General features: G+C 43.4%; 89 protein-coding genes and 1 tRNA gene (1 of these 90 running past the window's edge). 60 read left to right on the top strand and 30 right to left on the bottom strand.

Annotation, left to right across the window (positions count from 1 at the left end; all coding sequences use genetic code 11):
* A partial coding sequence (locus E7588_04415) for a site-specific integrase (GenBank protein ID MBE6688509.1) occupies window positions 1-289 on the top strand: 289 nt, incomplete at its 5' end.
* Between the two features lie 84 nt (window positions 290-373).
* Here E7588_04415 and E7588_04410 read toward each other — a convergent pair.
* Window positions 374-462 (bottom strand) — tRNA-Ser (locus E7588_04410).
* 243 nt (window positions 463-705) lie between these two features.
* Between E7588_04410 and E7588_04405 the strand changes: the two genes are divergently transcribed.
* The 5 genes from E7588_04405 to E7588_04385 all read left to right on the top strand — a co-directional run bounded on the left by E7588_04405 (window position 706) and on the right by E7588_04385 (window position 6,163).
* A complete protein-coding gene (locus E7588_04405) occupies window positions 706-999 on the top strand; it encodes a hypothetical protein (GenBank protein ID MBE6688508.1) in 294 nt (97 codons plus the stop codon).
* 99 nt (window positions 1,000-1,098) lie between these two features.
* Window positions 1,099-1,773, top strand: coding sequence for a DUF3990 domain-containing protein (locus E7588_04400; GenBank protein ID MBE6688507.1), 675 nt, complete (start codon window positions 1,099-1,101; stop codon window positions 1,771-1,773).
* The gene (locus E7588_04395) at window positions 1,757-2,398 is read left to right on the top strand and encodes a helix-turn-helix transcriptional regulator (GenBank protein MBE6688506.1); all 642 of its coding nucleotides are present in this window, start codon (window positions 1,757-1,759) and stop codon (window positions 2,396-2,398) included. The genes E7588_04400 and E7588_04395 overlap by 17 nt, the downstream gene beginning before the upstream one ends.
* Before the next feature lie 125 nt (window positions 2,399-2,523).
* Window positions 2,524-4,311 (top strand): DUF262 domain-containing protein, encoded by a 1,788-nt coding sequence (locus tag E7588_04390; protein ID MBE6688505.1) that lies wholly within the window; start codon window positions 2,524-2,526, stop codon window positions 4,309-4,311.
* A 403-nt stretch (window positions 4,312-4,714) separates the two neighbouring features.
* Entirely contained in the window at window positions 4,715-6,163 is a 1,449-nt protein-coding gene (locus tag E7588_04385) for a recombinase family protein (GenBank protein MBE6688504.1), read from the top strand.
* Here the strand turns inward: E7588_04385 and E7588_04380 are convergent.
* Genes E7588_04380 through E7588_04370 form a run of 3 tightly spaced genes read right to left on the bottom strand, consistent with a single transcriptional unit; the run spans window position 6,138 to window position 6,924 of the window.
* Window positions 6,138-6,284, bottom strand: coding sequence for a hypothetical protein (locus E7588_04380; GenBank protein MBE6688503.1), 147 nt, complete (start codon window positions 6,282-6,284; stop codon window positions 6,138-6,140). The genes E7588_04385 and E7588_04380 overlap by 26 nt on opposite strands.
* Entirely contained in the window at window positions 6,284-6,562 is a 279-nt protein-coding gene (locus tag E7588_04375; protein MBE6688502.1) for a spore coat protein CotJB, read from the bottom strand. Before E7588_04375 ends, E7588_04380 begins: the two co-directional genes overlap by 1 nt.
* Window positions 6,541-6,924 carry a spore coat associated protein CotJA gene (locus tag E7588_04370; GenBank protein ID MBE6688501.1) on the bottom strand — a complete coding sequence of 128 codons (384 nt, stop codon included), beginning with the start codon at window positions 6,922-6,924 and terminating at the stop codon, window positions 6,541-6,543. The genes E7588_04375 and E7588_04370 overlap by 22 nt, the downstream gene beginning before the upstream one ends.
* 69 nt (window positions 6,925-6,993) lie before the next feature.
* Between E7588_04370 and E7588_04365 the strand changes: the two genes are divergently transcribed.
* Window positions 6,994-7,338, top strand: a complete 345-nt coding sequence (locus E7588_04365; GenBank protein MBE6688500.1) for a hypothetical protein — start codon at window positions 6,994-6,996, stop codon at window positions 7,336-7,338.
* A 64-nt stretch (window positions 7,339-7,402) separates the two neighbouring features.
* On the opposite strand, the gene E7588_04360 is transcribed toward E7588_04365, so the two are convergent.
* The 3 genes from E7588_04360 to murI form a co-directional block, all read right to left on the bottom strand.
* Window positions 7,403-8,167 carry a glucosamine-6-phosphate deaminase gene (locus E7588_04360; GenBank protein MBE6688499.1) on the bottom strand — a complete coding sequence of 255 codons (765 nt, stop codon included), beginning with the start codon at window positions 8,165-8,167 and terminating at the stop codon, window positions 7,403-7,405.
* Window positions 8,168-8,185: 18 nt separating this feature from the next.
* The gene (nagA, locus tag E7588_04355; protein ID MBE6688498.1) at window positions 8,186-9,364 is read right to left on the bottom strand and encodes an N-acetylglucosamine-6-phosphate deacetylase; all 1,179 of its coding nucleotides are present in this window, start codon (window positions 9,362-9,364) and stop codon (window positions 8,186-8,188) included.
* 138 nt (window positions 9,365-9,502) lie between these two features.
* Window positions 9,503-10,291 carry a glutamate racemase gene (gene murI / locus E7588_04350; protein MBE6688497.1) on the bottom strand — a complete coding sequence of 263 codons (789 nt, stop codon included), beginning with the start codon at window positions 10,289-10,291 and terminating at the stop codon, window positions 9,503-9,505.
* A gap of 239 nt (window positions 10,292-10,530) precedes the next feature.
* On the opposite strand from murI, the gene E7588_04345 reads away from it, so the two are divergent.
* The 4 genes from E7588_04345 to E7588_04330 are packed head-to-tail and all read left to right on the top strand — an operon-like array spanning window position 10,531 to window position 26,093.
* Window positions 10,531-14,658, top strand: coding sequence for a hypothetical protein (locus E7588_04345; GenBank protein ID MBE6688496.1), 4,128 nt, complete (start codon window positions 10,531-10,533; stop codon window positions 14,656-14,658).
* 37 nt (window positions 14,659-14,695) lie between these two features.
* Window positions 14,696-18,589: a hypothetical protein gene (locus tag E7588_04340; protein ID MBE6688495.1), complete on the top strand. Its 3,894-nt coding sequence runs from the start codon at window positions 14,696-14,698 to the stop codon at window positions 18,587-18,589.
* 35 nt (window positions 18,590-18,624) lie between these two features.
* Entirely contained in the window at window positions 18,625-20,811 is a 2,187-nt protein-coding gene (locus E7588_04335; GenBank protein MBE6688494.1) for a hypothetical protein, read from the top strand.
* Window positions 20,808-26,093, top strand: a complete 5,286-nt coding sequence (locus E7588_04330) for a hypothetical protein (protein MBE6688493.1) — start codon at window positions 20,808-20,810, stop codon at window positions 26,091-26,093. Before E7588_04335 ends, E7588_04330 begins: the two co-directional genes overlap by 4 nt.
* Window positions 26,094-26,145: 52 nt before the next feature.
* Here the strand turns inward: E7588_04330 and E7588_04325 are convergent, their stop codons facing one another.
* Window positions 26,146-28,434 carry a glycoside hydrolase family 95 protein gene (locus E7588_04325; protein MBE6688492.1) on the bottom strand — a complete coding sequence of 763 codons (2,289 nt, stop codon included), beginning with the start codon at window positions 28,432-28,434 and terminating at the stop codon, window positions 26,146-26,148.
* A 231-nt stretch (window positions 28,435-28,665) separates the two neighbouring features.
* Complete coding sequence (locus tag E7588_04320; protein MBE6688491.1) at window positions 28,666-30,957, bottom strand: glycoside hydrolase family 95 protein; 2,292 nt, start codon at window positions 30,955-30,957, stop codon at window positions 28,666-28,668.
* Window positions 30,958-31,148: 191 nt separating this feature from the next.
* Here E7588_04320 and E7588_04315 point away from each other — a divergent pair, with 191 nt between their 5' ends.
* From E7588_04315 to E7588_04305, 3 genes are all read left to right on the top strand, one after another.
* Window positions 31,149-31,613: a low molecular weight phosphotyrosine protein phosphatase gene (locus E7588_04315; GenBank protein MBE6688490.1), complete on the top strand. Its 465-nt coding sequence runs from the start codon at window positions 31,149-31,151 to the stop codon at window positions 31,611-31,613.
* 213 nt (window positions 31,614-31,826) lie between these two features.
* Window positions 31,827-33,302, top strand: coding sequence for a glycoside hydrolase family 27 protein (locus tag E7588_04310; protein ID MBE6688489.1), 1,476 nt, complete (start codon window positions 31,827-31,829; stop codon window positions 33,300-33,302).
* 241 nt (window positions 33,303-33,543) lie between these two features.
* Window positions 33,544-34,086 (top strand): AbrB/MazE/SpoVT family DNA-binding domain-containing protein, encoded by a 543-nt coding sequence (locus E7588_04305; protein MBE6688488.1) that lies wholly within the window; start codon window positions 33,544-33,546, stop codon window positions 34,084-34,086.
* 58 nt (window positions 34,087-34,144) lie between these two features.
* Here E7588_04305 and E7588_04300 read toward each other — a convergent pair whose 3' ends face one another.
* On the bottom strand, window positions 34,145-34,909 hold the full coding sequence (locus E7588_04300; protein ID MBE6688487.1) for an epoxyqueuosine reductase: 765 nt from the start codon (window positions 34,907-34,909) through the stop codon (window positions 34,145-34,147).
* 155 nt (window positions 34,910-35,064) lie between these two features.
* On the opposite strand from E7588_04300, the gene nth reads away from it, so the two are divergent.
* Window positions 35,065-35,715, top strand: coding sequence for an endonuclease III (nth, locus tag E7588_04295; protein MBE6688486.1), 651 nt, complete (start codon window positions 35,065-35,067; stop codon window positions 35,713-35,715).
* A 15-nt stretch (window positions 35,716-35,730) separates the two neighbouring features.
* On the top strand, window positions 35,731-38,307 hold the full coding sequence (gene polA, locus E7588_04290; GenBank protein ID MBE6688485.1) for a DNA polymerase I: 2,577 nt from the start codon (window positions 35,731-35,733) through the stop codon (window positions 38,305-38,307).
* Window positions 38,308-38,360: 53 nt separating this feature from the next.
* Here the strand turns inward: polA and E7588_04285 are convergent, their stop codons facing one another.
* The 3 genes from E7588_04285 to E7588_04275 are packed head-to-tail and all read right to left on the bottom strand — an operon-like array spanning window position 38,361 to window position 42,094.
* Window positions 38,361-40,190 carry a GTP-binding protein gene (locus E7588_04285; GenBank protein ID MBE6688484.1) on the bottom strand — a complete coding sequence of 610 codons (1,830 nt, stop codon included), beginning with the start codon at window positions 40,188-40,190 and terminating at the stop codon, window positions 38,361-38,363.
* Window positions 40,177-41,058, bottom strand: coding sequence for a sulfate adenylyltransferase subunit 2 (locus tag E7588_04280; GenBank protein ID MBE6688483.1), 882 nt, complete (start codon window positions 41,056-41,058; stop codon window positions 40,177-40,179). The genes E7588_04285 and E7588_04280 overlap by 14 nt, the downstream gene beginning before the upstream one ends.
* A gap of 10 nt (window positions 41,059-41,068) precedes the next feature.
* Entirely contained in the window at window positions 41,069-42,094 is a 1,026-nt protein-coding gene (locus tag E7588_04275; GenBank protein MBE6688482.1) for a hypothetical protein, read from the bottom strand.
* A 233-nt stretch (window positions 42,095-42,327) separates the two neighbouring features.
* On the opposite strand from E7588_04275, the gene E7588_04270 reads away from it, so the two are divergent.
* Both E7588_04270 and E7588_04265 read left to right on the top strand, forming a co-directional pair.
* On the top strand, window positions 42,328-44,040 hold the full coding sequence (locus tag E7588_04270) for an ABC transporter ATP-binding protein (GenBank protein ID MBE6688481.1): 1,713 nt from the start codon (window positions 42,328-42,330) through the stop codon (window positions 44,038-44,040).
* Between the two features lie 194 nt (window positions 44,041-44,234).
* Window positions 44,235-46,367, top strand: coding sequence for a hypothetical protein (locus E7588_04265; protein ID MBE6688480.1), 2,133 nt, complete (start codon window positions 44,235-44,237; stop codon window positions 46,365-46,367).
* A 41-nt stretch (window positions 46,368-46,408) separates the two neighbouring features.
* Here the strand turns inward: E7588_04265 and E7588_04260 are convergent, their stop codons facing one another.
* Window positions 46,409-47,926 carry a glycoside hydrolase gene (locus E7588_04260; protein ID MBE6688479.1) on the bottom strand — a complete coding sequence of 506 codons (1,518 nt, stop codon included), beginning with the start codon at window positions 47,924-47,926 and terminating at the stop codon, window positions 46,409-46,411.
* Window positions 47,927-48,357: 431 nt separating this feature from the next.
* Between E7588_04260 and E7588_04255 the strand changes: the two genes are divergently transcribed.
* The 24 genes from E7588_04255 (at window position 48,358) to E7588_04140 (ending at window position 71,432) form a co-directional block, all read left to right on the top strand.
* Entirely contained in the window at window positions 48,358-49,368 is a 1,011-nt protein-coding gene (locus E7588_04255; GenBank protein ID MBE6688478.1) for an aminotransferase class V-fold PLP-dependent enzyme, read from the top strand.
* A 279-nt stretch (window positions 49,369-49,647) separates the two neighbouring features.
* On the top strand, window positions 49,648-50,610 hold the full coding sequence (locus tag E7588_04250) for a DUF4432 family protein (GenBank protein ID MBE6688477.1): 963 nt from the start codon (window positions 49,648-49,650) through the stop codon (window positions 50,608-50,610).
* Between the two features lie 124 nt (window positions 50,611-50,734).
* On the top strand, window positions 50,735-51,583 hold the full coding sequence (locus E7588_04245; protein ID MBE6688476.1) for a YitT family protein: 849 nt from the start codon (window positions 50,735-50,737) through the stop codon (window positions 51,581-51,583).
* 59 nt (window positions 51,584-51,642) lie between these two features.
* A complete protein-coding gene (locus E7588_04240; protein ID MBE6688475.1) occupies window positions 51,643-52,959 on the top strand; it encodes a hypothetical protein in 1,317 nt (438 codons plus the stop codon).
* A 259-nt stretch (window positions 52,960-53,218) separates the two neighbouring features.
* On the top strand, window positions 53,219-53,911 hold the full coding sequence (locus tag E7588_04235; protein ID MBE6688474.1) for a hypothetical protein: 693 nt from the start codon (window positions 53,219-53,221) through the stop codon (window positions 53,909-53,911).
* Between the two features lie 27 nt (window positions 53,912-53,938).
* On the top strand, window positions 53,939-54,457 hold the full coding sequence (locus E7588_04230) for a peptidylprolyl isomerase (protein ID MBE6688473.1): 519 nt from the start codon (window positions 53,939-53,941) through the stop codon (window positions 54,455-54,457).
* 248 nt (window positions 54,458-54,705) lie between these two features.
* Window positions 54,706-55,485, top strand: coding sequence for a TIGR00282 family metallophosphoesterase (locus tag E7588_04225; GenBank protein ID MBE6688472.1), 780 nt, complete (start codon window positions 54,706-54,708; stop codon window positions 55,483-55,485).
* Between the two features lie 10 nt (window positions 55,486-55,495).
* A complete protein-coding gene (locus E7588_04220) occupies window positions 55,496-56,482 on the top strand; it encodes a hypothetical protein (protein MBE6688471.1) in 987 nt (328 codons plus the stop codon).
* A gap of 210 nt (window positions 56,483-56,692) precedes the next feature.
* On the top strand, window positions 56,693-57,007 hold the full coding sequence (locus E7588_04215; protein MBE6688470.1) for a helix-turn-helix transcriptional regulator: 315 nt from the start codon (window positions 56,693-56,695) through the stop codon (window positions 57,005-57,007).
* A gap of 150 nt (window positions 57,008-57,157) precedes the next feature.
* Window positions 57,158-59,308, top strand: coding sequence for a single-stranded-DNA-specific exonuclease RecJ (gene recJ / locus E7588_04210; GenBank protein MBE6688469.1), 2,151 nt, complete (start codon window positions 57,158-57,160; stop codon window positions 59,306-59,308).
* Between the two features lie 36 nt (window positions 59,309-59,344).
* Window positions 59,345-61,528, top strand: a complete 2,184-nt coding sequence (locus E7588_04205; protein MBE6688468.1) for a bifunctional (p)ppGpp synthetase/guanosine-3',5'-bis(diphosphate) 3'-pyrophosphohydrolase — start codon at window positions 59,345-59,347, stop codon at window positions 61,526-61,528.
* 20 nt (window positions 61,529-61,548) lie between these two features.
* Window positions 61,549-62,004 carry a D-tyrosyl-tRNA(Tyr) deacylase gene (locus E7588_04200; protein MBE6688467.1) on the top strand — a complete coding sequence of 152 codons (456 nt, stop codon included), beginning with the start codon at window positions 61,549-61,551 and terminating at the stop codon, window positions 62,002-62,004.
* Between the two features lies 1 nt (window position 62,005).
* Complete coding sequence (gene hemZ / locus E7588_04195) at window positions 62,006-63,418, top strand: coproporphyrinogen dehydrogenase HemZ (protein ID MBE6688466.1); 1,413 nt, start codon at window positions 62,006-62,008, stop codon at window positions 63,416-63,418.
* Between the two features lie 21 nt (window positions 63,419-63,439).
* Window positions 63,440-64,372, top strand: a complete 933-nt coding sequence (locus tag E7588_04190; protein ID MBE6688465.1) for a hypothetical protein — start codon at window positions 63,440-63,442, stop codon at window positions 64,370-64,372.
* Between the two features lie 21 nt (window positions 64,373-64,393).
* Window positions 64,394-66,031 carry a polysaccharide biosynthesis protein gene (locus E7588_04185; protein ID MBE6688464.1) on the top strand — a complete coding sequence of 546 codons (1,638 nt, stop codon included), beginning with the start codon at window positions 64,394-64,396 and terminating at the stop codon, window positions 66,029-66,031.
* Between the two features lie 11 nt (window positions 66,032-66,042).
* The gene (mazG, locus tag E7588_04180) at window positions 66,043-66,837 is read left to right on the top strand and encodes a nucleoside triphosphate pyrophosphohydrolase (GenBank protein MBE6688463.1); all 795 of its coding nucleotides are present in this window, start codon (window positions 66,043-66,045) and stop codon (window positions 66,835-66,837) included.
* Between the two features lie 152 nt (window positions 66,838-66,989).
* On the top strand, window positions 66,990-67,265 hold the full coding sequence (locus E7588_04175; protein MBE6688462.1) for an HU family DNA-binding protein: 276 nt from the start codon (window positions 66,990-66,992) through the stop codon (window positions 67,263-67,265).
* Window positions 67,265-67,504 carry an RNA-binding S4 domain-containing protein gene (locus E7588_04170; GenBank protein MBE6688461.1) on the top strand — a complete coding sequence of 80 codons (240 nt, stop codon included), beginning with the start codon at window positions 67,265-67,267 and terminating at the stop codon, window positions 67,502-67,504. The genes E7588_04175 and E7588_04170 overlap by 1 nt, the downstream gene beginning before the upstream one ends.
* A gap of 63 nt (window positions 67,505-67,567) precedes the next feature.
* Window positions 67,568-67,843: a sporulation protein YabP gene (gene yabP / locus E7588_04165; GenBank protein ID MBE6688460.1), complete on the top strand. Its 276-nt coding sequence runs from the start codon at window positions 67,568-67,570 to the stop codon at window positions 67,841-67,843.
* A gap of 2 nt (window positions 67,844-67,845) precedes the next feature.
* Window positions 67,846-68,346 carry a hypothetical protein gene (locus E7588_04160; GenBank protein MBE6688459.1) on the top strand — a complete coding sequence of 167 codons (501 nt, stop codon included), beginning with the start codon at window positions 67,846-67,848 and terminating at the stop codon, window positions 68,344-68,346.
* 3 nt (window positions 68,347-68,349) lie between these two features.
* The gene (locus tag E7588_04155; GenBank protein MBE6688458.1) at window positions 68,350-68,655 is read left to right on the top strand and encodes a hypothetical protein; all 306 of its coding nucleotides are present in this window, start codon (window positions 68,350-68,352) and stop codon (window positions 68,653-68,655) included.
* Window positions 68,656-68,692: 37 nt separating this feature from the next.
* Window positions 68,693-69,463 (top strand): endonuclease/exonuclease/phosphatase family protein, encoded by a 771-nt coding sequence (locus E7588_04150; GenBank protein MBE6688457.1) that lies wholly within the window; start codon window positions 68,693-68,695, stop codon window positions 69,461-69,463.
* Window positions 69,464-69,547: 84 nt separating this feature from the next.
* Window positions 69,548-69,865: a DUF1292 domain-containing protein gene (locus E7588_04145; GenBank protein MBE6688456.1), complete on the top strand. Its 318-nt coding sequence runs from the start codon at window positions 69,548-69,550 to the stop codon at window positions 69,863-69,865.
* Between the two features lie 385 nt (window positions 69,866-70,250).
* On the top strand, window positions 70,251-71,432 hold the full coding sequence (locus E7588_04140) for an iron-containing alcohol dehydrogenase (GenBank protein MBE6688455.1): 1,182 nt from the start codon (window positions 70,251-70,253) through the stop codon (window positions 71,430-71,432).
* Between the two features lie 64 nt (window positions 71,433-71,496).
* Here the strand turns inward: E7588_04140 and E7588_04135 are convergent, their stop codons facing one another.
* Complete coding sequence (locus E7588_04135; GenBank protein ID MBE6688454.1) at window positions 71,497-72,603, bottom strand: hypothetical protein; 1,107 nt, start codon at window positions 72,601-72,603, stop codon at window positions 71,497-71,499.
* A 140-nt stretch (window positions 72,604-72,743) separates the two neighbouring features.
* On the opposite strand from E7588_04135, the gene E7588_04130 reads away from it, so the two are divergent.
* Window positions 72,744-73,460, top strand: coding sequence for a phosphomannomutase (locus tag E7588_04130; protein MBE6688453.1), 717 nt, complete (start codon window positions 72,744-72,746; stop codon window positions 73,458-73,460).
* Window positions 73,461-73,504: 44 nt separating this feature from the next.
* Here the strand turns inward: E7588_04130 and sigG are convergent, their stop codons facing one another.
* The 3 genes from sigG to E7588_04115 all read right to left on the bottom strand — a co-directional run bounded on the left by sigG (window position 73,505) and on the right by E7588_04115 (window position 77,274).
* Window positions 73,505-74,311, bottom strand: a complete 807-nt coding sequence (sigG, locus tag E7588_04125) for an RNA polymerase sporulation sigma factor SigG (protein ID MBE6688452.1) — start codon at window positions 74,309-74,311, stop codon at window positions 73,505-73,507.
* Window positions 74,312-74,384: 73 nt separating this feature from the next.
* Complete coding sequence (locus E7588_04120; protein ID MBE6688451.1) at window positions 74,385-75,227, bottom strand: MBL fold metallo-hydrolase; 843 nt, start codon at window positions 75,225-75,227, stop codon at window positions 74,385-74,387.
* A gap of 4 nt (window positions 75,228-75,231) precedes the next feature.
* Entirely contained in the window at window positions 75,232-77,274 is a 2,043-nt protein-coding gene (locus E7588_04115) for a DUF5050 domain-containing protein (GenBank protein MBE6688450.1), read from the bottom strand.
* Between the two features lie 305 nt (window positions 77,275-77,579).
* Here E7588_04115 and E7588_04110 point away from each other — a divergent pair, with 305 nt between their 5' ends.
* The 5 genes from E7588_04110 (at window position 77,580) to E7588_04090 (ending at window position 83,205) form a co-directional block, all read left to right on the top strand.
* A complete protein-coding gene (locus tag E7588_04110; GenBank protein MBE6688449.1) occupies window positions 77,580-78,602 on the top strand; it encodes a TAXI family TRAP transporter solute-binding subunit in 1,023 nt (340 codons plus the stop codon).
* A gap of 7 nt (window positions 78,603-78,609) precedes the next feature.
* Window positions 78,610-79,086, top strand: coding sequence for a DUF1850 domain-containing protein (locus E7588_04105; GenBank protein ID MBE6688448.1), 477 nt, complete (start codon window positions 78,610-78,612; stop codon window positions 79,084-79,086).
* A gap of 71 nt (window positions 79,087-79,157) precedes the next feature.
* Window positions 79,158-81,332, top strand: coding sequence for a TRAP transporter fused permease subunit (locus E7588_04100; protein ID MBE6688447.1), 2,175 nt, complete (start codon window positions 79,158-79,160; stop codon window positions 81,330-81,332).
* A gap of 33 nt (window positions 81,333-81,365) precedes the next feature.
* Window positions 81,366-81,839, top strand: coding sequence for a hypothetical protein (locus E7588_04095; protein ID MBE6688446.1), 474 nt, complete (start codon window positions 81,366-81,368; stop codon window positions 81,837-81,839).
* The gene (locus E7588_04090; GenBank protein ID MBE6688445.1) at window positions 81,799-83,205 is read left to right on the top strand and encodes a hypothetical protein; all 1,407 of its coding nucleotides are present in this window, start codon (window positions 81,799-81,801) and stop codon (window positions 83,203-83,205) included. The genes E7588_04095 and E7588_04090 overlap by 41 nt, the downstream gene beginning before the upstream one ends.
* Here the strand turns inward: E7588_04090 and E7588_04085 are convergent.
* From E7588_04085 to E7588_04030, 12 genes are all read right to left on the bottom strand, one after another.
* Window positions 83,192-83,875, bottom strand: a complete 684-nt coding sequence (locus E7588_04085) for a fructose-6-phosphate aldolase (GenBank protein MBE6688444.1) — start codon at window positions 83,873-83,875, stop codon at window positions 83,192-83,194. The genes E7588_04090 and E7588_04085 overlap by 14 nt on opposite strands.
* Before the next feature lie 238 nt (window positions 83,876-84,113).
* Window positions 84,114-85,001: a 4-(cytidine 5'-diphospho)-2-C-methyl-D-erythritol kinase gene (gene ispE / locus E7588_04080; GenBank protein ID MBE6688443.1), complete on the bottom strand. Its 888-nt coding sequence runs from the start codon at window positions 84,999-85,001 to the stop codon at window positions 84,114-84,116.
* Window positions 85,002-85,012: 11 nt separating this feature from the next.
* A complete protein-coding gene (locus E7588_04075) occupies window positions 85,013-86,137 on the bottom strand; it encodes a DUF362 domain-containing protein (protein MBE6688442.1) in 1,125 nt (374 codons plus the stop codon).
* Window positions 86,137-86,775: a glycerol-3-phosphate 1-O-acyltransferase PlsY gene (gene plsY / locus E7588_04070; protein MBE6688441.1), complete on the bottom strand. Its 639-nt coding sequence runs from the start codon at window positions 86,773-86,775 to the stop codon at window positions 86,137-86,139. Before plsY ends, E7588_04075 begins: the two co-directional genes overlap by 1 nt.
* A gap of 76 nt (window positions 86,776-86,851) precedes the next feature.
* The gene (locus E7588_04065) at window positions 86,852-87,232 is read right to left on the bottom strand and encodes a hypothetical protein (GenBank protein MBE6688440.1); all 381 of its coding nucleotides are present in this window, start codon (window positions 87,230-87,232) and stop codon (window positions 86,852-86,854) included.
* 8 nt (window positions 87,233-87,240) lie between these two features.
* Window positions 87,241-87,723, bottom strand: coding sequence for a 23S rRNA (pseudouridine(1915)-N(3))-methyltransferase RlmH (rlmH, locus tag E7588_04060; protein ID MBE6688439.1), 483 nt, complete (start codon window positions 87,721-87,723; stop codon window positions 87,241-87,243).
* On the bottom strand, window positions 87,717-88,505 hold the full coding sequence (locus E7588_04055) for an MBL fold metallo-hydrolase (protein MBE6688438.1): 789 nt from the start codon (window positions 88,503-88,505) through the stop codon (window positions 87,717-87,719). Before E7588_04055 ends, rlmH begins: the two co-directional genes overlap by 7 nt.
* Window positions 88,506-88,512: 7 nt before the next feature.
* A complete protein-coding gene (locus E7588_04050) occupies window positions 88,513-88,926 on the bottom strand; it encodes a hypothetical protein (GenBank protein MBE6688437.1) in 414 nt (137 codons plus the stop codon).
* Complete coding sequence (locus tag E7588_04045) at window positions 88,923-90,203, bottom strand: galactokinase (GenBank protein ID MBE6688436.1); 1,281 nt, start codon at window positions 90,201-90,203, stop codon at window positions 88,923-88,925. Before E7588_04045 ends, E7588_04050 begins: the two co-directional genes overlap by 4 nt.
* A gap of 236 nt (window positions 90,204-90,439) precedes the next feature.
* Window positions 90,440-90,685 (bottom strand): hypothetical protein, encoded by a 246-nt coding sequence (locus tag E7588_04040; GenBank protein MBE6688435.1) that lies wholly within the window; start codon window positions 90,683-90,685, stop codon window positions 90,440-90,442.
* 274 nt (window positions 90,686-90,959) lie between these two features.
* Window positions 90,960-91,616 (bottom strand): hypothetical protein, encoded by a 657-nt coding sequence (locus E7588_04035; GenBank protein ID MBE6688434.1) that lies wholly within the window; start codon window positions 91,614-91,616, stop codon window positions 90,960-90,962.
* A gap of 9 nt (window positions 91,617-91,625) precedes the next feature.
* The gene (locus E7588_04030) at window positions 91,626-92,123 is read right to left on the bottom strand and encodes a hypothetical protein (GenBank protein ID MBE6688433.1); all 498 of its coding nucleotides are present in this window, start codon (window positions 92,121-92,123) and stop codon (window positions 91,626-91,628) included.
* Window positions 92,124-92,335: 212 nt separating this feature from the next.
* Between E7588_04030 and pyrH the strand changes: the two genes are divergently transcribed.
* From pyrH to E7588_03970, 12 genes are all read left to right on the top strand, one after another.
* Window positions 92,336-93,070 (top strand): UMP kinase, encoded by a 735-nt coding sequence (gene pyrH, locus E7588_04025; protein MBE6688432.1) that lies wholly within the window; start codon window positions 92,336-92,338, stop codon window positions 93,068-93,070.
* 43 nt (window positions 93,071-93,113) lie between these two features.
* Entirely contained in the window at window positions 93,114-93,668 is a 555-nt protein-coding gene (locus tag E7588_04020; GenBank protein MBE6688431.1) for a ribosome recycling factor, read from the top strand.
* A 128-nt stretch (window positions 93,669-93,796) separates the two neighbouring features.
* The gene (locus tag E7588_04015) at window positions 93,797-94,798 is read left to right on the top strand and encodes a hypothetical protein (protein ID MBE6688430.1); all 1,002 of its coding nucleotides are present in this window, start codon (window positions 93,797-93,799) and stop codon (window positions 94,796-94,798) included.
* A gap of 55 nt (window positions 94,799-94,853) precedes the next feature.
* On the top strand, window positions 94,854-95,588 hold the full coding sequence (gene uppS / locus E7588_04010) for a di-trans,poly-cis-decaprenylcistransferase (GenBank protein ID MBE6688429.1): 735 nt from the start codon (window positions 94,854-94,856) through the stop codon (window positions 95,586-95,588).
* A 34-nt stretch (window positions 95,589-95,622) separates the two neighbouring features.
* Window positions 95,623-96,438, top strand: a complete 816-nt coding sequence (locus E7588_04005; protein ID MBE6688428.1) for a hypothetical protein — start codon at window positions 95,623-95,625, stop codon at window positions 96,436-96,438.
* 45 nt (window positions 96,439-96,483) lie between these two features.
* Window positions 96,484-97,638 (top strand): 1-deoxy-D-xylulose-5-phosphate reductoisomerase, encoded by a 1,155-nt coding sequence (locus tag E7588_04000; GenBank protein ID MBE6688427.1) that lies wholly within the window; start codon window positions 96,484-96,486, stop codon window positions 97,636-97,638.
* A gap of 17 nt (window positions 97,639-97,655) precedes the next feature.
* Complete coding sequence (locus tag E7588_03995) at window positions 97,656-98,678, top strand: RIP metalloprotease RseP (protein ID MBE6688426.1); 1,023 nt, start codon at window positions 97,656-97,658, stop codon at window positions 98,676-98,678.
* A gap of 9 nt (window positions 98,679-98,687) precedes the next feature.
* Complete coding sequence (gene ispG / locus E7588_03990) at window positions 98,688-99,746, top strand: flavodoxin-dependent (E)-4-hydroxy-3-methylbut-2-enyl-diphosphate synthase (GenBank protein ID MBE6688425.1); 1,059 nt, start codon at window positions 98,688-98,690, stop codon at window positions 99,744-99,746.
* A 20-nt stretch (window positions 99,747-99,766) separates the two neighbouring features.
* The gene (locus E7588_03985) at window positions 99,767-104,146 is read left to right on the top strand and encodes a PolC-type DNA polymerase III (protein MBE6688424.1); all 4,380 of its coding nucleotides are present in this window, start codon (window positions 99,767-99,769) and stop codon (window positions 104,144-104,146) included.
* 21 nt (window positions 104,147-104,167) lie between these two features.
* The gene (locus tag E7588_03980; GenBank protein ID MBE6688423.1) at window positions 104,168-105,094 is read left to right on the top strand and encodes a hypothetical protein; all 927 of its coding nucleotides are present in this window, start codon (window positions 104,168-104,170) and stop codon (window positions 105,092-105,094) included.
* Between the two features lie 12 nt (window positions 105,095-105,106).
* The gene (locus E7588_03975) at window positions 105,107-105,832 is read left to right on the top strand and encodes a DUF4886 domain-containing protein (protein MBE6688422.1); all 726 of its coding nucleotides are present in this window, start codon (window positions 105,107-105,109) and stop codon (window positions 105,830-105,832) included.
* 95 nt (window positions 105,833-105,927) lie between these two features.
* On the top strand, window positions 105,928-107,965 hold the 5' portion of the coding sequence (locus E7588_03970; GenBank protein ID MBE6688421.1) for a phosphoribosylformylglycinamidine synthase. Its footprint extends 1,688 nt past the window's final position; the window shows 2,038 of its 3,726 coding nt (coding positions 1-2,038); it begins with the start codon at window positions 105,928-105,930; its stop codon lies beyond the right edge, outside the window.

The raw sequence follows: 107,965 nt of genomic DNA, 5'->3' as shown, positions 1-107,965 counted from the left end.
GTGGATCGGCTATGTTATGGTAGATGAGCTTGGAAATTTAATAAAGCCAGACTACATAACTGAGTCTTTCCCAAGACTACTAAAACGACACGGAATGCGACGGATAAGATTTCATGACCTTCGACACACGAGTGCTTCGCTGCTTCTCAGCAGAGGAGTACCGCTGAAGGATATCCAGTTCTGGCTCGGACACAGCGATTTTTCTACAACAGCAAATACATATGCTCATCTTGATTCAAGTTCAAAAAAGGCATCTTTAGAAGCGCTAGCCGGAGTGGTACACTTTTAAGCAGTGTAAGGGCTGTTTCCAAAGGTTTTTCCCGAGTTTCCAAAAGAAAAACGAGGCTCTTGCTTTTGCAAAAACCTCGTAAAATGGCGGAGAGGGCGGGATTCGAACCCGCGTGAGATTGCTCTCAAACTGATTTCGAGTCAGCCCCGTTATGACCGCTTCGATACCTCTCCCAATCTATTTCAACAGTTCAAAACCCGAAAGTTTTTGGAAACTTTCTTTGGAAACTGCTAAAAACTAAAATATTAAATTTTGAAAAAAGCCCGTAAAATAAAGGGTTTTGAGTGGTAAGACTACCACAGACACGGATGGATTTCGAGTCATATCAGTAATGACCACTTATGTACATCACCGTACTCAACACAAAAATAACAGTACGAATTTTACATATATAATTTCAAGAAAGGAGTGCTATTATGAACGCACATATAATTAATGCAGTATCAGGAGCAATAATCTCTCCTATGGTTGACAAACTATGCAAAAAAGTTTCGGTGGAGGAGGTAAGAAATCTTTATAGTTCTCTTGAATTTATGATTGAGAACGAAATGACACAAGACGCATTTTCTTTGTTACATATAATTATAAAAACTTCAGGAATTCGTTTGCCGGAAGAGTATCGTTGCATTGTTGACAATGAAAAACTGCGAGCAGACTTCGTTGAGGAAGCTATCTCAGACTTGGAAGATATACTTTACGATTTAGAATAATAAATGTTTTTTCACAAACTCCCACAGAGGTCTTGACAAAATACTTCTGTGGGAGTATAATGTAAATGTATAACTCTACAGAAGTATGGAGGTGCAACAATGAGTACGTTGACAATATATCATGGCTCGCCTGAAATCATTGAAAAACCTCAGTTCGGCAAGGGTAAAACCTATAACGATTACGGCAGAGGATTTTATTGCACAGAGCACATTGAGCTTGCAAAAGAATGGGCTTGTACCGAAGATGTTGACGGCTTTGTAAATAAATACGAGATAGATTTGTCTAGCCTTAAGGTTTTAAATCTTTCCTCAGGCGAATATACCATTTTACATTGGCTTGCGATTTTGATGAAGAACAGAAAGGTTCGTTTATCTACTCCGGTTATGAAACGTGGTCGTGAATGGCTTATCGATCATTTCATGCCCGACACAGAAGGCTATGATGCAATTATCGGCTATCGTGCTGATGACTCGTATTTCTCATTTGCAAGAGCTTTTGTTAATAACGAAATTTCACTCAATCAGTTATCTTACACTATGCGTCTTGGTAAGCTTGGAGAACAGGTTGTTTTGAAAAGCAAAAAAGCATTCGATGAGATTAAATTTGTGTCGTATGAAGTTTGCGACAATACAATTTACTATGCAAAGCGCAAGGCAAGAGATGATGAAGCAAGAGAAGCATTTAATGCTGAACTTGAAAAAGAAGATTTAAATGGATTGTTTATGAGAGATATTATTCGTGAGGAGGTAACCCCTGATGATGCACGCTTATGATGAACAATATTTAGACGATGCAATGCGAAATCTTGGTGAAGCTGCAGATTATGCGGTCAATGCTTGTAAGATGAGCTTGGAAAAATTCTTTGATTTATTTGTTGCAACCGGATTTGCTACACAGTTTGGAAATGGTGTACCAAAAATTGTTTCAGGATTGTCAGGGACAGAGCTTGTTCATGAAATTATTATAAAGGCAGGTATTGAGCAAGACCTCCCGGAAGTACAGACAGAATATGATTGTTCTCCTGAGTATTGGTGCGGTTGGATTGTAGCTTATTATCAATGGGATACGGGCAGAACATTTAAAGATATATTTCAGAATGTATCCGCGAAAGAAATCGAAAAACTCTATCCAACACTTCACGAAGCATCAGAAGAAAAGTTTGTTGATGTTGTAAATTCAATAATTGAGAGAAAAACCACAACAACAAAGTTGCAGGAACTTCGTAAAAATATCGGATATTCTCAAAGAGAACTTGCCGAGAAATCAGGAGTAAACTTAAGAACATTGCAACAGTACGAACTAAAAGCAAAGGATATAAATAAAGCAGCAACAACCACTCTTCTTGCACTTTCAAAAACACTTGGGTGCAAGATTGAAGATTTGTTGGAGACTGTATGAGATGCAGAAAATACTATCTGCAATCAAGCAGTTAACTGTATTTGCTGGTTACCAAAAATCAAGTGAAAAGAATATTTTATTTTAAGGATCGATAAACTATATAAAAAAGAAAGGATATTTTATATATGATTTTTCGACCTACTAATAGCAAGGAGATTCGGTATATGAATATAAAAACATATGATAAGACTATAAAAGAATTACTTTTATCTGGAAAACAGTTTATAATCCCTAGGTTTCAAAGGGCATATTCTTGGGAAAAGAATAATTATAAAGAATTTTTCGAGGATATACTTAATTGTTTAACAATAAAAAATGGGAAGGTCATCATTGATCAGTATTTTTTAGGCACTATGCTTTTTGTTGGAGATTATTCAGAAAGTAATGCTTCAAAAATAGAAGTAGTTGATGGTCAACAGAGATTGACCTCTATCACAATTTTGTTTTCCGCTTTATCTGATACATTCATAAAATTAGGAGAAAGTGTACTTAGCGAACAGATTTTTAAATATATCATGACAACGGATGATGATGGTGAAGAGGTTAGAATTTTACAAAGCAATAGTCACTACCCGTTCTTTTCGTTTTTTATACAGGACAGAAGCAAGCAGATTAAACAAGAACCATCATCTGAAGAAGAGGAATGTATTAAAGATGCTTATAATTACTTTTTTGACAACCTTGATGAAATAAAAATTAGAAAATTTCTTAAAAACAATTTTGGAGATAAAGAGGTTGATGAAATTCCATATATCGAAATATTAAAAGGTATTCGAGATCAAATTTTAAATACGATTTTTGTATCAATATCTACCTTTGATAAGAAACAAGCAAATTTAATTTTTGAAATACTTAATGCAAAAGGAAAAAGACTAACGGATATTGATTTAATAAAAAATAAAATCTTTGAAGTTCTTGATGATATTGAGCCTGCAGACATTGCGCAAGAAAAATGGAAGAATCTAAAATCAATTTTGAATTCTTGTCAAGAGAGTGTTGGTTTAGCTACATTTTATAGGCATTTTTGGATATCAAAATACAAAAAAGTTTCTGATAAAAAATTGTACAGTAGCTTTAATTCAATGATCACTCCTAAAAACAAAGAAAGATTTTTAACATTTTTGAATGAATTGGAATATGATGTAAAGAATTATATTAAAATCATTCATCCCGTACGTGATGATTATGGCAATAGAAAAGAATATTTTGGATTAGTTCAGAGTTTAAATGTTTTAACAAACTATTTTGGTATAATACAAGTAAGAGTAGCATTATTGGCTTTGTTTGAAATAAAAGAAAAGAACCTATTAACTTTAAAAGAGTTAAAAGAAATCGTTGTAAAACTTGAAAATTTTCATTTTGCCTATAATGCAATAGCTGTATTACCAACAAATAAATTAGAATCGCTGTATTCTAATTTTGCGATCAGTTTGCGTAGATGTGCAGATAAAGCACAGGTTAGAAGTATTGTTGCTAACTTAATGAGTGAAATTGATAATCTGTATCCGAGTTACCAAGAGTTTGAAGATAATTTTGTGAAGCTTACATTTTCAAAAAAAGAAAATCCTTCAAATGTCAAGACAAAATATACCTTGAACAAGATCAATTCATATTATTCAAATGCTGAAACATTTGATGACGAATCTAGCATTGAGCATGTATTAAGTGAGTCACTTGGAGACACCACGCTTAATATAGGGAATCTGATTGTACTAGAGGAAAGATTGAATAAAGAAGCAGATAATTTGAATTATAAGAATAAAATTGAGATTTATAAAAAATCATCGTATGAATGGATGCATAAGTTTATTGAAGCGCATGATGATTGGAATGAATCTAAATTAGTAACTCGTGCAAAAAGTTTGGCTAAATTATATTATTCTGCAATACTTGGTAGACAATGCGAAGAATAAGCATAAATGTAAATAGTATATGCAAACGGCGGCTGACGAAAGTTAGTCGCTTTTGCTTTTAACGATCGGTTATGCCGGTCGTTTTTTTATGCGCAAAAGCAGAAAGTACATTGTTATTTAAGTTGAAATTGAAACATAAAATTATGAGAGGTGGTAGTAATGAATGAGTTTGTGGTTGAACTCTTCGTAGCAAGTGATGATGAGCAGGATGTAATGCTCTCAAGCTTAAATAAAGATGAAATGGAACAATGGAAAAAAGATATGGAGGCACGAGCATTGAGCGAATACCATAACCAAAAAATTAAAATTCAAAGCAAAAAAATTTGATTTCAAAAAGCGGCATTGATACAATAATCGTATAGAATAAATAGTTGCCGTTTTTCATGGAAGGAGGTTAAACAAAATGAAAGTAGCGGCAGCTTACATACGAGTTTCTACTGATGATCAGCTTGAGTACAGTCCTGACAGTCAGTTGGAAAAAATAAAACTCTATGCGGAAAAAAATCAAATTTTATTGCCTGAAGAATTTATATTTGTAGATGAAGGCATCAGCGGAAGAAAAACAAAAAACAGACCTGCATTTAATGAGATGATAGGTTTGGCAAAATGTAATCCGAAACCGTTTGACGTTATATTAGTTTGGAAATTCAGTCGATTTGCACGAAATCGTGAAGACAGTATCGTTTATAAATCTATGCTCAGAAAAGAGCGTAATATTGATGTTGTATCTGTTAGCGAAGATATTGGTGATGATAAATTATCTATCCTTATAGAAGCTATTATCGAAGCAATGGACGAATTTTACAGTATCAACCTCGCTGAAGAAGTAAAACGAGGAATGACAGAAAAAGCAAAAAGAGGCGGTGTTCTTTCTATTCCCGGATTTGGCTATAAGGTTGAAAATGGTGAATATGTGATTGTTCCTGAAGAAGCAGAGATTATACGTAAAGTTTTTAATGACTATCTGAACAAAAAGGGCTTTTTAACAATTGCAAAAGAACTGAATGCTATGGGAATAAAAACACATCGGAACTGTAAGATTGAGAACAGAACCATAGACTATTGGCTTCATAATATGTTGTACATAGGAAAAATCTGTTGGAGTCCAAACGGTAAACGCTCAAGAAACTATAATTTGGAAGATATGATTATCAGCGGTGGACATCACGAACCTATTATAGATATGGAAACCTGGGATAAGACACAGGAAAGATTGGTTAAGCAAAAAGAAAAGTATGGCAAGTATTATAATTCTAATCGTAAAGATTTATCTCACTGGTTAACCGGATTATTAAGATGTGAGAAATGCGGAAAAGTTTTGTCTTATCAGGGAGGTTACTTCGGCTGTTCAGAGCGAAGCAGAGGAAAATGTGACGGAGTTGGATATATAAAAGCAGAAAAAATAGCTAATATCATTCTCAACATTTTATCCGAAATAGAACTACCAAATGTTGAACTGGAATTTGCTGAGCCTAATTCTGCTCGGGAAGTAAATATCAACGATGACAATAGGATTATATCTGCACAAATTCAAAGACTTGAAATTCGTTTGGAACGAGTAAAGCTTGCTTATGAAGATGGTGTAGATACTCTTGAAGAGTACAAAGCAAAGAAAAAAGCTATTACAGATGAAATTGATAAGCTGAATGAAATGCTTGAGCAAGCTCAGGAGGAAGAACCAAAAGAAGAAGTCAAGCTAAACAAAAAAGAGCTTCGCAGATTGACCGAGGTTTTGAAAGATGCTGATGTAAGTAATATGGAAAAGAACAACATGGCAAGGACAATTTTCAAAGAAATTATAAAAGGCGGAGATGACGTGAAACGGCTTAAATGCGTGTTTTGGCGGCATTAGCTAGGCTACTCAAACATTTGCAGTACGCTCCACCTAACTGGCTGATTATCATGTTTGCCAAGTTGGGGTTGGGACGGGCAATTTTTACGGGATATTGGAGTCGTTTTTCATATGTCCACATTAGTTGTTACCTCCTTTTTCCCAGGGCTGAGGACCATTTGTCCATGCCCAGCTTTCGGCAGGGACATACTGATATGCGCATAAGGGACCGAATTTTGCTACATACTCATTCATCAGCTCGCAGCGCATTTTGTGCAGCTTTTCGTAGTGGCACATTGCTTCGCGGTCACAGGGATGAGTGTCGAGAAATAAGCGGGTATCATCCATGCAAAAGCTGATTATGTCAATTTTTCGCTGTAAAATATCGCGTTCGCACATTATAAATGTCCTCCTTTGCATCCGCAGAAGGGGAGATCCAGTTGTTTGAAGATGGTGCCGGATCTGAATCCCTGCTCGAAATCGTATATGTCACACCATTTCTGTATGCCGATAGAGGAAATGGCGAGAGGTACTTCTCTTGTGCATCCGCATGACTGTGCGGGGGTGTAGCCGCATTCGTTGCAATTATCCTTGCGGTTACATTCGCAGGTTGTGCCGTGCGCATGATGATGGGTGTGATGCTGCATATCGCCATCGCATCCGCAACCGCCGGAGCGTTCAGAACGATTGAAGTGAGGCAGAGTGCTGTAAGCGGATAAATTTGTCAGACGTCCGTTTCTTTGAAGCATTCTGGTGTTATCCAAAAATAAAACCCCTTTCATTATTGGAACTTTTTAGTTCCTGATATAGTCTATGTAGCAAAGAATGAAAATGACACAAAGGGGATTAATATGGCGAAAATTGTCAGAAAGATAAACGGGGATTTTTACAGTATTCTCAACACTGTGGTACAAGGGATACAAGAAAGCAGTATGTCCGTAACGCTGGAGGAGATGAGCGATTTCAGCGAAAACGGCGCAAAATGCAGTGTGAGAGTTTTTGAGCGTTACAGCTATATGGGCGGCAATCGGGTGAGCATGAGTATTACGCTGTTCCAAAGCGGAAACGGTCCTGTTAATCTGTGCGCCGTGACCTCGGGCGGAAGTCAGGCAGTGTTTTTCAAAATCAACACCATAGGCGAAGAAGCTTTCCTTGATAAGCTTGCGGAAATATTGAACAGGGAATATCCGCAGTAAAGCAAAAAATATAAAAAAACCACTTGACCTCTGTCAAGTGGTTTTTTATGTTGATATAATAAGGTCAAAGCACGTATCTTGCGCTGTCTGCATCGAGATAGAGTGTTGCGTTTTTGTGGGTGCGCAGGATTGATGCGGGGCAGGCGGTGACGATTTCTCCGGTGAGAGTTGATTTTACCGCGTTTGCCTTGGTAGGTGCGGGAACGATGCAGAAAATGTTGTCCGTGTTGATAAGACGGGGGATGGTAAGACTGAGTGCATGCGTGGGAACAAGGTCGATGGAAGCGAAGCATCCGTCGTTTACCTGCTGATTGCGGCACACCTGATCCAGTTCAACAACCTTTACAGAGAATGGGTCGTTGAAATCGGCAACAGGAGGGTCGTTAAATGCAATGTGACCGTTTTCACCTATACCCATGCACACGATGTCAATAGGAGCGGCGTTGAGAAGCTCGGAGTAGCGCTTGCATTCTGCCTCGGGGTCATCACACTGACCGTTGAGGTAGGTTACGGACTTGAAAGGGGCGAGGGAGAAAAGTCTGTCGCGCAGAAAATTGCCGAAACCCTGGGGCGCATCCTTGTCAAGACCGATGTATTCATCCATGTGGAATGCGTTGATTCTTGTAAAATCAATGCTCTTGTCGTTCACCAAAGAAGCGAGAAAATCGTTCTGACTGGGAGCGGCAGCGAAAATCATGCGTATTTCATCCTTTTCGGAAAGAAGCTTTTTTATAGCCGATTTTGCATCGGTCGCGGCATCTGCGCCCATCTCGGCGCGGGTTGCAAAAATCTTTACTTTGAGATTGTCCTTGAAAAATTCTTTAAGCATGGTGTTATCCTTTCGAGTTTACTTTCTGTAAACGGTGTTTCCGCCTACTATGGTGTATTTAATATCAACATTTTCGTCAAAGACTGTTATGTCTGCATCAAAGCCGGTAACCAGTATACCCTTGCCCTTGAGGTTGTGGGTGACGGCAGGGGTGCGGGTCATCATTTTTACTGCATCGCAAATTCCGCAGTCGGCGTGCTGAAGCATGTTGCGTACCAGCCTGTCGGTGGTGGCGATACTGCCTGCAAAACAGGAACGGTCGGGCACCTTGGCAACACCGTCCTCGATAATACATTCGCTTCCGTTTTTAAGACTTCCCAGTATTGTGAGATTTCCCTTGCCGGGCATTTCGCCTCTGGAGGAGTCGGTTGTAAGACATACCTTGTCCGCACCCTTTGCTTTGTAAATGTAGCGCAGAAGCGACGGCGGAAGGTGGCATCCGTCGGCAATTATTTCAACAGTAAAGTCATCCAGTATATATCCTGCCTCGATAACACCGGGGAAGCGATAGGAATTTTTGCGTACCAACTGAGACATACCGCTGTAAAAATGTGTAAGATGTGTGTAGCCGTGCTCGAAAGCCTCAAGAGTCTGTTCATAAATCGCGTCGGTGTGTGCGATGGAAGCTACAATACCGCGCTTGTACAGCTCATCGCCCAGCTCCATAGCACCCTCAAGCTCACAGGCACAGTCAACTCGGATTATTTTATCGCAGTAGTCCAGGATTTTTATGTAGTGCTCGGGAGTTGGGTTCTTGAGAAACTGTAATGGCTGTGCCCCGCGCTGCTCTACCGAGAAGTACGGCCCTTCCAGATGAACCCCCGGCATACATGCCCCCTCGCTGTTCAGAGGAAGACATTTTTTGTAGTTGTCAAAAAAGAGGAACAGGTCATCATCCGTTCCCGCAGAGGTTGTGGGGAGAAGAGTGGTGGTTCCGTGCCGGGCGTGGGCTTTTGCGGGAATCAGGAATGCGTCGGTGTCGCCGTCCAGAAAATCCGCACCCCCGCCGCCGTGCAGGTGTACGTCTACAAAACCGGGAGTTACATAAAGTCCGCGGCAGTCGATGATATTATACGAGGCGTTGTCTGTTCTTGCCTTACCTACATAGGTTATTATTCCGTTTTCAAAGCTTACCTCACCCTCGTGTATGACACGTAGGGGAGTGACAATATTTCCTATAATTTTTGTGGGATTCATAAGAAAAAAACCTTTCTTGTGATTTATTCCAGTCAATTATAAACCCATTGCATTCGGTTGTCAAGAGAGGGTTGAGTTTTTGCAATGTTTTTTATATTAAACGCAAAGGCTGGCACGGATTTTCCGTGCCAGCAAAAATTATAGTGCATATCCGCTTACATCCACGATTTTTATTTCGTCCTTTGAAACCCTGAATCCCATAATATCTGCTGTTTCGTAGAACGCCTGGCTTATTTCGCTTACGTAAATGTCGGTTTTGCCATTTGTATCGGTGCGCGGGCTTTTTTGTGAAAGCTGAACAGCAGTTTCAAGCCCGGGGTTTATGTACAGGGCATCGGGGTAAATCTTTTTGAAGGTTTCGGTATAAATGGGGTAGTGCGTACAGCCCATTATAATTGTATCCACGCCTTGCTTCATGAGGGGGTCCAGATATCTTGCCGCCACCATTTCTGCAATGCTGTCGTCATACTGTATTCCGTTTTCAATCAGCGGAACAAGCAGAGGGCAAGCGACGCTGTCGACCAAAAGAGAGCCGTCCGCTTCATAAAGCTTGCGGGTGAAAACTCCGCTGTTTACGGTTGCCTGAGTTCCGATAACACCGATTTTTTTGTTTTTTGTTTTTTTGGCAGCAGCTTTGACCGCAAAATCAATAACGCTGTACACAGGCACATTGCAGCAATTACGCAATGTGTCATGAGCTACGGCACTTACGGTACCGCAGGCTATGATAATAGCATCAATTCTGTTTTTTATAAGAAAAGCTGCGTCTTCCTTTGCATATTTTATTATCGTGTCGTTGGAACGGGTGCCATATGGCACGCGCGCCACGTCACCGAAGTATATGTAGTCGTTGTGCGGCATTATTTCCATGAGCTTCGTGAGCACCGTCATACCGCCAAGACCGCTGTCGAATACACCGTATCTCATTATAATCTCTCCGTTAAGACTGAATACATTGTGATTGTATTTATCATTATATCATAATATGCTTAAAAAGTAAAGATGACGCGCAAAAATATTGCCGTGAATTTAACGGTTGTTTGTTTTTACAATATACTATTGACAAAATTCGATAAAAATGCTACAATATAATTGTATTATTATGTTGTTTAATGGATAGGTATACATAAATATAAATTTTTTGTTATTTAAGGCAGGATTACTTGATGAAAAAAATATGTACGCTTTTTACGGTACTGCTTTTTGCTTTATTGCTGTATACGGCTGTTTCGGCTGCGGAAGAATCCGCAAGCCCCAGACATATACCGCGAGTGGTTTCCATTGTTTTTGACGATTCGGGAAGTATGTACGAGGAAACCGACAGATGGGCATATACCAGCTATGCAATGCAGGCATTTACTGCAATGATGGGCGACGGCGATGTTTTATATATCACGTATCTCAATGATCCTCGCGAAACTGTCAGAATGGAATTTGCAAAATTAGGAAAGACGGACAAACAAAAAATTATAAATGATTTTTCCAATACCATGTTTGGCGGCTCTACTCCCGATAAACTGGCAGTGGGAGCGGCACAGCTGGAAAAAGAATACGAAAGATGCGGCGACGGTGCCAAGTATTACCTGGTCGCAATGGCGGACGGCGAGCTGGATCGCGGAGAGTTCTCAAGCTCACTTCCGCAGGCAGCTTCCGATGTGAAAATGAAGCTTGGCAATGCGGATTTTGAAGCTATTTACTTTTCCATGGCATCCAAGCAGACGATATCCGGTGTTGAATGCTATTATGCGACAACGGGCGAAGAAATTGTCAGCCGTCTCAAAGAAGTTTCCGCCGATATAATGGGACGTACCGATATAACCGATTCCTGCACGGTGTCGGGCGGTAAGCTTTCGTTTGAACTTAAGTATCCTGCACTCAGCGTTACTTTGTTTATACAGAAAAACGACACTGTTTTTGAAAATGTTACCATCCCGATACAGAAAGACGGCAAGGATGCTTTTTATGAGGCGGATACTTACTACGTCAACTGCCCCGGAAAAATAGTAAAAAATCCCAATAAAACACAGTATAATGAAAAGATTCCGAAAACTCTGCCACATGGCTTTGTAACTCTCATAACAGACCAAAGCTCTTTTGTTGCCAAGGGAAAATACGAGATTGATATTTCACAGTACAATCTGAGCAAAAACGATATTGTTGTACTTGCGGAGCCGGCTGTACGGGTAGGCTGTAAATATTACCCCGGCGACAGTGAAGAGCCCAGAGATTTTTCCGAAATCAAGGACCTTTTGCGCATAGGCGAGTCGGTAACCGTAAAATGCGGACTTTATGAGCTTAATCCGGACGGAACGCTGGGGGATGAGGTTCCCTCAGATGTACTTTCTCCCGATTATCAGCTTTATATAAACGATGCCGAGGTCACCAAAAAAATTCAGGGTAAAAAGAACGCATACCGTATTACCATGTCGGAGGAGTATGCGGAAAAAGAACTCAGAATAAAAGCGGTTCTGAAAAATTATCAGCCGTTTGTTCTGAAAGAAGAATTCGGCAAGCTTTCCGTAAAGCCGATTGTTGATACCTCGAAGAATTTCAAATCAGAAATCACAATTACAAAGCCTGATTTCCAAAAGCTCATGTCGGGCAAAATATCCGTTGAATTTCCGCTTATGTCGGTTGACGGCGGAATAATGAAGGACACAGAGATACGAGTTGCGGGTTATGACGGCTTGAAGTCGGGTAAGTGCTCCGATTGTGCATCGGTCAAGGGAAACAGTATTGTGTACACCCTTTTGCCAAGGGACAAAAAAATTAAGTTTTCATCCCTTCCGACGAATTTTACCGTATCGTTGCACGACAGCTTTGCTGATACAACTTTGATGCAGGTAAAGGTAAAGATAATACAGCCCGAGTACAAATTCAATACGCAAAACGGATTGGACGGCAAAAAGCTCAGCACCGAACTTCTGGAAAACAATACATCAAAAATCACATTTACTCTTGTTGCCGATTATGACGGTGACGGAAAATATACCGCACTTGACGAATATGACCTGAAAAACTCTGTTACAGACTTCAAGCTTGAAAAGGGCGGTTTTTCGGGAGATGACAAAAAAGACGGAGCAGAAATAAGCTTTGTTCCCGTGTACAAGGGTGGAGAAAAGGACGAGTTTTTCTCAACCGGGCATAAGGTTTATGCCCACGCCAAAATAGACGGCAATACGGTGACATCCGAAAAACTGGAATTTACCGTCAATAAGCCTGAGTATAAGCTGGAAGTGCAAAACGGAATTGCTTCCTCTCTTACGCTCAACACTCTTAAGACCAATACCGAAAAGATTACCTTTGTGATGACTGCGGATTATGACGGTGACGGAAAGTTTGAAAAGCTTTCGGAAAAAGACCGTGATGCATATAAGGAGCTTGAGGTGTATACCGGCAAGCTGCCCGGTAAAATCCAAACGGAATACGACGACGGTGAGCCGTCCGGCGTTTCCTTTACACCCTTTTACGATGACCAAAAGGATAAAAAAATACAGCTGATTTCTCTTGCCGATACACAGCATAAGATAACTGCCAAATCGGAAAAATTCGGTCTTTCGGCTGAAATTGAGCTTTCGGTCAGCAGTGTGGCGTACCGACTTGATGTGAAAAATGAAATAACAGAGTCGCTTTCGCCGGAGGCTCTGAAGGCAAATACCCAAAGAATAGTTTTTACCGTGCTTGCCGACTATGAGGGCGGGGGAGAATTCAAGCCGCTTGCCGATTGGGACAGTGCAATATACGACGGAATTAAGATAAATTCCGACGGGCTTTGCGGAAAAACACAAACAGAATATGATGCCGACGGCAAAGCGGTCGGTATATCATTCACACCGTTCTATGATGAAAAGAACGATAAAATCCCGCTGGGCGATCTTGTGGGCAGAACCTATACCGTAAAGGCGAGTGCAGATAAGCAGGGTATCAGCAATTCAGCATCGGTTACAGTGGGAAATATTACCTATAAAATAAGTGTAGTTAATGAAATTGACGCCCCCTTTACTCTTGACACCGTAAAGAGTAATACCAAAAAGATTGCTTTCACAATTCTTGCGGACTATGAGGGAGACGGAAAATTTACTTCTCTTGCAAAATGGGACAGCGCCGTATATGACAGGCTGATGTGTGATACAGGTAAGCTTCCCGGTGAATTTATAACAGAGTACGGCTCGGATAAGACCCCGGTGGGTAAATCCTTTATTCCTGTATACGACGAAAACAACAATAATGGTCTGGCATTTACCGAGGTTGCGGGAAAGAAACATACCGTTAAGGGGTATATTGACGGAACGGACATTTCGGCATCCGCGTCGGTAGAGGTGCTTGCACCTGTATACGACATAAAGGTGCTTAAGGACGGCATAACTTTTATTGATGTAAAGCTTCTTAAAAACAAAGAGGGTATTGAATTTGAAATTTCCCGAAATGACCGTGTGTTGAACGCTCCGGAGCTGGAGGGTCTTAAGCCGTATGATATTGTGCTCAGCAGCAACTCGGACAGTGTAAGCATAAATGCCGTAGCCGTACCGAAAGATGACGGAACGGCGTATCTTTCCTGCCAACCCACATATAACGGCTGGAAATTAATATCTCCCGTTTTGTGGAATTGGCGAAGTCTTTATAAGGTGACAGACGGCGATGTTCAGCTTACTCTCACGGTGGCTAATGCAAGCGCGACCGCGGACTTTCATATAGATACAGACCCGTTTTATTTCACGGTATTCCTTATTGTGCTTGCGGTAATCGCGTTTATAGCCTGGGTGATTTTCTGCTTTATGACACGTATGAGGTTCCCCTCCGGAACTTTTTACCGTGTAACCTTTGACCCTGACCCCATGGGACGAGGCTGGTGTGTCAGCACGGTTGAACGCAAAAAGGCAAATAAGGGACGCTTTGGAATGTTTTTCAGAAGTAAATTCCTTTTGCCCTTTGCACATCAGAAAAAGACGCTTTCGCTTTTGGACAGCACCAATAAAGCTTCTTTTGAGACCCAGAGAGGGGACAGCATGTTTGAATTTGTGTCCTTGCCTCACTGGAAGACCAAGGGCGGATTTATGTATAACACGGGAATCCTGGATGGCGGAAAAATACTCGGAATACTTGATGAGGATCCGGAGGTATTTTTTACGAACTCCGAAATTCACGGAACACCCATGATAAAGCAGGACGATTTTGAAATTATTTTCAAAATGGATTTCGGTACATTCCTGTGCGAAAGCAGTGATTCACCCCAGCAAAAGACAATTATTTTCTTCCTTTCCAACCGAATGGAAAGAGAATTAAGAGGAAATTAAATAATAAAAAACGAAATACATACTAAGGAGAACGATTATGAGTAACAACTATCTTATCGGTCTTGGAGGAAGCGGAGGAAAGATAATTTCCGATCTGTATGCAAGACTGATAAAAGAACGCGGTGCAGACTTTGATAAGGATGTAACCTGTATTGCCATCGATACCGACCAGAAGGAGCTGGACGAGCTTTCAATGTTGGGTGTAAAGCAGGTTTGCATCAGCGGAAGCGGAAATGTAGGTCAGTTTTTCAACAATCTGGACGATGATGTTTCCGAATGGTGCCCCAACACTGCAAACGAGGGTAACTTTTTCAGCAGCCAGCTGTTCAACGGTGCTTCACAGTGCCGTTTGAAGTCAAGACTTTGCCTTGCTAACTTCCTTAAGGACCGCAATAACGAGCTTGCAAATATTCTTGAGGAATCTCTTATTCCCGGTGCGGATGACGGGCTGGCAAGTGCTCCTCCCACTGTTCTTATTGCTTCGTCCATTGCGGGCGGTACCGGTTCGGGTATATTTATCCAGACCGCGCTTTATATCAAGAAGTTCTTCAGAGAGCATCACATCCAGAACGTAATCATTCACGGTCTGTTTGCCTGCCCCGATATTTTCAAAAGGGATGTTACTCCTCAGCAGCTTCCCAGCCTTTATGCCAACGCATATGCTGTTGTAAGAGAGCTTAACGCCTTCAACCTTATCTGCGGCTCCGAAACTACTGCGGCTTACGGCGGCAAGCTGGATATTGACATTGAAATCAGTACCTCCTGCGAAGGTAAGCTGTTTGAAAAGGATGCAGAAGGCAGATACGGAGACAAGCCCTATGACATCATGTACTTTATCGACAGAGTAAACTATCTTTCCAGAGTGCTGGGCGGTCTCCCCGAGTACTACAAGGCTATGGCGGATATTGCTTATTCCCACCTTTACACTGATATTTCGGGTGAAGTATCCTCCAATGAAAGCAACGAAATGAATGCACATAATATCGCTCCCGGAGCGGTATACGCCAGTGCGGGTGCTTCCTCAATCGTTTATCCCTACGAAGACATTGTCAGATATTTTGCAAACCGCTCCATTGCCGAAAGCTTTGATTCCGTATGGACCGCGTTTGACAGAGAATGGGCTAACTACTGTAAAGCTAAGGAAGCCGGTGCACGCGCTAAGGGTATGTCCAAGTATGTTCCTGAGGACGGAGAAAGAGAACAGCATTATATCAACTCCTTCGACAAGCTTGTAAAGCCTGCCGCAATTTCCAAGGGCGAGTTTTCCTTCCTTGCTCCGATGGTGGAGCGCGACGGTGTTTCTGCCGTTGAAAAGCTGTTTACCCTTATTGACGAAACTGCACTTGCAGAGGTTAAGAAGGATAACAGAATTACTCAGGCAAAGACCCTTCACCGTATAGGTGATCTTGAAAGAACCAAGGCGTCTATTATCTCCAAGATAGAGAATGCCAAGAGCGATGACAAGAGCGACGGTGGTGTGTTCAAGCAGATAAAGGATATTGATGACAATCTGGAGGCATACTGCAAGAAGTGTGTTACTTACGTTGCGGATATGTCCATCACCTTTGCAAACAACATTCTTTGCGACGATAAGCAACTGTGGGATACCTATGATGCAAGCGATTATGGCATAATAAAGAACCTTTTGTGCCGTGACAACGGTGACGGCAGTGTTGAATGGATACATCCCGTTGCGGGCAGATATCTGCTGTATTCATTTGCTCAGAAGCTTCAGAATAAGATAGAAGCACTCAAGAACACGGTTGATACCCCTGCAGATGACCTTGACGATTATTTCAACTACCTCATGAAGCAGATTGTCAAGCCACACAAGACTGCACTTTCCACCAATGAAGACAACAGCCTTCCCAATGCCAAGATTCTTCAGAAGAAGCTTGAAAAGACCTGGGGAAGCAAGAAAGCCGCCAAGACAGGTGTTGCCAACTATTTCAGAAAGCTTAACATGGAGCTTACCAAGGCAGACCGTGTGATGGCAGATGCACTTCTTTATTTCTCCTACACTCAGGTATATGAGAGAATTGTAAGCCTTATAGGTGAGTACCAGCTGTTCTTTGATAACATAAACGAGTTTATCAAGAAAGCTAACGGTGCCGTTACCGCATGTGAAAACATGCACGACAACAGCAGGGGCACTCTTTATATATGCTCAAGCGCAGATGTCAAGAGGGGTATGTATGAAAAGACAGGCAAGCATATCAATCTCAGAACCGGTGAGACCGCAAGTCTCATAAGCCGCGGACTGTTTGATTCTCTGCGCGCCAAGGCTGCTGTTGCCGATAAGAAGGCGCTCAGCACCAAGGATAAGATAGCAGGCATTGAAAGCTTCTTCAACAACGTTTCTGATATAGTTACCGAGTCTACCAAGACAAACACCGATGTTCAGGGAAGTCTTGATAAGAATGTATTCCAGGCTATGCTTTACGAATACTCCATTGTAAACCCTGAAAATGCATCGGACGAAGAAAATTACAGCAGTGACACAGCGGCTAAGAACAGAATCGATATGTTTGTGGCTACTAAGCTTGCAGGTGTTTCCAGACTTGCCGCACCTCTTCTGGTGTATGATGCGCAGGATACTTACAGCGGTATGTTTACCTCCAAGGATGAAGACGGAAACACCGTTGAAAAGCCCAGAGTAACCAATTCCTACAGATACATCTCACACAACGATGATGTTGCCCGCAGTATTACCGGTCTTATCGGTACGGCTGTACACAGCGACGGTGCAGTTGGCGGATTTTACAGTGCGTTTACTCCCAAGCTCCCGAAGGATACCGAAAATCAGTCTATCACTCTTACATACGTAAACAGCGACAGCGTTGATCCTTACAGCCTGCTGTTCTACTCTACCGTTCATTGTCTGCAGCCCTATCAGATAGGCGCATTTGATGAAATCCACGGCGGTCTCTACTACGAAAACTACTCTAAGAGAATTTCCGATATGGAAAGCGTTCAGCGTTATTCCATGACACCTCACCTTGATAAGCGTTGGCATAAGCACGGTGTTATGCCGTACATCAATGTGGGCAAGGAAATCGAACGCCGTCTTGACCTTGCAAAAGCTTTCCTGTATGCGCTTTGCTATGGCAAGATAGGATACTTTATCGATGGAAGCAATACCAAGCTTGTTTATTGTGATCTTAAGCTTGACCGTCCTGCAGAGGTAATATTCTACAAGGGCAAAACCATTCCTTATAACAAGATAAATAGGGCTATGTGCTGGTTTGCCGACCAGGAAAGTCTTATCGAAAGATACTCCGCTCAGTTCGATAAGCTTATTGAGCAGGAAATCGAAAACCTTTCCAAGTACAGTGAAAACATCGGTGAGTACAAGCGTGGAATAACTAATTACGCAAGAATACTCAACCAGTTCAAGAGAAAGATAATAAGACCCATCGAGGTTACTTCCTCCGGAAACGGCAAGATGAGAAAGGTTAAGGAGCTCGCTCCCATCAGTATTCTTGATCTTGCGTGGGATCTCCACATAAGCGAAGAAAACGAGATGGATAAGGACTATGCCGAGCTTCTCATTGAGACCTTGTGCGGTATTATCCGTAAGTATTGCAAGGCACCCTTCAATGCAGATGATATTGCAGGTAAGGTCAAGGGCAGTGCGGCGTACATCAACTATATCGATGTGCTTAAGCATGTTTCTCAGGCATTCATGAACGAGTATGCCAAGTCTTTGGGCAAAAAGCTTAAGGAAAATGTGGTTATTGCCGAGGAAGATGACTACGATATCGAGGAAGAGACCGAATCCAAGAACAGCTTCGGAAGAGATGACTCCGATCTTGTTGATACGGGAGAGGTTACCGCAAAGCGTGCAGAGTTTATAGAGGGCGCGGCGGTTGCGAATGACAAACGTATTCAGTGGGCAGGCTCCCTTATGAACACCTATCTCGAATACTGATTAAACAGAACTACTTTCAAAGGGGTTTTAACAGAATGAGGACAATAGTAATAAATACTTCGCGTGAAGCAATGAATACAAGGCTGGATATTTTGTTCAAAGCCCCATTTGACCAAAATAGTTTGCTTTGGTATAACATCGGTCTGAGTGAACTTCAGAATGCCGCATGTGAAATAAAGCAAGCTCTTATAACCGATACCGATACTGTCGACAGGGACTATAATCTTATAGTCCTTGTCGATTTGTATAATTTTCCACACGGCAACGAAAAGGATGCCGTAAGTATCTATAAGGCGCTTATAACAAGATATGTGGGAATTACGCTGGTAAACAGGCTTTACGGCGAATTTGACCTTATACCCTCAGGTACTTCGGTGTATTTTGCAGATTCGGCTGAATTGGAAAACGATTGGTCTGCCGAAAAGCTGGCGGCTAACCCGGTCGAGCAAAAGCGTATTGAAGCCGCAGAGACTTCACGGGTACAGGAAAAGACTCTTAAAAGAAGCACCGATGACCTTGAGGATGATGATTTTTCCGTAACCGTTGATAAAACCGGAAGAGATAATACACAAAAGCTGATAATGAAGCTTTTCGGTTGGACAGAAGACATATCGGCACAGGATTTTAAATGGCAATTGAATACCTCTATAACCGAGGAGCAGTATCTTGATCTGACCGATACCTTTAAGGTTACCGCGGACTCAATTTCCAAATCCGATAAAAGCGCCAAGGTGCTTGATATAGCTCTTGAAAGTGTTACAGGTATATTGAGTGACAGAGTCAACGGTGAATGGAATACCCCCGCCGTGTCGGCCAAGCTTCCCGAGTTTTCGGGCAGGGGTTACGTTATTTATGCTTTGACTTGTCGTTTTGAGAGAGATAACGAGCAAAGCCTTATCGAAAGTTACTTTAACATATTTGCCAATATATTCTCATGCGTTCAGAACCAGAAGCTTAATTCTTCCGTGAAAAAATATAACAGCAAGCAGATAAGGGCTATTCTCACGGATGCACTCAAAAAGTACCGTCATTTTTCTGATGAAAGAAACATCGAAGTGGATTTTGAGCCTGTAAGCAAGGTGTTTGAAAAGCGAGAAGAAATCTACAAAAAACGCAGGGAAACCGCTAAGGAGTACGACAGCGAGTTCAGAAACAAAACTCCCGAGGAAGTGGCTGACATAATAATGTCGGAAAAGCATGGCTCTTCTGAGCATGCGGAGGATTTTCCCACTTACAAAATGCGTGGTATCGACAAGGAGTTTTATACCCTTGTTGCCGATATTTTTGACAATTACGACACTGAAATAATAAACGAACAGAATAACAGGATAGTAAAAACCTGCCTTAAGGGCCTTTGGAGCTGGCGCGACAAGCAGACCGGCGAGGATTTCAAGCGCGTTGTAGACGCGGTTGTGCCTCGGAATTCTCATGACGAGGACGGCAGTGCAAGCGCCGACATTGCTCTCATGGAGGAGCAGTACGAGCGCGAATATACAAATCTTATAAACAGTGTTACCGAAACAGAGCATAAGCTGGCGGCAAACCGCAATATTTTGTTGGAAACCAAGGATCTTATCATAAAATATTCCGACCTTATGAGAAAAGGCAGAAATTATCTTATCTGCACTGTCGGTGCGGTTGTTGCCGTGTGTGCCGCGGCACTCCCGTATATTTATGTTCAGGCACATTCAATCAACGAAAATTTTGTACATCGTATTTTATATATACTGTTCACTGCGGGCTTCGCAGTGCTTTACGGCACGGCATCAGGTATATACATCGGAAAAATAAATAAAGAAAAGCGTGTTCTTAAGGATTCTCTTGAAGAGCTTAAGAAAAAGAGTGAAGAGGAACGACGCAGCAGTATAGCCGCGCTTTATACATTTTACAGCCGTACCGTGGTGGAAACGGAAAACCACTGTCTTTTGTGGCGTGAGATTTCCAGACGCCAGAAGGAGAATTCCCGTAAATGCATAAAACGCAACAATCATAAGAAACGCCTTGAAAAGCTTGCAGGTGCAGTTGAACGCTTCATGACCATGCTTAAGATAAGTGTGGACGATGAGGAGTATTATGTAACCGGTGACGACAGAAAACGGTACGAAGCTGACGGCTTATCGCTCAATGCCGGCGAATCGTTTTACAGTAACCCTAATTATAAAGTGTACAGCGTGTTGCCCGTAAATACGGATAATTCGGACGAGAAAGGAGAAGAGCAATGATGATACTCAAAATTATTATCATAGCGATAACACTGGCGGTTTTGTGCTTGCCGTTTTTTCCGGCAAAGTTCAGATTCTCGCTTGCATCATGCGGCTACGATAAAAAAGACCGATACAGAAATGTCATTTTTGTGTTGGAAACACTTGTTGTAAGCTGTGTTTTACTGTGTGTCGCACCTCTCCTGAAAAATGTTTTTGACTGGTTCTTCGGGCTTGGCTTTATGAAGTGGCTGGTTAATCTTTTCCCCGACAGGCTTGTTTATGCGGTGGACGTTTTTGTGCTTCTTATTACCAATATCGCGGTATGTGTGCTGTTTATTCTGGCAAAAAAATTCAGCCGGAAAATCCTTGACGAAAAGGTTTTCAAAAACTCTTCGTCGGGTGCGGACAACAAAAAGAAGGACAAAAAGAAAAACACCGCAGGCTCCGATTCAAAGGATCGCTCCGAAAAACGTCTTAAGCTTCTCAGACGCGAATCCATACTGGTATTTTCAAGAATAACCAAGAGCAAAAAGAGCCTCAGCAGAAAGGTGGAGGATTATAAATTCACCGACAAGGATGAGGAATTTGAGCACGAGGAACAAATCGCAAAGGATGAGAATGAGACACTCAGCCTCAAAGAGCTTGCGATTAAAATGTGGTTTAAGTTTCTGGGCATTTTCTATGATGCGAAAGAGGAATACCGCTATGTAAAGACAGGTACCTATCGCTGGGCGAAGGAGCTTAAAATATTCATTGCTCTTGTGTGCGCAGTTTATCTTGCGGTATGTGTTGTAATACTTCTTCCGGTGTATTTTTCTTTTGCGAAATTTCCCGGCTTTTACAGCGTCGCTTCGTGGCTGGTAAGCAATACATATATGTACCCCATGCTCTCGCTTGTGTTTTTGTTCGAGCTTTTGTGGTTCATTGACGGTGAGCATAAAAAGCCGGAAGAGGCGGAAGCGCCTTTTGTAAGCTATGCGGACGGCGTGCGTGAAGAGAAAAAGACCGACCTTGTCAAGGTCAGAAATGCTCTTCTTGATAAATACTCCGGAAGCTACGCCATCAAGAATTTCGATACCGATGCCACTGCGGGAAAGAGCACTTACAATATCGGTGAAAAAAAGCAGGCAATTCAGAATATGGCGAAAGCCATACGTATGAATAAAGGCACGGTCAACGGCGATTACATGCAGAGTATTGAATATATGTTCGAAGGAAAGCATGTACTTTTTGATTCGTCCCTGTACTCGGCACTTGGCGAATATATCATTCACTATCTGTTTGTAAAGCTGTCTTTCGGAACACGTGTGCTGTTTATCTGCAAGGATAAAAAAGAAATAGAAAACGCTGTTTCCTATTTGCGCGACAGCTTCCGACGTTTGACGGGAACATCACAAATACTGTGGCGCATAAGTACATTCGAAAAGCTTCACGAGGGTGAACGCCCGGATATTTTGCTTCTCACCCCGGAGGAGTTTCTTGAACGCAGTCTTTATGTGGACGGCAGAAGCTTCTTTGAAGAGCTTGAGGATGTTTTTGTGCTGGATGCGGATAAGATACTCACCGCAAATAACTACTACTGCCTCATAATGGCGAAAAGGCTTGAAAAGGCAACAACGGTGATTTCCGCAGGCCAGGCAGATTCACAGCTCGCCGTTTCGACAGAAAAGCGTATAAGATACAGCTTTTTCTCCAATGGATATATCCAGGCACTGGGTAACAGCATACGCCAGTTCTTTAATCTTGAAAATGCTCCGCTGGAGGCATTTCATTCTTTCGGCCTGGCATCAAAAAACGAGGTTTATATCTGGCATACCGGAGTAAGCTCAACACTTTATGTGGATAACGGCGCCAACCAGGTGGCACTTGAGGTACAAATTGCAAAGGATGCCTGCAATCTTGGCATAAAGAATATAAACCTTATTTCCGATACCACCGTTTACAGCAGTCAGCTTAATGAGATAAACGGTCTTACACTCAATCACTGTGACCTTTCGGATAATCCCGTCGGTTACGTTATTGTAGCGGACGACTGCTTTAATCTTCCCAATGCCATATACAGCTATTCCCGCTTTGCCGGACGTAAGGCTTCGGTTTTACACGTTGTCAGCAAGCCTTATCTTTTGAGAGACTACTTTACAGCCCGTGCCGAGGACTATGTTTCCCGTTTTGAGCTTATCGGTAAGACTATGTGCGAGCATGCCGCGGCAAAAAAGGCAAATATTATCATTCTTCTGTGCGATGCCGTAAACGGCATTGAACAGACAGCCTTTGTTGACAGGGCAGTTGAGTTGTTGGGAGATATGCTTGATGCCGAGGATACCTGCGACGGCAAAAAGCCTTCGCTTGATAAATGTGTTGAACTGTGCTATAAGGTTGCATTCGGCGAGGGCTATGACGAACCCAGATACAGCCTGAGAAAGAAGCAGAATTCCGAGCTTGAAACCAAGAATTTTGTGTATATCAGAAACTCGGGCAGAATTTTTGAAAAGCTGCTTGAAAAAACACGCACCGTCAAGCTCGAATATGTCAATACCCAGAGCGTTGAATATCTGCCGGTGTTCAAGGACGAAATCGTTCAGCATTTTATCCCCGGACAGATATTGGTACGCAATAACCATGCCTATACCATAAAGAGTGTTGATGTAAACGAGGGAACTCTTGTACTGGATGATACCGGTGCAAGTGTAAATATCCCGATGGATTATATCCAGACCAGACGCTATCGTGTCTCCAAAGCCGACGTTGTTTCCGGCTTCGGACATGATTACAGAGCCAAAAACAGTATTGTTTCACATGTTGGCTTCACTGTTTATGATGCAGATATTTCAGTTGAAACTGTAGGTTACTATTCTATCGAAAAGGCTGTTCAGAATGTAGACCTTGTAAAACCGAATTTTGCAAAGTACGTAAATCTTGGAGAATCTCACGGTCTTGCACCGATTCTCACACGCGATATTAACACCAGGATGCTTGAAGTGGAATTAGAGGTTTCACAGCCTGTTACTTCCGATATCACCTATTCTCTGGCGGTTATACTGCATGAGTTTATGAAGACTGTTTTCCCGGACCAGTACAGATGTATTTCCGTTTGCCCCGTGTTTGAGGAGGGTGAACAGGATACGTTCTTTGAACAGGATACCGCTGTGCGTGACCTTTATCCTGTGTTCACCTCTTACATAAAGGATGAAAAGGCGGATACGGATGAAAAGGGCGGACGCATCAGATTTGCGGTTATCGAGGATATACGTGGCGGAAACGGAGTTGTTGAAACACTGGTGGACGGCAACGGTATAATGGTTACCAATATACTTCATGTTGCCGCTGATTTCCTGGCATGGGCTGTGACCAATAAGGACTATAAATATCTTAACTTCGGTTACGACAAGCGTCCCGAGGTATTCAACCTGGAAAAGCTTGAGGAAATAATCAGACAGTTCCGACATGAAGTAGAGCATTCCGAGCTTGTAAGAATTCACGAGGGCAATACCTGCTTCTTCTGCCACAAGACACTTGACTCCGAGCAGGGCTTTACTCTTGAGGACGGACGTGTAATATGCTCCTCATGCAAGGACAGCTCGGTTGATACCTTTGAAGCGCTGGAGGGCGTATTCGCGGAGGTGCTGAATACCATTATAAATTCCACTTCGGTGGCTGATACTTTCCCCAAAAATATAAGCGTTGATTTTGTTTCGACGGGGGAACTCAGGAGAAGGTATGGCGAGGATGCTGAAAACCTTCCCGTGGCATACTGCAATCACGTTACAGGTTGTATTTACGTTGAGTACGGACTGCCCAAGCCGACGGTATGCGGTGTGATTGCAAGAATGATAACCGAGCTGTGGCAGGACCGCAATGTGGTATCCGATGGTGATGAAAAGTTCTTTGCACATCCGTATTATGTGGAGCTTCAGACCATTTCCGCTATGCGGTTCGGCAATGAATCAGAGCTGCTTTACGCGTTTTACGAAGGAAAAAAAGGACTTGTCGCGCTGAATAAAGCGCTCAGCGAGGCGGGCACATCCGATAGCTTTGCGTATTTTATGGGTGTGACGGGTAAAGATGACGGCACCGGTAACAAAACTGACGAGGACGAAAAACACGGCGGTACCGATGAGGGCAAAAAGGACGACAAAAAGGACAGCACGGATGATAAGAAAGGCGAGCATAACGACGGCAAGGATGAAGAGAAAAACAGTGACGATGATAATAAGGAAGAGGACACTGTTTTCATTGCCGACCGAGACCCCAAGACTTTGCCGCGTTTCTGGTACAACCGACTGAACGGTGATGAAAAAACCGTTTATGACGAGGTGTATAAAGCACTTTCCGAGCGTGCTGAAAAGGCAGGACCGTTCAGTGTTGATGTGGGAGGCGAAGCTTGCTGTAACATAGTCAAAATGGTGCTGGACGATAATCCCGACATCTTCTGGTGCGCCAACTCTCCCGGTATAGTAACGGGAGACGGTAAAAATGTAGTGTTCAACTATGTTATGTCTGCTTCCGAAATAAAACGACGCAAAAAGCAGATTGAGAAAGCGATAAAGCCGTTCCTTAAGGGTATAAAGCCATCTATGAGCGACTATGAAGTTGCGTTGCGTACTCACGAAAATATCGTGGAGCTTATAGATTATGATTCGCTGGAGCTTGATGCTCAGGAGAAGGATTCCGAATTTGACAAAAAGCCCGACAACATTCGCACGATTTACGGCGTGTTTGTTGAAGGTGAGGCGGTTTGCGCCGGATATGCCAAAGCATTCCAGTATCTGCTTAACAGATTGGGAATAGAGTGTGCCTATGTTATAGGTACTTGCAATGAAGGTGGCGGTCATGCCTGGAATTTAGTTAAATTGGAGGGCGAGTATTACTATATAGATGTTACCTTCGATGACCACAGTAATACCGATATCCGCAAGAATGTTTCCGGTAATGTGTCCTACGACTACTTTTGCATTACAACAGAAGAGCTGGCACGTTCCAGAAAGACACGTAAAGCGGAATGTTACCCTCAATGCACGGCAACGAAGTGTAACTACTTTGTACGGAATAAATTGGTGTTCAAGGAATATGACGCTTCGCGCATATCCAAGCTTATAATTTCTGCAATAAATTCGGGTAAAAAGGAAGTCGCTCTTAAGGCTCAAAGCCCTGCGGTGCTGTCGGTTATGAGTAACCGACTCATAAAAGGACAGGGGGTATTCGATATTATGAGAAGCCCTGAGGTCACAAAGCCGCTCTCCTCATATCTGCACTATATTAACGAAGACTTGAACATTCTTCATATAGTATTTGAAAAGTAAAAAAACACGTCACATTCTGTTCGGAATGTGACGTGTTTTTGTATTTGAATAATTACTTTTTAACTTTTAAAATACATTCGCCGTCAAGTTGCATTGTAAGACGGTTATTCTGTACGGTATGACAGTTGCCGTTTTGGTCGATAAATACAAGGTCTTTTTGTGTTGCGGGGAATTCCAGTACAGCAGTTCCGTTTCCTCTGAGGGTGAATTCGGTTACACTGTGATTTTCCCATGAACAATCTGCCTCTATCTTGCCTCTTGCGCACAAACCGCGGAAGCTGCCGTGATCCCAACGTGCAGGCAATGCGGGAAGGAGTGCTATTATGCCTTCATGGCTCTGCATCAGCATTTCTGTAACAGCCGCACCAAAGGCCAGAACACCGTCTATCTGGAAGCAGTGACCCCATTGGTGGGGTTGCAGGAAGAACATATTGGTTGAAATCAAGTTGCGCTGGAAAATTTCGAGCATGCTGTGTGCTTTTTCGCCCAGTCCCATACGTGCGTAAATAGCCATAGCCCATGCCACACTCCATCCGCAGGAGCGGAATCCACCTGTGCCTTGGGTACCGCTTCTGCGGTCTACCATAGTCTCGACCGCTTTAAGAAGCTCGGGTGTGGAGCGGTTTATGGCACAATCGGGATAAACTGCAAAGCCGGGAGATAAATGATGATGGCGTATTTCATTTTCCACATAATCCTCACGCCATTCCATGATCTGACCGTGCTTGCCGATTTTCATGGGAGGCAGATTTTCAAGCACTTCTGCCGCTCTGACAGTATCCTCGTTTTCGATTCCGAGAAGCCTTGAGCTTTCGACAAAAATACGGAACATACAGCCGATTATCTGGGTATCCATGGCTGTGCTGAGTGTCATCCAGAAGGACTCAAGCTCTCCGTTCTCGTTGGGAATACGGAAAGTGTTTTCGGGGCTGATTGCAGGTCCGATTACAAAGTGTCCGTTTTTGTCTTTAAACATTATATCCAGGAAGAACTGAGCGGAAAGGCGTACTGTTTCATAAGCGGTGTCACGCAGGAACTTTTCATCCTTTGTGAACAGATAGTGCTCCCACAGATGCAGGCATATCCAGCTCAGACCGTGAGGCCATACACCCCAGGGCCCGCCCTGCGGAGTGGTAAAGCCGTAAATATCGCTGACGGAGTGCACAACAGCTCCTCTTGCACGGTAAGCTGTTTCGGCGGTTTTTTTGCCCGACTCGATAAGAAAATCGTTTATGTAATCGAACAGCGGCAGGTGGCACTCCGAAAGGTTTGTAGCTTCGGCGGGCCAGTAGTTTGTCTGAATGTTTATGTTGAAATGATAGTCACTGCACCACTCGGGGCTGAGTCCTTTTGACCATAATCCCTGCAGATTGGCAGGCAGAGAACCGGGACGGCTGCTGGAAACTAGCATGTAACGCGTGAACTGCCACTGGAGCATTGTCAGTTCATCGTCCTGAATTCTGTCAAATATCATTATGCGAAAACGCTCGCTCATGGGTGTGGCTTTCATTTCCGGAATAGCGGGGAGGGAGATATCCGCACGCTTCATAAGAGAGCTGAAATCTGCAATGTGGCGTGCTTTGAGTACGTCAAAATCTGTTTCCTCGGGAAATTTTATGCAGTTTTCGAAGTCGTCTGCGTGTCTGAACTGAGTGGCAATGGAAATATATGCACTGAATGTTTTTCCGCCGGTTATATGCAGACAGCCTTCCTCGGCGGTGACCTTGCCGTCGGAAACAACTCGTACCTTTACACAGAAAAGATGTTCTCCGAAAGTGGTTTTTGCAATGGCGGTAAGCTCATTGTTACATGTTTTTACGGATATGCAGTGAGGGCGGTCATAGGACAGCCAGGCATCAAGCTCTGCCCTTGAAGATGTGACACGAACCGCTATAACGTCATCGGGATTGGAAGCAAAATACTCACGGGTATAGTGGCTTCCGTCATGGTCATATTCCACGGTTGCAATACCGTTGATAAGATCCAGCGTGTGCCGGTAGCTTCCGCAGGAGTCATTACGGTGCAGGCTCATTTTCAATTCTCCCGCATTTTCGTAGGAGCGTATACGTGTGAAAAGGTTGGGGACAGTTTTGCCGGCAAGACGATTGGCTTCCAGTATTTTATCTTCTAAAAGGAGTTTACGCAGGTCCTCCAGTATATCATACATTTCGGGTTTGGGTTCACCTACATTGTGGGAGGACCAGATAGTTTCCTCGTTGAGAAAAATATTTTCATAGCTTACTCCGCACATCATTGTGGCACCCATGCGTCCGTTGCCTATCGGTACGCTTTCTTCCCATTCGCGTGCGGGGACTTTGTCGAATACAAGATAATCTTTCATGTTTCACCTCAAAAAGTAATTGTAAACAGTACTAACCAAATTATTACAAGACTATTATACACCATTGCGACATAAAAATCAATAATTTTACAGCAAAAATTTATTCAAAAAAATAATTTGATTTTGCTGTAAACCAATAGAAGGACATCGACGTATTCTTCTTAATCATGCCCAAGAATATAAAATACGCCACATTCTGTTCGGAATGTGACGTATTTTTGTATGCAACTATTACTTTTTGATTTTAAAATTACTTTCGCCGTCAAGATGTATTGTAAGACGGTTATTCTGTACGGTAAGGCAGTTGCCGTTTTGGTCGATAAATACAAGGTCTTTTTGTGTTGCGGGAAATTCCAGTACAACGGTTCCGTTTCCTTTGAGGGTGAATTCGGTTACACTGTGATTTTCCCACGAACAGTCTGCCTCTATTTTGCCTCTTGCGCGCAAACCGCGGAAGCTGCCATGATCCCAGCGTGCAGGTAATGCGGGAAGGAGTGCTATTACGCCTTCATGGCTCTGCATCAGCATTTCTGTAACAGCCGCACCGAAAGCTTCCACACCGTCTATCTGGAAGCAATGTCCGGTTGCGAGGGGTTGCAGGAAGAACAGATTGGTGGACAGCACATCATGCTGGAAAATATCAAGCATGTTGTATGCCTTTTCACCAAGCCCCATGCGTGCATAAATCGCCATAGCCCATGCCAGACTCCAGCCGCAGGCACGGAATCCGCCGGAGCCGTCCCAACCGCTTCTGCGGTCAACCATAACTTCAACTGCTTTGAGAAGCTCGGGGGTGGAGCGGTTTATGGCACAATCGGGGTAAACGGCAAAACCGGGTGACAAGTGATGGTGGCGTATCTGAATCTCCGTAAAATCCTCGCACCATTCCATAATCTGACCGTATTTGCCGATTTTCATGGGAGGCAGCTTTTCAAGCGCCTTTACTGCCTGGGCGGTATCAGCATTTTCGATTCCCAAAATTTTTGAGCTTTCAGCGAAAATGCGGAACAGACAGCCGATTATCTGGGTATCCATGGCTGTGCTGAGTGACAACCATGCAGATTCAAGATTTCCGTTTTCGTCCGGCACACGGAAAGCATTTTCGGGGCTTATAGTAGGTCCCCACACGAGATAACCGTCCTTGTCCTCAAACATTACATCAAGGAAGAACAGAGAAGACTGACGTATCGTTTCGTAAGCGGTTTCACGCAGGAATTTTTCGTCTTTTGTAAATAGATAATGCTCCCACATGTGCAGACAAAGCCAGCTCAGACCGTGAGGCCAAACGCCCCATGGACCGCCCTGCAGTGTGGTGAAGCCGTAAATGTCGCTGACCGAGTGGACAACAGCTCCTCTTGCGTGATAAGAAATTTCTGCCGTTTTTTTGCCGGGCTCGATGAGATAATTGTTCATGTAATCGAACAGTGGCAGGTGACACTCCGAAAGATTTGTAACCTCCGCAGGCCAGTAGTTGGTCTGAATATTTATGTTGAAGTGGTAGTCACAGCTCCACTCGGGGCTTATTCCCTTAGTCCATAATCCCTGCAGATTGGCGGGCAGAGAGCCGGGGCGGCTTCCCGATACCAGCATGTAGCGCGCAAATTGCCATTGAAGCATGGTCAATTCGTCATCCTGAGGCTTGTCAAAGCTTATTATGCGAAAGCGCTCACTCATAGGTGTTGCATTCATTTCGGGAGAAGCGGGGAGAGTTATCTCCGCACGCTTCATAAGAGAACTGAAATCTGCAATGTGACGTGCTTTAAGCACATCGAAATCAGTCTCTTCGGGGAATTTTACACAGTCTTCAAAGTTGTTTCCGTGTCTGAATTGTGTAGCAATGGAAATATATGCACTGAACGATTTTCCGCCGGATATATGCAGATTATGTCCTTTGGCGATAACCTTGCCGTCGGAAACAACTCGTACCTTCACGCAGAAAAGATGTTCTCCGAAGGTGGTTTTTGAAATGGCGGTAAGCTCATTATTGCAGGTCTTTACGGATATACAGTGAGGGCGGTCATAGGACAACCAGGCATCCAGCTCATCGTCCGAGGATGTAACGCGAACCGCTATAACGTCATCGGGGTAGGAAGCAAAATACTCGCGGGTGTAATGGCTTCCTTCGTGGTCGTATTCCACAGTTGCGATTCCGCCTATAAGATCCAGCTTATGTTGATAGCTTCCGCAGGCGTCGCTGTGATGCAGACCGATTCTCAGTTCTCCCGCACCTTCGTATGAACGTATACGGCTGATGCAGTGAGGAAAAAGGGTTTCATTGCCGAGCCGGTTTGCTTCAAGTGTTTTGCCCTCCAAAAGGAGCTTGCGTATGTCCTCAAATTTTTCATACAACTCGGGCTTGGGAGTGCCTACATTGTGGGATGACCAAATGGTTTCCTCGTTGAGAAAAACATTTTCATAGCTTACTCCGCACATCATTGTGGCACCCATGCGTCCGTTTCCTATGGGTACACTTTCCTCCCATTCGCGTGGAGGTATTTTATCAAAAACAAAATAATCCCTCATAGTTTACCTCTGAAAAAATTCTTAAGTATTACAATTGTATACTGTTTCATTCTGAAATGCTATAATACGTTTATCGAAAAATGTTGGAAAATTCACATAATGCAGTGAAAATTCCGTCATCCATTGATTTTTCGGTAATTAAGTTATATAATAAACGCATAATTGCAAATATTCAGATAGGATGTGTTAAAATGATAAAAGTGGCGTTTTGCTGTCACGGCAATATATGCAGGAGCACTATGGCTCAAAGTGTTTTTGAGCATATGGTAAAGAATAATGGCTTGGAAAATGAATTTGTGATAGACAGCTTTGCAACCAGTACCGAGGAAATCGGAAACCCGCCTCATCACGGAACGGTGAGCAAGCTTCGACAGATGGGTATTCCCGTCATACCTCACAGAGCAAAACAGATAACTCGCAGTGACTACGGTAAATTCGATTACATAATCGGTATGGACGATTGGAACATTAAAAATCTCGGCAGGATTTTCGGCGGTGATCCCGATAGCAAGATTTACAAGCTTTTGAGTTTTGCCGGCTCGGAAAGAGATATATCCGACCCGTGGTACACAGGTAATTTTGACGATACTTATAATGATGTGGCAGAGGGCTGTGATGCCTTTTTGCGTTGCATGAAAACCAGTGGGCAAATATAACTTAAGCAGATGAAAACATCGGAATGAAAACATTCCGATGTTTTGTTTTCGGCAATATAAATTTGTTTTTTGGCTTATTTTTTAATATAAAGATATAGGTTTGTGAATATATATGAAATTATGGAAGCGAAATATTGACATTTGAAAATGCGTATGATAAAATGAAGTATAATTCAAAATATTTATGAAAATACGACAACGGAGTGACTGATAATGATAAAAAGAAAAGCCCCATTGATGGGCTGGGCATCGTGGAACTGTTTTAAAACAAACATAAACGAAGAAAAATTGAAGGCACAGGCGGATGCATTGATTGAACTTGGTCTTGCAGAGTGCGGATACACGTATTTGAATATCGATGACGGATTTTTCGGCGGACGTCATGAAAGCGGACAGCTTTTGTTCCATAAGGAACGTTTTCCAAACGGAATAAAGCCTGTTGCGGATTATGCGCACAGTAAAGGACTTAAAGCGGGCATTTATTCGGACGGCGGTGATTCCACCTGCGCTTTTTATCATGACGGTGAAGGTGAGTCCGGAAGAAATGTCGGACTTTACGGATATGAAGAACAGGACCTTAAAATGTACCTTGAAGAGTTTGGATTCGATTTCATCAAGCTCGACTGGTGCGGAGGTATTTTTTTAGGTCTTGATGATAAGGAACAGTACACCAAAATAGGAAACATTATAAATGAAATAAGTGAAAGAATCCAAAAACCTATCATATTTAATGTTTGCAGATGGCAATTTCCGGGTAAATGGGTAACTGAGGTTGCCGATTCGTGGAGAATAAGTGCCGATATTAAGCCGAATTTTGCATCAATTCTGAAACAGATTGATGCAACAAAGCCGCTTGCGAGATACTGCTCACCGGGACACGTAAATGACCTTGATATGCTTCAGCTCGGAAACGGCTTGAACCATCAGGAAGAAAAAACGCATTTTGCCATGTGGTGCATGATGTCAACACCGCTTGTGATCGGTTGCGATCTTACAAAAATAAAAGCTGAAACACTTGAAATTCTTAAGAATAAGGAACTCATTGCAATAAATCAGGATACAGCATGCTTGCAGGCAGTTCAAATTAAAGATATATTTAATGATAATGTAAAACAAGGTGAGGTCTGGGTAAAAAATCTGGGAAGTGCAAAATCATCTCTCAAGGCTGTGGCGGTACTTAACAGAAGTAGCGAGGCACTTAGCACAGAGCTGGATTTTTTAGAGCTTGGATTTTGCGGAGAGATACTGGAAGTGCGTGATTTGAGCAATCACGTTGATATTGAGCCTGTCGCGAAAATGAAATTAAACTTGAAGCCTCAGGAAACAGTCGTGTTTAAAATCGAATGCTCCGAATCATTTGAGGTAATTAATCCGTTTGATGAGGGCGATATAGAACCAAAGCCGATTGAAAAAATTACATACGACACAGCCAAGCAGCTTATGTCGCAAGGAGCAATTCTGGTTGATGTAAGGTCAAAGGAGGAATTTGATAAATCCCATCTTGACGGCGCAATCAATATCCCGTTTTATTATCTTCATGGCTTTGCTCTTGATATGATAAAGGATAAAAACACAAGGGTAATTGTGTATTGCAGCAGAGGTAAGCGAAGCATACAGTCATATAACGATCTGGGCTATCTCGGATATAAAAATATATATTACCTTGGCGCAATGGAAAGTATGCTGTAAAGCGTTGTTGGCTTCGGTATCGATAAATTTTTGCTTGATGAAAATTTAATAAATATCATACAACAGGGAACAGAAAGTTTTATTCCGTTCCCTGTTTTTTCCTTACATAAAAATCCCTTGATTGCACAAAATAGAAGTGCACCCAAAGAACAAAGGAGATTTTTATTATGAGGTATCGAATAACAAGGTTCTTGGCACCTTTCAAAAATCTCCGATTTTTAGAAAGGTAAGGTTCTTATATATGAAAGCAACAGGAATTGTTAGAAGAATAGATGACCTCGGAAGAGTTGTAATACCCAAGGAAATCCGTCGCACCATGCGCATTCGCGAAGGCGACCCGCTGGAAATTTTTACCGACAGAGACGGAGAAGTTATTTTCAAGAAATATTCGCCTATCGGTGAGCTTATGTCCTCGGCGGCAAGCTACGCCGAAAGCTTATTTAAAAGCTGCGGTATAAATGTTATCGTGTGCGATAAGGATGCGGTCATTGCCGCGGCGGGTGTTTCCAAACGCGAATTTGTTGAGCAGAAGCTGAGCAGTCAGCTTGAGGAGCTCATCGAACAGCGTCAGATGTACACTGTACAGTCGGAGGATTCCAAAATATATCCTACTGTTATAAGCGAAAGCCACTATATTTCCGCGGCATGCCCCATATTTTCGGAGGGTGACGTGATGGGCGCAGTCATGAGCCTTAAGCCCAACGATAGCTTCAGTCAGCCTGATGATGCAGAAATAAAGCTTATACAGACTGCGGCAACTTTTCTCGGCAAACAGCTTGAATGAGCGATTAATATAATAAAAACTGAGTGGGAAGCTTAAGTGCTTTCAACTCAGTTTTTATTTATAATTCTATATTTCTGCGCACGGTTTTTTCGCCTCTCCACGCATAGGCTCGCTGTGAAAAACTGCCGTTCTGTAATATAATGTCAAGCTTTTCGGCGGTGAGATTATCCAATATTTCGTTTTTGAAAAAATCTATCGGTGTTTCCGGTGCATTAAGATTGTAAGGGCACACATCCTGGCAATGGTCGCACCCCCATTTATACTGTGAGGTACGGATTATCTCCTGTTCGTCGGGCGATATTTTCTTTTTCTGGTTTATGGCGGAAATACACCGTGAGAAATCCAGCTCTACAGGACACGCTTTTTTGCATGCTCCGCAGGAAATGCATTTTCGGACGGTGTGAAGCGGAGTGTAATTTTCAAATTTTTCTTTAAGAAATATTTCGCCAATGAAAACAAATGAACCGTATTTTTCATTTATCAAAAGGGTGTTGTCACCTATAACTCCCAGCCCGGCACGAGCCGCAAGCAGTTTTTCGTTAACGGGGGAGTTGTCGCAGTAACAGCGGCAATTCGGAAAAAAGACTTCAAAACGTTCAAAAAGCCGTGAAGCATATAAATGATAATCCCGCGCTGAAGCAAAACGTGCAAGATTTCGTGAGGGGGACAGATGTGTTTTATACGGCATCAGAAACACAATTATACTTTTAAATCCCTCTGTCTCGGATTGTCTGGAGGTGTTTATTATTTCCGCGGAATCAGCAGGCAGAACCGCGTAAAATTCTATGTTTTCGTTTTTGAAAAAATCCTTTATTCTTTCCATACTTAAATACCGCATTTCAGTGATTGGTTTTCATTATTATACACCCAATACGTAAGGAAATCAATAAAAAAGATGATTTTTTTAAAAATTGTACTATTATTATTCCCAAAAGTGTGCTACAATATATAAAGTAATATTTTTATGAGGGAAAATTTATGGATGAAGTGAAATGTCCTTTAAAAAAACTTATAACGTCCAAAAAAGCACGTGCCGCTTACATAAATGAAAGGCTGGAAAAGCTGTACCCCGATGTGAAATGCGGGCTTTATTTTGAAGGTGATCCGTTCAGACTTCTTGTGATGGCAAGGCTGTCGGCGCAATGTACCGATAAGCGGGTCAATATGGTTTCAAAGGAGCTTTTCAAAGCGTACCCGGATGCAAAAAGCATGTCGGAGGCACCTATTGAGAAAATAGAAGAGCTGGTGCGTACCTGCGGAGTTTACCGGATGAAAGCAAAGAATATAAAAGATATGTCGCGCATACTGTGCGAAAAGTACGGCGGACAGGTTCCAAGCGATATGGATGAGCTTCTGGCACTGCCCGGTGTGGGGAGAAAGATTGCCAATCTTATCAGGGGGGACGTTTTCGGACTTCCGGGTATCGTTGCTGATACACACTGCATTCGTCTTTCTGTGCGATGGGGGCTTTGCGATAAAGCTGACCCTGTGGCGGTGGAAAGAGAATTGGTGAAGCTTATTGAGCCGGATAAACAGAGTAATTTTTGTCACTGTGCTGTGGAGTTTGGCAGAGATGTCTGCTCTGCGCGTTCGCCCAAGTGCGATAGTTGCCCGCTTTTAAATACGTAAAAAGGAATTGATTTTATGAAAAAAGCTTTGTTTTTTGACGGAAACAGTATAATGAACCGCGCTTTTTACGGTGTAAAGCCATTAAAAACCAAGGATGGGCTTTTTACCAATGCGGTGTACGGATATATAAATATAGTAAAAAAGCATATTGATGAAATAAAACCCGATTATATCGGTGCTGCATTTGACCTTAAGGCACCTACATTCCGTCACAAAATGTATGAGGATTACAAGGGCAAGCGTAAGCCCATGCCGGAAGAATTGAGAATGCAGGTGGAATATGTTCACAGTGTGACGAGTGCTATGGGCATAGAGTGTCTTACCCGTGAAGGGTTTGAGGCGGATGATATTTTGGGCACATATTCCCGTATCTGTGCCGAGAACGGTATTTTCTGTACCATTGTGACGGGAGACAGGGATGCGTTGCAGTTGGTTAACGATAACTGTAACGTTATTATTGCGGCAACAGGTAACGATATTTTGTATACACCCGACACATTCAGGGAAAAATACGGCTTTGATCCCGTTCATCTTATTGACCTGAAAGCACTTATGGGAGACAGCTCGGATAATATTCCCGGTGTGCCCGGTATAGGTGAAAAGACCGCCATGAAGCTGGTGGGTGAATACGGAGACATTGAAAAACTGTATGAGTCTATTGAAAACGCGGATGTCACAAAGAGCGTGAGAGAAAAGCTTGCCGCGGGCAGGGATAGTGCGCAGATGAGCTACAAGCTTGCTACTATTGAGCTTAACACTCCCGATTTGCCTGAGATATCCGAGCTTGCTTCAAAGGGCTTTGACACACACACTTTGCGTGAACTTTTCATTCGCCTGGAGTTTTCAAAGCTAATGAAAAGCTTTGGGATAGAAGAAGAAAGTGTATCAGACGGATTTCAGATTTCCATGGATCAGGTACAGGTTGCGGAGGAGATAAAAGAGCCTTATATTAATATCAGTGCAGATGAATTGCTTAACATGTGCGGTGATACACTGTATCTTACGTATACATGGGCTGAAAAGGCATTTTATTTTGATATTAACTCAACTTCATATCGTGTTACGGACGATATGCCGAAAATAATTTACTGTGATAAAAATATAGTGCTTTATAACTTTAAGGATTACTGCCGTTATTGCGCTTCGCTTTACGGAGTGGAGATAATAAAAAGTATTAAAAATGTGGTTTTTGATGCACTTATCGCGGCATATGTCATAAATCCTACCGACAGTGCTTCGGATGCAGCAAAGCTTATTATGTCGTTTTGCGGGAAGTCGGTTTCCTCAAGACGTGCTGAGGAGCCGGCATATATCTGCAAATTCCTGCGTGAATTATATCCATTGCTTAAGAATAAAATTGAAGAATATGAATGCGTCGAGCTTTATGAAAAAATAGAGCTTCCGCTGGCAAAAACACTTGCCAAGACAGAGCTTTACGGCTTCAAGGTATCCCGCGAAGGGATAATTGAGTACGGCGAACGTCTGAAAACGGAGATAGAAGCTGCCGAATCACGTATTTATTCCTACACCGGAGCGTTTAATATTAATTCTCCGAAACAGCTTGGGATTGTTTTGTTTGAAAAGCTGGGACTTCCTGTTCTCAAAAAGAACAAAACCGGCTATTCCACCGATGCCGAAACATTGGACAGACTTGCTTCAAGACATCCGATAATAGGTGACATTTTGTATTATCGTCAGCTTACAAAGCTTTACGGAACATATGTGGAGGGGCTAATTAAGGTTATTGGCGATGACGGCAGAATACACACCAGCTTCAATCAGATGCTTACTGCTACGGGACGTCTTTCGTCCTCCGAGCCTAATTTGCAGAATATTCCCGTAAGAACACAGCTGGGCAGAGAGCTGAGAAAGTATTTTGTTGCCGAAAACGAGGATTATGTGCTGGTTGATGCGGATTATTCTCAGATAGAACTTAGAATACTTGCCTACATTTCGAAGGATGAACGATTGACTTCAGCGTTTGCAAACAAGGAGGATATACACTCAATCACAGCTTCACAAGTGTTTGGTGTGAAGCTTGAGAATGTTACTTCCGATATGAGAAAAAGCGCTAAGGCAGTGAACTTCGGAATAGTTTACGGCATAAGTGACTATTCGCTTTCCATTGACCTGGGTGTCCCCAAAGCGGAAGCAGGGGAGTATATAAAGGGGTATTTCCGAACATATCCCATGGTTAAAGAGTATCTTGAAAATATAAAAACAAAGGCGCGCGAAGATGGATATGTCACAACAATATTCAACCGCCGCCGTTATATTCCCGAGCTTATTTCGCCCAAAAAGCAGATGCAGGCTTTTGGAGAGCGTGTAGCTATGAATACGCCCATACAGGGAAGCTCGGCAGATATAATAAAGCTTGCAATGGTCAATGTGGATAAGCGTCTTGAAAAAGAGGGACTCAAAAGTCGTATCATCATGCAGGTGCATGACGAACTTATAATTGAAGCTCCCAAATCCGAAGCTGAGTATATCAAACAGCTTTTGCGTGAGGAAATGGCAAGCGTCGTCGATCTTGGCAATGTTAAGCTGGAATGTGAAGCGGCAGTGGGCGATAACTGGCACGATGCACATTAAAAGAATAAGCCGTAAGAAGGTTTTAACTTCTTACGGCTTTTTTTATATCTGCTTTACCAAGGTTTAAAAATTATACCCTTATTCTGTAATTTGCTCTTTATTTGGAGCGCGGCACTTTCTTTGGGTTCGTTTTCCGAAATGAGCATGTCGATTGAAACGTCGGTGTCCTTATTGTCACCTATCCATACCGTGGTGATGCTGTCCTCGCTGACAGCCAGCTTTAACAGTTCAAGGTCGCTTTGGGTGAGTCCGCCCGCCGTTGCAACCAGTATTGCGCCTGCATCCAGAAGAATGTTTGCTACTTCGCCAAGTCGGCGTATATGTTCGTCACGATCGCCAATTTCGGATTTCTGAACCTCTCCGTTTTTCACCTTGAGGTCCTGTCCTATGCCGTAAAGTACACTGCCGATGCCAAGATAGTAAACAATGCGTCCGTCATCAAACAGTTTTGCCTCCAGTGCCTTGGCAATGTCCTTTTTGCCTACTGCCGCCTGACCTGTAATAAGAACAAGGTGAGGCTTCTGGTTGTATTTTTCTGCTCGGCGCGCCATGGAAATATGGCTTTGCTCCCATTTGTAGTTGCGCAGAAGAATTTTTTTACGGCTGTCGGAGTGCTCATCATCCACAACGTCGGTGATGATGCCGCCACCGGCGATTTCGTACTTATCCACAATAACAAAACGGCTTGTTGTGGGCATGTCCTGTGCCAGGTCAAAGGCGACCGGCTTTTCAAAGGAAATAATGCAGTCGGCAACCTCGTGGCGGTCGATAGTTTCCTTTTTGTTGGTGGAAAGATTAGAGGCATCAAGTACATTCACAATGGTTTCAAGACGCGCCTCCACCTTTGCCGTTCCGATTTTAACATGGTAAATCTTGTGCTTTTCCATGCTTTCTTTGCCAAGCCAGAAAATACTTGCTTTGATTTTGGTGCTTACCTGTGGCGCAGGCTGACCTGCAATGGCACACAGCTCACCGCGTTTCGCGTATATCTGCTCATTTATTGTGAAGCCTGCCGACATTCCGGCACTTACCTCGTCGGGAAGAGGTGCATTGAAGGCTTCAAGGCGCTTCACGGTGGTCTTTTTACCGGAGGGATAGAATACCACACTGTCGCCGTTTTTGAGCTTGCCTGTTTCTATCATACCTGCTATAATACGGCGGTCATCGCCCGAAGAGGTGAATTTGTATACATCCTGTACCGGCATACGGAAAGGAAGGTCATCTGTTTCACCTGCCTGAGTAAATTCGTCCAGCGCTTCAAGCACGGTGTGGTTACTCCACGGCATATTTGAGGAATTTGAAGCTATATTGTCTCCCTTCATGGCACTTATGGGAATAAAGCAGGAGGGAGTGATATTAATTTTCCGCAAAAACTCAGAGTATTCATTTACCACACTGTCGTAAACGGTCTTGTCATAATTTACAAGGTCCATTTTGTTTACAAGTATTGCAACTTGTCTTATGCCCAGCATGGACAGCATATATCCGTGACGTCTGGAGTTTTCCTTTATACCCTCGTGCGCGTCAATAACAAGCAAAGCCGCTTCTGCGCGGGAGGCGCCGGTTATCATGTTTTTAAGAAACTCTATGTGACCGGGAGCATCGATGATGATATACTTTCTTTTGTCTGTTTTAAAGAAACTCCTGGCTGTGTCAATGGTTATGCCCTGAGAACGTTCGTCCTTGAGAGCATCAAGCAAAAAGGCGTATTCAAATGGCTTGGAGGTTCTGCGGCACATTTCCTGTATCTGCTCCAGCTTTCCCTCCGGCAGAGAATGAGTATCCGCAAGAAGTCTGCCGATAACAGTACTTTTGCCGTGGTCAACATGCCCCACAATGACAATGTTCATGTGGTTTTCACGTTCGTTATTACATGTAGCCATCTTTTCTCAGCTCCTCCAATCCGCCGCCGTCTTCTTTGTCCTGAGCACGTCCGGAACGTTCGGCAATATTAGCAAATTTTCCGCTTTTGAGTTCTTCTATAATATCGTCAAGATTCTTTGCATCCGAATCCACCGGCATTGTGCAGGGCCAGCATCCCAGAGAACGGTAACGCTTGCCATCGCCCTGGTCGAAATAAAGAGATACAACAGGAACGTTCTCTCGTCGTATGTATTCCCATACGTCCAATTCCGTCCAGTCCAGGAGGGGGTGTATCCGTATGTGTGTTCCGGGGGCAAAATCTGTTTTGTACTGTCCCCAGAATTCCGGTGGCTGGTCGCCGATATCCCAGTCGTTGTTCTTGTCTCTGGGAGAAAAATACCTTTCCTTGGAACGGCTTCCTTCCTCGTCTGCACGAACACCTACGATGACGCCGGTGTACGGCTCGGTGTTAGTGTCACGCTCGTACATCTTGGTATCGTGATTCATGCGGTAACGCGGCCATTCTCCGCTGAGAGTGTGCTTGAGGGCATCTGTTTTCAGATTGCGGCAGCACTCAATACGGCTTACGTTGCCGTCGGGAAAAGTGCTTTTTTCCTCAAGCGCTTTTGTGTTTTCGCCGTACACCATGTCAAGATGCCACTCTCTGGCAAGTCTGTCACGGTACTCTATCATTTCGGGTATCTTGTAGTGAGTGTCAATATGAACAAGCGGAAAGGGAACATGACCGAAAAATGCTTTTCGGGCAAGGCACAGAAGAACGGTGCTGTCCTTTCCTATCGACCACAGCATACACATGTTTTTGAAAGATGCGTATGCTTCCCGCAGAATATGAATACTGCGGCTTTCAAGCCTGTCAAGATGATCCATGTTAGTCTCCTTAGTTTTTATATACGCTCAGAGTATAGCTGTCACTGTCTGCGTTTACATTGAAAATGCCTTTTTCAAGGTCATAATCCACCGTTGTTACGCGGTTTATATCGTTCATTACCACTGAAAAATGCTTGGTGAATAAATAGCCTGCCACAACCAGAGTTCCTTTTTGCGGAATTTCAGTCGGTTTGCGGTTAGCCTCGCGGTCTGATTCGCAAAAGGCTTCCATTTGCTTTAACTGCTCGGGTGTCATGTTATCCCAGTGATCTCTTCCGCCAACGGTTTCAAATTCAAGATAACGTACCAGTTCTTTTTTGCCCAGCTCCTCGGCACGCTTTACATAATTTCGGGAATGATAAGCAGGTACGCGGATATCATTTGCACCGTGTACAAGCGTCATATGGGTGAAAAGGTTTTTTAAAGTTGCAATACCGCTTCTGGAAGCGAACATTTCGTCGGTGGGATTTTTGCTGATCCACACGTCCATTTCATCGCGGAATTCTCCGACTTGGTCATTTTTGTACCACGTACCGTAGTCCGACATTCCGCACATGGCGGTTACTGCGGCAAAGTAATCGGGAAATTTGCCGGCAATGGCAAGAGCGTTTCCGCCGCCACCGCTTCCTGCTTCAAAATAGACTGTTTCGGGGTCTGTTATATATTCAGCATAATGCTTTTTAACATATTCTATGGCATCAATAACGTCGTAAAGCTCCCAGCCGTTGCAGTCCTGCTCACCTTCGGAAAAGGCTCTGCCTCGCATATCCACTTCGACGGTAAGATATTTGCTCTGCGGTTTGTCCATGTGCTCGAAAGCGGGAATACTCATGTGCCAGCCGTGGGTGCCTGCGAGTATGTACGAAGGCTTTTCGGGCTTTAAAATGCGCATGGCAAGTGTAATTCCCGGTGTACGGGTAGAAGAATAATAAATAAAATCGCAGTAAGGCGAAGTCTGATTGCGGGTATTGTTATTCTGCTTTGAAAGGCGGACCTTGTCTTCGAATTTGTCAAGATAACTGTTCACAATTATCATTCCTTCCTATATGCTCTATATATCTTACGCATATTATAACAGACTTTGAAAAATAATTCAATGTTTTGGAAAAACTTTTTTCGGAAAAAATCGCTTATACACAAGTGCGTGAAAATTATTCATATTTTACGTTGTAATGAGAAAATAATTTTTTTTATGAGGTATAAAAAATTCTTTTTCAGTTCATAAAACCATCGTATAATTTACAAATAAATACACAATAGGAGAAAGATATGTTGAAAAGATTTATAAGCTATTATAAACCGCACAAAAAGCTTTTTATAATGGATATGTGTGCGGCATTGCTTGTGGCACTCATCGGTGTTGTTTACCCCATTGTTACAAGAAGAATGCTCAATGACCTTATCCCCAATCGCAATTATATTATGATTGTTGTGGCGGGTGTTGCAGTGCTGATGCTGTACATTATCAGAATGCTGCTTGATTATTTCATACAGTACTACGGTCATGTTATGGGTGTTAAAATGCAGGCGCAGATGCGTACCGACATGTTCACGCATTTGCAAAAGCTTCCGTACAGCTATTATGACGACAACGAAACGGGAAAAATAATGAGCCGTATGACCAACGATCTTATGAATATAAGTGAATTGGCGCACCATGGCCCGGAAAACCTTATAATTTCTTCGCTTACGGTTATAATTTCATTTTGCTATCTTATTACCATTGATGTTTACCTGACACTTATTATCTTTGCCTGCGTTCCTTTTCTGCTGGGCATCTCCATGCTTCTGCGTAAAAAAATGCGCAATGCCTTTACCGAAAGCCGTAAGGCGGTTGCTACCATAAATGCGGCGCTGGAAAGCAGTATTTCGGGAATACGTGTTACGAAAGCCTTTACCAACTCCGCAAAAGAAGAGGAAAAATTTGAGCAGGGTAATGACGAATTTGTAACTGCGCGCAGTAAGGCGTACAGCGCTATGGGACAGTTCCATTCCGGCACTTCATTTATAACCAATGTGTTCAATGTGGTGATACTTATTGCAGGCGGTTTATTTCTTTACAGCGGACGCATAGATTTTGCGGATTATTCCACATTCATAGTATCGGTCAATCTGTTTATAGGCCCCGTGACTACGCTTATCGGCTTTATGGAGCAGTATCAGGACGGTGTTACGGGCTTTGAAAGGTTTTTGGAGATAATAGACGCAAAGCCCGAAGAGGACAGAGAAAATGCAGTGGATATCGCCAAGGCAGAGGGTCACATAAGATTTGAAAATGTTTCTTATGGCTATAATGACAGCGAAAATGTTCTTAAAAACGTGACACTTGATATTCCCAAGGGCAAGACACTTGCATTGGTAGGTCCCAGCGGCGGCGGCAAAACCACCATATGCCATCTTATACCGCGTTTTTATGACATTGCCGAGGGCAACATTTATATCGACGGTAAGGAAACACGGGATATAACCCGTGAGTCACTGCGTCGCAATATAGGTATAGTTCAGCAGGATATCTATCTTTTTAATGCCTCCATTCGCGAAAACATACTTTACGGCAGACCGGATGCAAGTGAGCAAGATGTGATGGAAGCGGCAAAGAGAGCCAATATTCACGAATACATAATGAGTCTGCCCGAGGGGTACGAAACTCAGATAGGCGAAAGAGGCGTAAAGCTGTCGGGCGGACAAAAGCAGAGGCTCAGTATTGCCAGAGTGTTCCTCAAAAATCCGCCCATTCTCATTTTGGACGAAGCTACAAGTGCGCTGGATAATGCCACCGAAATACTTATACAGCAGTCGTTGGACGAATTGTGCAAAGGAAGAACCACACTTGTTGTTGCACACCGCCTTTCTACCATCCGCGGTGCGGATGAAATAGCGGTAATATCGGGCGGAGAGATAACAGAAATCGGCACGCATGAAGAGCTTTTGAAAAATGGCGGAGTATACGCCGGACTTTACCATGCAACGGAAAAGAAATAATATGACATATTTAACATTACGAATGTAAAATATTACATTGCGAATATGACAATATCGTACATTCGTATCAAAAAAATAGCTAATTATGCTGATTTTTCCCTAAAAGTAGTTGATTTTTCATTTTTCTTATCGTATAATGGTTTCAATAAAGATTGTTGTGTGTGACATTATAATATTTGAATACGGAGGAAAAAATGAGAGTAAGGTTTGTAAGAATCAAGAATGACTTCGTTCCCGAGGGAATGTACGAATTCACAAAAAACGTAACGCTTGAAAAGCAGGAAAAGTACAGAATAAATATTTATACTTCCGAAAGATATCTCCTCAAGATAAACGGCAAATATATCTGTGAGGGCCCCTGCAAGGGCCATGAGCACGTAAAATATTACGATACTGTTGAAACGGACGAGCTTAAGGCGGGCGAAAACGAAATCAAGATAATAGTTATGCATATAACTATGAAACGTTGCCTTTCTACTGTTTTCAAGACGAATCAGCCGGAGATCAATTTTGAAGCAAAATCTCCTACTAACACCATAGTCAGCGATTCGGGCTGGACATGCGTTAAGAACAATCAGATTGGTATCAGATGCGCGGAATGGAAGAGTATCGCTCCCGTTGAGGATATAGATCTTTCAAAAGACTTTGAGCCGATTGAAATCGAAGAGCACGGCGGATATGATTATGAATTTGGACTTGAAACATATCCTTGCGGAACACTCAGAGATCCCACACTGACGCCGCGCCCCATTCCCATGATTTTTCCTCAGAAAGCCATGGAACTTAAGGTTATAAAATCCGGAGAAGATTTCGTGGAGCTGGATGCGGGAATGAATATGACTGCAAAAGTAAGCTTTGATTTCGCAGATAAGGTGTCCGCTAAAATAATATATGCCGAATGCTACATTACCGAAAACGGTAAATTCATGCGAGACGGAGCGGACGAAGGGGATATAAAAGGTTTTTGGGATACTGTTGAAACAGACAGAGCGTATGTGTACGAACCTTTCTGGTTCAGAACTTTCCGATATATACGAATCGAGAGTGAAAATATAGCCGCGGTGCTTAAATCCGTAAAGGCAATGCGTTGGAACTACCCCATTGAGCAAAAAGGCAGCTTTGAGTGCTCGGATGAGTACTTCAATAAAATGTACGAAGTGAGTATAAACACAATGCTTTGCTGTACTCACGAAACCTTTTATGATTGTCCTTATTACGAACAGCAGCAGTATGATATGGATTCTGCCATCGAAAGTGCGGTTCTTCAGAAGATGACCGACGATGACAGAATAATCAGAAAAGCCATAGAAGAATTTGCTGTTTCTCAACTGCCGAACGGACTTCTTCGAGCCAACTATCCGTCTGTGCTGACGCAGGTTATACCGGGATTTTCGTTTTTCTGGATATTTATGCTGCACGATTATCTTGAATACTCGGCTGATATTGTTTTTGCAAGAAAGTTTCTCAATAATGTAGATAATATACTTCAGTATTTTTACGAAAATCTGTCCGAGGATGGACTTATTTCCAAATCAAGATACTGGGACTTTGTGGATTGGGTTCCCGGATGGTATATAGGTACTCTGAACATTAATGCGGGTAAGCCCATAACCGTATACAATATGTATTTTGCCTATGCTCTTCTCTGCGCTGCCGATATTGCGGAAAAGAGCGGCAGACCTTTTTTGGGTGCAGAATACAGAGAAAAGTATGCAAAGCTTGCCGAGGCGATAAAGAAGCACTGCTTTGATGCGCAAAAGGGCTTGTACCGTGATTCCTCCGATAAAGATGAATACAGCATGCATACTGTTATGTGGTCGGTTATTTCCGAGCTGGAAAAGGGACAGGACGCTGTGGAAATCATGGAAAAAATACATAGCTCCGAGCTGAGAAAATCATCATTCAGCATGAATTACTATTTCTTCCGCGCATTGGAAAAATGCGGAATGGAAAAAAGAATTTTCGATAATCTTGACGGTTGGAAAAAAATGCTGGATATGCACTGTACAACGTGGTGCGAAAACCCCGATAACCCAAGAAGCGAATGCCATGGCTGGAGCAGTGCTCCCCTTAACGAACTTGCTTCAAATATTCTCGGGGTAAAAACCGGCTTTGAGAAAGTTATAGTCATTAAGCCCGTGACGGCACATCTTACCTACGCTAAGGGCGTTGTGTCTACCAGATTCGGCGGTGTTGAAGTTTCATGGGAAAATACCGACGGATTTAAGCTGAATGTAAAGGCTCCCTTAAATGTGGATAAAAAGGTTATTCTTCCCGACGGCACGGTGAAGGAATACGGCAAGGATGTAAGCTTGATAGAGCTTTGAAATAATAAAAATCAGTGCTTCGTGAGAAGCACTGATTTTTATTACTGAAGTGTGAAATACGGGAGACGGGAGAGCGGGGCATCCACCGTAACGGTTTGTCCGCCATCGTAAAGCGTTCCGTCATCTGCCAGCCATTTGCCCTCGGGAAGTATTACGTCAAGCTTTGTGACGCCTTTTTCTACAACGGGTGCAACCAGTATTTTATCACCCAGCATATATTGTTGTTTTATCTGCGCGTAGCCCTTGTGGGGATAGTTGTATTCCATCATGCGCACAACAGGCTCACCGTTTTCCATGAATTTGTCGATAAGCTCCAGAATGTAGGGGACGTATTTGTCATGAAGCTTTATGACGTCCAGTATGTAACCCAGATTTTCCTCCGAAAGCACTCTCCAGGGTGCAACCGAGAATTGCATGGTGGGCATAAAGGCACAGCACTGGGCATATCTTACGATAAGCTCCTGGTCAAGCTCCTTACCGGGCAAAAAGTCTACCCAGCTTCCTCCGCCTATCATGTCGGGACAGGTGAACTGATATCCCATTATAGCCTGAGCTGTAATGCCGGGAATAAGGGTTTGCACGCCTTCTTCCCATTTGTGACTTTTGTCGCCCAGACGCTGAAGTACGGGCAGATGAGCGGCGTTAAAGCCGTCCTTAAGCTCACTGTATTCGTACATTGCCGCAAAGTTGCAGTAATGCATGGAGTTTTCAACCTGTGTTTTTGGTGTTTTGTAGTATTTGAGCTTGGTGTCATAATAGAAGGGCTGACCTGCATCGAATTTGAAGCCGTCAACGCCGTATTCTTCCATCAGCCAGTCCATTCTGCCCTTGAAGTATTCTACCGTTTCGGGATTTGAAAAATCCAGTATGCCGCTGTAACCGTTCCACCACTTGAATACATGTGGATTTGCACCGTCGGCATCGCGTATAAGAAGCTTTCTTTTAATCATTTCGCGGGAGGTCTCGTTGTCAAGGCTTACGAAGGGTACTATCCACAAAAGAACCTTGAAGCCCATTTCATGGAGCTCCTTCATCATTGCCTTGGGGTCGGGAAAACGTCCTTCGTGGAATTTCCATACACCGTACTGTTCCTGCCAGTTGTCGTCAATCATCAGTATTCCCGGCGGCAGACCGTGGTTTATAATGCTGTGGGCATATTCCAGTATATCTTTCTGGTTCTGGTTGTAGATAAGCTCCACCCAGGTGTTGAATTGCGGCATTTTGAAAAACTCCTTCGGGGGAGTTTTTTCGGGCTTTTTCAGAAGATTGTTAATCATATAAAGATAGGCGTCTTTGAGCGTAGTTCCCGCCATTCTCATGACAATATCCTGATGTGCCGTTATTTCCACCTCTTTTTCGCGTATATCGAAATCAAAGGGATTGTTGGAAAAAATAACGCGTCCTTTGTTGGAAAGAAGCATGCCACCCAGCTGGTTTCCCGTGTTGTGGTAGCTGGAGGACATATCGCCGTCCATGTGTCCCGAGCCTGTTTCGTAGGGCATAAGGTCTTTTACACGTCCGCCCCAGAACAGCTCACCGTCGAGTTTATTGATAATCATAATCGGTGAATCCTTTCATATTTTATGAATCAATTATATATCGTACGGCGTTGGAAGTAAATGGAGCCATGTCTCCAAAAATATGGCATTTTGTCCGAAAGCGATTAAAAAAACAAACTATTTTGTTTGCACATTTGTATTGAATTTTGAATTGTAGTGTGATATAATGAGTTTGCGAAGCAAACTCAATGAATTGCCTTCGGCATGAATTGAAATTTGAAGATTTCATGAATTGAGCCTTGCGGCTCATGAATTGTGCTTACGCACATTAAAGGCAATTCAATTCATGGAGCGATAGCGAGAATTCATGGCTTCAGCCAATTCATGACAACGACAGTTGTCAATTCATTAAAAACAGTTGGAATCAAAATTATTTACTGATTCTATAATAATTTCATCTGGGTTAAATATTTAAAAGGGAGATGTGAGTTTTGAAATCAAAGGTATTAAGAGGGGAAGTCTGGACAAATACTCATCCGGAGATTATGGAAGAACTGATGAGAATAAATGAACTTGAAGTGGATGGCAAAGTTGGTCATGACTGCTATACAAAAAGTGCAACAGAGCTTATGCAAAAAAACTTCAAAGACGAAATAAAGGTTGTTTATACTTCAAACGGGACAGCTGCCAACATAATGGCAATGAAAAGTATGGTAGACAGATGGGGTACAATCCTTTGTGAAAACCATACTCATATACATACATACGAATGTGGTGCTTTTGAAAGTATGCTTGGTAATAAAATACTTGCTATGGAAGGCAAAATGGGCAAACTTACTCCCGAAGTAATAGGTGACTATTTGAATAAAATCAAAAACTATAAATATTTACCTCAGGTAGTTGTGATAACACAGCCTACAGAACTTGGTGTTTTATATACCAATAAAGAAATCAAGGCAATTTGTGATTTTGCTCATGAAAGAGATATGTATGTATATATTGACGGTGCAAGAATTTCAAATGCACTGGTGGCTCTTGATACAAGTATTGCTGAAATGATTGAAGAAACGGGCGTTGATGCGTTTTCTTTTGGTGGTACAAAAGCAGGTGCTATGTTCGGCGAAATGGTCATCTTCAGAAGAGCGGAGCATTTTACCGCTCTTGAATATTTGCAAAAACAAGCACTTCAGCATCTTGATAAGTCAAAATTCCTAGGTGTTCAGATGGAATATCTTTTGAAAAATGAATTTTGGAAAAAAACCGCCAGCCACGCAAATTCGCAGGCAAAATATCTGGAAAGTAAACTCATAGAAAAGGGAATAAAGATTTACTATCCCGTAGATACAAATGCTGTTTTTTGCATATTAAATGAAGAACAGATGAATAAAGCAAACGAAAAATACGACCTTTCATACTGGGAAAAAGAAATAAGGCTTACAAGAATGGTTACAACCTTTGCGACAAAACGGGAAGATGTGGATGAACTATTGTCACTTATATAAAGATTGTTGAGTCGGCATCTAAATTGTACACGCATTTTATAATGAATTCATCGGAGATGAATTCAATGAATATTGAAAAATGAATAATGAATAATGAAGAATTAAGGAACAAATGCTCCGCATTTGAATTATATAAAAAGAAAATCACTTTGTGATTTTCAACCGAAATTATTCATCATTCATTATTAATTATTTATTTAAAATCAGTGGCATCTAAATCGGCTATCCCTTATGTACAAAAAGATAGGCATCTATATTACAATGAGAAGGAGAATACTTATGAATAAGTATATAGGCAACCCAACACAAATTTACGGCGTAGAGGAAATGCGTCTTTCCGGAGGCAAAGGCGATGGTATGCGCATGCTATATGTGAGAAACGGAAAAGGACTTGAATTCTGGGTTTCACTTGATCGCTGTGCGGACATTACAAGGCTTAGTTTAAAAGGCGATAACTTTAGTTTTATTTCTGCTTGTGGGTATGTCTCTCCAAAATACTATGACAAGGATGGGATTGGATTTTTGAAATCCTTTACAGCCGGATTTTGCACCACATGCGGACTGACAGCTGTGGGAAGCCCTTGTACTGATGATGGCGAGCAGCTTCCGCTTCACGGGACGATATCAAATACCCCTTGCGAAAATTTCGCTTACCGAATAGATGATAACAACATTTATATCACGGCGACAGTGCGCGATGCACGCATCTTTTCTCACAAGCTTGTCCTTGAAAGAGAATATGTGGTGTCACTTGCTGAAAACAAATTTACAATGACGGATACTGTTAAAAATACAGGTTCATCTGAAGCACCGTATGAAATTATGTATCATTGCAATATGGGTTATCCGCTTCTGTGTGAGGATACTGAAATAAGAATCCCGTCAGCTGAAATCGTTGCCAGAAACGAACATTCTGTGACAGGACTGGCTGACTGTCTGAGGGTTGAAGGTCCGCAAGCAGAATATGAAGAAATGTGTTTTTATCATAAATTTTCAGGAAAGGCAGAAGTCAGCATATATAATCCCAAAATAAAAAAGGGCATGAAGATGATTTTCGATACAAATGAGCTTAAGTGCTTTACTCAATGGAAAATGATGGGAGAATATGACTATGTTATGGGACTTGAACCCGGAAACTGCACTCCTGACGGAAGAGATGTAATGAGAGAAAAGGGAATGCTTGAATTTATAAAACCGGGCGAATCAAAAAAACAGACATTAAACTTTGAATTTGTCGGTTAAACTAAACTCAATAAATTATCGGATTTAATGGATAAAAAGAAATCCTTCACCATATGGGAAAGGTGTCAGTGAAAGATGTCTATATTACAGGCATTACCGGGATTTGACATTTGAGAGGTAGGGTATGAAAAAACAAAGCAAACTCAAGAATTTTCTGTTTATCAATTTGGGCTGCATACTTCTTTCCTGCGGAGTTTATTTTTTCAAGATTCCAAACGGCTTTGCAACCGGAGGAGTAACGGGTATAGGCACAATTCTCGGTAAAATTACTCCCGTAACACCTGCCGCATGGATATGGATTTTGAATATTACCCTTTTGTTGCTCGGTTTTTTGTTTCTGGGCACAAAAAACGGAATAAAGACGGTTTACTGCAGTATGTTCTATTCAGCAGTCACATATGTCTTAGAGGTGGTCTTGCCGCTGTCGCAGCCGCTTACAAACCAACCGTTTATGGAGCTGGCATATGCCATGATTCTTACCTCCGTCGGCTCTGCAATGATTTTTAACAGCGATGCATCCTCCGGCGGAACCGATATTGCCGCGCTTATTCTGAAAAAATATACAAATGTCGACGTAGGCAAGGCATTGCTGGCGGTTGATTTCTTTGTTGCCGCAAGCTCCTTTGCTGTTTTCGGCGTTCAGATAGGCTTGTTCTCACTGATGGGCTTGTTTGCAAAGGCATTTATTGTTGACAGCATGATTGAAAATCTCAACACTTGCAAATATTTTATTGTAATTACGACCAAACGTGAGGAAATATCCGATTTTATCATAAAGACACTTCATCACGGGGTTACGGTTAATTCTGTTATCGGTGAATTTACAAAAGAAGAAAAAACCATGATTCATACAGTATGCAAACGAATTGAAGCCATAAGACTCCGTAACAAAGTCAAAGAAATCGATCCTCATTCGTTTATCATTATAACCACAAGCAGTGAAATTATCGGCAGAGGCTTCAGAAGCGTTTAAACGGAAATATAAATATTGAGCTATATATGCCAAGTGATTGAATTTTTATGGGGGTAGTTATGACAGATATAATTTTCTCTTTCGATACAGAGGATTTTACATCCTCGGTTGCGGCGGATGCCGTGTACAGAGAGGCGGAGGTGCTCAGAGAATCGGGTGTCAAGGGTGGCTTCTGCGTTGTGGGACTTCTTGCCGACCAGCTTGTCAAGTGGGGACGTAAGGACGTTACGGATGCCCTTAAGTATCACGATATAGGCACTCATTCCTATGGTCATTCGCTTCATCCTACCATCAACGAATACACCGACCTTGAAGATTTCGATAAAGCGTACAATGAGTTTATCCGTCAGGAAACCGAGGCTGTCGGAATGATAAAAAAAGCCACCGACGGCAGAGTGATGACAGTCGCCTGCCCGCCCGGAAATCAGAAATCCTATGTTGCTATGTACGGCTATGCGGATATGGGCATACCGGTATACGCGGATACGTTCTGCGATACCGAGGATGGCAGAGGAGTTTTTTACTGTAATATATATCAGGTAAAATATACTTTTGCTCTTGAAAAGCTTCTCACCAAAAACAGCGACGAGGAAATAAGCGAAATACTGGATTTTCTTGCAACCAAAAAGCGCGCTGTTATATTTACTCATCCCAATATGGCAAATTTCACTGAGTTCTGGGATAAGCTCAATTACTATAAGACCAATATTGCCGAGTACGGCAATTGGAAAGAATGCAACAGAAGACCTGTCGAGGACACCGAGAACTTCTATAAGAATATCGGCAGGTTCATAAACCGCATCAAAAATGACAGCCGTTTCAGAATAACGAATTATTCTGAGCTGGCGGATGAAATAAAGAATGAGGGCGAAAGAAAAATAGAAAAAGCCGATATTCCCGCTCTCAGGGATAAGCTTAATGCGGAGTTTATGCCCGTGACACAGCCCTGTTCTCTTTGCATATCCGATATTTTTCTTGCCTGCCGTGATTTTCTCATGGGTGAGGATAAGCATGTGTGCGGCAAGGTTTACGGCTTCCTCGACACACCCTATGCTGTTGAAAACGATGTTGCGGTTGACGCGGAGGATATGATAAAATCGGCATATGATATGAATGCCGAGCAATTCCTGCCGACTTGTATTACGGTTGCAAACCAAAAAATCGGTCCTGCCGATTGGCTGAGAGCAGCCATGGCTGTTTTGTGCGGTGAAAAGAAAATTATTCTTAAGCCTGCTCCTCAGCTTCCCGACCTTTCAGTACTGCCAGACCTTACGGACGATTGCCTTAAGGGTTGGGTGCAGAGTGATGATTTCAAGGATGAATACCTGTCAAAGCGCCTTAAGCTTCAGGCGTGGACGATGCGTTTTATGAAATAGCCGAAAAGAGCCGAACTAATGCCGCCGAGAAAATTTCTTTCCGGCATAAATACATCTTTGTGCGCAGAATGCATTTCTGCTCGAAAATTATCTTTCCTCGGTTCGAGGGAAGTTTCAAGGAACGATTTTTGTTTCTTTCAAGGCATTTTTGCGCAGTTATATGTACATATTACAAGAAAAAATAACGCCGAAAGGGGCGAAAATCGTCCTCGAAACCGACATGAGTTCGGCTCTTTTCGGCTATAACCGAGGAGAAAATATGGAAAAAATTTATACCATTCCCGTCAACGAGGCGTTTGAACAAAACGAACAGTGTCCGTTCTGCCTTTTGTACAAAAAGCTTGAAGATAACGAGCTTGATTTGATTTTAGGGGCTTCCATGATGGAGCCGGATATACGTATACAGACCAATAATCTGGGGTTTTGCGATGTGCATTACAAAAAAATGTACAATCTCAAAAACCGCCTGGGACTTGCTCTTATGCTGGGAAGTCATCTTGATGAGGTTTCCAAAAGAGTCAGTGCGGGAGGAATATCGCTTCTCAAAGACAAGCTTTCAAAGGTTGAGGAGGCGGCAGGCGAGATAAGCAATTCCTGCTACGTATGTTCCCGAATTGAAAAGAATTTCAACAAAATGCTGGAAACTGCGTGCCTTTTGTGGGAAAACGATCCGTCGTTCCGTAAAAAGCTGGATGCGCAGAACCACTTCTGCCTTGAGCATTACGGTTTGTTTTTGAAGTACGCCAAGCTTTTTGTATCAAAGAAAAAGCAGCCTGATTTTCTTAATGCTGTTGCCGCGGTTGAAGCTCCTTATATTGAAAAGGTTAAGGATAATATCTCATTTTTCTGTAAGAAATTCGATTACCGCTATGCCGATGAACCCTGGGGAGACGCAAAGGATGCCGTAGAAAAGGCGATACGCTTTCTCGAGGGAGACAATGCAGAATTATAATTTTTTTAATAAAGAAAGGTAAACAAAATGAAAAATCCCGTTATCACAATCGAAATGGAAAACTCCGACATTATCAAAGCAGAGCTTTATCCCGAAATCGCTCCGAATACCGTAAATAACTTTATCAGCCTTGTGAATAAAGGCTATTATGACGGTCTTATTTTCCACCGTGTTATCTGTGGTTTTATGATTCAGGGCGGATGCCCCAACGGCAACGGCATGGGTGGCCCCGGATATTCTATCAAAGGCGAATTTGCCATCAACGGCTTCAAAAACGACCTTAAGCATACCGCGGGTGTTCTCTCAATGGCTCGCTCCATGAACCCCAATTCCGCAGGAAGCCAGTTCTTTATCATGCACGAAAACGCGCCACATCTGGACGGTCAGTATGCCGCTTTCGGAAAAGTTATCGAGGGAATGGATGTTGTTGACAAAATCGCTCAGACCAAAACCTCGTGGGGTGACGCTCCCGTTGAAAAGCAGGTAATGAAGAAGGTAACCGTTGAAACCTTCGGCGAAAGTTATCCACAGCCTGAAACCCTTTAATTATAGGCATTTCCACATTTTTGTGTGGAAAACTGTGCGGGTTGTGCGGAAAACTCCTTTAAAATCCGCGGCCGCAGGACGAAAATGTGGAAAACTCTGCGGATTGTGCGGTAAACTCGGCAAAAATTATAACACATTGCGGTACAACTTTTGTACTGCAATGTGTTATAACCATGAACACAGAGCTGATTCAAGAAGCTTTGTTTGAACGCGTTTTTTCGACAATTAATTACAAGGACGGACAGTAAATGAGTATAATAAATATACTTTGTGTGGGCGATGTGGTGGGAGAAAACGGCAAAGAATTTATAAAAAATAATTTGTGGAAAATACGCTCCTCCCATAAAGCAGATATGGTTATTGTCAATGGTGAGAACTGTGGAAAGTATAACAGCACCGACCCCGACGGAGCAGATGTTCTTCTGACCTGCGGAGCCGATGTGGTGACAGGCGGCAACCATACCTGGAAGAGAAACGAAATGCAGAATTACCTGGAATGCCATGACGATGTGCTTCGCCCTGCCAATTATCCTGCCGGCTGCCCCGGCCAGGGATACACCGTTAAAAACATAAATGGCTATAAAATACTGGTTATTTCCCTTATGGGACGTGTGTTTATGGAACCTCTTGCGTGTCCCTTTGAAACGGCACAGCGGATTTTGGAGCACGAAAAGGGGAGATATGACTTTTCGATATGTGATTTTCACGCCGAGGCGACCAGTGAAAAGGTGGCGTTCGGCAACTTTTTCGATGGTAAAATCAATATCATTTTCGGCACTCACACTCATGTCCGGACGGCTGATTTACGCATTCTGCCGGGCGGAACGGGCTACATTACCGATATTGGAATGACAGGTCCTCATGACTCGGTGCTGGGCATAAAAAAAGAAATAATTATACGTAAGTTCCTTACCGGTATGCCTCAGCGATTTGAGGTAGCAGACACACCTTGCACTTTGAACGCGGCGCTTTTTTCTATTGATACCGATAAAAAATGCATAACAGATTTAAAAATTATATCAAATTAAGGAGTTTATCATGAAAAAAATACCTGTTTCAATTATAATTGACGATCCGGCACCCTGTGTCTCGGTATATCATGCCCACCATAAAACAGGCTTTACCGAGGACGGACGTCCCGTAATCGAGTATTACGATAATAAAACCATGGAAATGTTCTGCGATATTGTTGAAAAAAGAAATATCAAAGGTAAATTCAGTGTAGTTCCCATGCCGGGAAACCGCGGTGACATAGTTAATGGTATTGACGGTGTTGAATATGAAAAGGTGGCGGAATGGCTGGATATGGCAAAAAAACATTTAGCCCCACGCTTTGCCATCGGACCCGAAATTCTGTCCCACAACATGGCGGTGGATATATCCACGGGAAAAGCACTTGCTTTGCGTGAGGACGATTGGGCGAAAGAACAGGACAGAACGACCCTTACTCCTTATATCGCGCATGCGCTCAGGCTCCTGAAGGAGGTTGGTATAGATTCCTGCGGAATAACCTCCCCATGGAGAACGGGTATAGAGGTGGAAGAGGAGTATGTTGCGGCAATTTCTCAGGCGGTATATCAGGTCAGCGGAAAGAAAAACGCCTGGTACTTCCTGCGTAATCTCAGAGGCGTAAAAAATGCAAAGCCCTGGATAGCGCTGGAGGAGGATGACCGTTGCGTAGTTTCCATACCTGCCATTGCGCATGACCGTTTCTGGGAGACAATCGACACCCCTCGCAATGATGACGAATATCTCAATTCCGTTGTGGACAAGCTTATAACCGCAGACGGCAAGTCGGGCGAAATAGTTGATATTATAAACAACGGCTCGTGGGTAATTCTCATAACCCACTGGCAGAGCCTTATGTCCAACGGGCTTATGACGGGTATGCGCGCACTGGATGAAACGGCACGTCGCATTAATGAGTTTTATTCCGATGTTCTTGAGTGGAAGAGCTTTGATGAAATACTGCAAATGGTAGTTTCCGACAAGCAAAGCTATCCTCCGCGTGTGTTCAATGATTAAGTGACAACACGGCGGTTTCGATGATTTTTCTTCGCTTAAATATTATATCAATCATTGTAGAGCCTCGTACTTTTCGCATTTATAGTGGATAAACTTATTATAACGTGTGTAAATTCTTATGTAAAGATGAAAAACTACTTATGATAAGTTTGATTTGGGGCTATCATAATATAAAATTACCTTGAAGAAAAAATGTGAGGTAACGGTATTATGTACGTAAACTATAAAGAGGTCGGAAAAAGAATAGCGGCGCGCCGAAAGGAACTGGGTCTTAAGCAGTGGCAGGTAAATGAAATGGCGGAGCTGTCGGACAAGTACTTGTTAAATATAGAAACGGCACGCTCTATACCCAGTATTGATGTGCTTATGCGGATATGCGAGGTGCTTAAAACCACACCCGACAGAATTCTTATAGGAGCTGTGAATGAGCTTGAAAAAACCGAAATTACACCTGCTATAAGCCAAAAGATTGCTTCGCTTGATAAAAGAAAGCAGGTTTTCTGTACGGATTTATTGACTGGCTGAGCCGGAACGAGATATAAACAAAGGCTGTGCAACATGATGCACAGCCTTTGTTTATAGGTTTGGGGCACTTTGTTTACGAAATGTTCTTGTAATTTTTGTGTAAATACTATATAATATTATATTAATAACTATTTACACTGGGGTGGTATTATGAAAAAGTGGATTATAAGAGAATACGATGAGGGTCTGGTGGAAGAGCTTGAGGCTACACTGGGACTTCAGCATACCACTGCCGTAATATTGGCGAACCGCGGTATAAAAACCTGCGATGAGGCTGTAAAGTTCCTTAATAAGCGTTACAACAATTTTTTCAACGCCTTTATCATGAAAGACATGAAAACAGCCGTAGACCGTATTATAAAGGCTGTCCACAGCCGTGAAAAGGTCATGATATACGGTGATTATGACGTAGACGGCGTAACCTCCACCACAGTGCTGTATAAATATCTGTGCTCTATCGGTGCAAATGCGGAGTATTACATTCCCAGCCGTACCGGCGAGGGCTATGGACTTAACGATACGGTAATAAAAAGCTTTTCACAGCGTGGCGGAAAATTGATAATAACGGTGGATACAGGTATAACCGCTTTGGATGAGGTCAGGTTTGCACTGGATTGCGGTGTGGATACCATTGTAACCGATCATCACGAATGCCGTGAGGTTCTTCCCGATGCCTGCGCTGTTATAAACCCCAAGCGTCCCGACTGCAAATATCCCTTCAAGGAGCTGGCGGGTGTGGGAGTGGTATTTAAGCTTTTGTGCGCACTGGATGAGGTTTTCTTTGCACGCAGTGCGTTGGAAACAGTTAATAAAATATGCGATGAATACGGCGACCTTGTTGCCATTGGTACTATTGCCGACGTTATGCCCATTATGAGCGAAAACCGTGTGATTGTCGGAGCGGGACTTGAACGTATCGAGCATACCGCCAACCTCGGTCTTAAGGCTTTGATTGAAGAATCGGGCGTAAACAACTATAAGGGCAAAAGCCGTAAAATAACCTCGGCTGCCATTGGATTTATTATAGCTCCCAGAATAAATGCCGCAGGGCGTATCGGCAATGCAGTGCGTGCTGTTGAACTGTTCCTGGCAGATGATATTATGTTAGCCAAGGAAATCGCTCAGGAGCTGTGTGCTACAAACAAACAGCGCCAGCTTGTGGAAAATGATATTATTGAAGGCGCGGTCGCGAAAATTGAACAGGAGCACGATTTTGAGCATGACCGTGTTATCATACTGGATGACGATACCTGGCATCACGGTGTTATCGGAATAGTTGCTTCCCGCCTTACCGAGAGGTACAACCTGCCGTCCATTCTTATTTCCTTCAAAAACGAGGGCATAGAGGGCGGTGTTGAGATAGGTAAAGGCTCGGGAAGAAGCATAAAAGGTCTTGATCTTAACAAGGCACTTACCCACTGCTCCGATTTGCTTATGAAGTACGGCGGACATGAGCTTGCGGCGGGGCTTTCCATAGAAAGGGCAAATCTTGCCGCATTCAAGAAAAAGATAAACGATTATGCACGAAGTATTCTGACTCCCGAAATGTTGACAAAGACCATAACCATTGACTGCGAGATACGCAAGGACGATGTGAACTTCAAAACCATGGATGAAATAAACGCACTCGAGCCGTACGGCTGTGCGAACCCTGTTCCGCTGTTGTATTTTTCGGGAGCATCCATTGTAAGTATTACTCCGCTTGCCGAGAATAAGCATACAAAACTGCTTCTTCAGAACGGAGATATGACTATTAATGCTTTGTTTTTCGGAATGCCCAGTACTTCGCTCAAATATCTTGCGGGCGACAGAGTAGATATAGCTTGCAATCTTGATATAAATAATTTCCAAAACCAGAAGCAGTTGCAGTTTATAATACGGGATATACGTCTTTCCTCGTCGCTGACGGAGTATTTCGAGTTTAAAAAGCAAGCGTATCTCAAGTGTGAAAACGATTCGGCATGTCCCATAAATCAGCTCAGTATCCCCGGCCGTGAGGACTTCAAGGATGTATATTCCGCACTGTGCCGTCTTGTGCGGACGGAGGGTGAAACGGTTGATCTGACCTACGTATGCCGTATGCTTTCGCAGAAAAGCCCAAAACGCTTTGATTTGCATAAATTATTTATTGCGGTGGATGTTCTGGATGAGTTGGGAATAATAACCTGCTCAGCGCCGGAAGGCGGAGCATTGGAAATACGCAACATAAGAATAAATCCGTATACCGCCAAAACACCGCTGGATAATTCATCAAAACTGCGCGCCATGCGTGCACGGGCGTCAGATACGGTAATAGAATGAGAGGTGTAGCTCTTGGCTGATAACATTTCCAATCTTATGTCAAAGCTGGCGGCAACAGGCTACAGCTATGATTTTGAAAAAATAATGCAGGCGTACGAATATGCCAAAATACTGCATGACGGACAGTTCAGAAAATCCGGAGAACCGTATATAGTTCATCCCGTTGCAGTGGCGGAGATAGTGGCAAGCCTTCAGCTTGACACCGATTCTATTTGTGCCGCATTGCTTCACGATACCGTGGAGGACTGCGGTGATAAAGTTGATATTGAACAGATAAAAAAGAAGTTTGGCCCCGAGGTTGCCGAGCTTGTAGACGGTCTTACAAAGCTTGTAGCCATACCCTTTGACGATAAAGAAGAGGAACACATAGAAAACCTGAGAAAAATGTTCCTGGCTATGTCCAAGGACCTGCGCGTCATTTTCATAAAGCTGTGTGACAGACTTCACAATATGCGCACTCTCAGCTCGCACAAGGAGGATAAACAGCGCTCCATTGCACTGGAAACCATGCATGTTTATGCGCCTCTCGCGCACCGGCTCGGTATCCAGAAAATAAAGCAGGAATTGGAAATGCTTGCTATACGCTATCTTGACCCCATAGGCTATGAAGAGGTCAGACAGGATATAGACAAAAAGTACGGTGCCAACAGAGGCTTTCTGGAGCGTGCGCAGAGCATGCTGTCCGAAAAAATGCACGAACAGCACATAAAGTTCGGCATGGAGGGCAGAGTAAAGACCATTTACAGCATCTACAAAAAGATGTACAATCAAAACAAGTCTTTTGACGAAATATACGATTTCTATGCTATAAGAATACTTGTTGACACAGAGCTTGAGTGTTATACGGTTTTGGGTATTATTCATGAAATGTTCAATTCCATGCCGGGCAGATTCAAAGACTACATCTCCACGCCCAAGCCCAATATGTACCGCTCTTTGCATACCACCGTTATCGGACGTGACGGTATTCCCTTTGAGGTACAGATACGTACCTGGGAAATGCACAGAACTGCGGAATACGGTATTGCGGCACACTGGAAGTATAAGGACGGCGTTACGGATAAAAAGAACATGGCGGAAAAGCTTGCCTGGATACGTACGCTTATCGAAACCGAAAAAGACTCTGAGGACCCCGATGAATATCTGCGTCCTCTCAAGGTTGACCTTTTCGGTGACGAAACCTTTGTTTTTACTCCAAAGGGCGACGTTATAAATCTTCCCAACGGTGCCAATACCATTGACTTTGCTTATGCCATTCATTCCGAGGTCGGCAATAAAATGGTGGGCGCAAAAATAAACGGTATGATAGTGCCCATAGATACTGTTTTGCAGACGGGTCAGATTGTGTCGGTAATAACATCCTCCGCATCCAAGGGACCTAACCGCGACTGGCTTAAAATAGTTAAGACCAGCGAGGCGAAAAATAAAATACGCCAGTGGTTCAAGCGTGAGAAGCGTACTGAGAATATTGCGGAAGCAAAGAATGAAATAGATAAGGAACTTAAAAAGTATAATATTCCTTTTACCGAGGCACAGAAAAATGAGGTAATAAAAAATGTTTCCAAACGCCAGGGCTTTTACGAGGTGGATGACTTTTACAATGCCATCGGCTACGGCGGTCTTGCGCTCAGTAAAATAAGCCGTAAGCTTAAGGACGAATTCGACCGTGTTGTAGTTCCGCCTGCGCCGGCATCCGAGCCTTTTGCTATTTTTGAGCAAAAGCCTCAGCCCTCAAAGCACTCGGTACATGGTCCGAATGTCATTGTGGACGGTGTGGATAACTGTCAGGTCAAGTTTGCCAAGTGCTGTAATCCGCTTCCGGGCGACAGCATAATAGGATTTATTACAAAGGGCTATGGCATATCCGTCCATAAGAAAGACTGCCCCAACGCTGTTAACGGCATGAAAAACCCCGAAAATGCAGACCGATGGCTGGCTGCACACTGGGAGGGCGGGGTAAGTGATAACACCGAGGCTAACTACGAGGTTATGATAAATATTTTCGCGCATAATGCTATCGGGCTTCTTGCACTTATTTCCTCGGCACTTGCAGAAATGAGAGTTGGTATTACCTCCATCAACTGCCGTGTCAAGGACGAAACTGACGATGTAAACATATCCATTGCGGTGCACACCAAGAACACCGACCATTTCAATTCTATTGTGTCGAGACTGAGAAAGATTGACGGCGTAATTGATGTTGTAAGAGGATATATGTAAAACTACGTAAGGATAAAGCTATGAAAATTGTAATTCAGAGAGTTAAAAAATGTTCGCTCAAAGCTGACGGAGTGCCTTTTTCCGAAACAGGCAGGGGACTTCTGGTGCTGGTGGGCGTGCGCGAGGGCGATTGCGAAAATGATGCCGTAAAGCTGGTGAATAAGCTTGCAGGACTGCGCATTTTTGAGGATTTAAACGGCAAAATGAATCTGAATATAACCGATTTTGCCGTAAACGGCGATATTATGGCAGTGTCAAACTTCACCCTCTACGGTGATTGCCGTAAGGGCAGACGTCCGGATTTTGTGAAAGCCGCAAAGCCCGACGAAGCAAAGCATTTGTATGAATATTTTGTCGGGTTGCTCCGCGAACAGGTGAATAACGTACAGACGGGTGTTTTCGGAGCGGATATGGAAATAGATATGATCGCCGACGGTCCGGTAACATTTATTATAGAAAGTTCAGAGCTTGCATAATATGAACGAAATTATAAATAAACACCTTATTCAGCTTTCGCTTTCATTCAGTTATAACGGCGAACGCCTTTTTGACATGATAAGCGACGGCAGAGTAGGGGTACAATGTGAGTATATGGTAGAGGGCTGGCGTGTTGTGCTGACTCACGGTACAAAGAGCTATATAAATTATCAGCCTTTATTTATCGACCGTATTCTTCCTGCAGAAAAAAGAGACGTAATATGTGCCACCCGGGCTTTTTACAGTGCCGCGGCGCAAATGTGCGGTTTTTATCCCGAATGGGGTATAATCGACGGTGTAAAGCCTGTCAGACTGTATCTGAATCTTTTGGAAAGAGGAGTAAATGCGTCTCAGATAATACGTGACAATTACCTTCTTACTACCGAAAAAGCAAGTCTTGTGAGCGATATTGGAAGTTTTCAGTACGAAACGGCAAAAAAACTACCCCCAAATAGCTACAATCTTTATATTTCCATTCCGTTCTGCCCAACGAGATGCAAATATTGCTCATTTATTTCGGCTGATGCAGGCATGGCTAAGCTTATACCCGACTATCTTGATGCACTTTGTGAGGAAATAAAGGCTACTGCCGAAATTATGAAGGATATTGCACTTAACACTGTATATATAGGCGGCGGCACTCCCACCGTGCTGGACGAAAAACAGCTTGAAAAGTTGCTGAGTACAATAAAAAGCTCGTTTGATATCGGAAATATTGAATACACTCTTGAAGCGGGCAGACCCGATACCGTCACCCGTGAAAAAATGGCGTTGGCACTGGCATACGGTGTCAATCGTGTCAGTATAAATACTCAAACCACAAACAACGATGTGCTTAAGGCAGTAGGGCGCAGACACACTGCCGAGGATTACTTTGCGGCATTTGAGATCGCACGTAATGCGGGAATCCCCGCCATAAACACAGATCTTATTGCAGGCTTTGAAAATGATACTTTTGAAAAAAGCTTGTCGGATGTTATTTCTCTCGCACCTGAAAATCTTACAATACATACACTTTGTGTGAAAAACTCCGCCGCTTTGCGTGAGGAGGGTTTTGTGCGGACGGCGGACGGACTTTCGTCACTTGTCGGAGAAAGCATAAAAAAGTGTCATACAAACGGATATTTCCCATATTATTTATATAAGCAGAAAAATGCTATGGCGGGTCTTGAAAATATCGGTTATACCAAACAAGGTTTCGAGTGTGTTTACAATATCTGCATGATGAGCGAATTTAATTCTACCGTTGCGCTGGGAGCGGGGGGAGCTACCAAAATGGTGTACCCTGATCGTGTTTCAGACCGCACTGAAGGCTTTTTTGATTGCAAATACCCAAAGCAGTACATAGAGGATAAGGAAAAAACACAGCGCAAGCAGGAATTCCTCAGAAGCTTTCTCGGTAACATAAAATGATTTTGACGGGAGCGTTTTGTTATGAATATTGATAGTGCAAAAATATGCTCAATGACAGAAAATCAGCTTTCCGATTATATTCGCCGGTGCGAAAAAAATTTTGACAACGGGCTTGACAGTATTGCCGACGAAATAGCAGAGCGCAGGGGAGTCAGGCTTTGCGGTCTTGCGGGTCCTTCATGTGCAGGCAAAACCACAGGCTCCTTTAAGCTTACCCGAAATCTTGCAAAGTACGGAATAAGTGTGCGTACCATATCCATTGACGATTTTTTCCACAATAATTCCGACGGACCGCTTGACGAGGACGGAAAGGCAGACTTTGAAAGTCTCTCTTATGTTCACACTGACCTTCTGCATACCACGCTTGAACAGATTTTAAACGGAAATACGGTCATGCTCCCGAAATATGATTTTCCCAACGGCAGAAGGATAGACAACTACGAAAAATATACGCCGAAAAAGAATGAAATAATTATTCTCGAGGGACTCCATGCACTTAATGATGTGATGTATTCGGGTATATCCCGCGATGAATACTACCGTATATTCATTAATGTGTGCGGAACACTGTGTCTCGACGGAAAACCGATGTTTGACGGGCGCGAGCTTCGTCTGTGTCGCAGGCTTATCAGGGATTACAAATTCCGTGCTGCCGATGCACAGCTGACCTTTACTCTTTGGGAGAACGTTGTTAAAGGCGAAATAAAGAATATCCATCCTTTTGAGGATAAAGCAGATTTCAAACTGGATTCGATGTTTGAGTATGAGCCTTGTGTTGTGAAGCGACAGGTAGAAGAGGTGCTGCGCGGTTTGAAGCGCGACAGTATATACGTCCGGGAAGCAGAGAGAATTTGGAGAAAGCTTGAAAAGGTACCCGATATAAACGAAAGACTGGTTCCCATGGATTCTCTGATGCAGGAATTTCTTGGAGGAGATCACTTTAAATACGATTAAAAAAGATAGAAGGTTTAAAAAATGTCCAGAAAACAGTCATTTGTACACGGTGCCGTACTTCTCATGGCATCGAATATTATTGTAAAGCTTCTTGGAGCCATATTCAAAATACCGCTCCGAAATCTTGTCGGTGTGGATGCTATGGCATATTTCAACTCGGCGTACAGCTTTTATGTGCTGTTTTACATGATTTCGACAGCAGGATTGCCGGTTGCCATCTCACGCATGGTTGCCGCCGCAAATGCCAAAGGCAACAGCGTTGAGGTGAAGAGAATATTCAGAGTGTCCATGGCAATGTTTGTTGCCATTGGTGCAGTTGGTACTGCTATAATGGTGGTGTTCTCAAAAGCCTTTGCCGCTTCCACCGGTATAGGCGAGGGCCTTTATTTAAGTATTATTGCAATTGCGCCCACGTTGTTCTTTATCTGTATAACCTCATCATACCGCGGATATTTCCAGGGACTTCAGAATATGATACCCACTTCTGTTTCTCAGGTGATAGAGGCTGTGGGCAAGCTGGGAATAGGGCTTATTGCGGGATATATTGCCATGAAGGCGGGATATAATAATGCACAGGTTGCGGCATTTGTAATTCTGGGTGTTACTGTGGGTGTTGTGGCAAATACGCTGTATCTTGCCGTTGCAAAAGCCATTCCCGTGAATAATCAGCTCAACGAGGACCCGACGACTGTGCCGCGTTCCAATGCAAGAATTTCCGCAGAGCTTATTAAAATAGCCATTCCCATTACAATAAGCTCGTCTATAATGTCCCTCACCAATGTGATTGATACCATGGTGGTTGTAAACCGTCTGGTGGATATAGGCGTTTCCACCGACCTTGCCCGTGCGTACTACGGCTCATATACATCCTCGGCGGTAACGCTGTTCAATATGCCGCCTACTCTCATATATCCCTTTGCCATAAGTGTTATACCTGCTCTTGCGGCAAGCTTTGCCAATAAGGATTTTGCACGCTCCAAGGGTACTGTCGAGTCCACATTCCGTATAGCTTCCCTTATTGCATTGCCTTGTGCTTTGGGCATGTCGGCACTTTCAAAACCCATAATCGATCTGTTATTCAGAGATGAAAACATCGGTACTGCTCTTGACGGTACTGTAATTACATCAAACGGTGTTTCCGGTCCCATGCTTTCTGTGCTTGCCGTTGCTATATTCTTTATGAGTATGATTTCGGTTACCAATTCCGTTTTGCAGGCACATGGCAAGGAAATGACTACAATAATTTCCACATGCGCCGGTATAGTCGCAAAATTCATAACAGCTTACGTGCTTATAGGTATTCCGGAAATAGGAGTTTACGGTATACCTGTTTCGACGGCACTCTGCTATCTTGTAATAATGTGCTTCAATTTTTATTTTATGGTGCGTTATACGGGAATTCTTCCGGGAATCAGAAAGATTTTTTTAAAGCCTCTTTTGGCATCTGTAATGTGCGGTGCCGGTGCGGTAGGCGTGCACTGGCTGGCTGAAAAAACTTTTCTTGAAGGAAAGCTGTCCACAATGATTTCCATACTTGCGGCAGTGATTATATATGTTGTTGTCATACTGGCATTAAAGGGTCTTGACCGCGAGGATGTGGCAATGCTTCCGGGCGGAAAGAAAATAAGCGCCGTACTTATAAAATATAATCTTATATAAGGAGAAATACAATGCAGTTCAAAGAAAAGGAAAATTACGGTTTTGATGATCTCGTTGCCATCATGGAGCTTTTGCGCGCTCCCGGCGGATGCCCCTGGGACAGGGAACAGAATCACAAAACCATAAGAAATAATCTTATAGAAGAAACTTATGAAGCTATTGAAGCGATAGATACAGACAATATGGAGCTGCTTCGCGAGGAATTGGGAGATGTGCTGCTTCAGGTGGTGTTCCACTCCCGTATTTCCGAGGAAAACGGCGGTTTTAATATTAATGATGTGGCGGACGAAGTGTGCAAAAAGCTTATTGTGCGCCATCCGCATGTTTTTGGCGACGTAATTGCCGAAACGTCGGAAAAGGTTCTCAAAAACTGGGACGAAATAAAAAAATCCCGCAAAAACCAGACTACACAGAAGCAGGTTATGGACAGCATATCCCTGTCGCTCCCCGCACTTATACGTGCCGACAAAATCGGTAAGAAAGCGGCAAAGGTGGGTTTTGATTTTGCGGATGCAAAAGGTGCACTTGAAAAGGTGACCGAGGAAACAGCCGAGGTTACACGTGCCATCGAGCATAATGACATTCAGAATATAAAGGAAGAAATAGGCGATTTGCTGTTCAGCGTGGTCAATCTTGCACGCAAGCTGGGAGTGGACAGCGAGGAGGCTTTATATGGCGCAAATGCCAAATTCGTAAACCGTTTTGGCAAGGTTGAAACGCTTGCTCAGGAGCGCGGAATCGAAATGAACGCTGAAAATATGAAAAAATTAGACAAAATCTGGGAAGAAATAAAAACCAATGATTAACAAATGGTAAACTCACGGTTAAATATGGCGAAAATGTTATTATTTTTAATGCAAATGCACAAAAAATACTTGAATAATGACGAAAACAATGCTATAATATTACCAAACTTGAAGTTGAATCTAACAAATATTTTTTTAAAGGAGATTATATCATGAACAAAACTCAACTCGTAGATGCACTTGCAGTAAAGACAGGACTTAAGAAGAAGGACGCAGCAGCAGCTGTTGACGCAGTTTTCGGCGCTATCACCGAAGCTCTTACCGATGGCGATAAGGTTCAGGTTACCGGTTTCGGTACCTTTGCTGTAAAGCGCAGAGAAGCAAGAACCGGCAGAAACCCCCACACCAAGAAGGAAATCAAGATTCCTGCATCCAATCACTGTGCATTCAGCGCAAGCAAGACCCTGAAGGACGAAATCAATAAATAATGCGAATTGACAAATTCCTCAAGGTATCGCGCCTTATAAAGCGCAGAACCGTTGCTAATGACGCTTGTGACAATGCTCATGTAAGCGTCAACGGAAAGTCTGTCAAAGCGTCTTATGACGTTAAAGCAGGAGACATTATTGAGATTGCATTCGGCGAACGTGTTCTTAAAGCGCGTGTTCTCAAGGTACTCGACCACGTCGGTAAAAACGACGCGGGTGAGCTTTACGAGATTATCTGACACAGTAATATTTTCCCCTTTGTTATCATATTATTTATCAAGTATATTTAGGGGGAAAACAGTATGTCATACGAATTAAACGGCGTGCATCACTCTTTGTCCTTAAGTGACAGAGGTGTATTGACTCTCAGTGGAATTAAAGAGGTCATCGGATTTGACGAACAAACGGTATGTGTAATGACGCATATCGGTCAGCTCGTTATCGAAGGGCAGTCTCTTCATATCGACAAGCTGAATGTGGAATCCGGTGACCTTATTGTCACAGGGGAGATATCGTCTCTTGCATACACAGATGGTGTCGGTGAGAAAAAAGGCTTTATCCGCCGTCTTTTAGGTTAAATATGACCGGATTTCAGGATATAGAAATATCTATTACCCAGCAATGCATGTTCTTTTTATGCTCGGCGGTGCTGGGTACTGTTATCGGTATGATATATGATGTATTCAGAATAATTCGCATAGCATTTCGACATAATTTTATTGTTGTGTTTTTTGAAGATTTATTGTTTTGTTTTATAACCTGTGTGCTTTTGATTTTAATGATATTTTGCGCGAATTACGGGGTTGTAAGATGGTTTTCGGTGTTCGGCTGTGCAGGCGGATTCTTCATCTATCGCGAAACAGCGGGCAGAATAGTGATACGTGCTTCAGACATCATTATAAGCTTTATACGCAGGTATATTATATTGCCGCTTGTGCGGCTTTGTGGTTTGCTATCAGGATTTATTGTTCATGCGTTGTGTTTTGCAGTCGTACGGATTAAGTTTTATTTGTTTCTGTTTCGCCTTTGGCGGTACAGGTGCAGCATTGTCAGAAAATCAAAAAAAGGCTTTGGCTTGTAGTACATGATTGAAAGGAAGTTGAATATGGGTATTAAAAGTAACACTCAGAGGAGCTCATCCCTTTTGCGCGTTGCCTTTGTGCTTACCGTTATAGCGTTGATAATACTTATTGTGAATGTAAATATCCAGATCAACACCTATAAACAGCGTGCTCAAGTGCTGGAAAGCCGGATAGAGCGCATTGACCGCGAAATAGAGCGCATGGAATCGGAATATAAAAAGCCCATAACGGATGAAATGATGCGCCAGATGGCAAGAGATACGCTGGGATTTTACATGAGTAATGAAATAATTTATCAGGTCAGCTGATTTTTGCAAATTATCATAATAAAAAAGAGGAATTGAAATGAAAATAGTTACCTTTAATCTTCGCTGTGATGTGAAAATTGACCAAGCCAACATGTTTAAGAACCGAAAAGGGCTTATACTGGATAAAATAGATGCCGAAATGCCCGATGTAATAGGATTTCAGGAAATGCTTCCTCACATGAGGGAATTCCTTATAAAGCATCTGAGCGAATATCAGTTTGTCGGACGCTCGCGTTCGGCGGATTTTACGGGCGAGCATATGGATGTGGCATTTTTGAAGGATAAATATGACATTATAGGGCTTGATTGCTTTTGGCTTTCTCCCACTCCCGATGTTCCGGGCTCACGTTACGAGGAGCAGAGCGGTTGTCCGCGCATAGTTACTGCAACAATGCTTCGCGAAATAAAGACAAATAAGATGTTCAGATTTATAAACACTCATCTTGACCATATAGGAGAACAGGCCAGAGTGCTCGGCATAAAGCAGATTGCAAAGTACATATCCGAGCAGAACAAGCGCTTTGAGTTGCCGTTTTTCCTTACGGGCGATTTTAATGCTCTTCCCGACAGCGAGACCATTAAATATTGCTATGCTCTTGAGGAGCCTGCAATGACCGAGCTGACAGCGGGAATTACCGATGTGACATATCACGGCTACGGCACTGTCAGTGAAAATTACAAAATCGATTATATTTTCTGCGACAGAAAGACAGCTGAAAACAGCTATACCGTTACTCGCTGGGAGGATTGCAATTACGGGCTTTATCTGTCCGACCATTACCCGATATGCTGTGAAATAGATTTTTAAAATATATTTATGTGAAAAACTATTGACTATTTTAGGTGTTTGGTATATAATATAGTAAACAAAATATGAAAGGTAATAACTGTGATGGCAGAAAAGAAATATGATCCAGAGGAAGCAAATATCGTTTCTTTGGTTGATGAAAACGGCGTTGAAGCCGATTTTGAAATAATTGGTAATATCGAGGAAGAGGGTACAACCTACTTTGCTCTTATTCCCGTAGATGGTGACGGTGACGAGTACGTTATCCTCAAGGCTGTACATTCCGAGGGAAGCGATCCCGATGAATTTGAGGACCTTGTGAGCATCGATGATGACGAAGAGTTTGACCGCATAGCAGATATTTTTGACGATCTCCTCATGGAAGAATATGACTATGATGAGGAGGACGGCGAAGAAGAATAATTTCTTCTTCACGGCGTATAATATCATCGTAACAAACGGCCTGCTTAGTGCGTGATGTTCGTGTTTTAAACCCACAAAGATTAATTGGAGTTCTGTCTTCGGAAAACGGGATGCAGACCTCCCGCCTTGTGCGGATGTTGGGAGCGCAAAGTTGACGAGGGAACACCACCCTTGCGTGAGCAGGGTTTTTAATCCGCGGGCGCACGGCTCGGCGGGTGAACATTTGAAAGAAATATCCGACCGTAAAACGGTCGGATTGTTTTTTGTTTGCATAAAAGGAAAACATTCAAATCAATGTTAATACAAATCATTTGTAATCTTTTTAGTTTTTTAACATTTGTGTGCTATAATTATTCCCGTAATAAAACACATACGGAGGTTTGTTATGGCAAGATTTACTTTACCCAGAGATTTATATTACGGAAAGGGCGCTCTTGAAAATCTCAAGAACCTTTCCGGAAAAAAAGCTATTATCGTTTCGGGCGGAAGCTCTATGAGAAAAGGCGGATTTCTTGATTTGATTGCCGATTATCTCAAAGCGGCAGGCATGGAGGTTGCTTTCTTTGAAGGTGTTGAACCCGATCCTTCTGTTGAAACCGTTATGAACGGTGCAAAGGCTATGAGAGATTTCCAGCCTGACTGGATAGTTGCTATCGGCGGTGGTTCTCCCATTGATGCCGCAAAGGCGATGTGGGCATTCTACGAATATCCCGAAACCACTTTTGAGGACCTTTGCGTTCCTTTCAATTTTCCTAAGCTCAGACAGAAAGCGCACTTCTGTGCTATTCCCTCTACTTCGGGAACAGCTACCGAGGTTACTGCTTTTGCAGTTATAACCGATTATTCAAAAGGCATAAAGTACCCTTTGGCTGATTTTGAAATTACTCCCGATGTTGCAATCGTTGATCCTGCACTGGTTGAAAGTCTTCCCGTGAAGCAGGTTGCATATACAGGTATGGATGCGCTTACACATGCTGTTGAGGCGTATGTTTCCACATTGAACTCTCCTTTTACCGATCCCTTGGCAATTAAGGCCATAGAAATGGTATTTGACTATCTGCCCCTGTCCTATAATAAGGATATGGACGCAAGAGAGCAGATGCATTATGCCCAGTGCCTTGCCGGTCAGGCATTTACCAACGCACTTCTCGGCATAGTTCACTCCATGGCTCATAAGACAGGCGCGGCTTTCTCAACCGGTCATATTCCTCATGGCTGTGCAAATGCTATTTATCTGCCTTATGTTATTAAGTATAATGCACATGAACCCGAAGCAATGAGAAGATATGCTGACATTGCAAGACGTGTGGGTCTGGGCGGTGCTTCCGAAAAAGCACAGGTAAATGCACTTATTGCTAAGATTGAAGAATTCAACAGAGCTATGGGTATTCCGAAAACCATTCAGGAATTTGGCGTTAAGGAAGAAGAGTTCCTGGCAAAACTGGATGACATAGCGGCTAACGCAGTTGCAGACGCTTGTACAGGCTCTAACCCCAGAAGCATCAATCCTGAGCAGATGGCAAAGCTGTTCAAGTGCACCTTCTACGGCACAGAGGTTGATTTTTAATTTAAAGCCACGGTATACATAAAATCCGCTGTCACATGACAGCGGATTTTTGTATTTTGTTTTATTATTTTGAAAAATGTGCCTTTACCGTTTCAACATTTGCGCGCATCAACTCGTCAAGCTCTCTTTCGGCAATTATCTTTTCGCATTCCGCAACCACCATTTCACGGTCGATTTTTCGGGGATTCTGACCGAAAAACTCAATAAAATTATTACGGAATATATTATCCTGATACTGCTTGTCAAGTGCCAGTGTACGTACACGTCTGTTTGTACCCTCAACGGTGTATATGTATTCCTTGTCCATTTCCACAAAGGAACGTATCTGGTTGATTCTGTGACCGTAACGCTGTTCCTCTGTCATGCCGTCCAACGCGAAATGATAGGTATCGGTGCCGTACATGAAACGGTCGCTGTATTTGATGAAGAATTTTTTTGCATCGTTGTATCTGTCGGTTAAGTTGGCAAACTGAGCATTTTCGATGCACAGGTCGAAATATAGATTTTCATAGCTGTCCAGCATTTTGGCAACTCTGTCAATATCATCGCTCATGAAGAAGAAGTGAGCAAGTGAAAGACGGAGCTTGGGGAATTTTTTGAGGATATTTTCGGTTTCTTTTCTCAAATCCTCAAGGCTGGGTCTGCCCTCGCCGCCGCAGTACCATCCGCGTTCAATGGCATATTGACTCATTTTCGAAAGATCCCACATTTCCAACGGGTCACCAACATGCATTATGAGAGGTATCTGGTTTTCTTCGGCATAATTAAAGAATTTTTCGTATACCTTGTGGCTCAGGTCGGGGGTGTAAAGTCTGAGGTGCTGACTGGGCTTGGATTCCAGAATTTTTATACTGTCACAGCCCATTGCGTGGTACTTCTTTATTTCACTGAGGAAAAAATCCGATGTGTCGCGGCTGTCAAAATGATGATTGATGCTTCCCGAGGCATACAAGTTGTCAATTCTGTCCTTGCAGTAAAGTGCTTTGACGTTTTCGGTTGTATCGATCATTGCGATGCTGGCAAGATGCATTTTGCCGAAATTGAAGTGACGCATTATGTTTTTGAAGGCATCCACGGTATCCGTAACGGGACGGTTGTAAAGCATATGGGTATGCATTTCGTAAATCGGTTCTTTTGAATATCCGTGGATTTCAACATTTGTTTTTTCCATTTTCGTTTTCCTTTAAATGTATTGTAAAGGCATCGTAAGATTTGCGTAAATACAGCTTGATTTTTGTATACGACTGTGTTATAATAAACATTATAGTATAATTTGTAAAAAAAGTCAATAACAAAATTATGAGGTAAAAAATGAATAACATTAAAGTGATTGCGTTTGATCTTGACGGTACTCTTACCCAACACAAACAGCCTCTCACTGCCGAGAACAAGGCGGCACTGGATGCTTTGGGAAAAAAGTATAAGCTTCTTATGGTAGGCGCAGGTCAGGTGCACAGAATTTTCGAGCAGATGGAGCATTATCCCATTGATATTATCGGAAATTACGGTTTGCAGTACGGCGAATACAATCCAGTAACAAAGGATATCGATATTAAGCGTGATCTCAAATTTGAATGTGACCGAGAATCTGTGGAAAAGCGTGTTACCATGCTGAGAGAAAAATATGGTTACACCGAATTTCGCGGTGAGAATGTGGAGTTTCATCCGTCCGGATGCGTGACTTTTCCCGTGCTTGGCACTAAGGCATTGCAGGAGGACAAATTGGCATTTGACCCCGACCGTTCCAAACGCAGAAAAATATATGCAGATGTAGTGGAGACGTTTTCGGAATATGTAGTATTTGTGGGCGGTTCTTCCTCATTTGATATGGCACCAAGACCTTACGATAAATTCGGTGCGCTGGATATTTACTGCAAGGAAAAGGGTTATACATACGAGAATATTGTTTTTGTCGGTGATGATTACGGAATGGGCGGAAATGATGAGTCGGTGTATAAATCACCCGTAAAATTTATTTGTGTGGATGATTACACACGTTTTCCCGAATATATTGCCGAGCTTCTTTAATAAAATTTCCGTGGGTTGCAAATTCTGCAACCCACGGTTTTTGTTTAAATATTCTTTTTTATGCGGGAAAGTGCGCCTTTTTCAAGACGGCTTACCTGTGCCTGGGATATGCCCACCTCCGCCGCAACCTCGGTCTGGGTCTTGCCACGGTAGAAGCGCATGTCGAGAATTGCCTTTTCTCGTTGCCCCAGCTTTTTTATAGCCTCGTTAAGGGCGATATTTTCCGTCCAGTTGTCATCGTTGTTTCTGTTATCGCACAGCTGATCCATTATAAAAATGGAATCTCCGTTATCGGAGTATACCGGGTCGAACAGAGAAACGGGGTCCATAATTGCATCCAACGCATCCGTTATGTCCTTTTTGGTACAAGGAGGAAGCGGGTTTTCCGACTCGCTGAGCACTTTGTTTACCGCGGCCGTTATTTCTTCAATGTTCGGCTCACGCCCCAATAAAACAGAAAGCCGTTCTTTTTCGCTCAGTGCCTTGTATGCCAGGTCGCGCACCGAACGGCTGACGCGTATCATGTTGTCGTCACGCAGATAACGACGGATTTCGCCCATTATCATGGGAACTGCATAGGTACTCAGCAGTACGTTCTGATTAAGGTCGAAATTATCAATGGCTTTTATCAGTCCGATACAGCCAACCTGAAAAAGGTCGTCCGGGTTTTCGCCTCTTCCGCTGAATTTTTGTACTACGCTGAGAACGAGTCTGAGATTTCCGTTTATAAGCTCTTCACGAGCTGCCATGTCGCCTTCCTTGGTACGCTTGAGAAGCTCTGCTTTTTCCGCATTAGTGAGTGTTTTAAGCTTGGATGTGTTGACACCGCAGATTTCTACTTTGTTGTACATAAAACTCCCGCCCCTCTACTCTTTTTTCACAAAAAGAGTATTGACCGGAGCGGGAGAAGTAATTCAAGGTAATTTATTCCACGGTTATATTCTTTCCGTCGGTGGAGACGGTTACAGTGCCGTATGCAGTTTCAAAAACCTCGGCTTTTGCAATGTCCAAAAGCCCCAGCGTGTAGTTGTGCGGATGCCCGTAGGTGTTATCGATGCCGTAGCTTATCACAGCGTAGTCCGGAGCTACGGCGTTAATGAATGCCTGAACTGCATCATCCTTAGAGCCGTGATGGGGGACCTTGAGCACTTCCGATGAAATCTCAGCCCCCGAAAGAAGTACATTTCCTTGCGATGAGGGAGTGTTGTCGGCACATATCAGAAAATCTGTATCCTTGTAGCTGAGCCTGAACATTATACTGATTTCGTTCAAGTCCTCATAGGTATAATTTGTGCCATTTGGTGACAATACGGTCAGTGTCACGTCTCCGAAGGTGTACACATCTCCTGCCGAAGGATGGGTTATTTCAATATCGGTGTGTGATAATGCCCGGGTGAATTTATCGTATGTCGGATGTGTTGAAGAGGCATCCGGCATAAGAAGTGTTTCAATATCATATCTTTTTACCACATCATCCGCATTGCCTATATGGTCATTATGAGGGTGGGTGAGTATAAGCATTGCCAGCTTATCCACTTTGCGGCTTCTCATTTGATCGTTGAGGGCATGCTTTGCTGATTCCGGACCTGTATCACAAAGAATGAATCTTCCGTCGGGGAGCGATATGAGAGTGCTGTCGCCCTGCCCTACATTTATAAAATCAACCAGCAGTGTTTCATTTTGCCCGTTGTTCCGTGCACAGGCACAAAAAATCAATACTATCGCCACAACAATGCAAAGACAACACGCTTTCCGGAATTTCAGCATTTTATCACTCCATTGCAAGCTTTATACGCATCAGTTCGATATCCATTGAATCCACCTTGGTGTCCTTATTTATATCTGCCGCGCTTGACATGGTGTACGACATAGGATGTTTTTGAGGATCTTTAAGGTGAAGAGATGTGTAGATTATGTCATTTACATTAAAGACCCCGTTGCCGTCCACGTCGCCGTAAATGATGCTTACCGAGCTTTTTTGCCACACGGCATAAAGAGTTATATCCGCATCCGCATCATAAAGCCCGCCGGGAGAATAAGAGGAGAGAGTGGCTTTTGGGTCGGCTGACCAACCGATAAATATATATCCGTCGCGCTGCGGCTGACCGATTTGCAGTTTAATTGCCGTGTCATGAGTTTTTTCCTGTGGGGCGGGCGGATTTATGCCTCCGTTGGCATCATAGGCTACGGTGTAGGTGAGGGGACTGATATATTTGGTGTATTCCATGAATACCCATCCTTCTGTGCCTTTATAGGTGGTATATCCCCAGCCGTCGCCGACATCCTTTATTTTAACAACTGTTTCAAAGGGAATAAGGTCAAGGCGGTCATAATTAAGTCCCGGACCCGAACGCAGTCTCAATCCGTCATCCGATGTTATGGAATAAACGCCGCTTTCGTATTTTACCGCTTCGGAGGAAATGGGATGAAAAACAGCGATACGTGTGACGTCCTCAGCGTCATAGTAGCTGAAAAGGTCTGTGACATTTCTGCCCGGGTCGCAAATGTATACCTTGCCGTTTTCCACCTTGTCGGCAGCTACCCAGTGCTGGTTGGATACTGCGCGTATAACTACCTTGCGTCCTGCATTAAGGTGAGAGGCAATAGCATCTGCCTTTTCTTTTTTTGTTCCGTAAAGCGAGGTCCAGGATGAATACACTTTGAATTCGGGAACCACTCGCTCAACGGCTGACCAGTAGAGAGAAGCACCGCTGAAGCCGTTGTTGTTTTTGAGCGATTCCACAAATGTACCGGGATTGAAATGTGCCTCATCACGTATTCCCGAGCCTACAATCAGTATTGCAATGCTGGTTACCAGACAGCCTACGCCCTTTACGGTTTCACCGTTTGGAAATTTGATATTTGCCCAGCGGGAATCGTACTGCTTCCAGCTTTTGTATGTCCCCGTGTCGGGCAGATATGAGGTGAGCGAAACAGGGCTGTATCCCTCGATAAGCGTTTGAGAAAGCAGTGCGCCCGAATAGTATACGCTTTTTATTTCGCCGTCAACTATATTAAAAAATGAAAAAATTCCGTGATTTTGCGAATCGAAGGCTTTCTTTTTTATGTTGTAGCTGTAAATTGTATAATCGTCATCGCCTTTTCCGTAGATGGTACCGTTATGGAAAATGAGATTTGAGAGCTTTGCGTTGTCGGCGAGGAGCTTTTCGTTTTTACTTGAAAGTGTGTAGGAAATCAGTGCACCGTCGGAATCGTCGGTATAGTATACAGTTCCGTCGTTGTAGTCGAATGACGACACGTCTGGGGCTATTCTCAGAGATTTTTTACCGTTGTTATAATAAAGCGGTGTTTTTTTGTCGGAAATTTTTGTATATATAAAGCCGTTTGGGAGGGGAATAAAGTTGACAATTTCTCCGTCCTCCAGAGCGGGTTCTATTTTTCTCTGTTCAATTGAAAAGGTGAATATTTTGCCTTCAGACTGGAAATACGCCGTACCGTCCTGTATGTACAGATTTTTTATGCCCTTTACCATCTCGACGGCATGTATAGTGACAACTTTGCCTGTATCGATATTGTACTTTGAAATCGCGGCATATTCGCCTGTGTCATCGGTGGAACAGAAATAGATTTCGTTTTGGTGTACATTTATATATTTTGCGTTGAGGTCGCTGATTTTTACGTTGTAGCCGTCCTTTTGAGCATAAAGCTTGCCGCCGTCATCCTGTTCCGAGTAGTATAAAACGCCGTCGTGCGAAAGGAAAAGCCCTTCATTTATTATGTTTCCGGCAAATGCCGCACTGCACAGCAGTATCAGATTGATTACCGCGAACAGTGAAAATTTTATATATTTCATGATGAAGTGTCTCCGTAATTTTTTTTGGTGTGACAATATTTTAACTCATATTACGATTTTTTTCAACACAAAATACGTAAAAATCTATAAATATTTGTGAAATGCCCAATTAAAATTGTGTGATTTATTCGGCGATGTTTTCATTTTGAGTAAAAAAATATACAAAATGTATATTTTTGCAAGTTTGTATGACGAAAAATTCATTTTTATGAAAAAATAGCTGTAAACTATTGACTTTTTTTTCATTTTGTATTATAATATCTACGATTATACAAATCAAAATATTTTTTTTAAGGAGACCAAAAATGAAAAAGCTTTTAGTTTCTGTGCTCGCACTTCTTATGATTTGCTCTTTTGCACTTGTTGCGTGCACAAACCAGCCCGCAGACGTTGAAAACGACGCAAATGTTCAGGATGACGCAAACACTCCCGCACTGGCTGACAAGATCGTTCTTGCTACCGGCGGTAACACCGGTACATACTATGCATACGGTATGGCAATGGGTCAGATTCTGCAGGACAAGACCGGCATCACCTTTGATGTACAGTCTACCGGCGCTTCCAAGGCTAACATTCAGCTTATCCAGGTTGAAGAAGCAGACATGGCAGTAGTTCAGAACGACGTTATGTACTACGCTTACACCGGTACCGACCTGTTCGCAGGCGCTCAGACTCAGGATTTCTCCGCAGTTGCTACCCTTTACCCTGAGCTTTGTCAGATTATTGCTTCCAAGTCCAGCGGTATCGCTTCTGTTGCTGACCTCAAGGGCAAGAGAGTTTCCGTTGGTGATGCAGGCAGCGGCGTTGAGTTCAATGCAAAGCAGATTCTTGCTGCATACGGAATTGACATGGACAAGGACATCGAAAAGCAGAACCTTGGCTTCGGTCCTTCTGCTGACGCTCTCAAGGACGAAAAGATTGACGCTTTCTTCTGCGTTGCAGGTATTCCTACCACCGCTATCACCGACCTTGCTATGAGCAACGAAATCACCGTTGTTCCCGTTGATGATGACAAGTTTGCAGAGCTTTCTGCACAGTACGGCTTCTACACTCAGCAGGTTGTTCCCGCAGGTACCTATGCAGGCATGACCGAGGATGTTAAGACTGTTGCTGTTATGGCTACCTACATTGTTGACAACGACCTTTCTGAGGATACCGTTTACGCTATCACCAAGGCTATGTTTGAAAACAAGGATGCCATTGCCGCTGCACACGTAAAGGGTGCTGAGCTGGATGCAGCTAAGGCGGTTCAGGGTATTCCCGAGGTAGTTCCTTTCCATGCAGGTGCTCTTAAGTACTTCAAGGAAGCCGGAATTATCGCCGAATAATTCTTAAATGAATAAGAGATTTGTTGCAGCCGTAATTGCGCTTGCGGTTACGGCTGCGGCATTTTGTATGTTTATGACCTTTTTTTCGGGAGAAAAACTGGTTGTCAGGAACTCCGAGACCGGTATGGTGTACAAAACTTTTGAAGCCCGTGAAGGATTGGAGTTTGCTGTTGAATTTATACATTCCGTTAATAAAAGTCCTGTTAGAGACGTTTTTGTAATACGCGGCGGACAGATAGTCGCGGACAGAACGGTCTATTCTGCTTTCGGCGCCGGCGTTCAGACCGAAATTGAAAAAGGGCAGAAGCTTGAATATGACAGCAAGGGCAATATGGTAGTGTCCGGGTTTGACATCGTGTTTGACAAGGTCAAATATATTGTCGGAACGGTGTCGGATCATGTGCTTTATATTGAGGGGGAATCTATAAGTTTAACAGAATTGTGCGGTAAAAACGCACATGTTGCTTTTGAACTTGAACAGTGATTTTCAAAGGAGGATGCACGTTGTCAGAAAATATCAATGTTACGGAAAACGTCAAAACTGCCGATGAATTGATGGCAGAGTTTGACCGAGAATCCAACGTCCGTCAGTTCCACGGTATACCGAATACGATTATCAGGGCGTTATTTCTTGCTTTTGTGCTGTTTACATTCGGCACAAGATTTATAACCCTTCCCGAGCAGGTGAGAATGTCTTCGTTCCTGGGCATAATCATGTTTTTGGGTTTCCTTATTTATCCGCTTTATAAAAAGCAAACCAAGAAGCATAATTTTATCCCTTGGTATGATATGATTTTTGCAGTAGTGGGAAGTGCTCCCTTCTTCTACTATGCAATTAATTTCCGTGAGATTACAAACCGCGCCGTTGCCATCAATCAGATGGATAAAATAATGGCTTTGGTGGGTATAATTTTTCTGTTTGAATTATGCCGCAGAGCGGTGGGTCTGCCTATTCTTTTTGTTGCAGGCGGATTTATTGCATATGCTTTTTACTATGGTAAATCTTTAAATTCCATACTTTACAATCTTTTCTATACCACAAACGGCATTCCCGGCACACCGCTTAACGTGTGCTCCACATTTATAGTGTTCTTTATTATTTTGGGTGCGTTTTTGGAAAAGACGGGAATAGGTACTTTCTTCGTTGACCTTGCAAACTCGGTTGCCGGATGGGCATCTGGTGGACCCGCTAAGGTTGCGGTTATTTCCTCAGCTCTTGAAGGTATGTACTCCGGAAGCTCGGTTGCAAATACGGTGGGAAGCGGAAGTGTCACCATCCCTGTTATGAAGAGCGTCGGTTATAAATCGGAATTTGCGGCAGCTGTTGAAGCGGCAGCGTCCACCGGCGGTCAGATAATGCCCCCAATTATGGGTGCGGCGGCATTCCTTATGTCAGAAATAACCGGTGTTTCGTATGTAGCTATTGCTATCGCGGCCATTCTCCCTGCAGTGCTTTACTTCACGGGTATCTTTGTGATGATACACTTTGAAGCTAAAAAGCTGGGTCTTAAGGGTCTGCCAAAGGACAGCATACCCAACTTTTTCAAGCTTATTGTAAAAAAAGGATATCTGTTCCTTCCTATCATCGTGCTTGTTGCGCTTATGTCTGCAGGTAAAACTCCCGCTATGTCTGCTTGTATGGCTATCGTAACCACCATGGCGATAATGCTTATAACAGATGTTGTAAAGCTTGTTTCTACGCTGATAAAAGGCGAAAGCACTATATCTGCAGTAGTTGACCTTATTCTCATGCTGGTGCCGGTAGCGCTGTTTGCTGTCGGAACATTTGCAATGGGATATAAGTTGGAGGACGTTGCGCTGATTGCAGGTCTTTGCTACATAATCCTTTCACTTGTCGGCAAGAGCACCAAAGAATCCGGTAAGGTATCCCTTGAAGCTCTGGAAACGGGTATGCGTAACACTATGGGTGTATGCCTCGCATGCGGGCTTGCAGGTATAGTGGCGGGGGTTGTTACACTTACAAGTCTCGGTTCTACGCTTATCAACGTTATTGTTCCCATTGCACAGAACAATCTGTTTATCGCGCTGTTCCTTACGATGCTTACATGTATTGTGCTTGGTATGGGCGTCCCTACCACAGCGAACTACCTTATCATGGCAACAATTACGGCACCCATTCTTACTGAAATGGGTCTTCCGCTTCTGGCGGCGCATATGTTCGTATTCTATTTCGGTATAGTTGCGGATATTACTCCTCCGGTTGCACTGGCGGCATACGCCGGCTCTGCAATTGCCAAGAGTAATCCTCTTAAAACGGGTGTTACTGCAACACGTCTTGCTATAACAGCATTTATTATTCCTTATATATTCGCGTACAGCCCTGCAATGCTGATAGTTGATCCTTCTGCTACGGGTGCGTTGGCATTTGCTGTTGCGCCGCTTCAGCTTGTGCAGATAATCATTACATCTCTTTCGGGTATATTTGCACTTTCCGCAGGTATGGAAGGCTATATGTTTACGGGCCTTAAGTGGTGGCAGAGAATAATTCTTGTTGCCGCAGGACTTACTCTTATCGAGCCTACACTGCTTACTGATATTATCGGACTTGTGCTTATCAGTGCATCGATACTTATGCAGTACTTTGCTGTGAAAAAAGAAACAGGACGCAGTACCAAGGGTATCTCGGCAATTCTTTGGATAGCGCTTGCACTTACAGCAGTGTTTGTGATTGCATATATTCTTTCTGTTCTTGGAATGATTACGCTTTAATAAGTATAATTTTCTTACAAAAGAAGCCACTTTTTGTGGCTTCTTTTTCTGTTTTGTCATTGTATGTCATGCTGTTTGTGTGTTAAAATACATCAAAAGAAAGGTGGTATTATGAAAAGAACAGAGGTACAGAGAAGGATAAAAAATTATTTTGACAGCCGTTACGGACCCGTTCTTGACAGGAACAGAAATCCCGTTACGGACGAAAACGGCAATGTTATAACCGAAATTATAAATCCTCCGACCGTGAGTGGTCTGGCACTTGCACTGGGACTGGACGAAAGAGAGAAGCTGACGGCTTTTACGAAAAATAAGGCTGTTTTGCATGATGTGAAATGTGCTGTTATGCGGATTGAGGAATATGCTGAGGAAAGGCTGTTTTTCAAGGATGCGAATACTGCCGGAATAAAACTGTATCTTGCAGTGAATTTCAAGCGCTGGGCGGGAGAGGATATTCCGGTGGAGGATGAAGAACTGCCCGAGGAGTATAACAAGTGGGCAGAATAGAAGAAAGGAGAATATGGCAGGACTAAAAAAATATCTCAGGGGTATTTCCCCTTATGACAAGCAAAAGGATTTTTTCTCCGCCAAAGCACGAAGAATTGCCTACGGCGGTGCGCGCGGTGGTGGAAAAAGCTGGGCGATGCGCACCAAGGTGGTTCTTCTTGCATTGCGTTACAGCGGTATTCAGATTTTGCTTTTACGAAGAACTTTTCCTGAGCTTCGTGAAAACCACATAATGCCCTTGCGACGCGATCTTAAAGGCATAGCAACCTTTAAGGAGAGCACCAAGGAATTCATCTTTAAAAATTCCAGCAGAATAAAGCTGGGTTATTGCCAGGGCGAGGGAGATGTTTTACAGTATCAGGGTCAGGCATATGAGGTGATAGGAATGGAGGAGGCGACCCAGTTCAGCGAGTTTCAATATATGGCACTTACCGAGTCAAACCGTCTTTCCGGAAATCTGAAAGAGGATTTTACTCCGCGTATGTACTTCACCTGCAATCCGGGCGGGGTAGGACATGGTTGGGTTAAAAGGCTATTTATCGACCGAGACTATCGTAACGGTGAGGATGGAAATGACTATGTTTTTATTCCGTCAACCGTGTATGATAACCGTTATCTGATAACTAAGAACCCGGAATACATAAAGAATCTGGAAAGTCTTCCGGAGCTGCGTAAAAAGGCGATGCTGTATGGCGATTGGGATGCATTTGAGGGACAGTATTTTACGGAGTTTTCACGCGAAGAACATGTGATACAGCCTTTTGAAATACCGCAGGATTGGCACAGATTTGCGGCAATGGACTACGGACTGGACATGTGTGCCTGCCTTTGGTTTGCCTATCCCGCAGATATGCACAGAATAGTGATTTACCGTGAATTGTATCGCCCGTCTATGCTACTCACACAGGCGGCGCAGGAAATAAAGAGTATGACAAAAGATGAAAGGCTCAGGTACATTGCCGCATCCCCCGACCTTGGCGGAAGACGGCAGGAAAGCGGTAAAAGCGGCTTTGATATAATGGCATCCTGCGGTCTCAGAGGGCTTGTTGCCGCCAATAATAACCGAATTGAAGGCTGGCGGCTTGTACGTGAATATCTTGCGGCAAAAAAAGGCGAAAAACCCGTTATAGGATTTTTCGCCTCTTGCCCCAATATTATAAGGACTCTCCCGCGTCTTACTTTTGATAAAAACGCTGTGGAGGATGCGGCAGTAACACCGCATGAAATTACTCATGCGCCCGATGCATTGAGATATGGGCTGATGTCGCTCGGAAAAAATATGTTTCTCGGCATGAGTGAAAATAAGAAACCAATTGTCGCTTCGTCTGATGAAAGAAAATATATAGATTTTCTCAGCGACCGATAAGATCCATGATAGAGTTTTTTCCGTATACCGTTTCCCAATCCTTTTCGAAATCGTCCACTGCATAAAGAGTAAGCGGATGGTATATAAGTTTCTCGTAAAGCTCGGGATTTATGGTTATGGACTGGCACCCGGTCATGGCTATTTTGTGTATCTGTTCAACAGTTTTGAAGCTTGCCGCCAAAACTTTGGCGCTGATATTGTGGAGCTTGAAAAGATTGACCACTTCTTCGACAACATGCACGCCGTCGGATACGATGTTATCAAGTCGGTTGACGTAAGGAGCTACGAAGGATGCGCCTGCTTTTGCGGCAATAAGCGCTTGCTGTTGGGTGAAAATTGCGGTGGCGGTAACTTTTATTCCTTCTTTGCTCAGATGCATTGTGGCTTTGAGACCCTCGGGAGAAATGGGGATTTTTATATAGAAATCTCCTCCTACATAATCCTGCAGGGCATGCGCTTCACGAATTATATCTTCTGCTTTTTCGGCGGTGGTCTGTATGTGAAGCATGCGATCATTGCCTATAAGCTTGCGCAGTGAGCGTATCAGAGAGGGAAAGTCTGCCTTTTGCTTTGAAATAATGGTGGGATTGGTTGTAACTCCGTCTACGGGATAAAACTCAACACATTCCCGTATTTTTTCAATGTCTGCATCGTCAATAATGTATAACATAATATCAGCCTTTCGTAAGTTTTTTTCAACACATATAGTATAGCATAGCTTTGTTAAAAAAATATCAATTAAAATGTTAAAAATCACACAAAAATGTTAAAATCGAAACCGATAAACAAAATTGTGTGATTTTTATGCCTTCAAAAATTCAATTATGACATGATTTTGGAGTCAATTTCGCAAAAAATGAATTTATCGAGATGTTAAATGTCAAAATTACTATATTCCACTTTAACACTCATCGTGTGGGTTTTATGAATTTTGCGTATTCGGCAAAAACATTTTCTCGGCGCAGCTTTCCTATACACCTCATGGCAGCGGAAAAATTATCAAATACCCCGAATACTGCAGCACCTGAGCCTGTCATAACGGCATTGAGTGCACCGCATTCTTTTATGTTGCCGATTAGTGTAGCTATGTCCGGGCGTTCCGGAATGGCGATATCCTGAAATACATTACACAGATTGTCTGCTGTCTCTTTCACATTTCCGCTTTTGAGAGCCCAAAGCATTTTTTCGTTATCAGGGCGTTTTATGGTTTGTGCGGGGGATTTATCAAACTGGGAGAACATGTACGGTGTGGAAAGTCCACGTGCGTTTTTTGCCGCTACAATGTGAAGCTTTGAGAACAGCGATTTATGCACCTGAACAGGGGTCATTATTTCACCTATTCCGCGACACATTCGTGTTCCGCCCGCCAGGCAGAAGGGAACATCCGCACCGATTTTTGCGGCTATTTCGTAAATATCAACTGGACATTTTCCATATATATACTCAAGCCCTCTCAGAACGGCGGCGGCATCCGCGCTTCCTCCGCCCATCCCCGCGGAGGATGGTATGGTTTTGTCGATGCGTATTTCTACACCGGGGATGTTCTTACCGCAGGCATCAAAGTACATTGTGACGGCTTTGTGGCAGGTATTACGGTTGTCGGTTGGTATGAACGGCACATTGACATGAAGATCAATATTTCCGGTGTCGGTGGCTTTTATGTCCACAGTGTCATACATTGAAATGGTCTGCATTATGCTCTCCAGAGTATGATAACCGTCTTCTCGTACGCCTGTTATATCCAGTGTGAGATTGATTTTTGCCGCGGCGTTAAGCCTTACGCGAGTGATGTTCATTTTTCTCTCCGTTATTTCAGGAAATTAAGTAAAAAGAATTTTTTGATGTCCACCGCTTTTTTGGGGCACAGCTCCTGACAGCAGTAGCAATAGATGCAGTTCGCGGAATTTATGTGAGCCTTTTTGTTAACTATTGAGATTGTTTTTTGAGGACAGCACTGAACACATTCTCCGCATCCTACACATTTTTTCTTGTTTATTACGGGACGCGAGCGTACTATATTGCGTATAAACTTGTTTGAGGAGTTGGTAAGCATTCCGATTATTCCGCCGGATTGATGGTCGGGACGTTTAAAGTCGGTAAGTGGGGTGAAGCTGTCGCCGATTATTTCAGGCTCTTTTTCGCAAAGACCGTGAAGCACGGCACGGCGGAACATGGGAACCTCGTCAGGGTCAAAGCCTATTATTTTTGCGCCTGCAAGGTCTGCGGCGTAGGTGTGATCCGAGCCGATTATGTAACCGACAAAGCGCGCATCTCCGCCGGTAGGACCATTGCCCTCCATGCACATTACGGCATCCAGTATTGAAAGGTCGGGTTTGAATGCGGTGTTAAGGTCGCAAATAAAATCAGAAAACTCATCTACACCGGGAAACCTTGCGTGGGTCTGGGCTTTTTCAAGACCCGGAATGAGACCGTAAAGATTCTTTGCGGTTCCTGTCATGACTGTCAGACCGTGCGATTTAAGCTTTGAAACGTTTATGAGAATGTCGGCATCGCGGAATTCCTTAAGCACAGTGAAATTCTTGGTTACCTTTCCTTCGGGACAGGGAACCTGCACTTGACTCATTTCTGTGCAAAGATTAACGCCTGTGCGTTGTGCAACATCGGTGTATCCCGCTGTTCTGAACACAGCACTCATGCGTTCTTTGGTGTAAGGACCGCCGGGACATTCAGCTATGGTAATATCGTTTGTTTTTCTCTTTAAAATATTGATAAGCGCTTCTATTACGGCAGGGTGGGTTACAGCAGCACTTTCGGGAGGCTTTTTCATAACAAGGTTAGGCTTTATCACAACCTTGTTTCCTTTTTCAAAGAGCTTGTCAAGCCCGCCGAAATTGTCAATAATTGCTTCCAGGCAAGCGGTTATTTCTTCAATGTCATAGCTTTTACAGCTTTTTACAACGGCTTTGTTCATTACTTTTTACCTTTCGAGCCTATTTTGATTTTGCTTTCGGTGCCGTCTTTGAGACGCATGATGTTCGCTCTGTGGAGCCATATAATGAATACGGCAATAATAAAGGCATATATTACCTTGAGACCGGCGCCCGGAACAAAGGTGTAAACAAGAAGAGGGTAAAACGCCGCGCCGAGTATGGAGCCGAGTGACATATAGCGTGTGCATAATACCACAAGCGCAAAAATGGCAATTACCATAAGCGCAATAACAGGCTGAATGAAAAGCACGGTAATAATTGCAGTGACAACGCCTTTTCCGCCTTTAAATCCGTAGTATGCAGGGTATACGTGACCTACGATAACGCCAAGTCCGGCAAGATATGTACCGCTTTCGCCAAGGAGAAGCATGCCGATAAACACGGACAAAAATGCCTTGAATGCATCGCCCAGGAAAGTCATGAGGGCGGCAGTTTTTCCGTATGTACGCAGCATGTTTGTCATACCGGCATTACCGCTTCCGTATTTTCTGATGTCATCATTGAATTTATACTTGGATATGATAACCGCGAAGTTAAGACTTCCCAGCAGGTAAGCCACTGCAATACAAAGAATATGTCCGATTATAAGAACGGCTATATTTCCGCCCTCTGCCTGCATCATAAATCCGAATTCGGGAACGTTTAAAAGTTTACTGAGCCATAACATGTTTTTTCTCCTTTCAGAGTCTGTGAATTTAATTTCTTCCTGATAAAAAGTCAATAAAATCGTTGAGCATCTTTTTTTGTCCCATGGAAAGGGAGAGATATTTTTCGTAGAAAAGCTCGCCCTGCTTCATTGTGTTTGATGAAACGGGGAGCTTTTTGCGGTCGTCCTCGAAATTAAGTCCCACGGTGAAAAGAAGGTCCTCAAAGGTTATATCGTTTGCGGAGTTTTGTGCTATTTTCTTTATAAGCTTTGTGCGAGGCGGATTTTCCTGTTGCATGAGAGCCAGCTTGCGCATCTGCACGTAGCTTATATCGCAGTCGGCGGCAAACTGACGCCAGCTTCGGTCATCGCCCTTTGAAAGCTCGAGAAGAATTGAAAATATTTTTTTGTTAAAAGTGTTGTTTGCCATGGTTACCTCTATTTGTGATATTTTCCGTTGTTTGAAATGTTGAAAGCGCGGTATATTTGTTCTTCAAGAATTATGCGCATAAGTTGATGGGGAAATGTCATTTTGGAAAACGACAGCTTGAAATCGCAAAGTGATTTTACATTGTCACTGAGTCCGTAAGAACTGCCGATTATAAAATTAATTGTGGAATAGCCCGAGCATGCCACGGAATTGAATTTTTCGGCAAGCTGCGGAGAGGTTATCTGGACACCCTCCACACAAAGAGCTATGGAATATGAGCCGGGACGGATGTTTTCCAGTATCTTTTTTTCCTCACAGGCAAGAGCCGCTTTTATTTCGGATTCCGAAGGATTGTCGCTGAGAAAGGCCTCTTTAAGCTCAATGTCTTTAAGACGGCAATACTGAGAAATGCGTTTTTCGTACTCGGCTGAGGCTTCTCTGAGGTATTTTTCCTTGAAGGAACCGGTATGTATTATGTTTATGTTCAGCATATGTCACATATACACTTTTCTGCCGCTACGGCAAGATTTACATCCTTTCCGATTTTTACCCCGTGCTGTTCAAGAGCGTTTTTTGCGGTGTTGTATGCAGCGGAGGGAGTGTTGTTTTCCTTTGAAAGATGCGCAAGCATAATGCTTTCACAGCCGCTGTCCACCAGATCGCACAGGAAGTTCGCACAGCACTCGTTGGAAAGATGCCCCGTATCGGCGAGTATTCGTTTTTTCAGATATGGAGGGTAAGGACCGTTTTTGAGCATATCAACGTCATGGTTGGACTCTACAACCACGCGCTTACATCCCGAAAGAAATTTTCTCATGGTGTCGGTAACATGTCCGGTGTCGGTGGCATATCCCAGACATTCTTTGTCCCCGGCGCATATGCGATATCCAACGCTCATAACTGAGTCATGGGGTGTACAAAACGGAATAAGCGCAATATCGCCTGTTTCGTACACTTTGCCCGGGTCGATGGTATAAAAGTATTCTCTGAAAAGCTCACGCGTACTGTCGGTGCACATACAGCGTGCGGATTCGGGAGTGATGTACACGGGTATACCGTGAGCGCGAAGCAGAACGGGCAGTGAGCTTACATGATCGCTGTGCTCATGAGTTATGTATATTGCGGATATATTGGCAAGAGATGTGTCCAGTTCACGCAGGGCGCACTCGATACGTTTTGTGGAACCGCCTGCATCAATCAAAATTTCGGTGTTTCCGACTTTAAGGTAGGTACAATTTCCGCCCGAACCGGAAAAAAGTGTTTTAAAAATCATAATTCACTCAAATATAAGATGGGATAAATACGATAAGTACATAATCTATAACCAGAATAGCGGTAGGTGCGAGAAACAATATTAAAAACAGCTCGGCGAAAAAACGTTGCTTTTCGGGAGAAAGCCTGAAAATATTAGCGCGGGGCACCTCGTCCTTGTCAGGAACCTCTAAGCTGTCATTTTTGTACCGCATGCGTGATTTTTGCTTTTTGGAAAGCTTAATGCCGATTTGCTTGCCATTTGTCTTTACTGTGGAGCGTATTCCACCGTTGACCAAAAAGAAGGCTATGCCGAAAGCAAGGCTCATAAGCATGTATATGGGCATAATTGGCTCAAATTCAAATCTTACAGCCGCAAAATACATTGCCGCGGCAAGAATGAACCATCCGACGAGCAGAAGCAGTTTGGTCTGTTTTTTCAAATTTTGCAGGCTCCCTCCGGACGCACCAGCAATACATGGCAGGCGCCTTCTCCAAACACTTTTTCCTGAGCTTCTTTGAACTGAGCTACGTACTCATTCGGAACGAATGCCTGTACAGTGCCGGCAAAGCCGCCTCCGTGAACACGCCATGCGGCTTTTTTGCCGCTCAGCAGCTTTTCGCACAGACAAAGTGCAAGCGAAAGTCCCTGCTCGGAAACATTCTTTGTGGTAAAAATATTCTGGAGATAGCAGAAGGAAGAGAGTCCGGATGCTTTTACTCCCTCAAAGAATCCGTCAAGGTCGCCTCTTTCGAGACATTCCACCTGCGCGGCAACACGGTTGTTTTCGTTTATGAAATGCACCGCACGCATAATGGCACGGTCACCGACGGTTTCGCGAAGCTGTGCGGCTTTTGAGAAAATATCCTCTGTTGTAAGTCCGCGCAAAACATCTTTTCCGAATGCCGCTGCAACACTTTTCATTTCGGCGGGTATAGAAGCGTAATCGTCATTGAGGTTGGCGTGATTTCCGCCTGTATTTACAATGCAGAGACTGTATCCTGCGGCAGAAAGGTCAAAATCAAGACGCTTTACCACGGGATTTTTTGTATCTTCAAAGTCTATTGTAACAAAACCGCCTGCGGCACACGCAATCTGGTCCATAAGACCGCATGGTTTTCCGAAGAATACGTTTTCGGCATACTGGGAGATTTTTGACAGAGTGATAAAATCAACCTTCCCGTCATTGTAAAAATGGTTGAGAATTGTGCCGACCATATCTTCAAATGCGGCAGAGGAGGATATACCGGAGCCCTTAAGCACATTGGAGGTGGTATAAGCATCGTATCCTCCGATAGAAAATCCCTCGTTAAGGAATCCGCGGCATACACCCGCTATGATGGCGCCGGAATTAAATTTACGTATTTTGTCCGGATCAAGCTCGGAAATATCAACGACGTCCTGATTGAACCCCTCACTCTTTATACGCACGATGTTGCTGTCGGATTTTGCGGCAATGGCGATAATATCAAGACTGACAGAGGCAGCAATGACGCGTCCGTGATTGTGGTCGGTGTGGTTGCCGGAAATTTCGCTTCTTCCGGATACGGAAAACATGGAAATCTCTCTGTCCTGTCCGTAAAGCGAGGCAAATTCGTCAATTGCCCCGAGAAATCTTTCTCTGGCGGCACTGACTTTTTCGGAAGTGTATAATATGGCAAAATGCTCGTCATACACTCCGTTTTTGATGTCATTTATTGTGTTGATAATGCTTTTCATAAAATTCTCCTTAAATTTTTTATTCTGAACCTGTGGTCCCCCTTCTCCGCTGGAGAAGGCTATTACACCTCATCAGTCACTCCGTGACAGCGACGTTACGCAAAGTGTAATGTGCCCCTAGCGTAGCGTCGGAGGGGAAGCCTCGACAGCGCGAACCGAAACCGTCAAAAAGATGACTGAAAATGTACGTCCCCAAGTGTCCTCAGATAACCCGATGTTCCCAAATGTCATGGCTCTCATATTAAATATTCTTCCTTATATACCCAAATGTCTGTGAGTTTTGAATTTTCATCAAATCCCCACTCTGCAAATACACCAGTCACAAAGGGAAAAGGATTTCTATATGAACCAAGCTTAACCTCGATTGATTGGGAAGAGTCAAGTTTTATAATATATATGCTCCTGCGAATGCCGTAAGGAGCTATACATCCATCCCATTCCCATTTTTTATGGGATTTGATTACGTCAATAACATCTTCCACACTTGTTCCCATTGGAGTGAGCGTCAATATATCTTCTGTTAATTTTTCCGCTGATTTACGTAAAGGGTTCATCATTTCAATAATAATAATCGAAAAAATGAATATAACTATAATAATTGGAATATATATACGTTTTTTTTCATTGCAGTTTCTCCTTACTGTCCAAAATATACCGCATCAAAAGGCATAATGCGCCCTCGGAGGGGAAGCCTCGACAGCGCGAACCGAAACCGTCAAAAAGATGACGGGAAATGTACGTCCCCATTTGTCAAATTTACACCTTCAGTTTCAGCGCTGCTATGGTTTTAGTGATGTTGTCTTTCAGTATCGAATGGGCTTCTTCGGGATTGCGTTCGATTAATTCAAGCAAAAGTTCCGGCTCTGAAATACGTGATTCTAAAATCCATCCGCTTCCTTTTTCAACTTCGAGGTATTCTTTGAATAAATGATACGCCTCTTCGTATTTTCCTGAATACAACGTAGAATAAGCCCTTAACCTCATTCTGTTGAACTCAGAACAACAGAAAAATCTTCCGTTCAATATGTCGATCAATGCATTGACATCCGTTATTTTTTCTAATGTTGGCAGAACTTTATCTGCCATGTAATCCTTTACCGCTTCAAGATTGTTTACGAACTGTTCTTCTTCGTATTCTCTAAACAGCAGTAAACTTCGGCCGTCTCTTTTATCTTTATCCCATAGTGCCGGTATATAATTACCGTATTCCAAAATAATATAATCACGAACACCAACAAAAAGCGGTTGGACAAAATAATGAGGTTCATATTTGTGGGGTTTACCTTCAAATCCTATGGCTTTATAAAAGCCATCATGCATGGAATACCAAAACAAGCCTTTTTGGTTAACAAATCCATATGAATTGGTAAATTCGGAAAAGTGTTTTTTAATTATAGTTTTATAGTTTGTCATTTTGTTACCTCACTGTGGTTTAATTTCAAAAACAGGTAAATCAAATATTCCGGTATTCTTCCGTATAGCATCTATTTGTTTTTGGTTCAGCTTTGCACTACCTGTTTTTAAGTCATATGCTGCAATTATTTTACCGCTTTCATCACATTCGAGAACATCAATACGGACACTTCCTTTTCTACCATATGGAACTACTTCGCCGTCTTTGAAAGAAATCTCTGTTTTCAAACGGTCATTTTTTGCAGAATCAACTACGCTCTTAAAGGCAGAATGCTGTTTTGTGCCGGATACATGTCCGGTCACCGGTGATTTTACACTATTTGCGGCATTCTGTAAAAATTCTTGTGTTGTTTCAAAACCTACTTCTGCATTATCAGAAACATTTTCTACGGCTTTAACAGCTTTTGAAGTATCATGAACGGTATCAGCAACTTCCGCAGCAATACCGATAGCTCTTATGCCCTCACCGACACCAGACACCACAGGAACAGCTACATCTATTTGCAACTAATGGAAAATATTCATTCTCACGAAAATCGCCTATAAATTCATAATTTTTATTATAACAAAAAAATACATTTCATTCAACATAAATAATGTAAACAATCCGCGCACTTTAAATATTAATTTTCATAATTATTACAAATACCTATTTACAAAATGACAAATTTGTTGTAAAATATATTATGTGTAGAAATATATAATCGAAAGGATATGTGATTATGAAACCGGTTTATAAAAGAGTCCTTATTAAGCTCTCCGGCGAGGCACTGATGCAGGGCTTTGATGCCAAGGGGACAAAAAAGGACGGCATTATTGATTTTGACTTTCTGGACATTGTCTGCAAAAAGATAAAGCAGGCGGTGGACAGCGGTGTTCAGGTGGCAGTTGTTGTAGGCGGCGGTAATATATGGCGCGGTGCCAAGAATCCCAATTTTGACCGTGTGCGTGCCGATTATATGGGGATGCTTGCTACTACCATAAATTCCATCGGAATTCAGGATGTTCTGATACAGAACGGCGTGAATGCAAAGGTTATGACCGCCCAGACAATAGACCGCGCCGCAGAGGATTTTAACCGTTTCAGAGCGGTAGAACTTCTTGAGCAGGGAACAGTTGTGATATTCGGTTTTGGTTTGGGAACTCCTTATTTTTCCACAGATACCACCGCTGTGGTTCGTGCGGCGGAAATAGGCGCCGACATGGTGCTGTTCGCCAAGAATGTTGACGGAATATATGATAAGGACCCTGTTACCAATCCCGACGCGGTTAAGTATGAAAGCGTATCATGCAGCGAAATTCTGGAAAAGGGTCTTAAGGCTCTTGACTATACCGCGGCAGCTTTTGCCAAGGATAACAAGGTTGAGATATTTGCGTTCGGACTCAATGATCCCGACAATATAATGCGTGCATTGTGCGGTGAAAACATCGGCACATTCATAAAGGCAGAGTAAATTAATAAAATTATATTATATAGTTAAGAAAGGTAAAACCACTATGAAAATCAATGCTAAAGAATACGAAGCAAAAATGCAGAAATCCGTTCAGGCTCTCGAAAATGAATTCAGTACCATTCGTGCAGGACGTGCAAACCCTGCGGTACTTGATAAGATTACCGTGGATTACTACGGCGCTCCCTCTCAGATTAATACAATAGCCGAAGTGAAGGTGCCCGAGCCCAGAACAATTCTTATACAGCCCTGGGAAGCAAGCACACTCAAGACTATTGAAAAGGCTATAATCGCCTCCGACCTGGGTATCACTCCCCAGAACGACGGCAAGTGCCTGCGTCTTGTGTTCCCTCAGCTTACCGAGGAGCGCAGAAAGGAAATTACCAAACAGGTTGCTAAGCTTGGCGAGGATGCTAAGGTTGCCCTCAGAAATATCCGTCGCGATGCCAATGACAAAATGAAGGATATGAAGAAAAAGAACGAAATGACCGAGGACGAGCAGAAGCAGGGCGAAAAGGAAATTCAGGACCTTACCGATAAGTACGTAAAGAACATTGATGAGGCTTGCGCTAAAAAGAACAAAGAAATCATGGAGCTTTAATTCGACGAAAAAGAGCGTGACAAAGCACCGGAGCATTACCCAATCTCAATTGCCGTTTCGGCTGAATAAAGCCGATAAAACTTAATATCTAATGACAGTATTATTATTTTTTCAAGGAGATATGACATATGAAAACCTACACTTGCTATGAAGAGCCCATAAAGGTATTTGGAGTGCCTTTTTTCGAGGAAAAGAAAAAGCTTGAGAGAGTGCCCGAAGAATTGCGTGCAAAATTGGGTAATTTAGTACATTATGGAAGAAGATGTCCCGGTGCACGCGTTTGCTTCAGAACAGACGCAGAGGAATTTACCGTAAGAGTACATCTGGAAACATTAAACCCGGATGTGGGAATGAGTATATATGCTTGCCAGGCTTGCAGTGTTATGGTCGGAGACAGGCAGAATTCTGTTTTTGCCGCATTGCTTAATCCTCCGGATTATAACACAAAGGTTTTTGAAAAGACGGTAAAAAAGAGCAGTAATATGGAAGATGTTACAATATGGGTTCTGCGCAATGAGGTAGTTGAAAACATTGAAATTATTGTGCCGGACGATGCTTGTGTTGAAGCGCCCACTCCGTATAAATACGGCAAGGCTCTGTATTACGGTTCGTCCATAACAGAGGGCGGATGCTGCTGTAACATAACAAACGGATACAACGCGATTATATCGCGCTGGCTGGATCTTGATTATTATAATTTCGGCTTTTCGGGAAGCGCAAGAGGCGAACTTGAAATGGCGGATTATATAAATACGATTGATATGAGCATTTTCATCTTGGATTATGACTATAATTCGCCTGATGTTGAAGACCTTCGCAACACTCATGAGCCGTTCTTTAAACGAATCAGAGAGGCGAATCCCAATCTTCCCATACTGATGCTTACGAAACCCGATTTTGATTACTCGGAGGATGGCGCAGAACGAAGAGCAGTAATCAAAGAAACATACGACAATGCTGTAAAAGCAGGCGATAAAAACGTGTATTTTATTGACGGTGAAACGTTCTTCGGAAAAGAAGACCGTGAATTGTGCACGATTGACAGAATTCATCCCAACGATCTTGGCTTTTACAGAATGGCGGGTGTGATTTTACCGACAATCAAGACAATGCTTGGTATTGAAGATTGATGTATTAACGCATACCACCATCGGAAATAACAAAGAAATCATGGAGCTTTAATTCATGGCATTTACACTTTTTAAGAAAAAAGAGCAGAATATTACGGGGCTTAAAATGCCCCGTCATATCGGCTTTATTATGGACGGCAACGGAAGATGGGCAAAAAGACGCGGTCTTCCCCGTCTTGCCGGACATGCCGCAGGCGGAGCCGCATTCAAAAAAATATGCGAGTTCTGCATCAACCGTAACATAGAAATGATAACCGTCTATGCTTTCTCCACTGAGAACTGGAAGCGTCCTCAGGAGGAGGTAGAGGGACTTATGAAGCTGTTTGTCGAGAACATGCACGAAAGCCTTGATGTAAAGCGTGCCAAAGATATGGCTATCACTTTTATAGGCGACAGAAGCGTGTTCAGCGAGGAAATGCAAAAGCTTATGGCGGATGTCGAAAAGAAGCATGAGCATTGTCCCAATAAAATGAACATAGCCATTAACTACGGCGGACGTGCAGAAATAGTGCGTGCGGCGCGTATGCTTGCCGAAAGGGGCGAGGAGATAACGGAGGAAAGTATGTCAAGATGTATGTACACCTCTCACGGACCCGATCCCGAGCTTATTGTACGCACGGGCGGAGAAATGCGCCTTTCCAATTTTATGTTGTGGCAAAGTGCCTATTCCGAGTTTTATTTCACCGACGTACTCTGGCCTGATTTTGGCGAAAAAGAGCTTGACAAGGCACTGGACTACTACCGTAATGTAAACCGTCGCTTCGGCGGTATAAAAGCTGATAAGGCTTAATATCTGATAATCCTCTGAAAGGTTCGGATGCGATATGCTTACAAGAATACTCACTGCTGCCGCAGGGCTGGCGGTGTTTTTGCCGGTGATGTGCTTTTCCGGCACATATGCTTTTAATGCAGCGCTGGCAGTCGTTTGTGTTATAGCGGTTTATGAGCTTTTGGGCGTATGGGGTATGAAAAAAGAATTTGCTGTATGCCTGCCTGCCTATATTTATGCAGTTGCGCTCCCGCTGTACACGGCAGTCTCATATAAGTACATATACAATATTTCCATGCTTATGATATTCCTTATGATGCTTGTATCGGTAATGGCAAAGGGAAAATACGATGTTGGCAAGCTGACGGCGTTTTCTGCATTTTGCGTATACGCTGTAAGCTCTTTCACCAGCCTTTTGCTCATACGCCGAATGGAACAGGGAGCTTTTGTGATATGGCTTGTATTTATCGGTGCATGGGTTACCGATACGGCAGCATATTTCTGCGGAAGATTTTTGGGTAAGCATAAGCTTATACCCGATGTCAGCCCTAAAAAAACAGTAGAGGGCGCTGTGGGCGGTGTCGTTTTCTGTACACTGTCATTTTTGCTGTACGGTTTTCTTATAAAAAGCTTTTCGGACACAGAGGTCAACTTTGTATTTCTTGCGGTATCGGGTGTGGTTCTCAGCATTGTATCCCAGGCGGGCGATCTTGTTATGTCCAAGCTTAAGCGCGCTTACGGAGTAAAGGATTTCGGAAATCTTCTTCCCGGACACGGCGGAATACTTGACAGATTTGACAGCATTTTGGCGGTGGCGCTTTTATTAATGATAATTTCATCCAGACCTGATATGTTTTATTTTTTCAGATAAGGTATTTTAATCTTTAACATGGCATACAATAGCAAAGGAAAAATAATGGAAAAAAAGACGATAGCTTTACTTGGCTCAACGGGTTCAATAGGAACTCAGGCTCTCGAAGTGGCGGACGAATGCGGATTTGAGGTTTCGGCGGTGTGTGCCAATTCGAACATTAAAATGCTGGAAGAACAGATAAGAAAATACTCTCCGGCTTATTGTGCTGTGGGTGACGAAAAAAGTGCCGCTGATCTCAAGGTGAGGGTGAGCGACACTAATGTGCGCGTGCTGAGCGGTTTTGACGGAATATGTGAAACTGCCTATGAATCAAAAGCGGACATACTTTTGAATTCCCTTATGGGAAAATGCGGAATACGTCCCACACTTCACGCTATTGACAGTGGAAAAAATATTGCTATGGCAAATAAGGAGCCCCTTGTTTGTGCAGGTGAAATAATTCTTTCCCGCGCAAAGGAAAAGGGAGTGGAATTTCTGCCCGTAGACAGCGAGCATTCTGCCATATTTCAGTGCCTTTCGGGCGGATTCAACCGCTATGAAAGCATAAAAAGGCTGATAATCACTGCTTCCGGCGGACCTTTTTACGGCAGGACCAGAAAAGAGCTTGAAAAGGTGACGCTTGAACAGGCACTTAATCATCCCACATGGAGTATGGGACAAAAAATAACAATCGATTCCGCTACACTTATGAATAAAGGTCTGGAGCTTATTGAAGCGGTGCGGCTGTTCGGTGTACCTCAGGAGAAAATAGAAATAACCGTACACCGTCAGAGTATTGTTCATTCAATGGTAGAATTCTGCGACGGCTCGGTGCTGGGTCAGATGGGTAACCCAAATATGAAGCACTGTATACAGTTTGCGCTGACTTATCCGTACCGTACCGAAAGTCTTTGCCGTCCGCTGGATTTCAAAAGCGGACTTACGCTTACATTTTCACCGCCGGACGAGGACACATTCTCACTTATAAAGACGGCACGAAATGCCATTTCGGTTGGCGGTACCGCGCCTTGCATACTTAACGGTGCGAATGAATGTGCGGTGGGCGAGTTTTTAAGCAGGAAGATAAGCTTTACCGATATTTTTGACCTTGTAATATCGGCGTATAACAGTATAAAACCAATAATCAATCCCACACTTGAGGATATTGAAGCGGCAGACATCGCCGCGCGTGAAAAAGTACTTGAACTGTGTTCATAAGAACGGAGTGATTTTTTATAAGTATCATTGCAGCTGTATTGTTTTTCGGGTTGTTGATAATTGTGCATGAGGCGGGGCACTTTGTTGCCGCACGCCTTTGCGGTGTGGGGATAAATGAATTTGCCGTCGGTATGGGACCGACGGTATTGTCGCATAAAGCCAAAAGCGGCACATTTTTCAGACTTCGTCTTTTACCTGTCGGCGGTTTTGTCAGCATGGTGGGTGAGGACGAGGAGTGTGATGCAAATGACCCGCGGGCGCTGCACAATAAAACGAAGCTTCAAAGGCTGTTTGTGTTTAGCGCAGGTGCGCTGACCAATATTCTTGTGGGCTTTGTTGCTATGTTTATATATGTAAGTCTTCAGCCCGCCTATCCGGACACGGTGGTATATTCGGTGGAAAATTCCGTGCTTGCCGATTACGGTGTTATGCAGGGCGACAGAATAACGCAGATTGGCACTCAGAAAATCAATATTGCAAGCGATATAACGGATAAAATAATGCTTTCGGGCTCTCAGCCCACCGATATAACCGTTATCCGCGGTGAAAAGGAAATAGTTTTTGAAGATGTTGTGTTCAACACCGTTGTCCAGGACGGAATCGAGATGGGCGTTTTTGACTTCAAGCTTTACGGAATAAGGCGTACCTTCGGGCAAATTGTAAAGCAGACCTTTTACGGATGCTTCGGTACAATAAGACTGATTTTCACGTCCTTTGCAATGCTTATAAGCGGTAAAGCCGGTGTGGAAGCTATGTCGGGTCCCGTGGGAACAGTTGGTATGGTGGCACAAGCGGTCAGCATGGGATGGGAAACACTTCTTTACTTCTTTGTTGTCATCAGTATGAATCTGGGTGTTTTTAACCCGTTGCCTGTTCCCGCACTGGACGGGGGACATATACTTTTTCTGGCGATAGAGGCTGTTATAGGCAGACCTGTCAGTCCTAAAGCCGAGGGCTTTATTCATGCCGCAGGCTTTGCACTGCTTATGGCACTGGTGGTTTTTGTCACCTTTAAGGATGTAACCAAGCTTTTTATGTAGGGGGATAATATGCCGACAAAAAAGATAAAAATAGGAAATATTACCATTGGTGGTGGCAACAAGGTCGCCATTCAGTCCATGACAAATTCCGATACTGCGGATTTTGATAAAACACTGGCTCAGCTTTACGAGCTTGAAATGGCAGGGTGCGATATTGCACGATTTACCGTGCCTGATATGGAAAGCGTGCGAAATATTGCCAAATTCAAAGAAAAAATTAAAATGCCGTTGGTGGCGGACATACACTTTAATTATAAACTGGCTGTCGAAGCCGCTCATGCAGGCATAGATAAGATACGGATAAACCCCGGAAATATAGGCAGTGACGACCGCATAAAGGCGGTTTGCGATGCCTGCCGTCAAAGAAATATACCCATACGTATTGGTGTAAACGGCGGCTCACTTGAAAAAAGCATACTTGAAAAGTACCAAAAGCCCACACCCGAAGCACTTTACGAAAGCGCACTTCTGAATGTGAAAAAGCTGGAGCAGTTTGATTTTAACGACATAGTTATATCGGTAAAAAGCTCGGACGTTATAACTATGATAAAGGCAAATCGGCTTTTGAGCAGTAATACCGATTATCCTTTGCACATAGGTGTTACCGAGGCGGGCACTACATACGGCGGGATTATAAAATCCAGCGCGGGCATTGGTGCACTTTTGTGCGACGGAATAGGCGATACCGTTCGTGTTTCGCTGACTGCCGATATAAAAGAGGAAATACGTGCCGCCAAAGAGCTTCTCATGGCACTTGGTATTGAAAAGAACGGTATCGAGCTTGTGTCATGCCCTACATGCGGAAGATGCAAAATCAACCTTATTGAAATAGCCGACGAATTCGGACGGTTGCTCGCTGAAAAGAATTTCAAGCCCCAAAGAAGAATAAAGGTTGCTATTATGGGCTGTGCGGTTAACGGACCGGGTGAGGCACGTGAAGCCGATGTGGGTGTTGCCGGCGGAGCAGGGGATGCCATACTCTTCAAAAAGGGTGAAACAATCGGAAAACTGGATGCCGACAAAATAATCCCGACATTGCTTGACGAAGTGGAAAAGCTCTGCAAATAAATACATAAAGGACGAAAACATTGACCTTTCTTGAAAAATTTCACAAACTTTCCCCGAGTATAAATGCTCGTGATGTAATTGAAGGAATCAAGGACTTTGCCATCCGCTACAATAAGGAAAAGCGGGATATGGTAATTGACCTGCAATTTGAAAAAATTGTCGATAAAAATAAGCTCTACAAGCTGGAGCAGGAAATAAAAGAAGCTTACGAAATGAACTCGGTGTTTATAATGCCTAAGTATCCGGGTGAGCTTTTTGATGTGTCGTATTACGAACAGCTTATAATCGAATTGGGACGTAACACTGTTCTTGCAAACGGCTTTTTTGAGGACGCACAGGCGGAATATTCCGACGGTGCTCTCACGATAAAATGCGCCCACGGCTATGCTACACTGCCGGACAAAGGCGGATGCCAGAATATGCTGAGTCGTATTATAAAAAATGAGTTCGGCATTGATGTTTCGGTACAAATCGTAAACATCGAGGAATTCAATATGGAGGAATATCTCAACCGTGAGATACCCGAGGAACTGAAGTATACCTACATTCCGCCGTCGGACAACACTGCCGAGACGGTGCCTGTGTTTGAGGATAAATCAGGTTCGTTTTTCAAGGTTCAGAATCCTGACAAGGAAGTCACCTTCGAGGTAGGGGATGACGGAATAGTTCATTCGGGTTTTATGACCTTTGATATTTCCGATGCTCAGCTTTTATACGGCAAAGAACTTAAAAATATTAATCAGAATAAAATAATTCCCATTGCATCCATTACTGATGACCAGCAGATGGTAGCTTTCTGCGGAAAGGTTTTCGGGCAGGAATTCCGCGAAAACCGTACGGGGGATAAATATATTTCATCTATCAAGGTGACGGACGATGCTGCTTCTGCACATCTTAAATTTTTTGCTCCCAAGGAAGAGGTTGACCCCAACAAAAAGAAAATGTCTGTCCCGAAGGATATAACCGACGGAGATAACTGTGTGCTTGTGTTCGGTAAACCTGGCAGAGATAAGTTTGACAACGAACTGATTGTCCGCCCCACAGCTATTTACTCTGCTAAACCTGTGTATAAAAAGGACGAGGCAGAGGAAAAACGTGTTGAATTACATCTTCACACCAATATGTCCACCATGGATGCCACGACACCGCCTGAGCTTATTGTAAAGACGGCAAAGGATTGGGGACATAAGGCGGTTGCGATAACCGACCACGGAACTTTGCAAGCGTATCCGCAGGCGATGCTTGCCGCGGAAAAGCTCGGGATGAAGCTGATTTACGGTGTCGAGGCATACTTTGCCGATGATACGGCAAGAGCGCTGTACGGAGAAATGGACGGCTCGCTGGAGGATTCTGAGTTTATAATATTCGATATCGAAACCACCGGTATTTCGCTCAGAAACTGCCGTATTACCGAAATTGGCGCCGTGCTGTACAGAGGCGGCGAGGTGCTGGACAGATTTGATACCTTTGTAAACCCCGGCATGCCTATACCTGAGGATATTGTAAAGCTCACGGGTATTACCGACGAGATGGTGGCTGATGCCCAATCGGTGGAGCAGGCGCTTGACGCCTTTATGCAATTTGCGGGTGACAGGGTGCTGATAGCTCATAACGCAAATTTTGATATGGGATTTATGAAGCTTGCTGCCGAGGAATGCGGTAAAAAGCTTGATAACACCTATCTCGACACATTGGCACTGTCTCGTTATGTAAACACCGATACTAATCGCCACAGTCTTGAAAGACTTGTGGACTATTATAAACTGCCCCATGCCAATCACCATCGTGCGGACGATGATGCCGAAATGCTGGCACATGTTTTTGAAAAAATGATTGAAAAGCTCAAATCGGAGGGTATTACATCACTGTCCGAAATGGTGCAGAACATGAGTGCCAAGGCAGACCCCAAGAAATTACCTACATATCACCAGATAATTCTGGTTAAAAACCTTGTGGGACTCAAAAATCTTTATAAGCTTGTGTCCTATTCCTATCTGAATTACTACCGTCGTCACCCCAGAATCCCCAAAACAGTTCTGGAGCAACACCGTGAGGGACTTATTATCGGCTCTGCCTGCGAGGCGGGAGAGCTTTATAAAGCGGTTCTGGACGGCAAAAATGACGATGAGCTTAAGAACATAGCTTCTTTTTACGACTATCTTGAAATACAGCCTTTGGGTAATAACCAGTTCCTTGTAGACGAAGGCAAGGTTGCAGACCGTGAAGAGCTTATAAGAATTAATAAAAAGATAATTGAGATAGGAAAATCACTGAACAAGCCCGTTGTTGCCACAGGGGATGTACATTTCCTGCGTGACAACGACAGCATATACAGAAAAATCCTTCTTGCAGGTATGAAGTTTTCGGATGCAGACAGAGAAACCCCGCTTTATTTCCGCACCACAGACGAAATGCTGGCAGAATTTGACTATCTGGACGAGGAAACTGCTCGTGAGGTGGTAATAACCAACACTAATCTTATCGCGGACATGGTGGAAGAGGTGCGCCCTATTCCCGAGGGTACTTATACTCCGAAGATGCCCGGTGCAGAAGAAGAGCTGACTGAAATGTGCTACAAGCACGCAAAGGAAAAATTCGGCGACCCGCTTCCCGAAATCGTGCAGACACGTTTGCAGCGAGAGCTGGATGCCATTATAAAACACGGCTTTGCGGTGCTTTACGTGATTGCACAGCGACTTGTCGCAAAAAGTGAGTCGGACGGATATCTTGTGGGTTCGCGAGGCTCGGTTGGTTCTTCCTTTGTTGCGACTATGGCAGGAATATCCGAGGTTGACCCACTATATCCTTACTATTTGTGCCTTGACTGTAAATACAGCGAATTTGTTACCGACGGCGCATACGGCTCGGGCTTTGATATGCCGCCTAAGAACTGTCCGAAATGCGGAAAGCCCATGTACCGCGACGGACATAACATTCCTTTTGAAACTTTTCTGGGCTTCAAAGGCGATAAATCCCCTGATATTGACCTTAACTTTTCGGGTGATGTTCAGGCGGAAGCACATAAATATACCGAGGTTCTTTTCGGTGCGGAAAACGTGTTCCGAGCAGGAACTCTTGGTACTCTCGCGGATAAAACGGCGTACGGCTTTGTCAAAAAGTATCTTGAAGCCCACGAAACCGTTATTTCCCGTGTTGAGGAGGATCGTCTTGTCAGCGGATGTACAGGTGTACGTCGCACGACGGGTCAGCATCCCGGCGGAATTATAGTTGTTCCGCGCGATAAGGATGTTTATGATTTTACCCCCGTTCAGCATCCTGCCGAGGATGAGAATTCGGGTGTAATCACTACACACTTCGCATTTGAATATTTGCACGATACCATACTTAAGCTTGATATACTCGGACACGATGTTCCCACCAAATACAAGGTGCTGGAGCGCTATACGGGGATGAATGTTCTTGATGTCCCAATGAGCGACCCGGAGGTTATGAGCCTTTTCCTGAATACATCCGCTCTCGGGGTAAAGCCGGAGGATATAGGCAGTGAGGTAGGTACCTTCGGTCTGCCTGAATTCGGCACGGATTTTACCAGACAGATGCTTATTGACTGTAAGCCAAAGTGCTTCTCTGACCTTTTGCAGATTTCGGGGCTTTCCCACGGAACGGACGTGTGGCTGAAAAACGCCCAGGACCTCGTACGCGACGGAACATGTACCATTTCGGACGTTATCGGAACGCGTGACAGTATAATGGTTTATCTTATGCTTAAGGGTCTTGAACCCGGAACGGCATTCAAGATAATGGAGGATGTCCGTAAGGGCAGGGGACTTAAGCCCGAATACGAGGAAGTAATGAGGGAGAATAATGTTCCCGATTGGTACATTGCCTCTGCGAAGAAAATTAAATACATGTTCCCTAAGGCACATGCAGCTGCGTATGTTATTTCCGCGTTGCGTCTTGCCTGGTTCAAGGTGCATATGCCGCTTGAATTTTACTGTGCGTTCTTCACTGTCGCTCCGGGCGGATTTGATGCGGAAATAGTAATGGGCGGTAAGAGCAGTGTGAGAAATGTAATAAAAATGCTGTCCGATCCCGAGCGTGAAAACACTCAGAAGGACAATGCGATGTACAGTACAATGCAGCTTGTAAACGAATGTCTTTCACGCGGAATTGAAATTCTGCCCGTTGACCTTAATAAGTCGGCAGCATACGATTTTTTGCCGGAAAACGGAAAGATGCGTTTGCCGTTTTCCTCCATTGCCGGTTTGGGCGAAAATGCTGCACAGAGTATATATAATGCCATGCACAGCGGAAATGAGATACTTTCCATTGAAGATTTACGGATAAAAAGCGGTGTTACAAAAGCTGTTATTGAGGTCTTGAGAAAGCTGGGGGTTACAAAGAACCTTTCCGAAACAAATCAAATGTCCATGTTTTAATATAAAAGTGAGGAGAATAAAATGAAAAAACAGGCTTATTTCTTTATCGATGATGTAATTTGGGTCATGCGTGACCTGACAAGACTTCGTCCCAAGTCCATGTTTGACAATCCTTTTATGAATACCCTCAAAAAGGCTCACGACCAATACGGACTTACCGTTCAGCTCAATCTCTTTTACCGCACCGACTTTTTCTACGGTAATGACGAGTTTACTCTCAGTGATATGACGGATGAATATAAGTCTGAGTTTGAAAAGGCTTCCGATTGGCTTAAAATGACCTTTCACGCAAAGCAGGAATTCCCCGATTATCCGTATATAAATGCCGAATATGATGATGTCAAGCAGAATTGTATGCAGATTCTTGATGAGATCCGCCGTTTTGCGGGTGAAAAGAGCATTTCACGTGCAATTGTTCCTCACTGGCTTCCTATAAGCAAAGAAGGATGCAGAGCGCTTAAAGACTGCGGACTTGAATTTATTTACTGCAGTGACGGCGAAACCACAGAATTTACGGGCGACGATAGCGTATTGCCGTATGGTCACGGTGCACGCATAAAGCAGAACCGCAAGCCCGAAACCAGACTTTATACACGCCCCGGTGCCAATATCAGTATCCGCTCGTCCGCATGTGCGTACAACCATCTTTCAACTGCACAGAATGATGCTTTGATAGGTAAAAATAATTCTTTGACGGACGACTACACCGCTATGAAGTTCAGAGCAAGAGGTGTGGGCCCCTGCCTCAATCTTTATACGCTTGCGGATATTGAACGAATACTTGAGGAAAGAAACGGAACTTCCTTTATTTCCGTCGGAAATCATGAGCAGTATTTTTATTCCGATTATTATGCATATCAGCCTGACTACTCCCAAAAGATTATGACCATGTCACATGTGCTTCACAAAAACGGATATGAATTCATTACTGCCGACAGCTTTATGTAAGGAGAGATTTTTATGCTTAAAATTCTTTCAATAGGAAACAGCTTTTCCCATAACGCACAAACTTATCTGTATCAGCTTGGTTATGCCGACCGTGTTCCTATGAAGACTGCTAATCTTTACATCGGCGGATGCTCGCTTGAAACTCATTATAACAACATGAAATCAAGTGCGAGAGTTAACCCGTTTTATCTTAACGGTAATTCTACCGGTCTTATAACCACTATTGAGGAAGCACTCAAAAGCGATGACTGGACGGTTGTTACACTTCAGCAGGCGAGCCATTTCAGCGCAAAAGCCGAAAGTTATTACCCGTATATAAACGAGCTTGCGGAGTATGTACGTACAGTCTGTCCGCATGCAAAGCTTTACATACATCAGACCTGGGGCTATGCTGACGGGAGCAAGCGCCTTGCGGAGCAGGGCTTCAACTCCATGGAAGAAATGAGCAAAAAAGTTTTTGAGTGTTATAACCTCGCAGCGGAAAAAATAAATGCCGACGGCATAATACCGTCGGGAGAAGCAATGCTGGAGCTTAATAAATTGTGGGATAAAGATGTCCATGCCGACACATTCCATGCGGCGACGGGGCTTCCTACCTACCTTTTGGCGCAGGTGTGGTTCAGAACGCTTACCGGCTCGGCTCCTCTGGGACTTCATCCTGAGGCATCGTTTGAGAAAATTACGGAAAACGAAGCCCGGCTTGCGGCTGATATTGCCCGAAGGGTTACGGGAATATAATATTTGTTGAATTTGTATCTTGTTTTTTTTAGTATATTATGTTATACTATAATGTATTGTGTTCAGACTAATTTCAATTTGAAAGGATATACAAAATGGTTTGGAGAGTTTATACCGAAAAATTCGGAATACACGCTGTTGAAGCGCATAAAATCTATAACGATCTAAAAGAAAATCTGTCTGTTTCTTCTCTTACCGATGTAAGAGTTCTTAACAGATATGATGTAGAGGGAATTGAGAAGGATATTTTCGAGCTTTCCTGCGCCAGCGTTTTTTCTGAACCTCAGGTCGATAATGTTTATTTTGAAATGCCCGAATACAAGGGCAGAATTTTCGCGTCCGAGTATCTGCCCGGTCAGTACGACCAGCGCGCGGACAGCGCCGCACAATGCGTCCAGCTTCTTTCCTGCGGAGAGAGACCCGTTGTGCGTACCGCAAGAATTTATATTCTGTCCGGTGACGTAAGCGATGCGGAATTTGATAAAATAAAAAAATATCTTATTAACCCGGTGGAAAGCCGTGAGGCTTCTCTTGAAGAAAAAACAACTCTTAATGAGAAATTCGATATTCCCACAGAAGTTGCTTCCATTGACGGATTTATAACTGTTTCCGATGAGGAGCTTGTGGGCTTTATAAAGAAGTACTCTCTGGCAATGGATGAGGCCGATATAAAGTTCTGCCGTGACTATTTCAGAACCGAACAGCGTAATCCCACCATGACCGAGCTTCGTCTTATCGACTCATATTGGTCGGACCACTGCCGTCACACCACTTTCTCTACTGCCATTCAGAATGCCTATATTGACGAGGCAGTGATATACGAGGCATTCAAGAGCTATCTTGAAAAGAGAGAGTTCGTTTACGGCGGACGCAAACGCCCCGTTACGCTTATGGATATTGCCACCATGGGTGTTAAATTCCTTAAAAAGACAGGACATCTTGCAAGCATTGACGAATCTGAGGAAATCAATGCCTGCTCTATCAAAATAAAGGTGGACACTGCGGACGGTCAGGAGGACTGGCTGTTGATGTTCAAAAACGAAACTCATAACCACCCCACCGAAATCGAGCCCTTCGGCGGTGCGGCGACCTGCCTTGGCGGTGCAATCCGCGACCCGCTGTCGGGAAGAACATATGTATATCAGGCAATGCGTGTAACCGGTGCGGCTGATGTTACACTGGCTGTTGATAAGACTATCGAAGGTAAGCTTCCTCAGAGCAAAATTTCTCTGGGTGCGGCGGCAGGTTACAGCTCCTACGGTAACCAGATAGGTCTGGCAACAGGCGGTGTTTATGAGCTTTATCATCCCAATTACGTTGCAAAACGTCTTGAAATAGGTGCAGTTGTAGGTGCGGCTCCTGCTGAAAATGTACGTCGTGAGACTCCTGCAGATGGCGATGTTATTATCCTTCTCGGCGGAAGAACGGGACGCGACGGATGCGGAGGTGCCACCGGTTCTTCAAAAGCACATTCTGTTGAATCCATCACTACCTGCGGCGCAGAGGTTCAGAAGGGTAATCCACCGGAAGAAAGAAAGATTCAGCGCTTGTTCCGCGATAAGAATGTTACTACTCTTATCAAGCGTTGTAACGACTTTGGTGCAGGCGGTGTTTCTGTTGCTATCGGTGAGCTTGCGGACGGACTTATTATTGACCTCTCCAAAGTTCCCAAAAAATATGAGGGCCTGGATGGTACCGAGCTTGCAATTTCCGAGTCACAGGAACGTATGGCGGTAGTTGTTGCGGCACAGGACGCAGATAAGTTTATAAGCCTTGCAAACGGCGAAAACATTGAGGCTACTCCCGTAGCACGTGTTACTGAGGAAAAGCGTCTGAGAATGAACTGGAACGACAAGACCATTGTTGATATTTCCCGTGAGTTCCTTAACTCCAATGGCGCCCCGAAGAATACCGATATCGCTATTCCCAAGGTGAATAAAGAGGGTCTGTACGACGGTCTTTCGGATGAAATTGACACCGAAAACGTTGCAGACAGTGTATATAAGTATCTCAATAACCTTAATATATGTTCCCAGAAGGGTCTGGTAGAACGTTTTGACTCCACCATAGGTGCTTCCACCGTTGTAATGCCCTTTGGCGGTAAATATCAGCTTTCTCCTTCTCAGTACATGG

It is taken from the genome of Oscillospiraceae bacterium (assembly GCA_015065085.1).
Lineage (GTDB): Bacteria > Bacillota > Clostridia > Oscillospirales > SIG627 > SIG627.
This window is presented reverse-complemented; position numbering and strand designations above follow the sequence as displayed.

Bases quoted from the DNA above. Each gene is read 5' to 3' on its own strand.
- E7588_04405 (MBE6688508.1), top strand. From the start codon at position 706: ATGAACGCACATATAATTAATGCAGTATCAGGAGCAATAATCTCTCCT.
- E7588_04400 (MBE6688507.1), top strand. From the start codon at position 1,099: ATGAGTACGTTGACAATATATCATGGCTCGCCTGAAATCATTGAAAAA.
- E7588_04395 (MBE6688506.1), top strand. From the start codon at position 1,757: ATGATGCACGCTTATGATGAACAATATTTAGACGATGCAATGCGAAAT.
- E7588_04390 (MBE6688505.1), top strand. From the start codon at position 2,524: ATGATTTTTCGACCTACTAATAGCAAGGAGATTCGGTATATGAATATA.
- E7588_04385 (MBE6688504.1), top strand. From the start codon at position 4,715: ATGAAAGTAGCGGCAGCTTACATACGAGTTTCTACTGATGATCAGCTT.
- E7588_04380 (MBE6688503.1), bottom strand. From the start codon at position 6,284: ATGTGGACATATGAAAAACGACTCCAATATCCCGTAAAAATTGCCCGT.
- E7588_04375 (MBE6688502.1), bottom strand. From the start codon at position 6,562: ATGCAAAGGAGGACATTTATAATGTGCGAACGCGATATTTTACAGCGA.
- E7588_04370 (MBE6688501.1), bottom strand. From the start codon at position 6,924: ATGAAAGGGGTTTTATTTTTGGATAACACCAGAATGCTTCAAAGAAAC.
- E7588_04365 (MBE6688500.1), top strand. From the start codon at position 6,994: ATGGCGAAAATTGTCAGAAAGATAAACGGGGATTTTTACAGTATTCTC.
- E7588_04360 (MBE6688499.1), bottom strand. From the start codon at position 8,167: ATGCTTAAAGAATTTTTCAAGGACAATCTCAAAGTAAAGATTTTTGCA.
- nagA (MBE6688498.1), bottom strand. From the start codon at position 9,364: ATGAATCCCACAAAAATTATAGGAAATATTGTCACTCCCCTACGTGTC.
- murI (MBE6688497.1), bottom strand. From the start codon at position 10,291: ATGAGATACGGTGTATTCGACAGCGGTCTTGGCGGTATGACGGTGCTC.
- E7588_04345 (MBE6688496.1), top strand. From the start codon at position 10,531: ATGAAAAAAATATGTACGCTTTTTACGGTACTGCTTTTTGCTTTATTG.
- E7588_04340 (MBE6688495.1), top strand. From the start codon at position 14,696: ATGAGTAACAACTATCTTATCGGTCTTGGAGGAAGCGGAGGAAAGATA.
- E7588_04335 (MBE6688494.1), top strand. From the start codon at position 18,625: ATGAGGACAATAGTAATAAATACTTCGCGTGAAGCAATGAATACAAGG.
- E7588_04330 (MBE6688493.1), top strand. From the start codon at position 20,808: ATGATGATACTCAAAATTATTATCATAGCGATAACACTGGCGGTTTTG.
- E7588_04325 (MBE6688492.1), bottom strand. From the start codon at position 28,434: ATGAAAGATTATCTTGTATTCGACAAAGTCCCCGCACGCGAATGGGAA.
- E7588_04320 (MBE6688491.1), bottom strand. From the start codon at position 30,957: ATGAGGGATTATTTTGTTTTTGATAAAATACCTCCACGCGAATGGGAG.
- E7588_04315 (MBE6688490.1), top strand. From the start codon at position 31,149: ATGATAAAAGTGGCGTTTTGCTGTCACGGCAATATATGCAGGAGCACT.
- E7588_04310 (MBE6688489.1), top strand. From the start codon at position 31,827: ATGATAAAAAGAAAAGCCCCATTGATGGGCTGGGCATCGTGGAACTGT.
- E7588_04305 (MBE6688488.1), top strand. From the start codon at position 33,544: ATGAAAGCAACAGGAATTGTTAGAAGAATAGATGACCTCGGAAGAGTT.
- E7588_04300 (MBE6688487.1), bottom strand. From the start codon at position 34,909: ATGGAAAGAATAAAGGATTTTTTCAAAAACGAAAACATAGAATTTTAC.
- nth (MBE6688486.1), top strand. From the start codon at position 35,065: ATGGATGAAGTGAAATGTCCTTTAAAAAAACTTATAACGTCCAAAAAA.
- polA (MBE6688485.1), top strand. From the start codon at position 35,731: ATGAAAAAAGCTTTGTTTTTTGACGGAAACAGTATAATGAACCGCGCT.
- E7588_04285 (MBE6688484.1), bottom strand. From the start codon at position 40,190: ATGGCTACATGTAATAACGAACGTGAAAACCACATGAACATTGTCATT.
- E7588_04280 (MBE6688483.1), bottom strand. From the start codon at position 41,058: ATGGATCATCTTGACAGGCTTGAAAGCCGCAGTATTCATATTCTGCGG.
- E7588_04275 (MBE6688482.1), bottom strand. From the start codon at position 42,094: ATGATAATTGTGAACAGTTATCTTGACAAATTCGAAGACAAGGTCCGC.
- E7588_04270 (MBE6688481.1), top strand. From the start codon at position 42,328: ATGTTGAAAAGATTTATAAGCTATTATAAACCGCACAAAAAGCTTTTT.
- E7588_04265 (MBE6688480.1), top strand. From the start codon at position 44,235: ATGAGAGTAAGGTTTGTAAGAATCAAGAATGACTTCGTTCCCGAGGGA.
- E7588_04260 (MBE6688479.1), bottom strand. From the start codon at position 47,926: ATGATTATCAATAAACTCGACGGTGAGCTGTTCTGGGGCGGACGTGTA.
- E7588_04250 (MBE6688477.1), top strand. From the start codon at position 49,648: ATGAATAAGTATATAGGCAACCCAACACAAATTTACGGCGTAGAGGAA.
- E7588_04245 (MBE6688476.1), top strand. From the start codon at position 50,735: ATGAAAAAACAAAGCAAACTCAAGAATTTTCTGTTTATCAATTTGGGC.
- E7588_04240 (MBE6688475.1), top strand. From the start codon at position 51,643: ATGACAGATATAATTTTCTCTTTCGATACAGAGGATTTTACATCCTCG.
- E7588_04235 (MBE6688474.1), top strand. From the start codon at position 53,219: ATGGAAAAAATTTATACCATTCCCGTCAACGAGGCGTTTGAACAAAAC.
- E7588_04230 (MBE6688473.1), top strand. From the start codon at position 53,939: ATGAAAAATCCCGTTATCACAATCGAAATGGAAAACTCCGACATTATC.
- E7588_04225 (MBE6688472.1), top strand. From the start codon at position 54,706: ATGAGTATAATAAATATACTTTGTGTGGGCGATGTGGTGGGAGAAAAC.
- E7588_04220 (MBE6688471.1), top strand. From the start codon at position 55,496: ATGAAAAAAATACCTGTTTCAATTATAATTGACGATCCGGCACCCTGT.
- E7588_04215 (MBE6688470.1), top strand. From the start codon at position 56,693: ATGTACGTAAACTATAAAGAGGTCGGAAAAAGAATAGCGGCGCGCCGA.
- recJ (MBE6688469.1), top strand. From the start codon at position 57,158: ATGAAAAAGTGGATTATAAGAGAATACGATGAGGGTCTGGTGGAAGAG.
- E7588_04205 (MBE6688468.1), top strand. From the start codon at position 59,345: ATGTCAAAGCTGGCGGCAACAGGCTACAGCTATGATTTTGAAAAAATA.
- E7588_04200 (MBE6688467.1), top strand. From the start codon at position 61,549: ATGAAAATTGTAATTCAGAGAGTTAAAAAATGTTCGCTCAAAGCTGAC.
- hemZ (MBE6688466.1), top strand. From the start codon at position 62,006: ATGAACGAAATTATAAATAAACACCTTATTCAGCTTTCGCTTTCATTC.
- E7588_04190 (MBE6688465.1), top strand. From the start codon at position 63,440: ATGAATATTGATAGTGCAAAAATATGCTCAATGACAGAAAATCAGCTT.
- E7588_04185 (MBE6688464.1), top strand. From the start codon at position 64,394: ATGTCCAGAAAACAGTCATTTGTACACGGTGCCGTACTTCTCATGGCA.
- mazG (MBE6688463.1), top strand. From the start codon at position 66,043: ATGCAGTTCAAAGAAAAGGAAAATTACGGTTTTGATGATCTCGTTGCC.
- E7588_04175 (MBE6688462.1), top strand. From the start codon at position 66,990: ATGAACAAAACTCAACTCGTAGATGCACTTGCAGTAAAGACAGGACTT.
- E7588_04170 (MBE6688461.1), top strand. From the start codon at position 67,265: ATGCGAATTGACAAATTCCTCAAGGTATCGCGCCTTATAAAGCGCAGA.
- yabP (MBE6688460.1), top strand. From the start codon at position 67,568: ATGTCATACGAATTAAACGGCGTGCATCACTCTTTGTCCTTAAGTGAC.
- E7588_04160 (MBE6688459.1), top strand. From the start codon at position 67,846: ATGACCGGATTTCAGGATATAGAAATATCTATTACCCAGCAATGCATG.
- E7588_04155 (MBE6688458.1), top strand. From the start codon at position 68,350: ATGATTGAAAGGAAGTTGAATATGGGTATTAAAAGTAACACTCAGAGG.
- E7588_04150 (MBE6688457.1), top strand. From the start codon at position 68,693: ATGAAAATAGTTACCTTTAATCTTCGCTGTGATGTGAAAATTGACCAA.
- E7588_04145 (MBE6688456.1), top strand. From the start codon at position 69,548: ATGGCAGAAAAGAAATATGATCCAGAGGAAGCAAATATCGTTTCTTTG.
- E7588_04140 (MBE6688455.1), top strand. From the start codon at position 70,251: ATGGCAAGATTTACTTTACCCAGAGATTTATATTACGGAAAGGGCGCT.
- E7588_04135 (MBE6688454.1), bottom strand. From the start codon at position 72,603: ATGGAAAAAACAAATGTTGAAATCCACGGATATTCAAAAGAACCGATT.
- E7588_04130 (MBE6688453.1), top strand. From the start codon at position 72,744: ATGAATAACATTAAAGTGATTGCGTTTGATCTTGACGGTACTCTTACC.
- sigG (MBE6688452.1), bottom strand. From the start codon at position 74,311: ATGTACAACAAAGTAGAAATCTGCGGTGTCAACACATCCAAGCTTAAA.
- E7588_04120 (MBE6688451.1), bottom strand. From the start codon at position 75,227: ATGCTGAAATTCCGGAAAGCGTGTTGTCTTTGCATTGTTGTGGCGATA.
- E7588_04115 (MBE6688450.1), bottom strand. From the start codon at position 77,274: ATGAAATATATAAAATTTTCACTGTTCGCGGTAATCAATCTGATACTG.
- E7588_04110 (MBE6688449.1), top strand. From the start codon at position 77,580: ATGAAAAAGCTTTTAGTTTCTGTGCTCGCACTTCTTATGATTTGCTCT.
- E7588_04105 (MBE6688448.1), top strand. From the start codon at position 78,610: ATGAATAAGAGATTTGTTGCAGCCGTAATTGCGCTTGCGGTTACGGCT.
- E7588_04100 (MBE6688447.1), top strand. From the start codon at position 79,158: ATGGCAGAGTTTGACCGAGAATCCAACGTCCGTCAGTTCCACGGTATA.
- E7588_04090 (MBE6688445.1), top strand. From the start codon at position 81,799: ATGAAGAACTGCCCGAGGAGTATAACAAGTGGGCAGAATAGAAGAAAG.
- E7588_04085 (MBE6688444.1), bottom strand. From the start codon at position 83,875: ATGTTATACATTATTGACGATGCAGACATTGAAAAAATACGGGAATGT.
- ispE (MBE6688443.1), bottom strand. From the start codon at position 85,001: ATGAACATCACTCGCGTAAGGCTTAACGCCGCGGCAAAAATCAATCTC.
- E7588_04075 (MBE6688442.1), bottom strand. From the start codon at position 86,137: ATGAACAAAGCCGTTGTAAAAAGCTGTAAAAGCTATGACATTGAAGAA.
- plsY (MBE6688441.1), bottom strand. From the start codon at position 86,775: ATGCAGGCAGAGGGCGGAAATATAGCCGTTCTTATAATCGGACATATT.
- E7588_04065 (MBE6688440.1), bottom strand. From the start codon at position 87,232: ATGGCAAACAACACTTTTAACAAAAAAATATTTTCAATTCTTCTCGAG.
- rlmH (MBE6688439.1), bottom strand. From the start codon at position 87,723: ATGCTGAACATAAACATAATACATACCGGTTCCTTCAAGGAAAAATAC.
- E7588_04055 (MBE6688438.1), bottom strand. From the start codon at position 88,505: ATGATTTTTAAAACACTTTTTTCCGGTTCGGGCGGAAATTGTACCTAC.
- E7588_04045 (MBE6688436.1), bottom strand. From the start codon at position 90,203: ATGAAAAGCATTATCAACACAATAAATGACATCAAAAACGGAGTGTAT.
- E7588_04035 (MBE6688434.1), bottom strand. From the start codon at position 91,616: ATGACAAACTATAAAACTATAATTAAAAAACACTTTTCCGAATTTACC.
- E7588_04020 (MBE6688431.1), top strand. From the start codon at position 93,114: ATGAAAATCAATGCTAAAGAATACGAAGCAAAAATGCAGAAATCCGTT.
- E7588_04015 (MBE6688430.1), top strand. From the start codon at position 93,797: ATGAAAACCTACACTTGCTATGAAGAGCCCATAAAGGTATTTGGAGTG.
- uppS (MBE6688429.1), top strand. From the start codon at position 94,854: ATGGCATTTACACTTTTTAAGAAAAAAGAGCAGAATATTACGGGGCTT.
- E7588_04005 (MBE6688428.1), top strand. From the start codon at position 95,623: ATGCTTACAAGAATACTCACTGCTGCCGCAGGGCTGGCGGTGTTTTTG.
- E7588_04000 (MBE6688427.1), top strand. From the start codon at position 96,484: ATGGAAAAAAAGACGATAGCTTTACTTGGCTCAACGGGTTCAATAGGA.
- ispG (MBE6688425.1), top strand. From the start codon at position 98,688: ATGCCGACAAAAAAGATAAAAATAGGAAATATTACCATTGGTGGTGGC.
- E7588_03980 (MBE6688423.1), top strand. From the start codon at position 104,168: ATGAAAAAACAGGCTTATTTCTTTATCGATGATGTAATTTGGGTCATG.
- E7588_03975 (MBE6688422.1), top strand. From the start codon at position 105,107: ATGCTTAAAATTCTTTCAATAGGAAACAGCTTTTCCCATAACGCACAA.